Annotated in this window: 78 protein-coding genes, 1 tRNA gene and 1 pseudogene (1 of these 80 only partly in view); 43 read left to right on the plus strand and 37 right to left on the minus strand. The window is 47.1% G+C overall.

Features of this window, described 5'->3' with window-relative positions; translation table 11 throughout:
• The 5 genes from VHA_RS12665 to VHA_RS12685 form a co-directional block, all read right to left on the minus strand.
• Positions 1-201: the 5' portion of an outer membrane beta-barrel protein gene (locus VHA_RS12665; RefSeq protein WP_005504898.1), read on the minus strand. Its footprint begins 348 nt before the window's first position; only the first 201 of its 549 coding nucleotides appear in the window; its start codon is at positions 199-201; its stop codon lies beyond the left edge, outside the window.
• Between the two features lie 300 nt (positions 202-501).
• Entirely contained in the window at positions 502-1,887 is a 1,386-nt protein-coding gene (locus tag VHA_RS12670; RefSeq protein ID WP_005504900.1) for an ABC transporter ATP-binding protein, read from the minus strand.
• A complete protein-coding gene (locus VHA_RS12675; RefSeq protein ID WP_005504906.1) occupies positions 1,862-2,671 on the minus strand; it encodes an ABC transporter permease in 810 nt (269 codons plus the stop codon). The genes VHA_RS12670 and VHA_RS12675 overlap by 26 nt, the downstream gene beginning before the upstream one ends.
• On the minus strand, positions 2,668-3,603 hold the full coding sequence (locus tag VHA_RS12680) for an ABC transporter permease (protein ID WP_005504908.1): 936 nt from the start codon (positions 3,601-3,603) through the stop codon (positions 2,668-2,670). Before VHA_RS12680 ends, VHA_RS12675 begins: the two co-directional genes overlap by 4 nt.
• A gap of 2 nt (positions 3,604-3,605) precedes the next feature.
• The gene (locus VHA_RS12685; RefSeq protein WP_005504910.1) at positions 3,606-5,192 is read right to left on the minus strand and encodes an ABC transporter substrate-binding protein; all 1,587 of its coding nucleotides are present in this window, start codon (positions 5,190-5,192) and stop codon (positions 3,606-3,608) included.
• A gap of 343 nt (positions 5,193-5,535) precedes the next feature.
• Here VHA_RS12685 and VHA_RS12690 point away from each other — a divergent pair, with 343 nt between their 5' ends.
• On the plus strand, positions 5,536-6,975 hold the full coding sequence (locus VHA_RS12690; protein WP_005504912.1) for a glutathione synthase: 1,440 nt from the start codon (positions 5,536-5,538) through the stop codon (positions 6,973-6,975).
• A gap of 12 nt (positions 6,976-6,987) precedes the next feature.
• Here the strand turns inward: VHA_RS12690 and VHA_RS12695 are convergent, their stop codons facing one another.
• The 3 genes from VHA_RS12695 to VHA_RS12705 form a co-directional block, all read right to left on the minus strand.
• Complete coding sequence (locus VHA_RS12695) at positions 6,988-7,395, minus strand: phosphate-starvation-inducible protein PsiE (RefSeq protein WP_005504914.1); 408 nt, start codon at positions 7,393-7,395, stop codon at positions 6,988-6,990.
• A gap of 113 nt (positions 7,396-7,508) precedes the next feature.
• Positions 7,509-8,429, minus strand: a complete 921-nt coding sequence (locus VHA_RS12700; protein WP_005504916.1) for a M14 family metallopeptidase — start codon at positions 8,427-8,429, stop codon at positions 7,509-7,511.
• A gap of 57 nt (positions 8,430-8,486) precedes the next feature.
• On the minus strand, positions 8,487-9,371 hold the full coding sequence (locus VHA_RS12705) for a LysR family transcriptional regulator (protein WP_005504917.1): 885 nt from the start codon (positions 9,369-9,371) through the stop codon (positions 8,487-8,489).
• Between the two features lie 260 nt (positions 9,372-9,631).
• On the opposite strand from VHA_RS12705, the gene VHA_RS12710 reads away from it, so the two are divergent.
• Positions 9,632-10,342: a cation efflux transmembrane domain-containing protein gene (locus VHA_RS12710; RefSeq protein WP_040528883.1), complete on the plus strand. Its 711-nt coding sequence runs from the start codon at positions 9,632-9,634 to the stop codon at positions 10,340-10,342.
• A 147-nt stretch (positions 10,343-10,489) separates the two neighbouring features.
• Positions 10,490-10,951 (plus strand): methyltransferase family protein, encoded by a 462-nt coding sequence (locus VHA_RS12715; protein WP_005504920.1) that lies wholly within the window; start codon positions 10,490-10,492, stop codon positions 10,949-10,951.
• 175 nt (positions 10,952-11,126) lie between these two features.
• On the opposite strand, the gene VHA_RS12720 is transcribed toward VHA_RS12715, so the two are convergent.
• Positions 11,127-13,706 (minus strand): hypothetical protein, encoded by a 2,580-nt coding sequence (locus VHA_RS12720; RefSeq protein WP_005504925.1) that lies wholly within the window; start codon positions 13,704-13,706, stop codon positions 11,127-11,129.
• 143 nt (positions 13,707-13,849) lie between these two features.
• Positions 13,850-16,060 carry a catalase/peroxidase HPI gene (katG, locus tag VHA_RS12725; protein WP_040528885.1) on the minus strand — a complete coding sequence of 737 codons (2,211 nt, stop codon included), beginning with the start codon at positions 16,058-16,060 and terminating at the stop codon, positions 13,850-13,852.
• A gap of 1,079 nt (positions 16,061-17,139) precedes the next feature.
• Here katG and VHA_RS12730 point away from each other — a divergent pair.
• On the plus strand, positions 17,140-26,091 hold the full coding sequence (locus tag VHA_RS12730; RefSeq protein ID WP_005504930.1) for a DUF3491 domain-containing protein: 8,952 nt from the start codon (positions 17,140-17,142) through the stop codon (positions 26,089-26,091).
• A 107-nt stretch (positions 26,092-26,198) separates the two neighbouring features.
• On the opposite strand, the gene VHA_RS12735 is transcribed toward VHA_RS12730, so the two are convergent.
• Complete coding sequence (locus VHA_RS12735; RefSeq protein WP_226926508.1) at positions 26,199-28,016, minus strand: PhoX family protein; 1,818 nt, start codon at positions 28,014-28,016, stop codon at positions 26,199-26,201.
• 330 nt (positions 28,017-28,346) lie between these two features.
• Here VHA_RS12735 and VHA_RS12740 point away from each other — a divergent pair, with 330 nt between their 5' ends.
• Entirely contained in the window at positions 28,347-28,673 is a 327-nt protein-coding gene (locus VHA_RS12740; RefSeq protein ID WP_040528887.1) for a c-type cytochrome, read from the plus strand.
• Between the two features lie 61 nt (positions 28,674-28,734).
• Entirely contained in the window at positions 28,735-29,187 is a 453-nt protein-coding gene (locus VHA_RS12745) for a YaiI/YqxD family protein (protein WP_005504937.1), read from the plus strand.
• Positions 29,188-29,205: 18 nt separating this feature from the next.
• On the opposite strand, the gene VHA_RS12750 is transcribed toward VHA_RS12745, so the two are convergent.
• The 5 genes from VHA_RS12750 to VHA_RS12770 form a co-directional block, all read right to left on the minus strand.
• Positions 29,206-29,709: a hypothetical protein gene (locus VHA_RS12750; RefSeq protein ID WP_005504938.1), complete on the minus strand. Its 504-nt coding sequence runs from the start codon at positions 29,707-29,709 to the stop codon at positions 29,206-29,208.
• A gap of 469 nt (positions 29,710-30,178) precedes the next feature.
• Positions 30,179-31,309 (minus strand): PQQ-dependent sugar dehydrogenase, encoded by a 1,131-nt coding sequence (locus VHA_RS12755; RefSeq protein WP_040528889.1) that lies wholly within the window; start codon positions 31,307-31,309, stop codon positions 30,179-30,181.
• 126 nt (positions 31,310-31,435) lie between these two features.
• Entirely contained in the window at positions 31,436-31,672 is a 237-nt protein-coding gene (locus VHA_RS12760) for an HP1242/YdcH family protein (RefSeq protein ID WP_005504942.1), read from the minus strand.
• Positions 31,673-31,943: 271 nt separating this feature from the next.
• A complete protein-coding gene (locus tag VHA_RS12765) occupies positions 31,944-32,207 on the minus strand; it encodes a DUF2960 family protein (RefSeq protein ID WP_005504944.1) in 264 nt (87 codons plus the stop codon).
• An 80-nt stretch (positions 32,208-32,287) separates the two neighbouring features.
• Positions 32,288-34,174, minus strand: coding sequence for an alkaline phosphatase D family protein (locus tag VHA_RS12770; protein ID WP_050778559.1), 1,887 nt, complete (start codon positions 34,172-34,174; stop codon positions 32,288-32,290).
• 434 nt (positions 34,175-34,608) lie between these two features.
• On the opposite strand from VHA_RS12770, the gene VHA_RS12775 reads away from it, so the two are divergent.
• Positions 34,609-34,684: transfer RNA gene (locus VHA_RS12775), tRNA-Asn, on the plus strand.
• Between the two features lie 155 nt (positions 34,685-34,839).
• Here VHA_RS12775 and VHA_RS12780 read toward each other — a convergent pair.
• The gene (locus VHA_RS12780) at positions 34,840-36,246 is read right to left on the minus strand and encodes a DASS family sodium-coupled anion symporter (protein WP_005504947.1); all 1,407 of its coding nucleotides are present in this window, start codon (positions 36,244-36,246) and stop codon (positions 34,840-34,842) included.
• A 274-nt stretch (positions 36,247-36,520) separates the two neighbouring features.
• Between VHA_RS12780 and VHA_RS12785 the strand changes: the two genes are divergently transcribed.
• The 9 genes from VHA_RS12785 (at position 36,521) to VHA_RS12820 (ending at position 46,876) form a co-directional block, all read left to right on the plus strand.
• Positions 36,521-38,107, plus strand: coding sequence for a GHKL domain-containing protein (locus tag VHA_RS12785; RefSeq protein WP_005504949.1), 1,587 nt, complete (start codon positions 36,521-36,523; stop codon positions 38,105-38,107).
• Positions 38,101-38,775: a response regulator gene (locus VHA_RS12790; protein WP_005504950.1), complete on the plus strand. Its 675-nt coding sequence runs from the start codon at positions 38,101-38,103 to the stop codon at positions 38,773-38,775. Before VHA_RS12785 ends, VHA_RS12790 begins: the two co-directional genes overlap by 7 nt.
• A gap of 104 nt (positions 38,776-38,879) precedes the next feature.
• A complete protein-coding gene (locus VHA_RS18900) occupies positions 38,880-39,155 on the plus strand; it encodes a hypothetical protein (RefSeq protein WP_162021949.1) in 276 nt (91 codons plus the stop codon).
• A 14-nt stretch (positions 39,156-39,169) separates the two neighbouring features.
• Positions 39,170-39,817, plus strand: coding sequence for a zinc uptake protein ZrgA (zrgA, locus tag VHA_RS12795; protein ID WP_005504952.1), 648 nt, complete (start codon positions 39,170-39,172; stop codon positions 39,815-39,817).
• Positions 39,818-39,854: 37 nt separating this feature from the next.
• The gene (locus VHA_RS12800) at positions 39,855-40,547 is read left to right on the plus strand and encodes an ABC transporter ATP-binding protein (RefSeq protein WP_005504953.1); all 693 of its coding nucleotides are present in this window, start codon (positions 39,855-39,857) and stop codon (positions 40,545-40,547) included.
• The gene (locus VHA_RS12805; protein ID WP_005504954.1) at positions 40,548-41,804 is read left to right on the plus strand and encodes an ABC transporter permease; all 1,257 of its coding nucleotides are present in this window, start codon (positions 40,548-40,550) and stop codon (positions 41,802-41,804) included.
• A 3-nt stretch (positions 41,805-41,807) separates the two neighbouring features.
• Positions 41,808-42,296, plus strand: coding sequence for a DUF3299 domain-containing protein (locus tag VHA_RS12810; protein WP_005504956.1), 489 nt, complete (start codon positions 41,808-41,810; stop codon positions 42,294-42,296).
• A gap of 304 nt (positions 42,297-42,600) precedes the next feature.
• Positions 42,601-43,722 carry an efflux RND transporter periplasmic adaptor subunit gene (locus VHA_RS12815; RefSeq protein WP_005504958.1) on the plus strand — a complete coding sequence of 374 codons (1,122 nt, stop codon included), beginning with the start codon at positions 42,601-42,603 and terminating at the stop codon, positions 43,720-43,722.
• Positions 43,723-43,726: 4 nt separating this feature from the next.
• Positions 43,727-46,876 (plus strand): efflux RND transporter permease subunit, encoded by a 3,150-nt coding sequence (locus VHA_RS12820; protein WP_005504960.1) that lies wholly within the window; start codon positions 43,727-43,729, stop codon positions 46,874-46,876.
• 69 nt (positions 46,877-46,945) lie between these two features.
• On the opposite strand, the gene rarD is transcribed toward VHA_RS12820, so the two are convergent.
• On the minus strand, positions 46,946-47,845 hold the full coding sequence (gene rarD, locus VHA_RS12825; protein ID WP_005504962.1) for an EamA family transporter RarD: 900 nt from the start codon (positions 47,843-47,845) through the stop codon (positions 46,946-46,948).
• A 791-nt stretch (positions 47,846-48,636) separates the two neighbouring features.
• Here rarD and VHA_RS12830 point away from each other — a divergent pair.
• Both VHA_RS12830 and VHA_RS12835 read left to right on the plus strand, forming a co-directional pair.
• Entirely contained in the window at positions 48,637-49,263 is a 627-nt protein-coding gene (locus tag VHA_RS12830) for an NAD(P)H-dependent oxidoreductase (RefSeq protein WP_005504965.1), read from the plus strand.
• Positions 49,263-51,212: a monovalent cation:proton antiporter-2 (CPA2) family protein gene (locus VHA_RS12835; RefSeq protein ID WP_005504967.1), complete on the plus strand. Its 1,950-nt coding sequence runs from the start codon at positions 49,263-49,265 to the stop codon at positions 51,210-51,212. The genes VHA_RS12830 and VHA_RS12835 overlap by 1 nt, the downstream gene beginning before the upstream one ends.
• A 106-nt stretch (positions 51,213-51,318) precedes the next feature.
• Here the strand turns inward: VHA_RS12835 and VHA_RS12840 are convergent, their stop codons facing one another.
• Entirely contained in the window at positions 51,319-51,822 is a 504-nt protein-coding gene (locus tag VHA_RS12840) for a L,D-transpeptidase family protein (protein ID WP_040528894.1), read from the minus strand.
• A 235-nt stretch (positions 51,823-52,057) separates the two neighbouring features.
• On the opposite strand from VHA_RS12840, the gene VHA_RS12845 reads away from it, so the two are divergent.
• Genes VHA_RS12845 through pcp form a run of 3 tightly spaced genes read left to right on the plus strand, consistent with a single transcriptional unit; the run spans position 52,058 to position 54,326 of the window.
• Positions 52,058-52,768: a DUF969 domain-containing protein gene (locus VHA_RS12845; protein ID WP_005504972.1), complete on the plus strand. Its 711-nt coding sequence runs from the start codon at positions 52,058-52,060 to the stop codon at positions 52,766-52,768.
• A gap of 5 nt (positions 52,769-52,773) precedes the next feature.
• Entirely contained in the window at positions 52,774-53,679 is a 906-nt protein-coding gene (locus VHA_RS12850) for a DUF979 domain-containing protein (protein ID WP_005504973.1), read from the plus strand.
• An 8-nt stretch (positions 53,680-53,687) separates the two neighbouring features.
• Positions 53,688-54,326: a pyroglutamyl-peptidase I gene (gene pcp / locus VHA_RS12855; RefSeq protein WP_005504974.1), complete on the plus strand. Its 639-nt coding sequence runs from the start codon at positions 53,688-53,690 to the stop codon at positions 54,324-54,326.
• Positions 54,327-54,458: 132 nt separating this feature from the next.
• Here pcp and VHA_RS12860 read toward each other — a convergent pair whose 3' ends face one another.
• Positions 54,459-55,490, minus strand: coding sequence for an extracellular solute-binding protein (locus VHA_RS12860; RefSeq protein ID WP_005504975.1), 1,032 nt, complete (start codon positions 55,488-55,490; stop codon positions 54,459-54,461).
• 491 nt (positions 55,491-55,981) lie between these two features.
• Here VHA_RS12860 and VHA_RS12865 point away from each other — a divergent pair, with 491 nt between their 5' ends.
• From VHA_RS12865 to VHA_RS12875, 3 genes are all read left to right on the plus strand, one after another.
• A complete protein-coding gene (locus VHA_RS12865) occupies positions 55,982-57,310 on the plus strand; it encodes an anaerobic C4-dicarboxylate transporter (RefSeq protein WP_005504976.1) in 1,329 nt (442 codons plus the stop codon).
• A gap of 225 nt (positions 57,311-57,535) precedes the next feature.
• A complete protein-coding gene (locus VHA_RS12870; RefSeq protein ID WP_040528896.1) occupies positions 57,536-57,919 on the plus strand; it encodes a hypothetical protein in 384 nt (127 codons plus the stop codon).
• A 90-nt stretch (positions 57,920-58,009) separates the two neighbouring features.
• Positions 58,010-58,255: a hypothetical protein gene (locus VHA_RS12875; RefSeq protein ID WP_005504978.1), complete on the plus strand. Its 246-nt coding sequence runs from the start codon at positions 58,010-58,012 to the stop codon at positions 58,253-58,255.
• Positions 58,256-58,373: 118 nt separating this feature from the next.
• Here the strand turns inward: VHA_RS12875 and VHA_RS12880 are convergent, their stop codons facing one another.
• From VHA_RS12880 to efpL, 4 genes are all read right to left on the minus strand, one after another.
• Complete coding sequence (locus tag VHA_RS12880; protein WP_005504979.1) at positions 58,374-59,762, minus strand: class II fumarate hydratase; 1,389 nt, start codon at positions 59,760-59,762, stop codon at positions 58,374-58,376.
• A 176-nt stretch (positions 59,763-59,938) separates the two neighbouring features.
• Positions 59,939-60,367: a thioredoxin TrxC gene (trxC, locus tag VHA_RS12885; protein ID WP_005504981.1), complete on the minus strand. Its 429-nt coding sequence runs from the start codon at positions 60,365-60,367 to the stop codon at positions 59,939-59,941.
• 201 nt (positions 60,368-60,568) lie between these two features.
• A complete protein-coding gene (gene yegS, locus VHA_RS12890; protein ID WP_005504985.1) occupies positions 60,569-61,459 on the minus strand; it encodes a lipid kinase YegS in 891 nt (296 codons plus the stop codon).
• Between the two features lie 149 nt (positions 61,460-61,608).
• A complete protein-coding gene (gene efpL, locus VHA_RS12895) occupies positions 61,609-62,184 on the minus strand; it encodes an elongation factor P-like protein EfpL (protein WP_005504987.1) in 576 nt (191 codons plus the stop codon).
• Positions 62,185-62,359: 175 nt separating this feature from the next.
• On the opposite strand from efpL, the gene VHA_RS12900 reads away from it, so the two are divergent.
• The 3 genes from VHA_RS12900 to cqsA all read left to right on the plus strand — a co-directional run bounded on the left by VHA_RS12900 (position 62,360) and on the right by cqsA (position 65,713).
• Positions 62,360-62,893 (plus strand): NUDIX domain-containing protein, encoded by a 534-nt coding sequence (locus VHA_RS12900; protein WP_005504989.1) that lies wholly within the window; start codon positions 62,360-62,362, stop codon positions 62,891-62,893.
• A 575-nt stretch (positions 62,894-63,468) separates the two neighbouring features.
• A complete protein-coding gene (locus tag VHA_RS12905; protein WP_040528898.1) occupies positions 63,469-64,098 on the plus strand; it encodes a class II aldolase/adducin family protein in 630 nt (209 codons plus the stop codon).
• 415 nt (positions 64,099-64,513) lie between these two features.
• Complete coding sequence (gene cqsA, locus VHA_RS12910; protein WP_050778560.1) at positions 64,514-65,713, plus strand: alpha-hydroxyketone-type quorum-sensing autoinducer synthase; 1,200 nt, start codon at positions 64,514-64,516, stop codon at positions 65,711-65,713.
• 85 nt (positions 65,714-65,798) lie between these two features.
• On the opposite strand, the gene VHA_RS12915 is transcribed toward cqsA, so the two are convergent.
• A complete protein-coding gene (locus VHA_RS12915; RefSeq protein WP_040528899.1) occupies positions 65,799-67,856 on the minus strand; it encodes an ATP-binding response regulator in 2,058 nt (685 codons plus the stop codon).
• A 439-nt stretch (positions 67,857-68,295) separates the two neighbouring features.
• Positions 68,296-68,478: a UxaA family hydrolase gene (locus VHA_RS18705; RefSeq protein WP_081456029.1), complete on the minus strand. Its 183-nt coding sequence runs from the start codon at positions 68,476-68,478 to the stop codon at positions 68,296-68,298.
• A gap of 100 nt (positions 68,479-68,578) precedes the next feature.
• Here VHA_RS18705 and ybiA point away from each other — a divergent pair, with 100 nt between their 5' ends.
• The 4 genes from ybiA to VHA_RS12940 all read left to right on the plus strand — a co-directional run bounded on the left by ybiA (position 68,579) and on the right by VHA_RS12940 (position 72,343).
• Positions 68,579-69,022, plus strand: a complete 444-nt coding sequence (gene ybiA / locus VHA_RS12925) for a riboflavin biosynthesis intermediates N-glycosidase (protein WP_256597269.1) — start codon at positions 68,579-68,581, stop codon at positions 69,020-69,022.
• Between the two features lie 581 nt (positions 69,023-69,603).
• Entirely contained in the window at positions 69,604-70,959 is a 1,356-nt protein-coding gene (locus VHA_RS12930; protein WP_005504997.1) for a sigma 54-interacting transcriptional regulator, read from the plus strand.
• Between the two features lie 240 nt (positions 70,960-71,199).
• On the plus strand, positions 71,200-71,514 hold the full coding sequence (locus tag VHA_RS12935; RefSeq protein ID WP_005504998.1) for a hypothetical protein: 315 nt from the start codon (positions 71,200-71,202) through the stop codon (positions 71,512-71,514).
• A 121-nt stretch (positions 71,515-71,635) separates the two neighbouring features.
• Complete coding sequence (locus VHA_RS12940) at positions 71,636-72,343, plus strand: UTRA domain-containing protein (RefSeq protein ID WP_005504999.1); 708 nt, start codon at positions 71,636-71,638, stop codon at positions 72,341-72,343.
• On the opposite strand, the gene VHA_RS12945 is transcribed toward VHA_RS12940, so the two are convergent.
• Positions 72,330-73,541 (minus strand): glycosyltransferase, encoded by a 1,212-nt coding sequence (locus VHA_RS12945; protein WP_005505000.1) that lies wholly within the window; start codon positions 73,539-73,541, stop codon positions 72,330-72,332. The two genes, VHA_RS12940 and VHA_RS12945, sit on opposite strands and share 14 nt — an antisense overlap.
• A gap of 468 nt (positions 73,542-74,009) precedes the next feature.
• Here VHA_RS12945 and VHA_RS12950 point away from each other — a divergent pair, with 468 nt between their 5' ends.
• Complete coding sequence (locus VHA_RS12950; RefSeq protein WP_226926493.1) at positions 74,010-74,285, plus strand: hypothetical protein; 276 nt, start codon at positions 74,010-74,012, stop codon at positions 74,283-74,285.
• 51 nt (positions 74,286-74,336) lie between these two features.
• Here the strand turns inward: VHA_RS12950 and arsJ are convergent, their stop codons facing one another.
• Together arsJ and VHA_RS12960 are read right to left on the minus strand one after the other, a co-directional pair.
• Positions 74,337-75,566: an organoarsenical effux MFS transporter ArsJ gene (gene arsJ, locus VHA_RS12955; RefSeq protein WP_005505009.1), complete on the minus strand. Its 1,230-nt coding sequence runs from the start codon at positions 75,564-75,566 to the stop codon at positions 74,337-74,339.
• A 13-nt stretch (positions 75,567-75,579) separates the two neighbouring features.
• Positions 75,580-76,593: an ArsJ-associated glyceraldehyde-3-phosphate dehydrogenase gene (locus tag VHA_RS12960; protein ID WP_040528903.1), complete on the minus strand. Its 1,014-nt coding sequence runs from the start codon at positions 76,591-76,593 to the stop codon at positions 75,580-75,582.
• 456 nt (positions 76,594-77,049) lie between these two features.
• On the opposite strand from VHA_RS12960, the gene VHA_RS12965 reads away from it, so the two are divergent.
• Together VHA_RS12965 and VHA_RS12970 are read left to right on the plus strand one after the other, a co-directional pair.
• Complete coding sequence (locus VHA_RS12965) at positions 77,050-77,418, plus strand: hypothetical protein (RefSeq protein ID WP_005505011.1); 369 nt, start codon at positions 77,050-77,052, stop codon at positions 77,416-77,418.
• Positions 77,419-77,600: 182 nt separating this feature from the next.
• Positions 77,601-79,097, plus strand: coding sequence for a GGDEF domain-containing protein (locus tag VHA_RS12970; RefSeq protein WP_005505012.1), 1,497 nt, complete (start codon positions 77,601-77,603; stop codon positions 79,095-79,097).
• A 5-nt stretch (positions 79,098-79,102) separates the two neighbouring features.
• On the opposite strand, the gene VHA_RS12975 is transcribed toward VHA_RS12970, so the two are convergent.
• From VHA_RS12975 to VHA_RS12985, 3 genes are all read right to left on the minus strand, one after another.
• Entirely contained in the window at positions 79,103-79,678 is a 576-nt protein-coding gene (locus VHA_RS12975; RefSeq protein ID WP_005505013.1) for a DUF6151 family protein, read from the minus strand.
• Between the two features lie 221 nt (positions 79,679-79,899).
• The gene (yqfB, locus tag VHA_RS12980; protein WP_005505019.1) at positions 79,900-80,220 is read right to left on the minus strand and encodes a N(4)-acetylcytidine aminohydrolase; all 321 of its coding nucleotides are present in this window, start codon (positions 80,218-80,220) and stop codon (positions 79,900-79,902) included.
• A gap of 100 nt (positions 80,221-80,320) precedes the next feature.
• Positions 80,321-80,947: a LysE family translocator gene (locus tag VHA_RS12985; protein ID WP_005505020.1), complete on the minus strand. Its 627-nt coding sequence runs from the start codon at positions 80,945-80,947 to the stop codon at positions 80,321-80,323.
• Positions 80,948-81,541: 594 nt separating this feature from the next.
• On the opposite strand from VHA_RS12985, the gene dcuC reads away from it, so the two are divergent.
• From dcuC to VHA_RS13020, 8 genes and pseudogenes are all read left to right on the plus strand, one after another.
• Positions 81,542-82,903: a C4-dicarboxylate transporter DcuC gene (gene dcuC / locus VHA_RS12990; RefSeq protein ID WP_005505021.1), complete on the plus strand. Its 1,362-nt coding sequence runs from the start codon at positions 81,542-81,544 to the stop codon at positions 82,901-82,903.
• A gap of 75 nt (positions 82,904-82,978) precedes the next feature.
• A complete protein-coding gene (gene pepT / locus VHA_RS12995; protein ID WP_005505022.1) occupies positions 82,979-84,226 on the plus strand; it encodes a peptidase T in 1,248 nt (415 codons plus the stop codon).
• A gap of 222 nt (positions 84,227-84,448) precedes the next feature.
• Complete coding sequence (locus tag VHA_RS13000; protein ID WP_005505023.1) at positions 84,449-84,712, plus strand: DUF5062 family protein; 264 nt, start codon at positions 84,449-84,451, stop codon at positions 84,710-84,712.
• A gap of 61 nt (positions 84,713-84,773) precedes the next feature.
• Entirely contained in the window at positions 84,774-85,238 is a 465-nt protein-coding gene (locus tag VHA_RS13005) for a DUF3429 domain-containing protein (RefSeq protein ID WP_005505024.1), read from the plus strand.
• 19 nt (positions 85,239-85,257) lie between these two features.
• Positions 85,258-85,542: pseudogene (locus tag VHA_RS13010) on the plus strand (tyrosine-type recombinase/integrase); the annotation flags it as partial.
• Positions 85,543-85,607: 65 nt separating this feature from the next.
• Complete coding sequence (locus VHA_RS13015) at positions 85,608-86,069, plus strand: zeta toxin family protein (protein WP_226926492.1); 462 nt, start codon at positions 85,608-85,610, stop codon at positions 86,067-86,069.
• A gap of 76 nt (positions 86,070-86,145) precedes the next feature.
• The gene (locus VHA_RS19045) at positions 86,146-86,304 is read left to right on the plus strand and encodes a hypothetical protein (protein ID WP_005505025.1); all 159 of its coding nucleotides are present in this window, start codon (positions 86,146-86,148) and stop codon (positions 86,302-86,304) included.
• A gap of 422 nt (positions 86,305-86,726) precedes the next feature.
• The gene (locus tag VHA_RS13020; protein WP_040528904.1) at positions 86,727-87,344 is read left to right on the plus strand and encodes a plasmid pRiA4b ORF-3 family protein; all 618 of its coding nucleotides are present in this window, start codon (positions 86,727-86,729) and stop codon (positions 87,342-87,344) included.
• A gap of 464 nt (positions 87,345-87,808) precedes the next feature.
• On the opposite strand, the gene VHA_RS13025 is transcribed toward VHA_RS13020, so the two are convergent.
• The gene (locus VHA_RS13025) at positions 87,809-88,852 is read right to left on the minus strand and encodes an IS110 family RNA-guided transposase (RefSeq protein ID WP_005502324.1); all 1,044 of its coding nucleotides are present in this window, start codon (positions 88,850-88,852) and stop codon (positions 87,809-87,811) included.
• Positions 88,853-89,294: 442 nt separating this feature from the next.
• Positions 89,295-90,317: an IS110 family RNA-guided transposase gene (locus VHA_RS13030; RefSeq protein WP_040528373.1), complete on the minus strand. Its 1,023-nt coding sequence runs from the start codon at positions 90,315-90,317 to the stop codon at positions 89,295-89,297.
• 452 nt (positions 90,318-90,769) lie between these two features.
• Here VHA_RS13030 and VHA_RS13035 point away from each other — a divergent pair, with 452 nt between their 5' ends.
• Positions 90,770-91,279: a hypothetical protein gene (locus tag VHA_RS13035; RefSeq protein WP_040528969.1), complete on the plus strand. Its 510-nt coding sequence runs from the start codon at positions 90,770-90,772 to the stop codon at positions 91,277-91,279.
• Between the two features lie 456 nt (positions 91,280-91,735).
• On the opposite strand, the gene VHA_RS13040 is transcribed toward VHA_RS13035, so the two are convergent.
• The 3 genes from VHA_RS13040 to VHA_RS13055 form a co-directional block, all read right to left on the minus strand.
• Positions 91,736-92,779 carry an IS110 family RNA-guided transposase gene (locus VHA_RS13040; RefSeq protein ID WP_005505029.1) on the minus strand — a complete coding sequence of 348 codons (1,044 nt, stop codon included), beginning with the start codon at positions 92,777-92,779 and terminating at the stop codon, positions 91,736-91,738.
• 185 nt (positions 92,780-92,964) lie between these two features.
• Positions 92,965-94,076 (minus strand): IS3 family transposase gene (locus VHA_RS13045; RefSeq protein ID WP_418251476.1). Its coding sequence is split into 2 segments (ribosomal slippage): positions 92,965-93,824 and positions 93,824-94,076, totalling 1,113 coding nucleotides; the frame shifts between segments, so codons are not numbered across the junction.
• Between the two features lie 1,115 nt (positions 94,077-95,191).
• Positions 95,192-95,514, minus strand: a 323-nt coding sequence (locus VHA_RS13055; RefSeq protein ID WP_040528908.1) for a transposase, incomplete at its 5' end; no start/stop codon positions are given.

Here is a 95,514-nt window from a genome sequence, read left to right on the forward strand (position 1 = left end):
GAATCCCAGCTTTAAGTGGGGAGAGAGTGACAGGCTGTAACCTACAAAGCCACCGACACCTAAATCGCTTTTTTCGTCAACAGACAGGACAGAAACGTCAAGTTCTGTTTCATTGAAAACCGCAAGATTTGCGCCGCCATAAAAATTATTCGCAACGGATTGTGTGCTAAACAGGAGTAGTGCAAGGCAGAGTTTTTTCATTGTAAAACCACACATAATATAAAAAGAAGGAAGGTTCTGCCTTCAACAACCAGCGACAGAATGAAGGCGTTGCAAAACACATTCACCCTTGTTGATGCTGAAGGAAATCAGGCACAGAATTTAACATTATGCGTAAGTGCGCATATTCGAAGTGACTCACAATATTTAATGAATAGAGAGAAATTCGCCAATTAAATCATGGTATTGGAAGATGTCTTGGTTTGACGTCGGATGATACTGAAAAGAAAACGGAACGATGGTGAGCGCTCCGTTTGTTTGGTCATGTACGCACAGTTTGGTTCAGGCCATTTGGATTACTGAATCGCAACGTTTGTCGATCAGGTTTTTGTCATGGCTGACAAGCAAGAGCGCGCAATATTGTTCTCTCGCCAGAGTGATAAGAACATCAGTGACTTCTTTGGCAGTAATGGGATCGAGCCTTGATGTTGGCTCGTCTGCGAACAGAAATACCGGCTCAAGCAGCAGCGCTCGAAGAATGGAGAAACGTTGCAGCTCGCCACCCGAAACAGAAAGGCTGTTTCGTTTGAGTAAGCCGGGAGTGAGGCCCAGCTTTTCCATTAAAGGTGAAATTTTTGCGCGGTTAATGTTGTGCAGCAAGACGAGATCATCAAGTAAAGTGCCCAGTGAGACACTCGGTGTCACTGCTGACGGCGGGTCTTGAAACAGTTTTTGCCACTGATAGGGCGCGACATCTTGTCTTCTTTTTATGATCTCGCCTTTTATTGGTGGCAGCAGGCCAAGCAAGGTATCGCCCAGTGTACTTTTTCCGCAGCCGCTGTCTCCCACCACGCCCATCACTTCACCACGATGAAGCGTAAAGGATAAATTGTCGGCCAATACCTTGTTTGGGCGGCCAATTGACAGAGATGTTACTGCAAGCAGGGGCTCTGACAATGCATGTGTCTGTATGTCTTTTTTCCACTGGCGGGGGTCGGCAGCAATCAATGCCTTCGTGTACTCATGTTGCGGGTTTTCAAGCACCTGAGAAGTGCTTCCTTGCTCCAACAGCTTGCCGTTCTTCATCACTATAATGTCGCCTTGCAACTGGCGAGCGACATCAATGTCGTGAGTGATGGTTAACAACCCTCCACCCCGTGCGCTGCGTTTCAGCAACCGGATAATGTCGTCACGGCGGCTGGCATCCAAGCCTTTTGTTGGCTCGTCTGCCAGAATAAGCGTTGCACCACCCGCTTTCGCTGCAACGATGGCAAGGCGTTGCGCCATGCCCCCTGAAAGCTCGCCGGGCCTTTTCAGGGCGCTGTTTTTTAGGCCGACATCGTCTAAATCCGTCAATGCCTGATTGAAAGCCATTTCGGGGTGGTTGCCATGCACACATTCATACACCTCGGCCACTTGCTTATAGCTTCGCATCAGCGGATCGAGGGAATGCCAGGGTTCTTGCGGCAACAGAGTGATCGCTTTTCCCCAGTGTGCTTTCAGTGCTTCGCCTTCAAGTGTTTGGTCAAACAACGCCACACTACCGTGTTGGGAAAGTGACGCTGGTAAGGTGCCCATAATCGCTTGCGCCAACAGGCTTTTTCCTGAGCCTGTCTCACCGAGAATCGTCAGCGGCCTGTCCTGAAACAGCGTGAAAGAAACTGGATGAATCAACCGGTTATTTCCGGCATTTACTGACAGTTCATTCAGTCGAATCAATGGTTTCACGGCCAGTTCCTGTTAATAAATGAAAGCCTAACACCAGCAGTGCAACGGCCACTAAAGGCTGGGCCAACGCCCAGGGCGAATTGACGGAGTAAGGGAATAATTCAACACTCATCAAGCCAAGCTCTGCGAGCGGTGGTTGAATGCCGACAGAAACAAAACCGAGGGATGCCATCATGAGTACTGCGTTTGCCCCACCAAACGCTGCCATGGTTATGACAGAAGGAAGAATGGCAGGCAAGATATGGCGCTTGAACTGGTACCACTTTCCAAACCCCATCATGGCAGATAGCTCCCTTTCTGGGCTCCCTACCTGGGTGCGGGTGATGGCACGGGTGACGCGGTAGTATTCGACCCATTGCACCAGGGAAATAGCCACATACAGCATGACAAACGAACCGGGGGCGATGGCTGCCAACAGCAATACCAGCACCAGCCCAGGTAGCGCCAGCAGGATGTTTACGATGATATCAAGCACCTGTTCGGTTTTACCGCCAGCCCAGGCGGATAACACACCAAGACTGATACCCAGTATGGAGGCCGTGATGACACACATCAGGCTCAGCGAAAAGGATAAACCTATTGCGCTTGCCAGACGTGTCGCCATATCCCGGCCAAAATGATCCGTACCGAGCCAATGATCACTGTTTGGAGGCAGTAAAGTGGCTGACAGGTTTTGCTGGTCGATGGAGTAGGGCGAAAACAGGCCGGTAAACAACGAAAAGCTGAAAAGCAGCAGCAGGATAAATAAGCCAGCCTTCTGACCGGAGGATACGAGGTTTGTCATTGTGCCTGTTGCCCCCGCGGATCAATCCAGTAACACAGGGCATCAACCAGTCCATTCAGCACCACAAACAACACGCCCATTGTTAAAGCACAACCCTGGATCAGTGGAATATCCCGGGCAAAAATGGCATGGGCTAATCCATGTCCAACCCCTGGCCATGAAAACAGCGATTCAATCATCACAATCCCTTCAATCACACTGACCAGTTGAATACCGATAAACGCAACGACAGGCACTGCCATATTGCGAACGCCATGTCGCACAAAGGTCTGCGATTCGGTCAATCCTTTTATGCGTGAAAACTGATAGAAAGAAGAACGAAAGACGTTAAGTGCACTGACATGAACGACCCGGTTAGAAACCGCCGCCAGACTGATTGCAAGTGTGAAGGCGGGTAACACCAGATGCTGCCAGGTACCAAATCCTGCCACTGGCAGCAGGGTGATATTCAATGCAAAAAGCAGGATCAGCACCAAACCCAACACAAAAACAGGTAATGCCTTGGTGAATGTCGACAGCCAAACCAGCACGGTATTGAGGGCGCCCCCTTTCCTGGCGGACCAAATGCCCATTGGAACGGCAATCAGCATGGACAGGAAAATGCCCGCCACTGCGAGCAACAGGGAATGCCCCAGCTGGTGGGCTATCTCACCACTTACAGGTAAACCACTTACCAGTGAATTACCGAGGTTGAACTGCAGTAAATCAGTCAGCCAGCTGATATAGCTGCTGAACCACCCCTGATCGAGGTTCAGTTCACTGCGTACCAACTCAGCCGCATTTGAGTCGACATTGTCCTGCCCGTAGCGACTGGCTGCAATGCGGTATGCCATGTCACCCGGCAGGCTCCTCATCAGAATGAACGTGAGGGTACCAACCCCCCACGCGACAAGAATAAGCTGGAGCAATCGCTTTTTTATCAGCGACACCATGGTTACTTGAAGTCCATTTGGTTGATGAAGTAATCACGTTCGAAAGGGTCAAAGCGGAAGTTCGCGACACGGCTGTTGACTGACGTGTGCTGGCTGTAGTTCACAATGGGCAGTACGGGATAATCGTCATGGATTGCCTGTGCGACTTTCTGGCTCAGCATCAGACTTTTCTCCGCATCCTGTGTTTTCAGCAGCTCTGCGATAGCGGCATCTACCTCGGCGTTTTTCCAGTTCATGGTTCCCCAATCGCCACCACCGTTGGCAAAGTCAGTGCTGATGATAGGCAAGGGGTCGGCAATAAAACCAAAATTACGAGCGATAAGCGCCACTTCAAGTGAACCGTCAGTGTGACCGGCAGGAATCATACTGGAGTTGGTGATATCGACCTTCAAATCTACCCCTAACTCTGCCCATTGTGCCTGAATAGCGGTTGCAACAGTGGCAAGCTCGGGGCGGTCAGCATAGGTAATTAATGTAAGCCTGAACGGTTCGCCATCGCGTTCCAGTATGCCATTCTCGCCCATCTTCCAACCAAGGCTGGCTAGTAAGGCTTTCGCCTCGTCAAGGTTGAATCCATCGTTGTTGATGTCTGCAAGGTGCCATTGCGACATAGAACTTGGCAGCAACTGGGACGTTTCTGAACCTTCTGCATACAATACATTCTTGGCAATTCCACGACGGTCGATGGCGATACTCAGCGCTTTTCGTGCGTCCTTTTCGTTGAGGAAAGGATGCCCGCTGTTGAGTTTTACAAAGAGCGTACGGGGGATCAGGTCACTGTGAACATTCACCTGATCGGTGTTTTCAAGCTGAGACAGCATGGAAGGATCGAGTGTAAATACAATGTCTGCTTCGCCAGATTTAGCCTGCAGGATACGGCTTTCGGCACGATGGCCGGTTAAGTAAGAAGCAAAAGCGATTTTAGCGTTCTCACCCCAGTATCCATCAAACTTTTGCACCAGGACTTTATGGGGCGGCTGAAAGTCTGCCATTTGATAGGGACCGGTGCCGTATAGGGTTTCTACAGAACCATTATCTTCAAAGGAGGCTGGCGCAACGATGGCGGTGGAGTAGTTGGTGAGCAGGGCAGGAAAGGCAACATAAGGTTCGCGCAAGCGGAAAACGATCTGGTTGGTGCCTTGTGCGTTGATGCTTTCCACCGAGGCTTTACCCAGGGTGCCGTGTTTGGCCAGAGAGTGGTTCAGGCTGTTTAGCACCGCTTTGATATTCATGGGGGTACCATCATGGAAAGTAACCCCGTCTTTGATGTCAAATGTCCAGTCCAGCCCGTTATCGCTGACTTTCCAGCTGGTTGCCAGCCCCGGTGTGACTTCCCCGTTTTGGTCAACATTCAACAAAGTCTCAATCACTTGCATGCGGGTGAGAATATAGCCCTGTTTAGAAGGATCGAGACTGGTGATCTCCCATGGTCCGCTGATGGAAAGCGTATTGGATTTGTTCTGTGCAATTTCTCCTGACTTCTGGCTTGAGAACCAGAGTGTAGCGCTTGCAAGTAAGACAGCAACGAACACGCCCAACCGGACAAGTTTTCCCTTCTTAGCCACTTTGGCGTATGAAATCTTATTCATAAAAGTTCCTAATATACCCAACAACATCCAAAATTGTCTTTTTATAACGCTTTGAAAAATAAGTGCTATATAAAATTCACGCGATATGAATTGTTATAATATAACAATTCATATCGCATACTGAACAGCCAAACCGATCATTTATTGACATAGTTATCAAATAAACAGCGTGAAGGTGGTGGAACTATCCGGCCAAACGTGTTTACACGCTTTTGCTGACTGAACGGAGGGGTCACAACACGGTATTGGAAGTGCTTGAATATCGCCTTCGTCGCACAAATATTCTGTATATGACACATGATGCGTTGCATAATGCTGCGCTTTCCTCTGCTGGGACAACATCATGGCATTCCGAAATACTGAAAAAGCGAAGAACGAAGCCGTTGAGTGGGCGCTGACCCATGGCATGGCACTGAAACAAACTCCTGATTCAGCCAGACATCCGGCGTTTACGCTGACTCCCACCGCCATTGAACGCGAGCGCTTTGAATATCTGGTTTCATCGGTTCACCTGCTGGGCAAGCTGGTACACGCCGTCTCTGAAGATGCGCATTTTATCCACCACGCGATTTCTCCCATGACAGCGGGCAATACCTTCTTCCGGGCATTGTTGAAAATGCACCGGCAAATTCATCACAGTGATGCGCCTGCACGCCGTGTGCCGCTGTTGATGATGCGCAGCGATTTTATGGATGATGCCGAACTTGGCCCAAAACTGGTTGAATTTAACGGCATTGCAGCGGGTATGGGGCCGTTTGGCCAGCGCATTCATGAACTGCATGATTATCTTGCTATCCAGTGGCCGACACCGTTTGTTCAGTGGGCAGGAGAAAAACCGGGCGAGTTGGTAGAAAACCGTGCACTGGAAAGGCTGGCGGAAGGCGTTGCGCAGGCAACCCAATCCATCAAAGATCATTTCGGTGATGGTGGGCGGCCAACGTTTCTGATGGTGGTTCAGGAACGTGAAGACAATGTGTATGACCAACACCTGCTGGAGCACGCGCTTCAGGCGAGGGGAATACGCACTGTCCGCCGCACCTTCCGTGAACTCTATGACGGGCTTTCCACCGGAGAGGGCCACCGCTTGTTACTGGATGGCATTGGCCCGATAGACACTGTCTATCTTCGCGCAGGTTACCAGTTCAGCGATTATGTCGCTCACGACATCGTTGACGTAGCGTGCTGTGAGGCGCTCTCCCAGACCCGCGTGATGATTGAAAAACACCATGTGGCGGTCAATGCGACGGTGAGCCAACAACTGGCGACCAGCAAACGTGTCCAGATGTTACTTTCATCCGCACCGGTTGACTCCCTGATGCAATTTGGGCTGACGAAAAGTGAAGCTGAAACGGTGAAGCATTTCTTGGGTGAAATGGTGGCGGTTGATGAAAACAGTGCGCAGAAGGTCTCTGAAGGGAATGTGGATGACTGGGTATTGAAAAATCAGGGTGAAGGCGGTGGTCACTGTATTTTTGGTGACGATATCATCACCAGGCTGAACAGGCTTGGCCCGCATGAATATGGCGCATGGGCGTTGATGCGCCGCTTGCACCCCATCCCAAGGCCCCAACCTGCGTATATGGTGCGAAAAGGCGAAATCTACGTGGTGGATGATCTTATCAGTGAAATTGGTTTGTTCACCATGCATCTAAATGGCGAACCCTTGATTGATAACAATGGTTATGCAGGGTATCTCATCCGCAGTAAATCATCCAAAGTGACAGAAGGCGGTGTCCACAGTGGCATGGGCGCGCTGGATTCGCTGATGTTTACAGGTAAGTGACAACGCGTTTCCCTATTCATCGTCCGGCCTTGGGTAGGGAAATTTCACATGCCCTATACGAATGACAAACGTTGTCACAGCTAGGATAAGTCCTGCAATCGTGATGGAGAGTATCCGCCAATCATCCATGTTTTTCATATCAAGGATCAGGTAGCGGGCCAGGGCGACAATGCCAATATAGAGAGGCATGCGGACAGGAACTTTCCCCGATTCGAAGAAAACATGCACCATGGCAAGCACTTCAAGGTAAATGAACATCAGTAGCAGGTCGCCGACTGAGACGGAGCGGTTGACGAGCACCGAATAGATTTCTTCGCCAATCGCGTAGACTGTGGCAATCACAATCAAAATCAGTACGCTGTTTTCCAGCAAGTGAATGAGTTTGGAAAACTTTCTGTTCTTTGGCATTTTCACCACCATCCCTGAACCAAATGGCAGTGTAGCGATACTTTTACAGGTATGCCGTCTCAATGGCGAGAACGCATCCCTTTCAGGAGAAAAGAGATGCGTTGAATGGAGGATGAACGCTGGAATCAGCGCACTGAAAGCAGATAGTTCAACGCCCCACGCACGGCGGCAACTTGCGCGTCGTTGCACTCTTCGTCTGTCACTGTCGGGCTGTCAGGGTACACTTCCGTGGTAGTGCCATACTGGCAATGGGTAAAACCACTGCATAGGCCCAGTTTCTTCACCGGATAGTTAATCACACCTTCCTGTTCAATCGGGACACTGATGATGTTGCCGTTTTCATCCGCCGGTGCGATATGGGTCACTTTACGCACTTCATTAATAATGGCGGTCTGGAATTCGGTGTTGGGTTGCTCTGAATCGCCAACCAGATAAAAGCCGTCCGGCACGGTATCTGCTTCGTATACTTTGCCGTCACGGGCGGCAAGCGCGGGGCGGAATTCAGATTCATCGGTATCTGTGGTTTCGTGTAGATCGATATGGGCAAACACCTCAATGCCTAACCTTTTCACCCAGGCCATAACATTTGCAGCTTCTTCTGACGGGCTATTTTCAATAAAGGAGCGGTTTGGATCCACGGCATAAGGGTTCCAGCGGTTGATGGTTTCATATCCCCACGGGCTGACACAGGGGGCAACCAGAAAGTTAAAGTCTCCGGTAAAGTCCAGCGCTTCGGTATCAAGAAACTTTAAAGCGCCATGCACACCGCTGGTTTCGTAACCGTGCACGCCACCGGTGATCAGAATGGTCGGTTTAGACGCATCGAAACTGCGGTTTCGGAGACCAAACAGCGGATAACGTGCAGGGTCAAAGGAAAGCGCGCCGTATTGTTCCACATCGAAGCGATCTTTTAGCGCATTAATCTTGGTCAGGACATCGTCCTGATAGCTGCGTTTGATGCTGGTGGTTGCCAGCCATTGTGCTTTTTCTTCTTCACCCCAGGGTGTTCCCGGGATACCGATTGGGTATGTGTTTGGTGTAGTCATTAATATCTTCCTGGTAGTCATTCGTCAAATAAGGTAACACTGAAAAGCGGCTGAAGTTTACTCTGCATCCGCAATGAGGAAATTTTCTAGCCTGTCAGAGAGCCAGGCTGTCAGGGCGCCGCCGCGCGCATCCATGGCAGTGATTTCACCATAAGGTTGCCACTGCATGGCATTCGCATGCCGCAATACTTGTAAGGTGCCACTACGGAGGTATTTTCGTAACAGCATGGAGGGCACATTCGACCAGCCGGAACCGTCCAGCACGGCATCACGCAGGTGCTCATAAAACGGCAGTGCGATGTAGTGCGGGGAAACGGGGTCTAGCGCTTTCAGACCTTCATCGTCAACATAGGCTAATGTGATTTCTGTATAGCGTTCCAAATCGGCACGCTGAATACGCTTCATGGCAGCGAGGGGGTGATCTTTTCTCACCACTGACATCATACGAACCTGACCGAGCTTTTTGGCGTTGATGCGCCCAAACGCCCGGGTTTGTGGTAGCAGGCCAAAAGCGACGTCCACCATATTTTCATCCACCATCTCATAAAGCTCGGGGGGTGGCGCCACATAAATTGACACACTTGAATCGGGAAATTGCTGTTGAATTTCGCGCATGGTTGTGCGCCAGAAAGACTCTGGCAAGGCATCATCCCGGCCAATCCGAAGGGCCGATTCTATGCCGCTTTCAAATTGCCGGCACTTGGCTTCGATGTCATAGGCAGCTTGCAGGAGGCGCTCACAATCGTCATGTATCATTCGCCCAACATCTGTGAGCTTGACGCTGTTTCCTGAGCGGGCGAGCAATTCCACACCTAAGCTGTCTTCCAGTGCACTGATGGCGGCACTGACCGTGGTGCGGCTTTTCTCCAATTCCCGGGCCGCACCGGCAATCGAACCTTTTTCCACCGCAGTTAAAAACATTTCTATTTGGCTGCTTCGCATTTATGCACACCGTGTCATCAATCCTGTCGTCATTGATTTTACGTCTAAATAAATCAGAGAAAAGACCTGGTGACGAAAAAGTTGTCGCTCAGTGGTTAATCGGTTTTATCCGTTGAGGGTATTGTGTCCAAAGAGCGTTAAGGAATACCCAAGTTACCTTGTGAAATTGGCTTTTTATGCCTGTTACAACTGCGTCAATCGAACAGAGGTGGTTTGGGTATTCTCGCTACTGTCAAAAAATTTGTCACTTGTGAGGATTTATGTCTTGTGAATATACGAAAGAACGCAACTTACTGAAATTTTCAACCTTTGCCTGTTTTTGTTTCGCGGCATTGGGAATTGGCTTAGGGATCTGGGCCGGATCCATGGTGATTGTGTTTGACGGCGCTTACTCTCTGGTCGGCCTGGTACTCTCTTTGATGGCACTGGCAGCCAGCATGTACATCCATAAGCCTGTTGAGAAAGCCAATAAAAAGGTGAAGTCTGTGTCTGAACGTAAAGCAGCGGTTATTGAATCGCTGGTGGTGTTGACCAAGGGGCTGGTTGTGGGTGTCGTGTGCTTGGTGTCATTCGCCTCTGCAATGCAGGCGATGTTTGATGGTGGCCGCGAAGTGAATGCAGGCTTTGCACTGGTATTTGGCATTATCAACGTGGTTGGCTGTCTGGTGACCTATATGACCGTTCGTAAACAGTCAGGTAAACGCCCTTCTGCCATATTGAAAGCAGAATCAAGCCAATGGCTGATGGACACGGTGATCAGTGCAGCGGTTTTGGTGGGCTTTTTGATCGCGGCAGGCTTGATGATGACAGGTTTGGAAGAATATGCAGTTTACGCTGATCCAATGATGGTGATTTTGGCATCGGTATATTTTGCGACGGTTCCGGTGCAAATGATCAGTGAGTCAACCAAGAAATTGATTGCTGTCCATCAGGCGTCAATCCGTGAAAAGGGCGAGGGTATCTTCGCTTAATTCAAGAAAAGGTAATGCTAAAAAGCAGCGTCGGCTGCTTTTTTTGATCTTGTTATCTTGCGTCGTTTTAGAGGCTGGTCGGAGGCGAGTTTGTCGTAAGAAAACGGTAGAATAGCGAAACACTATGTTACCTGAGGAAAAGACACCATGGATAAGCTGAGACTGAAGATTCCCCCTGTGATTGTTGTTGTGCTGGCTCTCGCCTTGATGAAGCTGATTTCCCTTGTTACCCCATCCAGTGAGTTTTTGCTTTCCCTTCCTTCTATTCTGCCGTATCTATTGGTGTCTCTGGGCGTAGTTGTTGCGGTGAGTGGGGTGGTGGAGTTTCGTCGTCATAAAACCACGTTGAACCCCTTGTTGAAAACCGACGCAACCGCCCTGGTGTCTGGCGGTATTTATCAACGTACCCGCAACCCTATGTATCTCGGTATGTTGTTAGCGCTTATTGGCGGTATTTTTTACTGGGCGAACCTATTTACTGTCTTGGGATGCGTGGCGTTTGTGGTTTATATGAACCGCTTCCAGATAGAGCCTGAAGAAGAGTATTTGATTGGGCAGTTTCCTGATGCATTTCCTGAGTACATGATCCGTGTCAGGCGCTGGCTTTAACCGTTTTCTTTTCTCCGGAGAGGGAGCGCTTTTCAGCCTTGTTTATCAATAGCATTTGTGCCTTGTAAGAATGTGGAAATGCATGAAGGCGCCAGATTTTTCTTGAATACCTTTTGCCAGCGTCGGTGAAATGAGCGCAATAAAAACGGGAGTGCCAGTTCTCCCGTTTTTGTTGTTATTTCAGTGTATTCCCTGTGTCTCGCTGTATAGCGTTGTCAGCTGTCGCCGTCTCTATTTTTATTTTGAAGTAGTGTTTGTGATCGCTGGTGTCGGAATAGCTCAATGCTTCACTGCCGGTATTGAAAAGGGGGATTTCCAGATAAAACTTTTTCGTGCCTGCTGCATTTTTCCACAAGCGCACCCGGGCGGGCATCACCAGCAAGGAGGCGGGTAACTTCGGTGCTGGTGTGCCAGTCGTTTTCCTGATTTCATCAAACAGATAATTCACGGACACATTCAGCAAGTTCATGTCTACATTGTCAAACTCTTGGCTGAGTAAAGGAATATCGACAGAGAGAGTAAATACCTTGCCGGGACGGATAACAATACCTTTAAAGTTATGGACATGAGTACCGAAATGGAGGGTGTTGAGCTTATGCTGACCGGCAATACCGATGGCATCAGCGAGCAACGCCACATCCTTTCCTGCACCGGGTAACGTTTTGTCTTTTGCCGAAAACATAACTTTCCAACTGTAGGGCAGGTGGTTATCCAACGAGGATATTTCATAGATCCAGGGTCTGAAAAGTACGGTTCTGCTTCCTGAAAACAATCCTTGCAGCTCTGCTGAACCGCCTTTTTGTGCCTGCAGGTCTCCGGCAGCCCGCTCATGTTCATCATAAGGTGTGAGATGTAGGTGAGCGATAGAAGGTGGGCGTACATTGACCAAGGAGCCGAAGTCGTCGTGCCTTGGATGGGTATAGTGGTTACCACTCAGGCCGCTGTATATATTGCTGTCCGGGTTGCCGGCTCTCGGGGTTTCCCAAAACAGCCGCGTCTTACAATAGGTGACACGGCGGGAATCCGTCGGTGTGCTGGTAACCACCAGATCGTTCTGGCGTGAGTCTGCCGTAAACACCACGAGGCTTGTCCACCGGAGTGGGTTTCTGTCAGCCTTGTCGTCATAGGCGGAGGTTTCGAAGGGGTCATACTGGTTGCTGTCGAAATGGTTTTCTGTGCTTCCTGTTTGCATGGAGTTGGAACAGGCACCCATGTAAATAGCGCCGCCACGATTGCCATAGGCATCAAAGTTACCTAAATCGTTGGATGAGGCGATATATGTCCATTGCCGGTGTACTTCAAGTTTTCCTTCAGGCGTTGGCCAGCGCTTGTCATCAACCGGGTTGCGACTGCCCAGTGTCGGCTCAGACAGGTATAAACCCCAGCCGTCGTTGTTCACTGCTGCACAACCGATAAAACTGTTGTGCATATAATCCTCATACCCCCCGGGAAAATACCAACCGTCCAGCCCATTCTCTCTTGCCATTAAGTTAATGTGTGTGTTGTAGGCACCATCAATACCGACAAATCCGTTCCATGGCATAGCATCGACAACGATGTTCATGAAATCGTTATATGAAGCCCGCGCGGTGGTGGAGAAATTGCCGGGCAGGTAAGGTGTCATTTGGGAGAGCAGGGTGTAATGCGCTTCCATATTGTAAAAAGAAACCTCAACGGTTTTGGTGGTTGCTGGCAATCCGCCGGGCACAACCACTGTGGTCGTCGTGTCGGCACGTTTAATGGGCCTGTGATATACCCGTGTTTCTCCCTGTGCTGAGGGTTTGCTGGTGGTTTGACGGTCTGAGACTTTAATGCCGACCATTTTGCCATCGAGTTTTTTGCCAATATTGGCAATACGGGCGACTTCTTTTCCCGTTGCATCAAAGGCGCGTACCCAACGCACTAAAGGAACATCGACTGTATCATCCAGCAACACTTCCTTTGAATGATTGTACGTGCCCCGTGCAGGCACTGTGATCTCTGTATCTCCTTCTCCATTGTTAAGGGTAAAGCGGGTTAACCCTGACCAGACCTGTGGTATACCGAACCGCTTTTGGGGGAGTTGGTTGGGTTGTCCGGCCCAATACTTAGGATTGTTGGGCGTGCTGTTTTCGGCAACCTTGGGCTGGGGTGGTGTGTGTCCGATAACGATACCGTTACCGCCATCACCGGGATCTTTCAGGCAGCCACTGACGGCGAAATCAAACAAACGGCTGGAGCCGCATTGAGTATAAATACCGTCATTGTTTGAGCCGCCGATGGGACAGAGTGCGGTAGGGTGCGTGGTGACATCCTTTAATGCACCGGACAAGGCTTTCCGCCTGACATAACTTCCCTGCCCCCTGAACGTCCCGGATCCTGTGGGTATCAACAGGTTTCCAACGATGGGGAAATACCCTTTTCCCATGATGACATGAAAATCGTAACGTGCTTTGGTTGGGGAAATCGGGTCGCCGTTGGTGTCTCTCAGGCGAAGGGCTTGCTCTAATTTGATCTGGTTTCGTTCTGCCATCGCGATAACGCTGTTGCGGTCTTTTTGCCATTTTGCCCGCGCCTGCTTGGGAGAGAGGCCGATAGATTCTAGTTCAATTGTCAGTTCGCCGGTTTCAAGAAGGCTGATTAACCATTTGTAGAGAAACTTAGCCAGCCGGTTTGAAGTGTCTGCGGTGAAGCGAAAAGGGGAAGTCATGGCGTGCCGTGTTTTGGAGTAACGTTGGTTTTCGTCGTTCATGCGAAGATACTCTTGCTTGTCCATTGTTACTGCACTGTAAGACAGGGGGGCTTGACTGCGTGTCTGATTATGGCGACATATGATAGATGCGAGCTTTTTGCTTTCTTCCGTTGTGGCGAACAAAAAAGCACCGCCAGAGGCGGTGCAAAAGTGCACATTGCGTCGTGTTATTTTAAATCAAAGCGGTCGTTATTCATGACCTTCGTCCACGCCAGAACAAAATCATCAACAAACTTTTGCTGGGCATTGGCCGATGCATAAACTTCTGCAATTGAACGCAATTCAGCATTGGAACCGAAAACCAGGTCAACCGGTGTTGCAGTCCACTTTTGATCGCCTGATGCGCGGTCATAACCAATATAGAGACGCTCATCCTTGTCAGACGGTTTCCATACATTGGACATATCGAGCAAGTTGACAAAGAAGTCATTGTTCAATGTTCCAGGCTTATCGGTGAACACGCCGTGGCTGGAGCCATCGCTGTTTGCATTCAGTGCACGCATACCTCCTACTAAGGCAGTCATTTCAGGCACTGTCAGTGTTAACAGATCTGCACGCTCTACTAACATTTCAGTTGGAGAACGGTAATTGCGGGACGCATCATAGTAGTTGCGGAAGCCATCTGCGGTTGGTTCAAGCACAGCAAAGGATTTTGTATCGGTCATTTCCTGAGAGGCATCTGTACGGCCAGGGTTAAACGGCACTTTTACGTCAACACCTGCATCTTTTGCTGCTTTTTCGATAGCAGCATTACCACCCAGAACGATCATATCTGCCAGCGATACCTGCGTATCTCCAGCCCCTTTGTTAAAGGCTTGCTGAACGTTGGCGAGCGCTTTCAGCACTTTTTGTAGCTCTTTCGGGTTATTGACCGCCCAGCCAACCTGCGGCTGAAGTGCGATACGGGCACCGTTTACACCACCACGCATATCAGTGCCACGATAGCTGGCTGCCGCAGCCCATGCCGTTCTTACCAGTTCAGGAACGGTTAATCCTGTTGCCAGAATATCCGCTTTGATCTCATCAGCCTGTTTTTCGGTGATCAGTGGATGATCGACGGCAGGAACCGGGTCTTGCCATACCAAAATTTCTTTTGGAACGTCAGGGCCAATATAGCGTGCTCGCGGGCCAAGATCGCGGTGATTCAGCTTGAACCAGGCTTTCGCAAATGCCAGTTCAAAGTCTTCTGGATTTTGGCGGAAACGCTCGGCAATCGCACGGAACTGCGGGTCTTCTTTGATGGCAATGTCAGTAGTGAACATGATTGGTGCATGGCGCTTGGTAGGATCATGGGCATCTGGAACCAAGAGTTTCGCGGCATCGCTGTCTGGCACCCACTGTTTGGCACCGGCTGGGCTTTCGGTCAACACCCAGTTAAAGGTGAACAGATTGTCGAGGTAGTTGGTTGTCCATTGTGTCGGTGTCACAGTCCAGGCCCCCTCCAGACCACTGGTAATAGTGTCTTTGCCGTGTCCGTCACCACATTTGTTTTTCCAGCCCAACCCCTGATCTTCAATCGGCGCAGCCGCAGGTGCCTCCCCCAGACACTCTTCCGGTTTGTGTGCACCGTGCGCTTTACCGAAAGTATGACCTCCGGCGATCAGAGCCACTATTTCTTCATCATTCATCGCCATACGGCCAAAGGAGTGACGAATATCTTTGGCGGCAGCAAGGGGATCGGGGACACCACCCGGACCTTCCGGGTTGACATAAATCAGCCCCATCTGGACAGCGGCGAGGCCTTCTTTCAGATTGCCGTTTTCATCACGCCTTTCATCAGCGAGCATCTCTTCTTCCGGCCCCCAGTAAACCAAATCTGGTTCCCAGTCGTCTTCACGACCACCGGCAAAGCCAAAGGTTTTGAAACCCATCGACTCAAGGGCCACATTACCGGTCAGTGCCATCAAGTCAGCCCAGGAAATGGACGCGCCATATTTCTGTTTTACTGGCCAAAGCAGACGGCGGGCTTTATCGAGGTTGCCATTATCTGGCCAGCTGTTTAATGGGTCAAAACGTTGTTGGCCACCACCGGCACCACCACGCCCATCATGGATACGGTAAGTACCGGCTGCATGCCAGGCCATACGAATGAAGAAAGGTCCATAGTGACCGTAATCAGCTGGCCACCAATCCTGGGATTTGGTCAAAACTTCAGAAATGTCTTTTTTAACTTGATCAATATCGAGGGTTTCAAAGGCCGCAACGTAGTCAAAATCTGCGCCGTAAGGATTAGACTCCTGACTATGGTCACGAAGTGGTGCGAGATTAAGTTGATCCGGCCACCAAAATTGATTTGATTTTAGCTCCATTTGTGCCATCACTGGCGATGAAGCTATTACACCGGATAGGGCGATGGATAATAGCGTTTGCTTTAACATGTGTACCTCCATTTATTGTCTTGCCAACAGCTTCTTCTATTTGGGGTTTCTCTTATTCAGTGCAGTTGCATTAATCGCATTTCTACGCTTCATCAATATTTTTGAATGAAGCTCAAAAAACGAATATCGTTATCCGACAATATCCAACATAGACATTGTTAGGTTGATAAAAATCTACAGGCGTAAATATCCATCAGCCTATAGCTGCTTAATATCTTATGTTCAAAATAGGTAGGCAGCGAATGAAGCTGCATATTCACCTATTTGAGTGCTAGTCGGTTGTATTTTCGAACTAAACAATCAAGGGATTGATAATGGTTAGATATTCTTTATATGAACGCTGTCCATTTATTCATCATGAATGGATTATAGAGAGTGAATCGTCATTATATAAAAGGGAATATTTCGATGGCATCGATTGGTAAAAACGAAAATGAAACATCAAAATTTATATCATAATGTATTAAATTATTAATATCATAGGTTTTATTTTGTTTTTCTTTGGTGTGATTTTGGCGGTAACATCATAAAATCTGACCTGAAATTAAATTTATTCTGGTCAATTGGAGAATATGTAATTGTGATTATATGAAACCCTTTGCTTTGTTCTATCTTTAAGAATAGTGACAAATTTTAAAACATCCAACAGAAAATAATTATCACTGACGTGCAACAAGTAAAACAAACATCATCGACATTACGCTGGCTATGGCTCTATCTTGACATGACAAGAGATCCTCCTGTCGGGCGAGTTGGCATCGCTGTGCTCTTTGTTGTCCTTTTTTATGAATTTTTGAGGATAGACGGGGTGGGCTCGCTGAAAAAAACGGAGAAAAGATGTTGATATGTGTGTGGTGCCCCAAAATAGGGCGTGCAGAATCGAACGTTCATAAGCATCGAGCTGGTTCTTTTTTCAAGAAAAATCTCGTGAGTTATTCTTTTTATGAGGAAATAATCACAATTTCATGTTCTGTCGTATAAATTTGTAAATAGAGGGGTAAATGTAAGACGACATCAAATAAAAACATCACAAAAAAATATTCAAAGTGCTTAATTAATTTATAAATGGCTAGAATAAAATGAAAACAAACAGTGTATCAAATAAAGCTACAGAAATTAATAATTCAGAAAAAACAACGCATGAACCTTTTATTAATAAAATAACAAAGATAAAAAATGCCTCAACAGAAGATGTAGTAGCTATTGGGGGATTAATTCAAGAAGAAATAAGACGAACAATTAACCCAACGAAAACACCTCTTGTAACTACGAGTGGGAATTGGAAATCTACGGTTATGCATCGACTTGGGTTATTGATGTCTGGCACCCCTTCTTCAATGCCTCTCATTGGTAGTAATAATATACACCAAGAAGAAACCACATCAGTTATCCCACAGGCATCTACTATGCCAAGTTCAGCTTCTTTTTATCACGGTTATCAAGAAGTAAGCTCAACAGCGTCAATTACACCAGATAATCACATTAAAAAAATAAGAAAAAAAAGAAGCCTTGAAAATAGTAATGGCGGTGAAAGTGTAAATATAGAAAATATAGAAAATAAATATGACCTTACCAGGGATAACATTGAAGATAAAATTTTCAATGGATCTGCAAAAAAAGAAAAAATTCATCATAAATTACTTGATTCATTAAAGGATAGTATAGATGAATATCAATCTCTCAGTAATAAAAACAGTAGAGAGGGAATAGATAAACTAAAACAACAAGCCAATATTTTGGCGAAAATATATAACGAGTTTAATTCTAAAGATGGAAAAGAGAATTATCTCTCTGAAAAAAACAATATTATTAAACTAATTAGTGAAATACAAACGGAGTATAAGTCACATAAAGTTGAAATTGAAAAGAATATCCATGTCATTTGGATTGCGGGTGCACCACCAGAAAGTATTACCAAATATGCCAAAGCCTATAAAGCAGCATATCCTGAATTTACTTTCAATTTATGGGTTGATCCCAATGCCATGTCGGCGTATGCATTTAATAAACAACTGAGAGAAGCTGCTTTTGAAAATGCAAAGAATGAAGTGATTTATTCTTTAAGCGAGGAAGAAATTGATGAGTTAATGACAAAAGAGAACTTAACCGAAGAGCTTAACAAGAAATTGACAACTCTTTTTGAATCTCATCTTTTCAAATCTGTATTGCAAGTTCAGGATGCAGTAATGAACTATGCATATGTAAAAGGTCTACTGACATTTGATGATGAAAACCGCATGGGTTTTCTGAAAGAGATTTTACACTACGATGATGAAAAAATAGAAAAGTTCAAGGAAATATTGCGAGAAAATATAGAGAAAACAGACAGATTGGAGAAAGATCTTATAGAGATATTTGGTAAAGATAAAATAAATGTAAATGATGTGACATCTTTATCAGATATGAAAAAGGTGCATAGAAAACAGCACTATCAGCAAGAGTTAATTCTAAGAGGAAACTATGCTGCTGCCACCGATCAGTTACGTATGTATATATTAAAAGAGCAAGGAGGCATTTATACAGATTATGATGTCACACCCGGCTATACACAAGAAGTCTATAAGATTATACAAGAAAACAGTAAAGATTTTGATTTTCTGGAAAAAGAAGATCATCGTCGTGCACTCAATGATGAAATACTCTCAATTGTAAGTGAAGAGAAAAGTACAGGATTGAAAGATAAGCTTCCTAAAGAAGACGTAGAAAGATTAAATAAAATCATAACGGAAGTGAAAAATCTTGGAGATAATAAAATATTCTCTCCAATAGAAACCAAAGTAATACGTGATTCTATGGTGATGTCTAAACGCTATCAATGGTGGGGTAAAAAGGCAGGTTGGAATATTCGCGGTAATAACAACTTTCTCGCAACTCATAAGGGAAGTAAAGTAACGGATTTTGTAACTTCGGGGCAGGATAATGCATACCGAGAATTTTTTAAAATACGAGAACAGTTAAGAACCGAAGGCATTAGTGAACATCATTACTATCATAATCCAAATAATAATGAGCAATCCGATCCACTACGTGGCCGTGAAAAGGTAGAAGCAAAACTGTTTGCGTCTGACTTAGAAAGCAATGATAAAAAGGCAAGAAAAAAAGAAGTACTAAAAGATCTGGATAAAGATCTTAAAGAATATGGTAAGTTTCTGACATCCGAAGGAAAAGGAGTGAAAAGCAAAGATATTCGGGGCACAGATGATTTTCTTAAAGGGTACAGTGCTGGAGATGCAGTAAGTAGTGTCTCTGGATTCAGGGAAGAAATGAATATTAAAGAAATAGTTGATCTAATGAAAAAAAATAAGGAAAAACTAACTTATCAACAAGTTGGTGCATTATCGTATGAAGTAGAAAGTCGTGCTTTATCGGTAACGTTCCAGCCTAAAGTCGAAGAGTACCATAAACTTTTTGATAAAGTTGCTTCCAGTGGGGAATTTGACAAATCAGCCAAAGAGAAGTTAATGCCGCAGTTGTTTTTACTGAATTTGGTCGGTGATGGATACGGAGGTCGATGTGATCCTTTATCAATTCTTATGCTGACAGAAAAATATCTGGAGAGTAAAAGTCAACAAGGTCAGCCTGGAAAATTAATTGAAAATTTGTATTCTGCCGCGGCTGTGTTAAATGCACCTTCTCATTATACAGATACTGAAGTAACGAAAGCAAAACAATTACTAAACGCACTGGTTAGACTTCATGCCAAAAATCCAATGCACTCCACTAAAGAACAAGTATGGAAGGAAAAAAAAGAAAAACAACCAATCAATGAGGTTGTTACATTGCTGAAATCAAAGGGCGAGAAAAATGAACCCGTATTATTAAAGTTAGAAGCGCCCGGGCATGCTATGGCTGCATGGGCTGTCGGTGAGGGAACTAATAGAGTATATGGATTTTATGATGCCAACGGTGGAACCGTTGAGTTTTCAGATATAAATAAGCTTAGTCAATATATTAATGAATTGTTTGGTAAAGAGGGTCTAGATAAGGCAACTAAGTACCATTTAAATAAAGATGGTGAAGCGTGTATTTTTGATCGTGTAGTTGTTTTAGATGGCGAAGCACTATCAAAGTATAAAACAGGACTTAACGAAAAACCGTTACAAGATATATTGAAAGTCAATGTATTTGATCCTGTTGTAAAAAGAAAAACAATAAAAATAAAAGAGAAAAAGATAAAATTTGATCCTAAAAAATATAAAGAAGGGACGTTATTTTCTAAGTATAGAATGGATGGCACCATTCCTAGAATGTACAGCACACTTTATATTACTGGTCCTGATGCGATCATGAAGTCCATGAAAACTTATTACCATTCATTGGGAGAGCTCGGCCAATGTCGTTTGGATCAGAGTGACAATCGCTTTAAGGGACTCGCAAAAGATTCATTTGTCGGGAATCTTGAAAAAATCGTTGAGGCCGAAGGTGAGCATTACGACTGGGTGAATCAAAATTCAGCAGGCATTAATGATGTCACGCCAGATGATGCAAGTACATGGATAGGTAAAAAGTCGGATGCAAAAGAAATCTTTTCTAACCTTCTTTTCACAAAACAAACAGGTGGACTGTTTGGAATTACACCGACAAAATTAGATGTTAGACGATTGACGATTGGATGGCCATCCGACTTAAAGGATAAACTAAAAAAAGAATGGCCAACATTAGAAGAAGACTATAATAAGATAGTTGATGAGGAGCATATCGACTTAGATAAACTTTCTGATATCGACAAAAAAATACATCACTATTTATTGTCGTCTGACAATAATCTTGTTAAGTGGGTAGGTATATCATTATCTGATCAGTTGACTGTAAAATTGAATAAAGTCACTGTGCCTATAGAAAACAAAGTGCATTACTTATTAACAGACATAAACAGAAGTCCAGATAGAAATAAAAAATCTATTTTTTCACTATTATCAAGTGACAAAGATACAAAAATTGTCATCTGGAAAGATGATGTCTATAACAAAGTATTAGTGTTAAAAGAATTGTCTATATTAGAAGAGAGACAAAAACAAATACGAGACCTGATAACAACTACTGATGGTCATGAAGTAGGTACCAAGTTAGAAACATATTTATCGTTAAAGGAGAAAGAGCAGCTAGGCACCATTACACATGATGAGCATGAAACACTCTTGGTTGTTTTGGATGAACTCTCGCAAAATGAAAAAATAAAACAAAAATTAATTGAAATAGAGAATAAATCTCATTCTTCATCTGTAAAAAAATCAATAGAACAATATGGAAATAAAATTTATAATTTAAAATTTGAAGATATAAAAAAATTAAAAAGCAAAGAACTCAACGTAGATATAGATACGTTATGGAAAAAATATATTATAAATGAAAATAAAATTATTAGCGAATTGCGTGAAGATGCAAAGAAAAACAATCTAGAAAAAAGGATAGAAGTTAAAAATATTTCTAATGATTTAAAAGATAATCAATTAATAACGGATATGATGCGTGACGGATATGGCTTTGAAGATCTCGATAAAATCATAAAGTATGGCATCCTTAATCAAGAATCTGGTGTGATGATACAAGATGCAGCCATGGTTGCACCTTCAACTGAATTGGTTAAGACAGTGTTAAATTACACAGGAGGAAATGATGCTGATGCAAAAATTATCCTAAAAAGACTTTATCATCACTTTTTTGGTGAAGGAAAGCCTCATTTTGGTCCTAGTAGTTATGAGCAGGCATTAAAAGTCTCTTTTGATTCAGTTTTAGAATCATTGGATACAAATAATCTGGGTAAATATTTCTTATCTGTGATGAACCAGGATGTTTCTGCCCTTGGTGTGAAGTTTTCCAGCACTGATGGGATTTTAACGTCTGAGGTTATGATTTCGGGTATGAAAGATGGTTTGCCAAAAAATCATAACATTGTTTTAGAGAGGATGAATAAATATTTTTCAACTCTTTATGACGTGAGCAATGATCTCAAACAGAGTAAGTCAATAACTTTAGAATCAATAAAAATAAAATTCAACGAAAAATCTTTAAGTTTCATGTTGCAAGATGACGCACATATAAGGAGTTTTTTAGAGAGAGTAAAAGAAGTAAAAGACATATCATTAACTGAAATAAGTCGAGGACTGACAGGTAAAAACAGTTTTGTAGACTGTGCAACACATATAACTGCGGATAAATTCCCGAGTATCATAAATAATATTTCAAAAGAAATAAAGTCGAAATCACCATCTGTATTTTCAATGTCTGAGTCAACGTTTGTTGAGCAAGGAACATTGAAGGGATTAGGCTACGCAGGTAGCGACAGTTATATCACAAACCCTGTTTCTGCACCTAAGTTACATGATATTTCCATACAGGCTAAATATCGGGCACTAAAATGGGGTGATTTTTATGGTAGAAATGCAAAACTATGGCAAGAAGCGGTAAGGAAATTCGAGGGTAATAATGTTAAGTTTCACCCGCAAATGCTGCTGACACCGGAGGAAGGCCGCTGTATGGGGTTGGCAGAGTTATATCTTCTTGCTAACAGTGAAGAGCATTACAAAACATTGCAAGAAAATCTGGATTTAGCCAGTGCGTTATATCAGGAAAGTCAAATCGATCAATCTCAACTTTCTGAAGGTGATAAGCACTTATTGGATTCGACGTTGAACCAAGTCGAGCATGCGCAACAGCATGGTAATAATAAGCTATTATCTTCCCAAGATATTGAAAAAATCAGATTGTCTGATTTTGAAACGAACAGTGTTGCTGACTATTTAACAGACACCAAGGTAAAAAATCTATTAATAACGACTAAGTTTCATAGCATGGTTGTTTCGGATTTTGAAGGAAAATTCCGTGTAACCGATCCTAACTTTGGTTATGCAGATTTTACAAGCTTGGAACAGGCGTTGAATTTTGTTGAAGATTCTATTCAAATTTCGCCTGAAGTACGTGAATTATACACAGGAACATCAACCGGTGATGCTGTTGATATTAGCTTTGTAAAAGATAAGAGTTGGAAAGATATCGTCAGCTCTGATGCGCTTGATCTCACTACTCATCATCACCAGTCAACACTTGAGAAGATTAAGCAATCAAGTATTACTATTGATATTAAAGGGAAAAAATTTGATTTGGTTGCTTTGTATAAATATGGTGTCTTCTTTGATGGGGCCAGAATTGATGATCGTGTCAGTAAAACAAAGTTTGACGATACTGATGTTGACAAATTAAAAGTCGATGTTGAGATGTTAAAAAAATATGTTGATGAGCATTGTCTGAGTGCTAAAGAGCATGAAGAAATAAAAGTGCTGGCTGAAACATTAACGTCTACTGACGAACAAAAGAAAATCAGCATTGATGACATCTTCTCAAATGATGCCAAAGAGAAACATTTGGCACGTAGATTACAAGCCCAAAGTGAACGTGTTGGCCAATTAATTTCTGATATTTATAGAAATATAAAATTTAAAATTGATGAATTAGGTTTTAAAAAATTTAAACTTGGTGCTTTAAATTTTAATGATAATAATGATAAAATACAACTTTTATTAGAGGATCTTGATGCTAAAAAATCTGTAAATGTTGATATTGACATTTCAGATTTTAAAATGACCTTACGTGAAGGATTAGATGCCCTGTCAGAGGGGGTCGATCGAATGAACCTTGATGGCATTATGTCTCTTCTTGGAATTATGCAATATGTTCGATTGACACAGAGTGGTGATCATATTTCTGCCGTGGATCATGCTAATTTGGGCTCAGACGTTAAGACAGTAGCAGAAAAAGTTGTTGGCTCCACACTCATATTTATGGGTAAAAAGAATTTTGGTTCTAACATCAGTGATATCACCTTTGAGGCCATAGCTGCCCAGAAAGTCAGTCAATTAGCAACAAAAATTGGCGGACCAACAGGAAAAGTACTGTCTAGGTTCGCCAACGTCATCCGGTTTCCGCTTTTAGATACCGCATTAAATTTATGGTCTCTGGGGGAATCGGTTCAAAATTACTTGAATGCCGGTGACGGTAGTGCAGAAAAAGTGTTGGCAGAAGTTGATGTCGCCTTTGCGTCAACTTTTACTGCACTAACGCTTGGCAGTTTTGCCTTTCCTCCTCTTGGAATTGCCGCATTCCCATTAATGTTCTTACAGCAAGAGGTAAGGAACTTTCAACTGCATTTACACCAGGAAAATGCGAGAAGAGCGGCCTGGGTAAATGTAGAAAAATATTTAAACCAGGCAGAACATAGCATTGTGAAAATTGATAAAGACAATGGCGTGATAGATCTGTCTCCATGTCAAATTGTGGGTGATTTGAAACTAGATCTGTCAGCCAAACCACCTAAAATTACAGGGGAACCTTCATATAATCTTGGTAAGGATATAGGTAATAACCCTCGCTTGTCTGATGAGGAAGTAAGAAAAATCAGCAAGTATGCGATTGCATGTGTTGATAGAGATGAAATCAATGTACCTAACCTTTTTGGCAGCTCTGGAGGAATACACTGCCGAGATCTATCTAGTGAAAGTAATCTGGTCAGAGGTTTTGGTAATCGGAACTGGCCTTCTAAAATGCCATCAGTACCAGAAGGTGACTATAGTACTGTTATTCTTGGTTACACTTCCCAGATTAGAGCGAATACCGAAGTGATATATATGACATGGAATGGTTATCAGGAAGTGGCGAGACAAGGTTTCCCTGTTGTAGAGCATTTGGATAAGCATACTGAAATCATTACTGGAGATAAGCCTGTTCGCATAGTATTACCTAAATTAGAGTCTAAAATGTTTACTTCAGAAAACAGGCATGATCTAAGAGCATTGACACATTATTGGTTCACCGTAAGAGGTGGAGATAAAGGTGTGACTGTTTACCCGAATGGTGTGGGTAATTTTAATATTAAAGGGAAAAAAGGGGCGAAGAATATTCTCTCATTTAGTGAATTACCTTATCACTTAAATGTTCATGTTGATTTGAATAAAACAGAAAGACAGACGGTCGTAACTTGTGATTGGTCTGGTTATCCAAAGAAAAAAGAAAATATGATGGATCTGGTTCAAGAGAATATCAATACCCTTGTTGGATCTAATCAAGGTAATAACATCTTTATCGGTAATAATAATGGAAATCATTTTATCACTGGTCACGCTTTTAACAAAATCCACCTTGGAAAAGGTAGTAATGTAATCACAGTCCCTGATGTGAATGGAAGTTTTTTTGATACAATTCTTTATTTAGAAGATAGTAAAAACATTCAATATTTACAACTTGGTTGTAGTATTGATAATATTCATAAAGTGAGGTCTTTCAACAATAATACATATATATACTTTAGTGAGCATATTAATGATTTTAAGAACGTGATTAAAATCCATTTTCCAAAAAATAAAGGTTTCGATAACTCTAACATTGTTATTTTGACTGAAGATGGTTTGGAGCTTGGTGTAGATAAAAGTGGTAATCTTTTCGCGATAAAAATCGATATGGTAAAATTTGCTGAATACCATAAAGATGTTGGTCTATTAGATCCAGAATATTTACTTTCAAATAAAAAACTACATATCTTAGGAAAAGAAGTTAATGAGGTTGATTACGGCAGTTATAATGTTTTTATAGAAAATGAATATTTAACCTATAAAATAAAGAAAACAAATAAAACAATTTATATGAACACTAAATATTCATCAACACTTTATGGAAGTAAAGGAAGTACCTATAGGGTTTGGGGTATAGAACAGCCTAAACATCATGTTGTTCTTCACAATGACAATGAATCTCCAGAGAATATTGACATATCTAGTTTTACTTCTATTAACAATAAAGTGGAAGTTACTGCTTACTGTCAGAATGATAAATGTGTGCTCAAGGTTTCTTATGATAAGAAAACTTTTGAATTAACGATAAAACCAAATTCTATTGAACATGGACATTTGAAAGACTCAAAAGCCAAGATCATCCTTGATAAAGATAAAACAATGACATTGGAGGAAATATTTATTTTATCTGCTGGTGTGGAAAATGAAGTGCTAATCCACAAAAACAATAAATGGAGCGAAAATGAATAATATTTTCACTTAAACTATCGCATTGATAATATCGGTTTATCTCCTATAACAAAAAAGGGATGCGGATGTATCCGCCTCCCTTTTTAATCTTTAATCTGCACAGTAAGTTATGTACCGATCACACCACCGTCTTTGCGGGTAATGCGCATAACTGTTGAGCGTGGGATTGAATCACCGCCGTCTGGGAAGTGAGAAGGTGCCAGATCTTCACCTGGATGCTGAATACCTACAAACATGGTCTTGTAATCTGGCGAGAACGTCAGGCCGGTAATTTCACAGGCGATTGGGCCGGTCAGGAAACGACGGATTTCACCGGTTTTCGGGTCGGCGCAGAGCATCTGGTTGTTACCCATCCCTTCGAAATTGCCTTCGTTTGAGTAGTTACCGTCAGTAAGAATCCACAGGCGGCCGGCACCATCAAAACCGAGGCCATCTGGGCTGTTGAACATATTGTCTTTGTTGATGTTTGGTGTACCTGCCATCAATCCTTCCTGAACGTCAGGGTTACCGGCCATCACAAAGAGATCCCACTTGAACGTTGATGCTGTATGGTCACCTCCCTGGGGTTCCCAGCGAATAATATGGCCATACGGGTTTTCTTTTCGGGGATTAGCCGCGTTGATTGGCTGGTTTTCTCTCACTCCCCGGTATTTATTGTTAGTCAGGGTGCAGAAGACGTGTTTTTTATCCGGGTGGATGGCAACCCATTCAGGGCGATCCATTGTGGTGGCGCCAACCTGAGTTGCCGCTTCACGGGCAAAGATCAATACTTCTGCCTGATTGTTGAAGCCGTTATCCGGTGTGAGGCCGTTTTTACCAAAAGTCAACTCAAGCCATTCGCCTTTGCCTTTCAGTTCACCGTCTTTACCTTCAAATTTGGCGACATAAAGCGTTCCTTCTTCTAGAAGATCGCGGTTTGAAGCGTGGACTCCTGGCTTGTATTTATTTTTGGACACAAACTTATACAAGTGCTCGCCACGTTCATCATCGCCCAAGTACACCACTACATGACCGTCTTTGTTGATGGTAAGTGCTGCATTTTCGTGTTTGAAACGACCGAGTGCAGAACGTTTTTTCGGCGTCGAAGTGGGATCCATCGGATCGATTTCGACAACCCAACCAAAGCGGTGCGGCTCGTGAGGGTTTTTCGCGACATCAAAACGTTCATCATGTTTCCACCAGTCATAGCCCCAGTCTTTGTCTTGAATGCCATAACGTTTGTAGGTTGGCCCCAGATCAACGTTTTCAGAGGTGGCGAAGTAACCATTGAAGTTTTCTTCACAGGTTAAGTAAGTGCCCCATGGGGTCTGACCATTTGCACAGTTGTTGAAGGTGCCCAGAATCTTGGTACCGGTTGGGTCTGCGTGGGTTTTCAGCAGATCACTGCCACGTGCAGGGCCTGTCATCTCCATGGGTGTATAAGCTGTAATTTTACGGTTCAGGCGACCTTGGGTATTGACTTGCCACTTACCGTCTTTTTTCATCAATTCAATGATAGAAACACCGTGTGCAGCCTGGCCCTTACGCACATCGTCCGCAGAGATATTTTTACCTTGATGGGGGTAGAGGTATTCAATGTTGGTGTACTCGTTGTTGGCAACCAGTACGGCCCGTTCATCAGACAATGGGAAGAAGGTCATGCCATCTGTGTTGTCGCCGTATTGCTTTTCCTGCGCGTAGGAATCGTTGGATTGACTGAACTTGGGAGAGTCAGGAAATAGCGCATCACCCCAGGAAATGAGTTTTTCTGCTACATATCCTTCCGGAACAACCACGGTGTCACTTGTTGAAGCAGGAATGGCTTTAAATCCTATCAGCGCGCTCTTGTCCATCGTGTCAGCAACGGCTTTGGCCACAGGGCTTGCAGCGAAGAAGGCCACTGAACCTGCGGCGCCGGCAGCACGAAGGAAATGGCGGCGATTCATCGCTGCATCGATAAAACGGTTGAACTCTGGCTCGTTGTCCAGTTGGCGTTGGTCAATATGTTTGCTCACAATGACTCCCTTTCCAAATAATTATTAAAAGTTAGTGCCGTTTAGTGTTGGGACGGATTTTGGTGTTGGTTTGTTACTTATTTATGAAGCATTAATGAAGAGTCAATGTCATGACAGCGAGGCATAGAGTATGTAATTGCTGGTTTTATATGAGCTTTTATGCATTTTAACGGCAGAGCACGATCAGGTTTGATCCGGCGCAATGCCATTTGGCAGGAAAATATGCATGTTGAATGCAACATATTGTTTAGGAATACATTGATGCGGAACTATCTGATCATAGTGAGTTTAAGTTTGATGTCTGCGGCATCCTTGGCGATGGAAGGCGATCCGGTTTTGGGACAGCAGAAAGCATATACGTGCCAATTTTGTCATGGTGAAACAGGTTATACGCCAAAAATGGATTATCCCCATATCAACGGGCAAAATGCGGGTTATCTTTACAACGCAATGAAAGCGTACCAGCTCGGTGAACGTGCCGGGGCGATGGGCAAGATGATGCGGCAACAAATGAGTGTTTTGAGTGATCAGGATATGAAAGACATTGCGGCTTTTTATGCCAGCCAAAAACCGGGCAAGCCAGAGTAAGTATTTGCGGTAGACTGACCTCGCTGATATTGTTCAGGAAAATAAGAATCAGGAAAGAAATATGCCAACGATCTGGGTAGATGCCGATGCTTGCCCAACCGTAATCAAAGAAGTGCTGTATCGTGCCGCTGATCGCACCCAAACCGAATGTGTTTTGGTGGCAAACCAGCCTCTTCGAACGCCGCCATCCCGTTTTATCCGAAGCTTGCAGGTCGAGAAAGGGTTTGACGTTGCGGACAACGAAATCGTTAAACGCGTTGAAAAAGGCGATTTAGTGGTCACAGCAGATATTCCCCTGGCTTCTGAGGTTATTGAGAAAGCGGCAGTTGCCCTCAATCCCCGTGGCGAGCTATACACGCCAGAGAATATTCGACAGCGCCTGAATATGCGGGATTTTATGGATACCCTACGTTCGAGTGGTGTTCAGACCGGTGGGCCAGCAGCGCTCAATCAACAGGACAGACAGAAATTTGCTAACGAACTGGATAAGTTCTTACAACGTGCCAAACGTTGATTAAGCGACGGATTGGGTTTAATCGTAGTGTTGAAGGAAAGGCGTAATGTGGCTGTTGTAGGTCAGTGCTTTGATAGCACTGTGATTGTTAATAAGCCACTCCGCCTTGTTGACATTGCCGATACCGATAATCGCTTGAACCAAGAGTTTAAAGTCCCGGAGCCAGCGTGATTTCTGGTCCTCGCTCCAGTCATTGCGGTAGATTTCATGGTAGTGCTCAACCCACCAATAAGCGCCACGAATAAATGCGGCAATGACGATGGTAGCTGGCTCAATGTGTTCGTCCTTTCCATCAATAGCGTATTCGTCTGACAAGGGCTGCCCCTGTGAGAAGGCCGCATAGTTTTTACAGTATTTGTACAGTGCCAGTTGCAGCGCTGATGCAGAATCACAATGCTCAAGTGGCAAGGTTGTGATGGGAAGGTGCTTTTTGTTGCTTCGAAAAAGCTCGATGCTGCGTTTACCCGGTAAAAGTCTTTCAATAACAAAAAACAAATCGATACTGATGAGTTGATTGCTCAATGTGGTTTCCTTGTATCTGTCTCAGCGGCAGGTGCTGGCAACGATTTGATTTACATCGAAGCATACCCCCTCAATACTTAAAACGGAATCAATTTAGGCCGAAGTCGTGCTCTGAGATGAGTTGGATACCGTGTCAGCGGAAATGGGGAAAGAGCATAAGCTTTTTTTCGCTGTAGGGAGAAAGCAAAAACCCCGCATGGCGGGGTTTTCACTTTTTCAGCAAGCAAAGATGACTTTGTTTTTGTTTGTATGCAGTGAATATAGCGTCGCCGATTCTGACTGTCTATGAGATAAAACAGCTTTGTTTTAGCTTGGGTTACGTATCACCTAACCGTTGTAATGAATTTTATTGCATAAATTTCTTGGTGAGCCATTTCTAAATTTACGCTTAATTCTCAGCAAAAAAACAAATTTGAGCCTAAGTCGGTAGGTTTACATTTTGCATTGGCTTTGCCACATCAACATGCTGCTACTTCTCAACCGTCAGTCTCAGTAACTCACCGTTGGAAGAGTCGGTAAGCAGAAAAATATCGCCATCGGGTGACTCAACAACGTCCCTGATACGGCCATATTGATTGTCCAGCAGGCGTTCTTCCTCGATCACTTTCCCGTTTTCCATATCAAGCCGGACAAGCAGGCCAAATTTCAGTGACCCCAACAATATGTCTCCCTGCCAATGGTGGAACTGTTGTCCGGAAATCATTTCCATACCAGATGGCGCGATAGAAGGCACCCAGTAGTGGACAGGTTGTTCCATGCCAACCAGCTCGGTTCCGATGCCTATCTGGCTGCCGGTGCCATAATTTACACCGTATGTGATGGTCGGCCAGCCGTAGTTGGCACCTGCTGTCACCATATTGAGTTCATCCCCACCTTGGGGGCCATGTTCATGGGTCCAGAGGGTTTGGCCGTCGTTATCCAGTGTCATGCCCTGAATATTGCGGTGTCCGTAAGCGTAGATTTCCGGCAACGCATTTTTGTCGCTGACAAAAGGATTATCATTGGGAACAGAGCCATCAAGGTTCAGCCTCACCAATGTGCCCACATGGGCGTTGTTTTGTTGGGCTTTATCGCGGTTTCCCCGATCACCTAATGCGATATAAAGATGCTTATCTGTTGTCAGCAACCTGCCGCCATAGTGCCGGCCACCGGCCAGCTTAGGGGTTTGAGAGAAAATCGTCGTGATATTGGAAAGTTGGTTCCCGGAAAGGGTGGCGGAGGCCACAGCGGTGCCAGATTTTCTGAATGGCCCTTTTTCGGCAAATGCGAGATAAATGCGCTTGGACTGTACAAAGTCCGGTGAAAGTGCAAGTCCCAGCAAGCCACCTTGTCCCCGGTAGACCAGTCCTTCCGGTAACCCTTGTACTGCCGTTTTGTCCCCATTGGTACCGATGCGCTTCAAACCGCCATTTCGCTCGGAGACCAATATATCGCCATCCGGCAAAAACACGAGTGACCACGGATGATTCAAGCCAGAAGCCACGGTTTCCACCGTGAAGGCATGTTTTTCTGAGGTCATTGCCTCCCTGGCGATGGCCGGGAACCATAATGCAATAAGAAAACTTGCAGTAAGTGCTGCTAACGTTGTTTTCATCTTCATTGTTGCGTCCGGTTCCTAACTACTTACTTGTTGCTGAGAGAGTCACCCAAAACTCGCACTGTTGTTACCAACAGTGTAAATCGTGATTACCCGTAGCGCATACGTTGAGTGTATATACGGCTGGGACTAGGTGCTGATTTGCTGGTAGATTTCATCCTTGAGCTGCACACGACGCAGTTTTAAGTTTCGGAAGTTGTCATCATCAGTGGGGATTCTTGCCATTTCCAGACCGCGGATTTTGTGGTCAAGGTGATGGTATTCGTCGACGAGTTGGCAAAAGGCTTTATCCGCCATTTTCATTTCGTGGATTTTGTCTTTGTATTCAGGGAACTCGAACATGAGTGCGTGGTTTTCACCGTGCATATAACCTCCTGTAGTGGGACCTGCGAGCCACAGGGTCGCCGCCGATTCTCCGTAAAAGCCCTTGCTGGACTTATCGTCAGTGCGCGTGGGGACAGGTGATAAGAATGTCACACCACACGTTGAGAATAGAAATTGAAGAGGAGGGATTCTAGTTTCAGGGCAACAGTTATTTATGAGTCTTAGGAATGGAACAGGGCTGGTAAAGATTCTTTCACATTATGCTGAAAGCGCCCAAGGCGCTTTCGTGCGCCTGAGCGGATGAGTAAAAGGTTTAACGCTTGTTTTTGATGGATGCCGTTTCTTTCTTCAGTAAAGTGATCTTTCCAAACCCTAATTTGTTGAAATAACTGTCGCGATGATTTTTCACGGCTTTGCCATCTGCCACGCTTTCCAGCTGGCGCTCCATGTTCAGAAAGTCAGTCAGGTCAATACCTTCTGCTTCTGCGGCGGCTTCATGAGGTGAGCGATGTTTTTGGTAAGAAAACGTCACCACCTTGGTTTCGCCTTTGTAGATGTATTGAAGTTGGCGTGACATATCAGTTCTCATTCGAAAGGAAAGGGGGCGGAGTATTTATCACCGCCTGTCGTAAGTCAATCACCACAGTGTATTGCCTGTTATCGGGATACATCAACGTTGGCAAATTCCTCGTTGTTTTCGACGTCTTCGCAAGGATGAAAAGCGATACGTTTTCCACTGCCAGTAAGCAGGCCAATGTAATCCGGAGAACCATCACTGTTTAATTTGACTTCTCCGACAGCGCATTGATTCACCAACAGGCTTTTCGTACCATTATCAGGTCTTCTTCTTTCAATACGCATGCGTTTGCGTCGGGTAAAAAAGTTCAGTGGTGATTCGGGCCAGAACAGTTTTCGATCCAGCCATTCAAATACAGAGAGAAAAGGTTCGGGGAACTGGTTGCGAAAACCGCTGCACGTGATTTGCCAGATCCTTGGGCTGCTTTTACGAAAGCGCATACGGATATCATAAGCAAAGGAGTAGTGCACATCGCCTGAGAGGATCACGAAGTTTTTGGGCGTTTTGGGGTGCCTAAAGATATTGAGCAGTGCGTTGGCAGAGCCTGGGTGCGCCATCCAGTTTTCAGAGTCAGTGGCTAATGGATAGCCAAGGATGGTGACAATACGTTGAATGGTCTCGATAAGTTTCACCCCGAACATTGGCGCGGGAGAAACCACGACCACCGCATCACTGTTGAACACATCATGCTGAAAGTCCATCAGCGATTCCCAGTCCATCAGCCCTGAGGGTTTGTTATAGCTGGACTCTGAGCGCCAACGTCGCGTGCGGGTGTCAATTACCACCACTTTTGGGGTAGTTGGAATGGTGTAATGCCAGTGCTCAAAGTGATGGATAACCTGGGTCATTTTGTCCAGCGATGCCGGATCACGGGCATTCAGGAATTGTTCTAAGGGTGTCCAGAAATCATCGGTAAAGGCATCGGGATCGTTCCCCCAGCCTTGACAAAAGAAGTACCCCATCATGGCGTTAGTAATAATGCCCTGTGCAAACGGTTCATTATTCACCGCCCGTTCCCAGCCAACGGTCAGGTTAAAGTCGTCTGTTACATCGTGATCATCAAAGATCATGTAAACAGGGATGTGGGCAAATAACCGGCGGACATTGGGCAGTCCGGCACAAAAACGGGTGAGTGCAGCATGCTCCGTCATCCAACGTTGCTGCTTTTCTACAGGCAGTGAAGGCAGTGTCTCCGGTAAGGACAGGTGTTGCCAGAGTGCCGGAGACCACACAAGAAGGTACATGGCGACAAATTCATTGACGCTGATGAGATGGTTATCCGTGGTGCGTGAGCTGAAAACCGGCTCCGGTCTGGCCTTGCAAAGACGCTTTATCCATCCGTGGTTGATGGTGCTGTGGGGCAACAGGTCAGTGCGGCCGTAAATCGGGGTTGTCTCTGGTTCGAGTTCACTGCACCGCGAAATACTGGCAGCTTCGAAGGTCTGGTCGTCCATTCCCAGTAAGGTGATGGTCTGACGGATGGCATACATCATAGGGCCGCAGACATCATCGGCATAGATCTGGTCGCCACTCATGATCAGCAAGTTGGCACGCCCTTCGACGGGTATCTGACTATAGTGTTTATCGAGCGCAGCTAATGCATCTTCACCGTGGTGATGAGGGTGACGGCATGATCCATGAGCAATATGTCCCGCTGTTGAAGGAATGATGAAGCTGACGCGGGTTTCGCCTGGGTACAGAAAATCTGCCAGCTCATTGAGCAGCGAAGTGCCATTGTCGGCAATGTCGTAGCGTAGCGGCACATCTGTCTCAAACGCGGTATCGCTGCGAAACTGGGCCATGACGACATAGCAATGTTCCCCAAGCCTTACCTGCTTGTGTTGTTGAAACCCGTCAACAAAAATGGGGGGATCCTGATCACTACGGTAGAGTTGAAACTCTGCCTGCAAAGGGGCAGATGTTACTGCCCACAAACAGATTTCATCCTGGGTAGTGCGTCTGAGCATTGGTCCTGCTAGAAAAACGGGTAACGCCACGGGCAACTCAATTTCATCCTCTATTTCCTTAACTGTACGTGGTCTTAGCCTGTTTTTGTAGCAGGGCAAACGTAAAGTCTTGCAAAGGAATCACTTTTGTTTGACACCCCTCCTCCGCAACTTACGGCTCATATTGGAAAGTGCGATTGTCTGCTTCGTCATCGTTTGGGGCCGTAACGCGTATACAGGCTGCTAGGCCAGAGTAAAATGGGACAAAATTGACTGGATGGAAAACATATCGTTAACAGTAAATGGCGTGGAAACGGAGTAAATAGGTGGGGTAGACAGCGAATAGGTTGCCAATTAGCCACTTGACATCAATTTTAGTGTTTCATGCAAAATAGTGCTTGCATGCCTCAGGCGGTTTGCCTAATATCACTCTCGTTCTCAGGAACACTGCCTATTCCCCCTTAGTTCAGTCGGTAGAACGGCGGACTGTTAATCCGTATGTCGCTGGTTCAAGTCCAGCAGGGGGAGCCAAATTCCGAAGCCTCGTCGAATGACGGGGCTTTTTTTCGTCTGTTGTTTGGCGCTTCCTGTGTTATTTCTACTTCCTTTTTGCCTGAATTAGACCCTCCAAAACGAAAAATGCCCGCATTTCGCGGGCAAACGTAGCATTACATCTGTTTACTTTGTTACCAAAGGCCAAGCAGTTTCCACCACGCGCCACCGATAAAGAAGAATACCGGGATAACGACTAGTGAGAACACAAAACCAATTTTCCACCAGCTTTGCAGGGAGTGGAAGCCAGCACCAAACAGGATAGGGGCGGGACCAGATGAGTAATGGGTCGTAGACATATACAGGTTACTGAAAATACCCAGAACGATAGCTGCCAGCATTGGTGGTGCGCCTGCTGCAATGGCGATGGCAAGGAACGCGGAGTACATGGCACTGATGTGCGCCATGGCGCTCGCCATCAGGTAATGGCTGTAGTAGTAAACCAGCAGCAGAATCGCAAGGGTGGTCACCCAACCAAAGCCTGACAGTGAAGAACCGATGGCATCGCCAAACCAGCCGATGAATCCAAGCTTGTTAAGCTGGGCTGCCATCATCACCAGTACTGCGAACCAGGTGATGGTGTGCCAGGCTTCTTTCTCGTTCAATACCGCATCCCACGTGATAGTGCGGGTAAGCAGCAGGAAGACCAGACCGAGCAGCGCTGTAACGGTGGAATGGATACCTAATGTTGGCCCCAATACCCACAGGCTAATCATGCCCACAAAGGTGATACAGACCATCCACTCATCACGTGTCATTGCACCCATATCAGCGAGTTTTTGACGGGCAATCGCACGCATTTCCGGCGTCTTTTTCAGTTCAGGTGGGAAAACCAGATACATGACCAGCGGGATGAGCACCAGACAGATAATACCGGGGACAATCGCTGCTACTGCCCAGCCAGCCCAGGTGATTTCTACGCCCTGTTCTTTTGCAAAGTTCGCCGCCAGAGGGTTTCCGGCCATAGACGTCAGGAACATGGCACAGGTAATAGCATTACACTGGAAGATACACTGCACCAGAAACGCGCCGATTTTGTTCTCGGTTCCTTTTTCAGGATCAGAGTCGTAGGCATTGGCAACAGAACGGAATAGAGGAGAAATGATACCGCCACATCGCGCGGTGGTACTTGGCGTCGCAGGGGCAAACAACAGATCGGTTAAAACCAGACCGTATGCCAGTCCCAAAGAGCTGTTACCCAGCTTGGTGATAAACCAGTAACCGACACGACGGCCAAACCCGGTGCTGATAAACCCCCTTGAAATGAAGAACGCGGCGGCAATCATCCAAATCGTGGGGTGGGCAAAGCCAGTCAATGCAGTGCGGATGGGGATCACGCCGAGCAAGGTAGCAGCGGTGAGCCCCATCAGCGCCATTGCACCTAAAGGCAGTGGTGCAATGATCAGGCTCATCACGGTAACGACAAAGATGGTCATCATTTGCCAGGCCTGAACCGTTAATCCGTCGGGCACAGGGAAGAACCACAATACACTGCCTATGATGGCAAGTATCAGCAATCTCATATTGGTTGAAGACATCATACAAACCTCCTTTTGATTTGCCTTCAAAGTAAGTGGGAACCCGTCCAAAAAACCTGTCCTAAATCAATATGAAAAGAACCATGTTTCATGCTGTTACAAAGTTGAAAGCGCCGACACGCTGGGGGTGAAAGAGGGGTGAAATAAGGCGCGTAGAAACCATTAAATTCATAAATACCAAAATGGGGATCGCGCTCAATATCAGCAGGAGATGCGCTGACAAAAAGACAGTAAATCCCGTATGCTATAACTGGTTTGAAACCAAGGAGTTCCGGCAATGGCCGCGCGCTTTTTTCCCCGTTCCTTTACGAAACACCTGACTATCTTGCTTTGCGGTGTCTTTCTGTTTTCGGCAGCAGGCTGGTGGGCCATCAGCTCACACCGTATCAACCATTTGCTTGACGAACAGATTTCACTCCGGGCGGAAGTGCAGGCCCGTCAACTGGCGCAACTGCCAAGCCTTGTTGGCGCAGTTCGCAGGGAAAGCGCTGACGATGTAATGGCTATAGTCGCAGGTTTGCAAAAGGTGACAGATGCTGACTTTATTACGGTCAGCAACGAAAAAGGCTTGCGACTGGCGCACCCTGTCCCCGAGCGTATTGGGTTGCCGGTGCTTGGCGGAGATATCGAAAAAGCATTGAATCAGGGAGAGGCCTACCTTTCCTATGGTGTTGGGTCGCTGGGGCCGTCTGTGCGTTTTATCTCTCCTATTATCGACAACGGTGAAATTGTCGGGATGATAAAAGTGGGGTACCTCATCAACACCATTGCGGTACTGAACGAAGAAAATATATCCCCTTTGCTTGGTTTTGCCCTGAGCGCGGCGGTGTTGTCTGGGCTCATCGCCTGGCGTTTTTCCGGGTATATTGGTCAGAAAATGCAACATCTGGAACCCTGGCAACTCACCCAGACACTGAGCACGAGCCAAGGCGTGCTAGAAGCCGCACATGAAGGACTTATGGCAGTTAACCATCATGGGCAGCTTTATTTGATCAATGACTCCGCCCGTATGCTTTTAGGCGACCAGATGGGAATGCCTACGCCTTTTGCTGTTTCACAGTTAACAGATGAGCCTGGCATTTTTTCACTGAAAGGTGAGGATTTCATCGACAAACTGGTCAGAATCAATGGCCGTAATCTGGTGATGACACGTGTCACTTTGCCTTCGACAAACGACGTGCCAGGTGGCGCGGTATTCAGTTTACGCGCACAGGATGAAATACAGATCCTGTCGAACAAAATCAGCCAGGTCAGCCATTATCTGGAGTCGTTGCGTGTAACGCGCCATGAATACCAAAACAAGCTCTCTACGCTGGGCGGGTTGCTGCAATTAGGGCATTACCAGCAGGCACTTGATCTGGTGCTTGCCCAATCCCAGACCAATCAGGGGCAGATGGACAGCGTAAGGCAACTCCAGTCACTGCCCATGATTTCAGGGCTGTTGTTAGCGAATATGGGTAAAGCCTCGGAGAAAGGTATCAGTGTTGACCTCACTGAGCTGGATGGATGGCATGCGCTACCTGCCAATATGGATGAAGAACAGCTCAGTACCCTGGTCGGAAACCTGTTTTCCAACAGCATTGAGGCCCTTGAGGGCATAAAAGAAGGGGCTATCCGGGTGGCAATGTATGAAACCCGCAATGAGCATGTCCTCGCGTTTTATAACAATGGTCCCAGAATTCAGGTCAGCTTGGATGTCCTCTGTCAAATGGGGTACACAAGCAAACCTGACTACAAAGATCATGGAATTGGCTTGCATCTTGTCCAATCGATTGTCGAATCGGTCTCTGGACATATCGAAATGGATAGCGATGACAATGAAACCGCTTTCACTCTCTATTTTCCCAAGGAACAGCCGTGTTAAAAGTGCTTATCATCGAAGATGATCAGGATATTGCTGCGTTGCATGAACATTTTGTCCGCAAAGATGGCCGTTTCAGTGCGGTCAGTGTTGTCCATGACCTGGCGAGTGCCAGAGAGCTCCTGTCAGTTGCGAATTTTGATTTGCTTATCGTAGACAACTACTTACCCGATGGGATGGGAGTAGATTTATTACCTGATCTCCCGCCATCTCTTGGGCGGCCTGAATGTGTGCTGATAACTGCCGCCAATGACTCAGATACTGTCCAGAAAGCGCTGCGGTATGGTGCGTTTGACTATTTAATCAAGCCATTGGATTACAAAAGGCTGACAGAGAGTTTGGATAAATTCTGTGCCATTAAACAGCAACTGGTGAATGAAAAAGCCTTTGACCAGCGCACGCTGGATGTCTTGTTCAGCGGTGGCACCATCATTAAAAAGCGGGATAATATTGACCCTTACACGTTAAAACAAATCGTCGATCAGTTTCCCCATGCCCATATTGAATTAACCGCCAGTGCGATTGCCGAGGCATTCAGTATCAGTAAAAGCACCGCCAGACGCTATTTGGACAGGGCTGTTGAAGAAGGTGACCTGATAGCCTTCCTCGAACACGGCAAAGTGGGGCGACCTACCCGGGTATATCGCCGCCCCGGATTTGTGGGAAAATAATCTTTGCAAATCATTCAAACTTTCAACTCTGTAATGTTATATTATAACATTATTGATTAGACATTTGATGGGTCATGCTCCTGCCATACCGCACGTTATTATCGTTGTTATTAGTCGTTTTGCTGGGCTGGCAGGGGGTTGCGTTTGCGCATCACAAGGGCGAGCATCACCATTCGGTTAACATTGACCACCAATGCATGCTGTGTGCGTTGGGTGTCACTGGTGTCGAAACCCGTGCCTTGAGTGTTGTTCCGCAGCCTATCGGGTTTACCCATCCTACCCACGCTATTCTTCCTTTCTTTTCGGTCATTGTTGTCCCCCAAAAAGCACGCTCTCCACCCAATGAACGCATCACCATTGGCGACCTTATAACAAATTAGATTTTGGAGAGTTTATGTTAAATAAAAACATGCTTGCACTGAGTGCAATTGCTTTAGGTATGGCATCGACAGCGTCAGCCGATCATGATGAACACCGCCAGCACGATGCCCACCAACACGGTGTGGTTGAATGGCACATTGCACAGGATGGTGATGAACTGTTGGCTGAAATCACCGCGCCCGGCAGTGATGTGGTGGGGTTTGAGCACGCACCGGAAAATGCAGCACAAAAGGCAGCCATTGAGAAAGCGATGACGACGCTCGCCAAGCCGGGTGCATTGTTTGCTATCAATGCAGAGGCAGGGTGCGAACTGGAATCACATACCGTCAGCAACACGCTGGGCAAAGGGAATGGTGATCACCACGACCATGATCATCATGCGCATGAAGAAGGACATCATGATGAACACGATGATCATGAGCACCATGAAGAACATGCCCATCACGACCACGACCATGATGATCACGATAAGAAAATGCTTCACGGCGAATTTTCAGCGCAATACACCTTCCATTGCCAATCGCCTGACAGCCTCAAAACAGTCTCAACAAACTGGTTTGAAGTATTCGGTAACACCGAAAAAATCAGCGTGCAGGCCATCACCGACAAAGGTGTTGTAGCTGGCAAACTTGTACCGGCTTCCAACACGTTCCGTTTCTGATTCATTGGCCCCGAAAGGGGCCTTTTGGTTGTTGACTATGTTACACATTGAAAACCTCCGCTTCAGGTGGCCGGGCCAGACTGCATGGCAAATCGACATTCCACAGTTTGCGTTAGCGGCTAAAGAGCGCGTCTTTTTAAAAGGGGCCAGTGGGTGTGGAAAATCTACCCTGTTGGGATTGGTGGCAGGAATCAATACGGCAGATGAAGGCACATTACGCATTCTGGATACGGAGTTGACAGTGTTAAAAGGGGCGAAGCGGGATGCCTTCCGTGCTGATAACCTCGGTTACATTTTCCAGCAGTTCAACCTGCTTCCTTACCTGTCTGTTCTCGACAACGTCACTTTGCCATGCCGCTTTTCCAAACGACGGAAAGCCCGCGCAGGCACCGATCTTCAACAAGAAGCGGAACGGTTGCTTGATGCGCTGGCACTGCCTAAAACCTGTCTTTCTAAACCGGTGACTGAGCTCAGTATTGGGCAGCAACAGCGTGTTGCTGCTGCCAGGGCATTGATCGGTAAACCGGCGTTATTGCTTGCCGATGAACCCACGTCTGCACTGGACGCCGATACCCGGAATACGTTTATTTCCCTGTTGATGAATGAGTGTGACAACGCCGGTTCCAGCCTGCTTTTTGTCAGTCACGACAGTGCATTGGAATCCCATTTCGACCGCTCAGTGCTGTTGCCAGCCCTGAACCGTGCCGCATCTCAGATGGAGGGAGAATAGATGGCCATCCTTCGATTGGCGTTGCAAAGCCTGAAAAACCGGAAAACCACGGCGTTGCTCACCGTGTTTACCGTCGCGGTGTCCGTTGCTTTGCTGCTAGGTGTTGAGCGGGTCCGTACACAGGCCAAGGAAAGTTTTGCCAACACCATCTCCGGGACGGACCTGATTGTGGGTGCGCGCTCTGGTCAGGTAAACCTGCTGCTCTACTCTGTATTCCGGATAGGCAATGCGACCAATAATATTGACTGGAAAAGTGTCGAGGACGTGAAAAATCACCCTTCGGTCGCCTGGTCAATTCCCCTGTCCCTTGGTGATTCTCACCGGGGATTTCGCGTAGTGGGAACCACCACAGATTACTTTAAATATTACCGTTATGGTCAAAAGCAGGCGCTGACGTTTTCTCAAGGTGCCCTTTTTGATGGACTGTTTGATGCGGTTATTGGCTCTGAGGTCGCTAAAAAGCTGAATTATAGACTGGGCGATGAGATCGTGATCGCCCACGGGCTTGCCGACAAAAACTTTGCCCGACACGACAACCTGCCCTTTAAGGTGACCGGGATCCTTGCCCCGACCGGGACGCCCGTTGACCGCAGCGTGCATGTGTCGCTGCCAGCGATCGAAGCTATCCACATTGGGTGGGAGAGTGGTGCGAGAATGGGAGCAGGGGTGAGAGCAGAAGATATCGATCCTGATACGCTTCATCCCGGACAAGTTACGGCATTATTAGTCGGACTGAAAAGCCGCATCCAGACATTCGCCCTGCAACGCACCATCAACGAGTACAAACAGGAGCCGCTAACGGCAATTATGCCGGGGATTGCACTGCATGAACTGTGGGGCATGATGTCAGTGGCAGAACAAGCGTTGCTGGTGGTGTCAGGGTTTGTGGTGGTTGCCGGGTTAATGGGCATGCTCTCCAGTTTGTTGACGGGCCTGAATGAGCGTAGGCGGGAAATGGCAATTTTGCGGGGTATGGGGGCAAGGCCTGCCCATATTTTCATTTTGCTGATCAGTGAGGCACTGTTTCTGACCTTGCTGGGTATCATTGCCGGGGTGGCAGTGCTTCTGATCCTGATTCAAGTGGCAGCCCCCTTTGTCCTGAGTCAGTATGGCTTGCAACTTTCCGCTGCGCTTTTAAGTCAACATGAATGGAGACTGTTAGGCATTGTCCTGATAGCCGGATTATTGGTTGGCGTGCTGCCAGCGCTTCGTGCGTATCGCCAATCCCTGTCAGATGGCATGACAATACGGATATAAATAATGATGAAAAAATGGTTACTGATATTGACCGCGTGCCTGCCGTTCTTTGTGTCAGCTGAAGGAGCATTGACGCTGGACTGGCTGGATTTGATCCCGGAATCTGAACGCAATCAGTTCAATGATCGTGGTATGCCGCTGGTGGACCATAGCGGCGATACTGCCGCTCAGCAAAGTTTGGTAGGAAAAGTCCGACCTGAACTCAATAACAGCCTGGTGAAAATCCCTGGTTTTGTGATCCCCCTTGAAGGTGACGCCAATACTGTCACTGAGTTTTTACTGGTGCCATTCTTTGGTGCATGTATCCATGTGCCGCCACCGCCGCCCAACCAAATTGTGTATGTGAAATTTGAAAAAGGCGCGCCGGTACAGGAATTGTGGGATGTGGTTTACGTGGTGGGCAAACTGAAAACCGAAACGATTTCCCACGACATTGCCCAAGCGGGGTATTTGCTTGAAGGTTCAACTATTGAGCCTTACGACGACCAATAAAAATACGGTGATGTTTTATACCCAAGCAACCTGAATCCTGCATTTTCAGGTTGTTTGGGGATATATCCCCATCCTTTACCGTTTTTGGTCGACGTTCTGTCGCCCGGTACAGCTTTCAGTCAGGAATCACTGGCATACTTGATGCGGCATGGCCGAAAAGCGGCAATAAGAAAGAGGTGATTTTCCAGTCTTTTAAACAGCGGGTTTTGATCTTCGCTCTACAATAAATACCGTCAGGCTATGTTACTTTACATTTACTTATCACTTTTGCCCGACACGATGTGGTTGAGGGAAGGAGAAATACATGATCAAACGGAAGTTATTGCTTCCTACGCTGGTAGGTGCTGCGCTTCTGGCCGGATGTGGAGGCCAGGAAACTCAGCAGAAGCAAGCGTTTGCCCCCATTGTTGCAGTTGAAACTGCAGAGTTGATTGATTACCAGCCTCAACAGAGCTTTGTGGGGCGAACAGAAGCGATAGAAGATGTCGGCATTGTTCCGCAGGTATCCGGTTATCTTCAATCACGCTATTTTAAAGAGGGGGAGATGGTCAATACCGGTCAGCTTCTGTATAAAATCGACCCTTCTCTCTATGAAGCGAAAGTGGCCAGTGCCAAAGCATCGGTTGCCCAGGCAAAAGCAGGTGTCACTAATGCAAACCTCGATTATAAACGTGGTGAGGACCTGCTCCCCCGTGGTGGTATCAGTCAATCTGAATTCGACCGCCTGACTGCTGTGAAACTGCAGGCAGAAGCGGCACTCAAATCTGCTGAAGCACAGTTGCAGGCAGCAGAAACCGATCTTTCCCATACTATTATCCGTGCTCCATTTTCTGGCCGGATCAGCGAAAGCCGGGCAAGCATCGGTGACTTGGTGTCACCGTCTACCGGTGTGCTGACGACCATTGTCAGCCTGGATCCAATGCATGCTTCATTTTCCATGAGTGAGAAGCAGCGATTGCAGTCCGGCGCAGACCGGATGTCTGGACAGGGTGAGGGACGTAACGACGATGTAGAAGTGTGGTTGAAGTTAGGTAAAGGGTTTGATTACGAGTACAAGGGTCAGCTCGATTACCTCGGTAACCGTATCGACACCCAAACCGGCACCATTGCCCTGCGTGCACAATTCCCTAACCCGGAACACCGTTTGCTGCCCGGCCAGTACGTGGAAGTGATCGTGAAAGACAAAAACGCCAAACCGACACTGGTGATCCCGCGTTTGTCGGTGCAGACCGATCTGGAAGGGGATTTCGTGATGGTGCTGAAAGACGACAATATCGTTGAGCGCCGTAACATCGAACTGGGTCCACAAATCGAGCAGGGCGTGATTGTGCTGACAGGGTTAAACGAAGGTGAGAAAGTGCTGACCAAAGGCTTGCAACGCGTGCGTAATGGCATGACTGTTCGCCTAGAAGGCCAAGGGGCGTAACCGGATGCTTAGTCGCTTTTTTATACAGCGCCCCAAGTTTGCGCTGGTTATCTCCATCATTCTGACACTGGCGGGTGCGATTGCGCTGCTGACCCTGCCGGTGGCGGAATATCCGCGTATCAGCCCACCATCAGTGAGTGTGACAGCGGTTTATTCCGGTGCCAGTGCAGAGGTGGTGGAACAGGCTGTCGCCGACCCGATAGAAACCTCGGTCAATGGTGTGGAAAACATGATCTACATGTCTTCCAAGAGTGCCAACGATGGTTCCTACAACCTGAACGTGACGTTTGATATCGGCACCGACCCTGACATGGCGCAGGTTAACGTGCAAAACCGCGTGGCACAGATTGAATCCAAACTGCCGCCGGAAGTGCGTCAGGTGGGGGTGACGGTGAAAAAACGCTCGCCTGACCTTTTGATGGTGCTGAACTTTTATTCACCGGAAGGCAAGTACGACGACCAGTTTCTGGTTAACTACATCAACCTGAACATCAAAGACCAGATTGCACGGGTCAAGGGGATCAGTGAAGTTAACGTGATCGGCGGTGGCGAATATGCCATGCGTGTCTGGCTGAACCCTGAGAAGATGGCAAACCTTGGCATCACTACCTCAGATGTGCGCTCTGTGCTTGCAGAGCAGAACGTACAGGTTGCTGCCGGTGATATAGGTGCACCTCCGTTTAACAATGCACAGGAAATGACGTTCAAGCTTGTCACCAAAGGCCGCCTGAGCTCGGTGGAAGAGTTTGAAAATGTGGTTGTCCGTGCCAACCCAGACGGCTCAATGGTGTACCTGAAAGACATTGCTGACGTCTCTTTGGGCAAGAAATTCTATACCGGTAACGGTAAGTTCCGTGACCGTCCAGCCTCTATCGTGATCCTGAACCTGCAATCTGATGCCAATGCGCTGGAAAGTGGCGGTCTGGTGATGGAGCGTCTGGAACAGCTTGCGCAGAACTTCCCTGAAGGCATGAGCTATGAAGCCAGCTATGACACGACCCTGTTCGTCTCCGAATCGATCAAAGGCGTAGTGAAAACACTGGTTGAAGCGGTGCTGCTGGTTATCGCGGTGACGTACCTGTTCCTTGGCAGCTTCCGTGCCACGTTGATCCCGGTAGTGGCGATCCCAGTGTCCCTGATTGGTACGTTCGCCGTGATGTTGGCCTCGGGCTTTACGGTCAACACCGTGACCCTATTCGGTTTGATTCTGGCTATCGGTATCGTGGTCGATGATGCCATTCTGGTTATCGAAAACGTTGATACCAATATGGCGAAAAACCCGTCCCTCACACCACGACAGGCAACCTTGCTGGCGATGAAAGAGGTGACAGGGCCTATTATCACCTCAACATTGGTACTGTTGGCGGTATTCCTGCCGGTTGCCATGTTGCCGGGGATTACAGGGATCATGTACCGCCAGTTTGCACTGACTATCTGTATATCCGTACTGCTTTCGGCGATTAATGCGCTGACGTTGTCACCGGCGATGTGTTCATTGATACTTCGCCAGGGCGGTGATAATCATGCCCGCTGGTTCAAGGTGTTTAACAACGGTCTGGAAAAAATCACCACCAAGTACGGTGCAGTCGCGGGTTTCCTGGTACGTAAAACCGCTGTGCTGGGTGTGTTGTTTATCGTGGCAGTGGGTGCGGCGGGTTACTTTGCCAAAACCACCTCAACCGGTTTCGTGCCGCAGGAAGATAAAGGCGTGATGCTGATTAACATCCAGCTTCCTGATGCCGCTTCCCTGTCCCGTACAGAATATGTGACGCGCAAACTCGGGGAAATGGTCACTGCTGAGCCAGGTGTTGATGGTGCGACGGTGGCGAATGGCTATGCCTTCCTGACCGGTGCCGCAGCATCGAACGGTGCATCTATGTTTGTGAAATTGAAAGATTGGGAAACCCGACAGGCATTGGATGGAGACCATTCTTCGTTTGACATCATCAACCGCATTAACGCAAAAGCAGCCGAAGAATTGCCTGAAGCGGTTGTGTTTGCGATGGGACCGCCAGCTGTGCCGGGGATGGGGCCTTCATCCGGTTTTGAATTTGTACTGGAAGATACCCTTGGCCGCAGCCGTGGTGAGTTGGCGATGGTGATGCAACAGCTGATGCAAAAAGCTAACGAGCAGCCGGAAATTGCACGTACCTTCAGTACATTCCGCGCTAACGTACCGCATTTCTATATCGATATCGATCGTGAAAAAGCCAAGCAGTTGGGTATCCCGCTTTCAGAAATCTTCACCACCTTGCAGGGCAACCTTGCCGGCATGTACGTGAATGACTTCAGCCTGTTTGGTAAGAACTACCGTGTGACTATTCAGGCAGATGGTGATTACCGTAACGATCTCGACTCGATGGGCCGTTTCCACGTGCGTTCGAACACTGGTCAGATGATCCCGCTGAGCACCCTGATTGATATTGAACAGGTGTTTGAACCGGATGTGGCATGGCGTTACAACATGTACCGCGCTGCGGTTATCCAGGGTTCACCTGCACCGGGTTATTCATCTGGTGACGCGATTGCCGCGATGGAGCGGGTTGCGGCTGACGTACTGCCGCAAGGTTACCAGTATGAGTGGACAGGTATGGCATATCAGGAGAAGCAAGCGGGCAACCTTGCGATTTACGCGTTTGCCCTGGCGCTGATCTTTATCTACCTGTTTATGGTGGCGCAGTATGAAAGCTGGAGTATTCCGCTGGCGATCATTCTGGTGGTGCCAGTGGCCACGCTGGGTTCCTTCCTTGCGTTAGCGATGACAGGCACACCGCTCAACCTGTATGCGCAGATTGGTCTGGTTCTGCTGATTGCCCTGGCGGCGAAAAACGCCATCCTGATTGTGGAGTTCGGTAAGAACGAGCGTGAACAGAATGAGCTGCCAATTGATAAGGCCGCAGTGATGGGCGGTAAGCTGCGTTTCCGTGCGGTGAACATGACATCCTGGTCATTCATTCTGGGTATCATGCCGCTGATCTTTGCAACCGGTGCTGGTCATATCAGCCAGAACTCACTGGGTATTTCACTGACGGGTGGTCTGCTCTGTGTGCTGTTGGCCGGTACCTTCCTGATCCCGGGCTTCTTTGCCGTTATCCAGAGATTACGAGAGAAGCATCACGGTGGTTCAACCAAGCTGGTAGATTTGGAAGACTGATAGCCGCACCAATAAGGACAAAAAAGGCACCTCATCGAAGGTGCCTTTTCTTTTTATTCAGACAGTTAATCAATGCTGAGGCAAGTCCGGCTTGGGTTTTACTTTCACCAGACTTTCGATAATGCTGATAGCCAGTCCCAGCCAAATCAAACCAAAACTGACGGTTTTCACCCCATCAAAAGCCTCGCCGAAAACCGCGATAGCGAGCACAAATTGCAGTGAAGGTTCAATGTATTGCATAAACCCAATCATCGACATCTGCGCATACTTGACCGCCTCTGAGAAAAAGAACAGTGGCAGCAAAGTGACAGGTGCAGCACCGAGATATAACAACAGGGTAGACATGTCACCTGACACAGCAACACTGGTGCCTATTCCTATCTTGTAAGCCATGTAAATCGCTGCAACCGGCAGCAGCGCAATGGTTTCGACTAAAAGGCTTGAGATTGCATCATACTTCACATGACGCTTGCACCAGCCATAGAGCGCAAAAAACACCGCCATTAGCAGGGCTGCAACAGGAAGTTCACCGTATTGCCAGATTTGGTAACTGAGGCCTAGGGCACCAAACAATACCGCCGCTTTTTGTCCAAGGGTCAGCGTTTCATTAAATGCCACCACACCCAGAGCAATGACCAGAAGAGGGTTAATAAAATAACCAAGGCTTGCGTCCAACACACGATCATTGGTCATTGCCCAGGTAAATGCACTCCATGAAATACACATCATCACGGATGCAAGTCCGGCAAAGAAAAACGAACGTTTATCGGCAACCAGCGCTGACCAGTTTGGCGACGTGGCTTTGCGAACTTGCAGCACCAGAAGTAAAAACGGCAGTGACGCAAGAATGCGCAGTGCCAACAGTTCATCCATGGCTGCATTGGGTAGAAACTGGTAGTAGAGCGGCATTGCGCCCCATAGCAGGAAAGCCACAGCCGCCATCACGTTACCAAAACGTGTTGGATTCATAGGGAGAACACCTTGGGTAAAAAATAATCAGGGGATGCGTGATTGTATAGCGGAAAAGGGATTTGTAAAGTGATTAAGGTGAAAGAATGAAGCGTTTGAGAGTGTCTTTTGATGAAAGCATTGAAAGGGTGAATGTTATGGGGGCTCAGTTGGATTTATAGCCAGTATTATCAGTGTATTGTGTGTATTTTTTAACATTTTAAATCAAGGCTTTGTTGTGATTTAAAACGCTGCATTGCATTTTTTTATTGGAAAATAAGAGGTTTGGTTATTATTTTCACATAGATTTCTAAAATGATGTTTTTCTGGTCTATTCGAGGGGGCGCATTTGCAAGCCCCCTCTTGGTGTCGCCAGCTTAACCTGGCAGGTTTGCGATCTGCTCAGCCATATCCATCAGAGTATCCAGTATCCGTTCACCGTCAGCGCGCAGGCCAGTCAGATTTGGTTGCCAGTGCATGTGCGGCCTGCTTGAGTGGCAACAGGTTTTGCATCTGGTCGAACAGCCTTGGATTCCATCTGGGTCGTTACAATACCGTTCAGAGTGCTTGGCTCGGTGATACTGGTCTTTGGGGTAAAGCTATTGTTTACCAGTGTTTTCATTTGCGCTTCTGTCAGGCTGTAAACGAAGGGGAAAGACTTCCTGTTGAGAAATGACTAAATTGAGAATAAAACAGAGGGGCTCAGCAGGTAGAATAACGGGTGTAATTAACGAGATGTGACGCGCTGGATGCGTCAGTGAATCGGGTAAAAACAGCCTTATTCACCTCTCGATAAGACACGAAGGAAAGCTATGTCAGATAATAAAAACAACGTATTGGTGCTGTTTGCGCATCCATCCCAGCGGCGTTCAGAAGTGAACGTCCCATTGTTCAAGGTAGCAAAGTCAGTTGAAGGGGTTACGGCGGTTGATCTTTACGGTGAATACCCTGATTACCACATCAATATCGATCTGGAACAGCAGCGTCTGCTGGTGCATGACGTAGTGATTTTCCAGTTTCCGCTTTACTGGTATTCCACGCCTTCCATTTTGAAAGAATGGCAAGATTTGGTGTTGGAATATGGCTTTGCCTATGGGTCGCAAGGTACTGCACTTCGTGGGAAGCAATTTATGTGTGCCATTACGGCGGGCGGTAAGGAAGAAGCCTACAAAGCGGACGGATTTAACCACTTTAAAATTCGGGAGCTGTTGGCGCCGCTGGAACAGATGGCAAACCTGACGGGAATGCGCTACCTCGCGCCGTTTGCTCTCTTTGGCTCCCGCACCGCAGCGGAAGACGGCAAAGTGGAGCGCCACGTTGCTGCCTATAAGCGGCTGCTCAATGCCTTTGTTGACGGTACGGTTGATCTTAACAAAGCAGCGGTCAGTGAAAAAATCACCGCGGGTAACATCGCGCATGTGCTGAAGGACGGTGAGTGATGACAGGTATATTCCTTAAGGCGTTTATTTTCCTTGCTGCTGCGGTTGTGGCCGTTCCTATCGCCAAAAGGCTTGGGCTGGGCTCGGTGTTAGGTTACCTGATTGCCGGTGTAGTGATTGGACCGGTGATCGGTTTGGTGGGGGATGAAACCACGACAATCCAGCATTTTGCTGAATTTGGCGTGGTGATGATGCTGTTTCTTGTCGGCCTTGAGCTGGAGCCGAAAATGCTCTGGGCGATGCGCAATAAATTGCTGGGTCTGGGAGGGTTGCAGGTTGGCCTAACAGCGGCTGCTGTCATGGGGATTGCATTGCACCTTAACCAGCCCGGCAGTGTTGCGCTGGCGATAGGCCTGATTTTCGCGCTCTCTTCGACCGCGATCGTACTCCAGACGTTCAATGAAAAGCGGCTGACCAAAACCGAAGGCGGGCGCAGTGCATTTTCTGTGTTGCTTTTTCAGGATATTGCGGTGATCCCGATGCTGGCCTTTATCCCATTGCTGGCGTTGCCCGAGTTGGTTGAACAGGCACAAAGCGCAGCAGCGGCGGCCGCAGAACACCATGAGGAACTGAGTCTGGTTGCTGGCTTGCCGGGCTGGGCGCTGGGCTTGGTGATCACTGCCGCCATCGCGACGCTGGTCATTGGGGGACATTACCTGAGCCGGCCATTGTTCCGTTTTGTCGCCAGCTCCGGCTTGCGCGAAATTTTCACTGCGACGGCGCTGATGTTAGTGATTGGTATTGCGGTACTGATGAGCCTGATTGGCTTGTCGCCTGCGCTTGGTACGTTTCTCGCGGGGGTTGTGCTTGCCAACAGTGAATTTCGCCATGAACTGGAGTCCAACATTGAGCCGTTCAAAGGGCTGTTGCTGGGGTTGTTCTTTATCACGGTGGGTGCGGGTATCAACGTAGGCATTCTGTTCGACAATTTCTTTGCCGTCATCGGACTTACCGTTGGATTGATGGTGCTGAAAGCGGCAATTCTCTTGGTGCTGTCGTTGATTTTTCACATTAAGGGGACTGCACGCTGGTTGTTTGCATTAAGTCTTGCGCAGGCGGGGGAATTTGGTTTTGTGCTCTTGAGCTTTTCCACCCAAAACCACGTATTGCCGATAGACACTGCCCAATTGCTGTCTCTGGTTGTCGCCCTGTCCATGTTCCTGACGCCGGGCCTGTTTATCCTGTACGACAAAGTGATCCTGCCGCGTTATGCCAAAAGCAAGAATAACCGGGAATATGATGAAATTGATGAGCAGGGTAGCGTGATCATTGCTGGTGTGGGTCGGTTTGGCCAAGTAGTGAACCGGATCCTGACCGCCAACGGTGTGAAAACCGTGGTGCTGGACTATGAAGTGGCACAGGTTGAGAACCTTCGAAAAATTAATGTGAAAAGCTACTTTGGTGATGCGACACGCCCAGAGCACCTCCATACGGCAGGGATTGAAGAGGCGGCCATGCTGGTGGTGTCGATGGATAACCAGGAGACCACGACCGAGCTTGTCGAATATGTGAAGCATACCTACCCGCATGTCAAAGTGCTGGCCCGCGCGTTTGATCGCGGTCATGCTTACATGCTGCGCCATGCCGGCGCGGATTTTGTTGTGAAGGAAACCTTCCATTCAGCGCTGGAAATGGGCGCAGAAGCGCTGAGAACGCTTGGCACTCACCCATTCTTGGTTGAGCAGCAAAAAGCGACCTTTAACCGAATTGAAAAAGAAAGCTCGGAAAAACTGTATGACACATGGATGGGCGGCGATGAATCACAATCGTATGATACTCACTACCAACACCTGTTTATCCAGCTTGAAGAAACCGTTCGTGAGGCGATGAAGAAAGACCGAATGGACAGACACAGTATGACTGACCGTGAATGGACGCCGCCACCGAAGGATTATCTGGAGGATCTGGAAGAAAGTGGGCCTGAAACAGAGGACAAGCCTGTTTCATGATGTTGGTTCCCTTCGTTGCTGACGATGCGGTGTGACCAGTTTCTATCAATAACAAAAAGCCAGACAGCGTTTGCGGGTGTCTGGCTTTTTTGAGCTTACCGGCAAATTACCATTTAATATCAATCGGGGTGCCCAGCTTGACCAGACGGAGGAATTCATCTATCTCCTCGTTGGTGATAGCGATACAGCCGTCCGTCCAGTCTTTGCTACGCCCACTGCCGGGGAGGGAATCGTTGTTGTTTTTCTGACCGTGAATCATGATTTGGCCGCCGGGGTTAACCCCCAGTTTCTGGGCGCGTTTTACGTCGTTTTCATTGGGGTAGTTGATGCGGATAGAGCGATAAAAGCGGGATTTTTCATTGATGAAATCGAGTAAATAATGGCCTTCAGGTGTGCGTTGGTCGCCTTCCCGCAGCTTGTGTCCTTTGGGGTTGGCACCGAGAGATATGTGATACCGTTTTACAATTCGATCACCCTGAATCAGATACATCTTACGGGCAGATTTGTCGACTTTCACCAAATCCACGTGCTGTTCCGTTGCCAATCCGTTGGCAGTAAAGCCAATGCTGAGTAGCAACGTAAGAATGAGCGCGTTAATCCATGATGTCATAGTGTCTCTAAAACAGGGGCATTTATTTCATTATTGGTGAAAACGCAGGAAACGTCGCGTTTAACCGCTGCTGATGGGCGTCTGGTTGTAAATAACCCTGGCTCTGACTTAAACCGATTTATTGGTTTTAAGAACAAAAATCTCTGATTGGAGGAGATTTGGGGGCTCTCGTATACTCGGGCTGACGCTGGGAGTCCCGGCAGAAAAATGACAACATACCGTGTAGAGAGTAAACATGATTGACTTTTGGCCACTAATTGGCATTGCTATTATTACGGTGGGGTTAGCACTGAAGCTAAACACCCTGCTGGTTATTTTGGTTGCCGGTGTAGCAACCGGGCTTGTCGCCGACATTGCCGTGATGGAAATACTTTCCATTCTCGGTCAGTCATTCACCCAAAACCGCTATATGTCTCTTTTCATCCTTATCCTTCCCATGATTGGCATTCTTGAACGCTATGGACTGCGCCAGCGTGCGGAGCGGCTTATCGGATCAATGAAAAAAGCCTCTGTCAGTAAAATCCTGATGACATATTTGCTGCTGCGCAAAGTGACCAATGGTATGGGACTGAGTATTGGCGGACACCCTTCAATGGTCCGTCCACTGATCGCACCGATGGCAGAAGCGGCGGCGGAAAAAGCGTCACCGAAACTGGCAGAAGAAAAACGCCAGGCAATCCGGGCCCTTTCTGCCGCGAGTGAAAACGTTGGCAACTTCTTCAGTCAATTGTTGTTTATTGGCACCGGCGGCATTTTGCTGATCAAAGGTGTGATGGCGGATAACCAATTGGATGTTCAACTTGAAACCATGGCGTTGTGGGCACTACCGACAGCGATAGCCTCCTTCGTGGTGTTTGTAGTGTTCAGCAAAGTTGTTGAAGCCAAGTTGTTGAAAAGTGGTATTAATGCTAAGCCAATGGCTGATGAGCAGGGAAATGAAGGGTAAACGCCATGCTTGAATATATTTACCAAACCACAGGCTTGCTCCTGCTGGCATTTTCACTGCAAAGCTTTTTGGATAAAGACAATCCGAAGCGTATTGGTAGCGGCCTTTTCTGGTTGATTTATGGTACCACCTTTATCTTTGGTGCGATGATCCCACACTGGGTTACCGGTTTGATGGTATTGGCTCTGACTGCGTTGGCGGCAGGCGGATTTATGGGGATCGGGAATTACAAAACCACCAGTGATGAAGAACGCCAGAAAACCGCCGCAGTACTGAAAAATAAACTCTTCATCCCTGCCGTTATTGTTCCTTTGCTCACAGTGGCTATCAGCCAGTTTACTTCGCTGGGAGCGCTGGTGGGGCTGGGTATTGCTTCGGTTGCTTCAATCATTGTGGCGCTGTTGATAACCAAGAGCAAACCCATGCATAGCCTGAATGAAGGACGCCGTTTGATTGATTCGATTGGCTGGGCAGCGATTCTTTCGCAATTCTTAGCGGCACTGGGCTACCTGTTTAATCAGGCAGGCGTCGGCGATACCGTTGCGCAAATTGTAAAAATGATGATCCCTGAGAATATGCTGCTGGTGAACGTGATTGCTTACTGTGTCGGCATGATGGTATTTACCATGGTAATGGGGAATGCATTCGCTGCATTTGCGGTTATCACGACCGGTATCGGTATTCCATTGCTGATCATGGAATATGGCGGTAACGCAGCCATTATTGGCGTGCTGGGTATGCTTTCCGGCTATTGTGGTACGCTGATGACACCCATGGCGGCCAACTTCAATATTGTCCCGGCTGCGCTGCTTGAGCTAAAAAACAAGCACCATGTCATTCTCATGCAGATGATCCCCGGATTGATCATCTTGGCATTTAACATAGTTGTTATGTACGGCTTTGCATTCTGAGGAAAGCGATGAAAAAAGTTCTGATTACGGGGTTCGAACCCTTTGGTGGCGCTTCAATCAACCCTGCATTGGAAGCAGTGAAGAAACTGGACGGCGTTGAGCTTGACGGTGGCGTCATTGTCACTTGCGAAGTGCCGGTGACCCGTTATGCAGCGATAAAAGCAGTCAGTGAGGCGATTGAGAAACACCAACCAAGCTATGTCATCACGGTAGGACAGGCCGCCGGCCGCACCGCGATCACCCCTGAACGTATCGCGATTAATGTTGACGACTTCCGCATTCCAGACAATGGTGGCAACCAACCGGTTGATGAACCGATTGATGAAGAAGGCCCAGCTGCGTATTTTTCCACCTTGCCAATCAAGGCGATCACCCGCAAGTTGCAGGAAAACGGCATTCCTTGCCAGGTATCAAACACGGCAGGGACTTTCGTGTGTAATCACCTGTTTTATGGCATTCAACACTATCTTTGTGACACCGATATAGGGCATGGCTTTATCCACATTCCCTTACTGCCGGAGCAGGCCGCCGGAACTGAGCAACCGTCCATGTCACTTGATACCATTGTTGAAGGCCTACGCCTTGCTGCGCAGGCGACCATCGAAAACCAAATGGACATCAAGGTGGGAGCGGGACAAATCTGCTGATCCCAATGATGTTAATTGCCTAATTGCTAAGAGCCGACGTTTCGGCTCTTTTTATTTGGTGCTGCTGAGAGAAGAAGCAACCGCTGTTGCTGTCGGGCAAAGTAAGGCCATCACAACGGATGGCCCTGGGGATTATTCGCCGGTTTTCAGGCGCAGGAAGTAGTTTTCGTACTTCTCGGTGAGTTCGCCAACCGCGTCTTGCCATTCACCGCGATCGAGGTCTTCCTGAGGCGGGAACAGGGTTGGGTTGTCTTTATACTTGGCATTCGATTTTTCGACCCCTGTCAGGTAACCCGTGTCAGCACTGATCCGTGCCGCGATCTCTGGGCGCAGCAGGAAGTCGATCATCTTATGGGCTGCTTCAACATTCTTCGCATTTTTCGGAATTGCCAGACTGTCTACCCAGAAGATACCGCCTTCTTTTGGCCACACCAACTCAATAGGCAGACCTTCACGCTGTGCTGCCGCCGCTGAGCCATTCCACAACATGCCTAGTCCCACCTCGCCAGACAAATACGGGTTTGCCGGGTTGTCTGAGTTAAATACCAGCACGTTTGGCATCAGCTTTTTCAGCTCTTCATAAGCTTCATCAATCTGTTTTGGGTCGGTAGAGTTACCAGAGTAGCCCAGTTTACGCAGTGCGATGTGGAACACTTCACGGGTGTCGTCCATCAGCATGATTTGGCCTTTAAGCTCTGGGTTCCACAAGTCTGCCCAGCTGTCGAAATCCTCTGGGTTATACATGTCAGTGTTAACCGCCAGACCTGTCATCGCAATCACGTGAGGGATTGAGTAATCGTTGTTAGGATCAAAAGGCTTGTCGAGGTAGTTTTTATCCAGCTCGGTGAAATTGTTGAGCTTAGAATGGTCGATTTTCTGGAGCATACCTTCATCGCGCATTTTCGCCACAAAGTAGGTAGAAGGCACCACAAGATCATACCCATCCGGGTGGGTTTTCATTTTTGCATACAGGGTTTCGTTTGACTCATATGTTGAGTAGATGACCTTGATGCCGGTTTCGCGGGTAAATTGCTCAAGCAACTCAGTTGAGATGTAAGGGCCCCAGTTTGCAAAGATGAGCTGATCATCAGCAGCATGTGCCGGTGTGGTAAAGATAGCTGCTGCACACGCAGCGCTGGCCAGAATAGCAGACCATTTTTTCATTATTGGTTTCCACCTCCAAAGGCCCTTTTTTACAGGGCGCATTGATAATCCAGAACTATAGCGTAGCTCTGCGTTAACATCTGAATTTCTTCAGAGAATCTCGTCGGTAAAGAGAGCGCCTCTATCCCCGAAAAAATTGGCGCGATATTACCGCCGAAACCTAGTGCTGGCAACAGATTCAGCGTGTTAATCATGGTCAGTAGAAAGAACAAGACAAAGAGTGTAATGCTTGGATATCAAAGTAAATAACAACCAGCGGCGTGATCTGGGACGATAAACCGTTTGGCTTAATCAACGGCACGTTTACCTTTGAAGCGCATTTTTTTAACCGAAGAGGAGAGGATGTGTTACTTGAAGAGCGATAAATGTGGCCTATGTTTTATAACCAAACATTTGCATTTTATTCGTAAAGGAGTGTGAAGTTTTCTTCGGTTTTAACAGGGTAATGAACAGAAAATATCTATAACAATCATTAAATTAAGGATATTTTCATGTTGTATTTGGAGTTCCTGTTCCTGCTCGTAATGCTGTATCTCGGATCGAGATACGGAGGTATTGGCCTTGGTGTCATATCGGGTATTGGTCTTGTTGTTGAGGTCTTTATTCTTAAGATGCCGCCAACATCACCGCCAGTCACGGTGATGTTGATCATTCTGGCGGTGGTCACCTGTGCTTCTATTCTTGAAGCTGCCGGTGGTTTGAAATACATGCTGCAAGTCGCGGAAAGGCTGCTGCGTAAAAGCCCGCAACGGGTGACCCTGATTGCGCCATTCGTGACATACACCATGACATTCCTGCTGGGTACAGGCCATGCGGTTTACTCCATCATGCCGATTATCGGTGACGTGGCGCTGAAAAACGGCATTCGTCCTGAGCGTCCAATGGCAGCCTCTTCGGTTGCTTCCCAGATAGCGATTACAGCATCCCCCCTTTCTGCGGCGGTGGTTTATTACCTTGCGCAGCTTTCCAACATCCAGGCAGAAATCACGCTACTGTCGATCTTGATGGTAACGGTGCCAGCGACCCTGTTTGGTACACTGCTGATGTCACTTTACTCGATGAAACGCGGTAAAGAACTGGAAGACGATCCTGAATATCAGGCGCGCATGAAAGATCCAGAGTGGCGAGAGCGAATCCTGAACACGACAGCGACATCGCTGAATGAAACGTTGCCGGCTTCTGCACGCAATGCGGTGTTGATTTTCCTGTTTTCGATTCTGACCATTGTGTTTATCGCCATGGTGCCAGAAGTACGGACAATCGGGGCGGGCACTAAACCTATCAGCATGTCCGTGATTATCCAGATGATGATGCTCTGTTTTGGTGGTGTCATTTTGCTGGCAACCAAAACCGACCCACGTAACGTGCCAAATGGCGTGGTATTTAAATCCGGTATGGTGGCGGCCATTGCGATTTTCGGTATCGCCTGGATGTCTGATACTTACTTCAAATACGCCATGCCGCAATTTAAGTCTGGCATTGTAGAAATGGTCACCAACTACCCCTGGACGTTCGCACTGGCGCTGTTCATTGTGTCGGTGGTGGTTAACTCGCAGGCTGCAACCGCACGTATGATGCTGCCTGTCGGTCTGGGACTTGGCCTCGACCCTGCGCTGCTTATCGGTATTATGCCTGCGGTGTATGGCTACTTCTTTATCCCGAATTACCCATCAGATATCGCTACGGTCAACTTTGATACTTCCGGTACCACCAAAATCGGCAAATGGTATTTCAACCATTCATTTATGTCGGTCGGTTTGATTGGTGTGATAGGGGCGTGTTTGCTCGGTTATGTGCTCGGGCAGATGATTATTGGCTAATTGAAAAAGCCTCAAAGTTAAAACCGCTCTTACTATGAGCGGTTTTTTATTGGGGAATTGCGAGCAATACCTAAACCGCCGGAATTCTGCATCTTCAGGTCGTTTGGGGATAAAGGTAACCTGAAGTAAGAGCAGTTATTTAGACGCAATAGCGGCGCAACCATATTTAGTGGGCGCAGGGGACAATAGCGAGCCGTCATTTATTTTATGTTTAGGGAAGAACAAATGTTTAAAAGTACGCATATCTATTATCGGGTGAAGAAGGGGCAAGTCCACGCCACACATGTGGAGAGTGGCAAAGTGGTATATAAAAGCTGTTCCGCGTTGGCCCATCCCAGAACACTCATGGGGGATTTCTTTGATGTTGAAAAGTGCTTCAAAGATATTTCTGCCGAGCTTTTACCCAGAACCCTTTTTTCACTTTCACCCATTGCGATTGTCCAGTTACTTGAAACATCAGAAGGTGGCTATACCAATGTTGAAATCAGGGCGTTTCGCGAAGCTGCTTTAGGAGCAGGCGCGAGACGTGTATTTTTCCCCGCGTCAGAATCAGCGTTGTCTTCCGCTGAGATAGTGGGTCATCGATTCGAGGAGCTGCCCAACGCTTAATGTGCTTGGGAAGCGAAACCCCACATTGCCAACCCAAACCCCAGATGAAATAATCCCGCGCATTGTTTCAAATACACTGACTGTGACGTGATGAATAACGATATTGATATCATCGACAGCCTTGAAGAGCTGGAAGCCTTTCTTATCTCGGTTGAAAATGGGGGATTAGGCCTGACAGGAGTGGCCGGCGTGGCGCTGGCAACCAATAATGCAACCGGTCAGCCGTTTGTGGCGGTATTGGATGACAAGCACCAGCTGATCCTTGCGCGCAACGTGACCCAGGCGGTGTTCGAAACTGGAAAAGATCTGGTTCGCCATGGCCCAAGAAAGCATTGAGTTTCACCTGAAAATATCTGCTTTTCAAACAGCAAACGCCCTCTATATTGAGGGCGTTTGTGTTCTGATAGCGCAGCAGTTTCAATAGTGCAGCAAATGACGTTTTCGTTTTACGGCGTTATTCGGCCAATCCACCTTGAGTCAGCTTGGTGGGGTCAAGCAAGCGCGTGAGTGTTTCCCTGTCTAAATCTGTTGCTTCTTCGGCAACGTCAATGATTGCTCGGCCTTCTTTGTACGCTTTTTTAGCAATTTCCGCCGCTTTCAGATAACCAATCACCGGGTTCAGGGCGGTGACCAGAATCGGGTTTTTTGCCAGTGCAACATCCAGGTTGTCTTTGCGAACCGTGAACGTGAAGATGGCTTTGTCTGCCAGTGCACGGGCACTGTTGCTAAGCAACTCAATACTTTCCAGCACATTATGGGCAATCACCGGCAGCATCACGTTCAGCTGGAAGTTGCCAGACTGGCCTGCCACGGTCACAGTAGTATCGTTCCCGATCACCTGAGCTGCAGCCATGGCGACGGCTTCTGGAATAACAGGGTTCACCTTGCCCGGCATGATAGATGAACCGGGCTGCAGCCCCTGAAGCTCAATCTCACCGAGACCTGCCAGTGGGCCGGAGTTCATCCAGCGCAGGTCGTTGGCAATCTTCATCATGGCCACCGCGGCGGTTTTGAGCTGGCCAGACAGGGCAACAATCGCGTCCTGGCTGCTGAGGTTGAAGAAGAAGTTCTTGCTGGCGCTGAACTGAATACCGGTCACTTGTGACAGATTGTGGGCGAATGCCGCGGCAAACCGTGGGTCAGCATTAATGCCAGTGCCGACAGCGGTGCCGCCCTGTGCAAGTGCTTTCACCGCTTCCAGACTGCGCTCGATGCTTTGTTTGGCGTGCTCAATCTGAAATTGCCAGCCACCCAGCTCTTGATCAAACGTCACTGGCATCGCGTCCATCAGGTGGGTGCGTCCGGTTTTGATCACTTCCCCAATGTCTTCCCGCTTCATTTGCAGCGTATCAGCAAGGTGTTGTAGAGAAGGCAGCAGGTACTTTTCAATCATCAGGGCAGCGCTGACCTGAATCGCTGTCGGGATCACGTCATTGCTGCTTTGGCCCATGTTGACATGGTCATTGGGGCTGACTGCACCACCAAGGTGAACGCTGGCAAGTGTGGCAATCACTTCGTTCGCGTTCATGTTTGAACTGGTGCCAGACCCGGTCTGAAATACATCGACAGGAAACTGATCAAGGTGCTCGCCATCAATAATTTGTTGTGCCGCCGTCGAAATCGCTTCAGCGATATCGCCTTGAAGCAATCCCAGTTGCGCATTGGTGAGAGCAGCGGTTTGCTTGATGTAGGCCAATGCCTGAATAAAGGTGACCGGCATGGTATGGCGGCTGAGCTGGAAATTGTCTACCGCTCTTTGTGTCTGTGCCTGATAGAGCGCAGTTGCCGGTACACGGACTTCACCCATGCTGTCTTTTTCTGTTCTGAATGCTTGTGTCGTCATACAGAGTCCTTTTGTTACGAATCCAGTAGGCTGGCTCGCATCTGTATTTGGATAATGATAATTATTATCATTAATATTTTTTGATAACAACCCTTGATGTATTGAGGGCGTTCGTCTGGGGAAACAAACACTGGGAAAAAGAAGGACGCCATTGCACCCTTTGGTGACATTGAGGCTTAGAGTGTTTGCGCCAGCCAGTCGTTGAATTCATTTGGCGGCAACGCCCCGTTGATGTGTTGTGCCATCTTGCCGTCTTTGAACACCATGATGGTCGGAATGCTGCGAATGCGGTATTTGGCTGATAGGGCCTGTTGATCTTCGGTGTTTACTTTCACGAAAATCGCCTCCTCAGCCTTTTGCGCGGCAGTGGCTTCAAATACCGGCGCAAATCCCTGACATGGCCCGCACCACGGTGCCCAGAAGTCGATCACGACGGGTTTGCCGGACGTTAACAGGGCATCTATGTTTGTGTCGGTACCCTCGACAGGCTTGCCATTGAGCAACGCTGACTTGCACACACCACAGCTTGGGTTGTCGTCCACGCGTTCTGCCGGAATACGGTTCAGTTTGTAACAATGTGGGCAACGCACGGTTAATGTACTCATTTTAAAACCTTTTCTTTAACTTATTTTGTGCTCAGACTAATGACTTTGACCCCTGAATGCCATTTTGTTTCAACGATTGTTTTGATTGCTTTTTTCTATTATGTGCCACTGCCAAGGTGCATCCTTACAAAGCGTATAGAAGCCATTGTGATGAACTGAGATGCTCGCTGCGTGGGGCCGGGGAATAACCCGCCCCAGATATCAGCCAATCAATGGACAGTTTGGGGGCAAGACCAGGCGAATGGCGTCAGGGATGGCCTCAAAACGGATGTACTTGGCTGAAATGGGCTCGCCGTCAAGGTTGATGGGCATTTCTTCTTCTGACTGCCATTCAATCCAGGGGGTACGGACACGGCGAACATATACACCGTTCAACGTATCGTCTTTCAACTCGGCAATGACTTGTGCCAGGGCTTCGAGAGGAAAGTGCCTCAACACGATTGAATCCAGCATGCCATTGTTGAGCATGGCCTGAGGCCCCAATACTTGTCCGCCACCTGCCTGTCGGCCATTGCAGACCGCACCGATAATGACTTCATCTTCTGTTTCCTGCCCTGGGTGCCGTGTTGTGCCGCTGTAGGGGACAAAACCCAGTGCTTGGACAATACCGGAAAGGGTGTAGGCGCCGCCACCCAGGAAGTTCTTCAGGGGCGCGGGGGTTTCAGCCGTTACTTTGGCACCAAAGCCACCACTGGCGATATTGATAAAATATCGGTTATTTGCTTTCACACAGTCGACAGGTACCGATTTCCCCGCTTGAGCGAGTGTTAAGGCGTGTTCCAAATCGACGGGAATTTGGCAGGCGGTAGCAAAATCGTTGGCGGTTCCGAGGGGCATCACGGCCAATTCCGGGCGCGATGCCGGTGGGTGTTGCATCAAGGCGGACGCGCATTCATTAACTGTTCCGTCTCCCCCTGCCGCCACAATCCGGGAACACCCTTCGTGGACAGCGTCGTTGACCAGTCTTTCAATATCACCGGTTTCCCAGGTCACGCGGACTTCCACGTTACCATTTTCTCTTGCGGCAAAGATGGCATTGCGTACAGGTTCCAGCCCGGCTTTTTTACCGTTGAGCAAAACACGGATTGTCATGGGTCTTCCCTGAAGAATAAAAGGCATGTCGAAAGTATACGGCATGACATGCTCCGAAGTGTTTCAATGTCTTGAAAAACCGTTTACTCGGTTTACGAGAATAAAAAATGCCCCCAGAGGTTGGGGGCATGAATGTGGAGGACGTTTTCTTATTTGGCTTCTACACGGTTCATAAACTTGTGTTCCGCGGTATTCACGCGGATTTTATCACCCGGGGCAACGTACTCCGGCACCTGCACAACCAAACCGGTAGTCAGGGTAGCAGGCTTGGTTCGGGCACTGGCTGATGCGCCTTTGATAGACGGCGACGTTTCAGTGATCACCAGATCTACTGCGGCAGGCAATTCGAGCGCAACAGGTTTGCCACTGACAGTCAGTACCTGAATGCCTTTGGTTTCTTCGGTAATGAACAGCCGTTCTTCTTCAATGTCATCTTTGTTGAAGTGATAGGGTGTGTAATCTTCACAATCCATAAACACATATTCGTTGCCATCGATATAGGAGAAGTCAGCGGCATGGCGGCTGAAGTCTGCCAGGGTGATCATGTCGTCTGCTTTGAAGCTTTCGTCGACTTTGGCACCGGTCGCTACATCATAAAGACGCATACGGTAAAGGCTGTTGCCTGCGCGACCGCTTGGAGTCAGTTTGGAAATGTCTTTTACTGCCAGTACCTTACCATTGTGTTCGATAACGGCATTTTTTTTAATTTCGCTTGCCTTTGGCATCGTTACTATTCCCGTTGGATAACTGGGCAGAAAAATATCATGAATCCCGATTTTGGCAAGCAGGAGAACGTATCATTAGTGCAGAATAACAGACATTACATGCTACCTTTGGGCTCGTGGGCATGAAGGTGGCATGATGAACAGTCCCACCAGTTGAGAAGGAACAGCACAGACCATGATCAAACAGCTTGATAGCAAAGTGGTTTACCAGAACAAATGGATGACCGTGCGTGAAGACAGGATTGCTAGGCCCAGCGGTGTTGAAGGTATTTATGGCGTGGTTGATAAGCCAGATTGCGCCATTATTATTGCCATTGATCATGGGTTAATCCATTTGGTGCAACAGTATCGCTATACCGTCCAGCAGCGCTGTTGGGAGTTGCCGCAAGGCGCTTGGGAATCCAATCCTGATGCTGATCATTTAGCGTTGGCGAAAGGGGAGTTGCAGGAGGAAACCGGCATGGCGGCTGAAAATATGGTCTATGTTGGCGCCCAATACATTGCTTACGGTTTTTTAAACCAAACCTGTCACGTCTATTTTGCCACTGGCCTGAAAGCGGTCGGAAAACAACTAGACGCGGAAGAAGAAGATCTGGTCTCACAGGCTTTTCCGGTTGAAGAGTTTGAACGCATGATCATTGATGGTGAGATTAAAGACAATGTTACGATTGCCGCTTACGGGTTGGCAAAATTGAAAAAACTACTCTGATAGTCATCATCGCATAATAGTGCGGGAAGCGTTATAACACGATGAAAAATTTACTTATCCCGTTAGTGAGATGACAGATAAATGCCGTTTTGTTACTGTCGGAAGTGTCAATGGATTACGTGAAAGGGAAAAACAGCCTGCGCATGGGGTGCGCGATCTCAGCAGACAGAGTGGAAGGATCTTTTTTCTACATGTGTGTGAACAGACTACCGTTTTATACTTAGGCATTCCGTAGCGATATATTGGTGATAAAAGTTGATAGATGTCTCATTACTAAAAAAAACCTCATTAATACTACAATTTTAGTTGCGCGATCTTTAAATTGATAAAAAATATCAGTGTGTGGTTAAAAATAATTAAACCTAATGTCATATTTAACCATCTGACAGAAGAAAGGGATCTTTTCTAGAGGGTAAATAGGATCCTTAATTGATTAAGAAATATAAAGATCCCTGAGTTTTGGGTGTATAGTGTGAGTGTCGATATAAAATCGTTTCATCTATTATATTTGATTTCATAGGTATAAATTGAAAACGCAGGTGTTCATTGAAAAGTAGTTTTGTTGGAGATTTGGCATGTTAGGGCAAGGCAATCTGCGAAATAAACTCGTTGATTATGGTCGGAAACTCGTTATAAATGGGCATGATACCGAAGAATGCGGAAATCTCTCAGCACAAATGGAAGATGGCAGAGTGCTTATTACTACTAATGGTCTAAGAATGGGAAAGCTGGGGCCAGAACATTTCTCTGTTGTATCATTGCAAGGGGAGTTACTGTCCGGTGAATTACCCGATTGGGAGTTTGAGCATCATCTGGACATATATAATGCCAATTCTAAACACAAAGCGATTTTTACCCTTACTCCCAAAAACATCTCTAAACTGGTGACAAGCGATCACCAGAATGTAGAAAATGTGCTTCCGGCACTGGCTCCTATTGTATCCATGCGAACTCCAACATTGCCGAAGATCCCTATTTTTCGATCTTCTGGGTCGCGTTTTTTGGCAGAAAAGGCGAAAAATCATCATGCTGTTCTTATTGCCAATATTGGTTTGGTTGTGATGGGAAAGGATCTGGAAGATGCTCTGCGTAATGTCGAAGAGCTGGAAGAAACTGCAGCGCTGAGATTAAATGCTGCGAATGATAACATCCAATACTTGAGCAATGAAGAAATCGCCGAAATTAAAGCGGTTTTTGCACATTAGGTGAAAACACATTTTTTGTGTTAGCTTACAGATGCCAGACAACGCTAATAGTGAATTGCCGGGGATGTGTTTTCGCTCCCGCGAGACAGTCTTCTGTTTTATTTTTCCCTCGTAACCGCTAAACCCAGTCTTTTCCTTCGTTTACCTCTGCTATTTCTGTCATCTTCACGCCAGGGGTTACCAATGTTGTTATTTCAAGAAAAGCGTGATTTTGAAGCCTCATCATTGGGGTGATGAGGCGTTTTCATGACACTGTATTTTCTTATTGTATATTTTCTCATACAAATCATTTGCAAAATTATTGGTATGAATTCGCAAACTTAAAAAGTAGTCAGGGGCAGGCCTCAATCATAATTAGCCATATAAAAACAGCGCCGCGGGTGGCGTTTTTCTTTAACAAGAAGAGGCTAGGCTTATGGAAACCCCATCTACTCCATCTACATCTATATATAAAAAAAAACTCCCTTCTTTTGTCGAGGCTCGTCTGAATTCGTTTCTGCGCGATATGACAGAGCCTTATGAAAACCGACGGCCACTGCCTGTTAGCAGCCGACCCGGAGAGGGAGCCGTAATCATGCAGAGTAATGATTACCTCGCGCTTAGCTTTGATGACGATATTCAAACTGCACATTTGAATGCAATTAAAACGACGAATGAAAACGTCGTGATGTCAGCGGTATTCTTACAAGATGCTGAGCATAAGCCGGAGTTTGAAAAGCGCCTGGCTGAATTTATCGGCATGGATGGGTGTGTATTATCTCAATCTGGCTGGACGGCGAATGTCGGCTTGCTACAAACCATTTGTGAGCCCGGTACTCACGTCTATATTGATTTCTTTGCCCATATGTCATTGTGGGAAGGCGCTCGGATAGCAGGAGCTCAAGTTATCCCTTTCATGCACAACAGCGTTTCTAATCTCAAGCGACAAATAAAAAAACATGGTCCCGGCATCATTTTGGTGGATTCGGTTTACAGCACCATCGGTACTGTTGCACCGCTCCCGGCGATCTGTGAATTGGCCAAAGAACTGGATTGTGCGCTGGTGGTTGATGAATCACATTCTTTGGGCACTCATGGTCCTGGCGGTTCGGGTCTGATTAACGAAATGGAGGTACGGGACCAGGTAGATTTTGTTACTACCAGCCTTGCTAAGGCATTTGCTTACCGGGCTGGGGCGGTATTGGGTCCGGACAATTTGATCATTGCATTACCGTTTGTGTCTTTTCCGGCAATTTTCAGTTCTACTGTTTTGCCTCAGGAAGTTGCCCGGCTTGAGGCAACCCTTGATGTGATCCAAAACAGTGATGACAAGCGAAGGCGGCTTTTTGAAATATCTGATGTCTTGCGTGCGGGGTTGAAGGAGATTGGTTTTAATATTCGCAGTGAATCCCAAATCATCTCCCTAGAGTGCGGTGATGAGCAGAATACGGAACATGTCCGGGACTTTCTGGAAAGCAAGGGGGTGTTTGGGGCGGTATTTTGTTCACCGGCAACACCGAAGAACAAGGCCATTATCCGTTTCTCATTGAATGCAGATATGAGCTACCGGGAAGTGGATCATGTGCTGACTGTTTGTCAGGCAGCATACAACCACCCAGATCTTCGTTTCTATTAAGGTATATCCCCAAACAGCCTGAAGATGTTTGGGGATAAACGATTGATCGAGTATCTGGATGAAGCTCTGTCTCGGCAGGGCTTTTTTACGACAGCCAGGCGATGATTTTGTCGCGCAGTTGCTGTTGATCGGAAGGTTTAACCAGAAAGTCAGTCATACCTGATGAGAGAATCTTCTCAAGGGTTGTTTTTGAGTTGTCGCCGGTATGGGCAATAATAGGTATATCGGCATAAGCCTGAATGGAATGACGGATGCGACGGGAGGTTTCAAGGCCATCCATCACCGGCATCTCAATGTCCATCAGGATCAAATCAATGCTATGCCCCCCGTTGGTTAAGGTTTCAATGGCGCAGTTTCCATCTGGGCACTGGACCACGTTAAATCCCTGTTTTTCCAAAATAATAGACGTGAATTGGCGCAGTGTTTCGCTGTCATCAACGACCATGATGGTTTGTTTGACTATCGTATTGTTCTGTTTTGAAACGGTAGGTGCTGCGGGATCAACAGTATCAAAAAACAGCTTTTCCATTACAGTAGGGGTATTAAGCCTCCACACCATCTCTTCTATCCAGATGGGGTTATAAACAGCGTGGGACGCGTGCTGGGTTGGTGGACCATGATGCAGGTAAACCACCTTCGCTTCAGTGAAAGAGAGCAGAGGTTCAATGTGGCCCAGAACATCACCGTTTGCCTTAAGGCTCTCTAAATCAACCACCACTGCATCGCACTCCAAATCAAGCTCATGCCTTTGCAACGCCTGAAGCACACTGATGGTCTGTAGTTTAAACCCCATGGCTTTGCTGTTTTTTATGGCGGATTGGATAAGGTCATTGTCATCGCTGATCATCAGTAACGACTTAAGTTGGATAAGGTTTTGCTTGATATTTTGCACGACAGAGGTGTTCAACGCCGGGAAAGTGAGAGTAAAGGCTGTCCATTCCCCCAGCTTTGACTGACAGCTTATTTCACCGCCGAATGAGTGCATGACTTTGCGGCAAAAGGGCAACCCTAACCCAAAGTTTCCGTTTTTACCCGTGGTGTAAAAATCTTCAAAAATCTGATCGAGCATATCATTGGGAATCCCCTGACCATTGTCACGAACAACAATGCAGTTTTCCTTTTCTCCCGGTTCGACGAGGAGATCAATGCTGAAGTTGTCATTTTTGCGGTGGTAAAACGCGTTTTTGAACAGGTTATAGATGACATATTTCAGCAGGGTATCACTACCCAGAAAGTCAAAGGTTTTGGAGCTTTGTATTGTGATGGCAGATTTGTCGTCTTTGCTTTTGTACCCGAAGCTTTCGACAGCGTGTTTGAGGATATGCAGGGCTGAATGCTTTTTGAAGGTGGAGCGCGAAACACGGTTTTCATCAATTGAAGTCAACAGTAAGTCAATGGTTTCATTGCCTGCACGAATGATATTCATCGCGTCGTCACTGATTTTCCTCAGTAATATCACATCCTCTTCACGCAGTTGGTACATCCGTGCATTGTTGTCGTCAGGATCAGGAATCGTTGACCGGATAATGTCGATAGAAGAATACACTCCACTGAGTGGGTTGCGCATTTCGTGGGCGATTCCCGCGCCAAATACCTTGGCAATGGACACCTTGGTTTCGTGTTCCTGTTGGTTTCGGAAAAAAAATAAATTGCCGAACAGATACATGAAAAGGAAAACTGGCATATAGGTCCAGTCGAGTAAAAATTCCAGCTGGTATCCCTTCGCTATCCAAGCGCAGAATGTAGCTGCAGCTATACCTATGACGGTTTGGGCAAACATCACCCAGGTAATGTGTACCAGAAGAATATGCAGGAATATTGCTGCCATGAAAGAGAGCAACCAAACGGTAGACCAACTGTTCATCAGCAGCATATAGAAAAAGAAGAAGGGCAGGACGACGGTGATGGCAATTTGGTAAAACCAGTGCATATGTTCCTGGAAGCGGAGGCTGAGTTTATCTCTTACCAAAACAGTGATGAAAAACAGGCAACAAAATAGCCGCAATGGCAAATTTTCATAAGCCTGCGGGTAGAGGTCACGCCAGATGAAATAGTACGTCGGAAAGCCTATCAACCCCATCCAGCCCATGAGAGTCAGGTTTGGCTTTGCGTACTGGTAAACTTTGCGAAATGCCGCTTCCATGCTTTTGATAAATGCTGCCTTAGTCCAAACGTAAAAAGCCAGCCTGATTAAATGTAAGTATTCCTATGGCATTGTTACTGGCGTCGATTACTTTTTGATTCAATTGGAATATGCGGATTTCATTCAAAGAGTTGAAAATGAAATGCGCTTATTTTCATAGTAAAGTAGCGGGAGATGACACTGTTTTCTTCCCGAAACATGAAGGAAAACTTTATACAAACCTGAGCTGCAACGGTGTCTTATTCTTTGTACAAGGGGGACCTTTATTCTCCGTCAGAGAAAATGTGAGGGATAACAGGGAGGTAGAATTGAAAACCCTGACTGAAAATCAGCGTATTGATACACCTTAATACTCTCTTTATAAGATGAACATAAAGCTGATCAGATCAGTCTTGGTTTACTGCGTTGTGACGGTATGAATTCCAGTCATGGGCTTATCTTATAACGTTACCCCATTCTTCCAGATGGTTAACTCTCTTATATCATTATGTTCATTCTTACAGTATTCACCGTTAACAATATCTACGACTTTATTGATGAATTCAGACAGTAACTCATCCATGGAAATGTCTGTGGAAACGAGTTTCCCTGCGTCAAAATCTATCCAACGTGGCTTTTGTATGGTTCAGCCTCAGTTAACTTGTTTAAAAGTTTGTACTGAAAAAACGGTTGACTAAACTCTATAGAAAACAGGAAGTGGTGGCAGTCTGGTACCTTCAATAATTTATTTCTATGAACCTGATGAAGCCTATGGGTTTTTGTCCAACTTTTATCCGGCCATGATTGATATTGATGGGGAGCGTTGGCTGTCTACCGAGCACTATTACCACGCCCAAAAATTCACCGATAAGTCGTTACAACAAAAAATTCGTGCAGCGCTCACTCCCCGGGAAGCCTTTTCTCTTAGTCGTGAATATCAATCCTTTGTGCGAGCAGATTGGGAAGCGATTCGCTGTGACATTATGTATTTTGCCGTGATGGAAAAGTTTTTGCAGCACGATGATCTCTGCCAACAGTTAATGGCCACCCATCCCGCCTTGCTTATCGAAAATTCTCCATGTGATATGTTTTGGGGAAGTGGAAAAAACCGGCATGGTCAAAATAAGCTCGGCATGATACTTATGTCAGTGAGAACGAAAGTTGCCGCTAAATATCGACACGTTTGAACATATTCCCCCATATCTTCCCATTGTTGAATTCAGAGAATGTGACTACAAAATAAGAATTAACCGTATTTCCTACCTTTATCAGACATACCCAATAGTCATCCTGCTAGAGTATCCCACGAACCAGTGAATGTTAGGTGTTAGGTTGCTTGCCTGATGTCGGCTCCTGTGCACCAGCACTGACCGGAAGGGTGATAACGATAAAAACGAAAGCCTGAGATCCCTGACTGTCTTTTGGTTTGGTAACGTGTTGTCACCGGGTGGTTTTCCGTGTTTTAGATATGCAGCCGATGACGGGTAGCCAATGGCTATTGTTGTTTCAGGGCGAGTGAAAGCTGCGCAAACCCGTTAGAAAACACCGTGACTTTAAAAGATTCATCAAGGTACTGAACAACTGTCAGGTGATGAGTTCGCATCCAATAGCCGACAGTTAAGTTTGGATTGTCCGTTGGATCCGTCATGCCAATACAGGCAATAAACACAGTTCCCGTGTTGCTTCCTGTACCCGGTAGTAAACCGGGTAAGGATAAGTGGTCTGAGGCAATATTAATACACGGTGTGAATACCCAAAGGGGAGATACATGGTTGATACCGAGCTAACCCTGACCGGCAAACGTCAGGACGCATTGCTTATTATTGATGATAATCCAGCGTCACAAAAACAATTAAGCCACGCCTTAGAAAGTGAAACGTCAATTATTACGGCTCCACCAGATAGCGTGTCTTCAGCGCTAAACCAAGTATTAACGTCAGTGGTGGTTGTGGGTCAGACCAATACCACTTCACTGTCTCTGGTCAAAGAAATCCTGATGCTTTCACCACGTACCAAGGTAGTGATGGTGATTGATAAAGAAAAAGATAGTGATCCGACACTCGCGTTAGAGGCAGGGGCTTTCGATATCATTGAGCGTCCTTTCAATGATGATCTGCTGCGGATGATAGTAAAAAGGTCCAGATACATTGCAAAGCTGGAAATTGACATTGGGCGCCTTAAAGCCTTTGAGCGGCAGCAACGTCTAATATTGGGTGGCAGTGCCCCTATGGTACAGACCCTAAAAATGGTAGATCGTGTAGCAAGTACCGATGTGAGTACCTTAATTTATGGAGAAAGCGGAACGGGTAAAGCATTGCTAGCCCGGGCGATACATGATCGCAGCGGCCGAAGCGGCAAGCCATTTGTAACAGTCAATTGCGCTTCCATTCCTGAAGACTTGCTTGATAGTGAGCTGTTTGGTATCGAAAAAGGGAATTTTGACTCGCGCCAGGTGAAGGTTGGCAAGATTGAAACAGCGCAGGAGGGGACACTGTTTCTGGATGAGGTGGGGGATATGCCCCCTGCTATTCAGGCAAAAGTACTGCGGTTTCTGCAAGAGCGCGTGGTTGATCGCATTGCAGGCCAGCGCGCGATTCCTGTTGATGTGAAAGTAGTGGCAGCGACTCATCAAGAGCTGAATCACCGTGCCGGTGATCGTCGATTTCGGGAAGATCTTTTGCATTTGCTCGGCGAAGTGACGATCAATATTCCACCGCTTCGTGAACGTGAGGATGACACTCTGCTGCTGGCGAAAACCTTTTTACTCCAGTTTAACGAAAGCTTAAACCGTAATCTGGCTGGGTTCACAGAAGATGCTATTGAAGCCTTACTGTCTTATTCTTGGCCTGGAAATGTGCGTGAGTTGCAGAACAAAGTGCAGTCCGCTGTGATCATGGCCGATGGTACCCAAATCAGTGCAGTGGATTTGGCGCTGACGAAAGAACACCGTAAAGACAGTGGGTTGTCCATCAACCTTAGGCAGGTACGGGAAGAGGCAGAACGTCATGCCGTTACACGTGCTTTGGCGCGCGCGGAAGGCAACATGTCCCAGACTGCCAATCTGCTGGGAGTGTCACGCCCAACACTGTATACCCTGATAGAAAAATATGCTCTCCAGCGCTAGGGTCTGTTGACCTTTTGTGGTCAGGAATAGCCTCAAAAGGTCAACAGATTCTCGTTCTTTCCGTTTGAAGTAGTTCTTGGGTTCCGGATGGGTTGGAGTCTCTCCGTCTTGATATTGAGACATCAAGGTAATTGCCCCTAAATATAGTGTGGAAAAAGAAATCAGCATATACAGTTAAACAGTTGCTTGTTTTGATTGTGCAAGTGTCGTCTTCAGTTTTCGGGCAGCGGAGTAGTAACGATGAGAGTGACAGAACTGATAGATAATAATCTGGTGCTGAAGGCTGATGTGGATGTGTGTCTTGCCGAAAACTTTTCGCTTGAGGCTTGCAGTTATGAATCTGGCGATCAGATGGTGCTTTTTAGCCCCAACACCGGTGATGTGATGGTGTGTGACAGTGCCACCAGCGTCTTCCTGTCTCTTCTTGAGAAGAACCTTTCCTTGGGAGCGGCATTGTCAGCGTTGTCAGTCTGTGAACCGGAATATGCCCGTAACCTGCTAAAAGAGTTGGAGCGCATGGAAATCCTCTCCCTTACTGGTGTGCGTTGGCGTTAGGCAGCTACCCAACATTTCCTGATATCCAGCACGTTTACGTTGTTTGGGTATCAACGGCTGTAATCTCCCGATGACTGAGGTATGCTTGGCTCTTTATTTTGGGAAATAAGAGCGGCATTGCTTGCAGTACATCAAAATCACCGATGCTATTCGCGAACAAATTTCCAGTGGCCAGTTGGCCGCAGGTACCAAACTGCCTTCAGAACGAAAGCTTGCTGAGTCATTTAAAACAACACGGGTGACACTCCGTGAAGCCCTGTCATTGTTGGAGACCGATGGACTGATTTTCCGTGAAGATCGGCGGGGCTGGTTTGTTTCCCACCGACCTCTCAAGATAAACCTTTCTGCTCCCCGCGATTTTTCCGCATTTGCCCTTGCCCAAGGGCGGCGTCCATCTATTAACGTGATCGCGTCAGAAAGCATGATGGCGAATAAAGAAAGCTGTCAGTTGCTGTCGCTGCCACCGTTTTCCGATGTGTATCGTGTTGTTCGTCTACACAGTATTGACGGTCGGCCAGTCATGCTTGCAGAACACGTGATCCGGGCTGATCGTGTCCCCAATCTTCTGCAACATGATTTGGATGGGGAGTTACTGCCGCTTTACCAGTCAGCGTGGCAATTGCAGTTTGCCAAATCGCGCTACATTGTAAATTCCACTACGTTTGATCACAGTGTTGCCTTGGCGATACGTTCTACCGCTGGCGCCCCCGCCCTGAAAATTACCCGAGTGAATATCGATGACACAGATACTGCGCAAGAAGTGGTCTTTGAATATTGGAGAAGCAGTGCGATAGAGCTGGAGATCGAATCAACCTTTATTCGTGAGTGACCCACTGCTTGTGCAGCACGGTAGCAGTACCAGACGGTTCCATAACTTCGTTCTTTTTGGCCCGCGTATAGAGCGCCCGGTATCGGAGACGGTATTCATGATGGCTATGTTTTTCTATGACGTATCGCCGTGAAGCCTGGCCGAGCCGCATTCGTTGATGGTCATTATCATACAGAGTCAAGAGTTGGTATTGCATCAAGTTAGCGTCGTAGTCGGTTGGCCACAACAGTGGATCACCGTCGATACATTCACTGTCATCATCACGTTGACGGATAACGGGTAACCCCATCGACATGGCTTCAAGCAATGAAACCGGTGTGTGCCCTTTTTCGTCCAAACTGACTATGGCGTCAATATGGTGGTAAAAACGATCGTAGTCTGAGTGATTGCAGATGCGTACACTGTCATCGTTGATACCGGCGCGCTCAAGCGCATTTCTGTATTCGTGAAGGTGCGGGCTATTCCCCAGCAGCAGAAGCAGACAATCACGTGCGAAGCGTGCAGACTGCGCCCTGGCAGCGATATATTCATCCAGAAATGCCAACACTGTCGATTTATTGGAGCCTGCTACCGGCACACCCACAACGAAGTGATGTGCCGGGATTGGCACCGTCCCGACAAAGTGATTGGAGATTCCAGAATCGATTTCTCGTAGCCTGGGACAATGGTAGCGGTTGTCGATACCACTACGGATAAGCTGTGTTTTCCCTGATTCCAGCAGGGCTTTTTCGGTTAACCAGATCAGGTCGCTATCTTCGGTAGAGATCACAACATCAACTGAATGGGAGAGAAGGCGATATTTCACGCTGCGGATCGGATCCAGTGCCCACCCCGATTGGGCGCGTGTTGAATGATGGATGTGAAGTTTTAACGGAATGTTGAGTCGGTGCGCAAACCATTGCACAGGAAAAGCATGTTCGCCATAAGTTTGGCAAATATCCGGTCTCAATACCGTTAGCGCTCTATGGCATTCCCGCATGCGATGAAGCCAAGAGCCTTTCAGTGCCAGTTCAAGGCAACTGACATCGTGGGGGAGCACCACAGACAGGGGATGGGACTTTTTCAGGACAATCAGTGTGTGCTCAAAATGCGGCTGCGGAAATTGGCGAATGTTGGCAATAACCAGTGCATTCTGCTCAGTATCTTCCAGTGAGCTGATGATATGGCAAATTTGTCGCGGTGGGGTGACAGCCACCATACTGGACTCCGTGCACATGCATTTTTAGGATCCCTAATAGTTGCATGTTTATAACCCCCCGTGTTTCTGAATTCAGAGACAATCGGTGAAAAAGCCGGATGTCGCTATGGCGCCGGTGAGCAAATAACCTCGCCCATGCTGATGGTGATAATGCCGCGGTGGGTATTACCCTGATGAAGAATGCACAGGGCACGCACGGCTTGACACATCTCCCTGCAAGTGACCATAAATATCGTTGTTTAAATAAAAGGGACATAACGCTTTAAAAACAGCGATTTATTTCGTGTTGTGTTGTGGCGGCAATGAAATCAGCTTCTATACTGAGACTGTATATGCAATCTCGCGTCTATGCGATGTCAGCATATCCGGTTTTCACATGGAATAAGAGATATCACATTGAAAACGACAAAACGAATCCGCAAATTTTTCCCTTTAGACTTCTATGGTGAAGATAGAAGCTGGCGGTTTGTGATAAGAGCATACAATGCCGCAGAAGTTTTCGATGCGTTGATGTGGCGTTCTTACCTCTCAGTCCGTCGACAGGACTTTAACTTGCTGCATCTTGCAATCGAAACCTTCCAATATGTCAGTGACTACTCTGATGGTCGCGCGGCTGAGATTTCTGGTTCCCGAGGCACGCTGATGCGTGTAAAAATGTTAGGGCCGGTTGTTGAAGTCAGCGCCTTGAATAAAGCGTATCGTGAGAAACAGATCCTGGTGCAGAATTACTGTTCCGTTGCCTGACAAAAGGTGGAATGAAAAGCCGGGTTGGATTTTCCCGGCTTAATGAATGGGTCAGTGAACTACCGGCGTGTCCCGTATGTTTGTCGGCAACCAGTAACTGATGACACTCGCCAAAGCCAACATAGCTGCAGATGCCCAAAGACAGGCAACCAGTCCGTAATCCTGATAAATCCAGCCCGAAAGCAAGGTGCCGGCCAAGCGACCCATTGCATTGGCCATGTAGTAGAAACCGACATCCATTGATACACCATCTTCCCGGGCGTAGCTGACTATTAGGTAACTGTGAAGCGAGGAATTGACTGCAAATACCGCACCAAACACCAAAAGCCCCACCACCAGAGAGAGCTCTGGCAATATGTCCTGCATCAGTGCAATGGCAATAAGCGCTGGCAACAGTGCCAAGCCTCCGGCCCATGCCATGGCTGTGCGGCCATCAGGCACATGACCTGATGCTTTTCCAGTGATTTTTGGAGCAAACCCCTGCACGATACCGTAGCCGATTATCCAACTGGCCAGAAAACCGCCAACATACCAATGATCCCAGCCAAACTGGCTGGCAAGATAAACCGGCAGTGCCACCACAAACCAGACATCCCGTGCGCCGAACAAAAATAATCGGGCCGCGGAAAGCACATTGACCGGTGCGCTTTTGGAAAACAGGTGGGTAAACTTAGGCTTGTTTTTAGCCTGACCCAATTCTGTGTTAAGCGATATCAGGCTCATTAGCCAAACCAGACCCAGTACAGCCGCCATTGCCGTGACGGCACCTTGAAACCCCAGCATAGACAGCAGCGCTCCGCCGAGAAAGAACCCTGCGCCTTTCAGGGCATTTTTGGAGCCTGTCAATATCGCCACCCATTTATAAAGTGTGCCATCTGCATTCGCGGGTACCAGGGTTTTCACTGCACTCTTGGCGCTCATCTTGTTAAGGTCTTTCGCGATTCCCGACAGTGCCTGAGCGGCCATCACCCACGTAACTGTTAGCATGCCAGCGGGAACCATCAGCATGGCAAGGGCGATGATTTGGAGTCCCAGGCCAATGTTCATTGTCCGGTTCAGGCCAATCCGAGCGCCTAACCAGCCGCCAACCAGATTGGTCACAACACCGAAAAACTCATAGAACAGAAACAGCAGTGCGATTTGCAGCGGGCTGTACCCAAGCCCATTAAAATGCAGCACCACGAGCATCCGCAATGCGCCATCAGTTAGGGTAAACGCCCAGTAGTTACCTGTGACGATCAGGTACTGTTTCATTTCCCGGGAAATGGCAGAAAACGGCATGATAAAACAGCTCCTATTGTGTGTTATCCATGCGGCCTACCATCAGTGCGAGCTCAGCAGTACGGTTCGCATAGCCCCACTCATTGTCATACCAGACATAAAGTTTAAGCTGGGTGCCGTTGATGACCATTGTTGATAGCGCATCAATAATGCCTGAGCGTGGGTCGGTGCGGTAATCGATAGAGACCAGCGGCCGTTCTTCATAGCCAAGAATACCTTTCAGCTCGCCATCGGCTGCCTCTTTCAGCAATGCATTTACCTCTGCTTCCGTGGTTTCACGGCTGAGCTCGAAAACGCAGTCCGTCAATGAGGCATTGGTCAGCGGAACACGGACAGCATGACCGTTCAGCCGGCCTTGCAGTTCCGGAAAGATGTGGGTAATTGCGGTGGCAGAACCTGTTGTCGTCGGAATCAACGAACTGCCGCAAGCACGGGCTCGACGGAGATCTTGATGGGGAGTGTCAATAATGGTTTGTGTATTTGTAATGTCATGGATGGTCGTCATGGAACCATGGACAATGCCGAGTTTTTCATGGATCACTTTTACTACCGGGGCCAGGCAGTTAGTGGTGCAGGAAGCGGCGGTCACGATACGGTGGGCGTCTGGGTTGTACTGGTCATGGTTGACACCCATGACAATGTTTAACACACCGTCTTCTTTAACTGGTGCCGTCACCACGACACGCTTCACGCCTTGTTCGAGGTAGGCGTTCAGCAGGCTCTGGGTTTTCATTTGGCCGGAGGCTTCTATCACTACATCACAACCAGACCAATCGGTGTCGCCAATCGCTTTGTTCTGGGTACATTGAATCACTGTATCCCCGATCACTATGTTATCACCATCAGCAACCGCTTCGTGGTGCCAGCGACCATGAACGGAATCAAAGTTGATAAGGTGCGCCAGGGTTTCTGCATTGCCAGCTGGATCATTGATTTGAATAAATTCAACATCGGCCTGATCGAATGCTGCACGAAATGACAGACGTCCCATGCGGCCGAAACCGTTAATACCTATTTTGATAGTCATAGATTTTCCTTTAAAGCGCGAATTGTCAATTAAGGCTAAGGCGAGAGCACCCATATTCGATAAATCATATATTCGTTTTTTCATATGTAAAGTTAAGTATCGATGACAGCGATGTTTTTGCAGTGAGCATAGACATCGTAGTGGAGAAAGAGGCAGGGGGGCGTGTAAAGGATGCTGACAGTTCACATTAGGCAAGTGTAAGTCGCATATTTTTACACCTTATTTGTAACGAGATATTTCTAAAAGTAATAAAGTAACGAGTATGTGATGTGCCTGATCGGGCTTAACATATTAATATACAGAAAAAATTTCTCTTACATTGACCTAGTGTTGCATGGTGGTGTTACGGGTTTGTAATGTCCTGTTTTTGGTGCATATCGATAAAATATGTAAAAATAACGTCTGTTGAACAAAATACGTTTAAATTTTTCATTAATCTTGCTTATTGGAGTAAAAATGGCCTTTTTAGTGGTTATTTTTCTTTCTGTTGTCGGTGGCATCCTTGCAGGCGATCACTTCCATTCTTACATGGTGGGTTTTTCGTTGGCGACATTGGCTGTCGGCTGTTGTTACTGGCTGAGCTTCCGTCATACGAAATACCCTCAACTGGCACTCCTTCTGCTCATTTCAGGATTTGCCGCGAAGTTGGGTATTACTGTGTTTGGCGTAATGTGGAGCTTGGAACGTGAACTGATTACCTCACCACTCATCTTTGCGCTGTCGTACCTGTTCTTTTCACTGGTTGCTACTTACGGTTACTTTAAATACCGCGAGTTTTGGAACAAACGAATGGATGCAGTTAAGGAAAAACTGCAGACGACCTAACGCGACATTGTTGGAAAAAGTGGTTTTGATCACTTTTTTATTTTTTACCTTAAACCTTATCCATTCACATATTTTCAACGTTATTCTGCATCATAGTTATGTTTGTCTAAACTTTGAGACATTAAATTCTCAAAGAGGATGGCGGCATGGTTATGTCTCCCAGAAAGGTTAATATATTACTCGTGATACTTACGCTGATTGTGGCGGGGGTGCTGGTACTGCATAACTTCCAGCAGGCTAGACACGCAGAATATATTAACGAGTCTTGGAATGACAAGTCGCTGGAGGCGATGCAAACTGCCATGGATCTTGCTGCTGTTGAGCGTTCTTTCGGTTATCTTGGCTTTATTCACCACTTTAAAAACTATGTATTGCGCAGGGATGAAGTCTATTTCCGGGAGGCAACAAAAGCGTACTGGGTGACCAATGATGCATTGGTTCGACTGATCTTGTCTGACTTGCCGGAACGGGATGTGAGGGACCTGATTCAGGTTCAACGTACCCTGAATGAGTATTTCCGAAAGCTAAACGATGCCTATACTCACTATGCTGAACTGTCTGCAAAAAAACTCGATGCCATTGTGAGGGTTGATGACTTGGCCGCCCGTGATGCGTTGTCCCGACTAAGAATAGATATCATCCCAAATTTAAATGAACATTATCAGGTGGCTTCCCAAAGTAACGCCCGGTACGAGCAGTGGACGCTGCTCAGCATTACTATTCCTTTTATGATCATCTTCGGTTTTGCTATCGTCATTTCCGTGGTTAGCAGAAAGGTACTGATGCGGGCAAGGGAAATTGACGTTATCTTTCAGGCATCACCGGATGCGTTTATCTATTCAGATTCGAAAGGCAATATACTTCGCTCAAACCAAATGGCATCAGACATTTTCGGTTACAGTGCGCTTGAACTGAAAAAGCTTAAAATTGAAGATTTGGTTGAACCGACCAAGCAAGAGTACCATGAAAATCTCAGGGAAACGTTCGTCAAACAAGGTGGAAGACGGATGATGGGGGGGCGTAATACAGAAATAAAGGGGGTAACCAAGTCAGGGAAACGTGTGCCGCTGAGTATTGCTATTTCTTCGTTTTCTTTTGAGGAACATCAGGGCAGTATCGCCATTATTCGCGACATCACGGATTTTAAACGCCTGGAATCAGACTCCATGCATGATGCCCTGACGGGTGTATATAACCGCCGTCATATCGAAGAGCGGTTTGAGGATGAAGTAAAAAGGGCGAAGCGTTACGCAAGGGCGTTGTCATTGCTGGTGGTAGACCTTGATAACTTTAAAAACCTGAATGATACCGAAGGACACCGAGCTGGTGACAAGGGGTTGGTTGTGGCAGCGGAGCATTTGCGTTCCCAGCTAAGAAAACATGACCATATTGGCCGCTGGGGCGGCGATGAGTTTGTCGTGATATGCCCTGAACTTGACCGGGCTGATGCTATCGAGATTGCAGAACGCATTCGCCGTCGATTTGAAGCACAGCAATTCCCGTGGTGTCACAAAATGACCATGAGCATTGGCGTTGCCTCGCTTTCCCCCGATACCAGTGTAATGACGCCGCGGGACTTATTCGAAGAAGCCGATCAGGCGCTCTATCTTGCTAAGGAGCGTGGAAGAAATCGCGTGGAGCATTTCTTCGATCTCCAGCGCCCCAAGCGGGTGAAATAGCTACCTTACCCACGTATGACTTTTTGGTCCGGTGCCGCCACGGCTTTTCCGTCATCATTGAAAAACGGGGTGGGGACGTTCGTGCCCTTAATTTTGTTTTTCAGCATAAAGCGAATAATCAGCCACAGAGACTGCAGGGAAAATTTAGGATGGGGGTGAGTCGGGGGATTGCCTTTGGCGTATTTGCCCATGACATAACATTTCACTGGCCCCAAGGCTTGCTCCTTGTTTACACCGTGGATGGCGGCAGTCAGGATCCCAGCGAAAGGATGCTTACGGCTAATGGTATTGGCGATCGGCGTGCGGCAGCAGGCCGTATAAAAGCGATAGATGCCACCGGGTGTCATTCTTACACAGCGTAACTGATCCGCGCCTTTGTGAATATCGATAGCTGCCGGTGCAAGCTGAAAGATATCGGTACCGCCCCATTTATCGAGCCATTTTTGCTCATTACCAAGGTGTTTGGCGAACCCCTGGCAATCATTGCAATAGCACACAATGTGGTTACCGGATGCCGGTGACACATGCTTCAAGGTGCCTTCTAATTCGCCACATTCGCAGCGCAGAATAAGATCAGTCATACGGCTTCTCACTTGTTTAGGTCTTTCTATTTAAACACGTCATCGGCGTTTATGTGTCTGAGATTTGATACTGGAAGAATAGACGGGTTTTTGCCTGTTTACCTCGATGGCACTACCACAGTTGTCCGAATCGGTCACCGATACCAGAAGCCCTGCCGTCGCTCCGTGTGTTGACGGCAGACAGGAGAAAAATGGCCGAGATTTCCTGCGGCCATGTTGATTTATGCCACCAGCGTATAGGTGATCACGTAAAACTCGTCATCGTTTGGATAGATGTTGCGGATAAGGGGTTTCAACTCTTCCAGTGGGAGAAACTCCTGCGCGGCGTGCTCTTCATTGATGTCATCGAATCCAATTTTTTCCACTGAAACGATATCAATCTGGCACACGTACTCATCTTTCTCCAGCGTGTGGACATCCACACGGGTGCCGGGCACATAGTAACTTTCAGACTTATCACGGATGGTGATGGTTTTCTTTCCTGATGCGACAAGTGGGGTCAGCCATTCAAAGAAGGTGATTTTAGTGGGGGCGTGATTCACAGTGGGTCCTGCAATTTTTTAAAAGTGCAGAACATCATACCAAAACAATCTGAAGATGCAGGATGTTTGGGCGAATTTCAATCAAAAATCGGCTGCGCCATCACGCTTTCCCCAGTGCGATTTTTCCCGCCAAACCTATCAGTAATATACCGGATGACCCTTCGAGTACCCTTGAAAACCGGGTTGAGGTTGCAGAAGAAAACAGCCAGCTGCCGGCAATTGCGTAAGTGAGGTTGCAAAAGGTGGCTGTCAGGCAAAAAACAATGCCAAGAAGCAGAAGCTGGGATTCTGGCGATGCAGCCGTGGTGTCAATAAACTGTGGCAGGAAGGAGAGAAAAAACAGGGCCACTTTGGGGTTCAAAACCGCTACCAATACACCCTGTTTGAACACATTTTTCGTGGGTGCCTGCTGGGCACTGACAGTGATTTTTGAGTTGCCTGCCCAAAAGCGTCTCAGGGCACTGAGGCCAAGGTAAAGCAAGTAGGCTGCGCCTAAGTATTTCACCACCATAAAGGCAACGGCGGAATTGACGATAATCGCCGAAAGGCCAAACACCGCTGCCAGTGTGTGAACAACGTAACCCACCCCCAACCCCATGGCGGCGCGAAGCCCCATCTTCATTTTCCCCGTCATGGTATTGGAGACGATGTATACCACATCAGGACCCGGGATCAGGTTGATGGAGAGGGAAGCCACGATAAATAGCAGCAGGGGTTGGATGTCCATAATCTGTTGTTTTCCTTTTTATCCCGAAAGAAGGGGGGTGTGTAAGGGGCGTTTACTTGGTTTTTACCGACCTTAGCAAAATACACGAAAAATGACACTGAGCGATAACGCTCATTTGCCGGGGATGCCTCAAAACGGTTTCAATCGCAGTGACTTTTTTGGGAAGAAGGTGTATTTGATTCTATTGAATAATGTGTGAGCAAATAAGTGTGACAAGATTAAGTATTAGTCAAAACCAGGATGAATTATGAGCAATTATTCATTTGCTAATATTATTTTCATTTTCAAAAATAGATTTCAATCAATTAAATGATGGGAAAGTTATTAATTTGTCCACCTATTTATCAAATCAATTAGTCTAATCACAGAACATATCACCGGAACCCTAATTCTCTTGAACTCCCTTTATAGCAATGAAAATATGCATATTAAAGTGTCTGCATTTAATGTAGATCTTCCTATAACTATTGTTAAATTAATGTTTTTTATCATTGGGTTAGAGGCTCTGGTTTTTCGCTTGATGACCGCTGTCTCAATGCCTTTATGAATTTTTTTTGAAATGATTTCATTTTGCAGTATCAGATGAGGGTCTAGATGGTTACTTTTCTTGCCTTGCCAATAATATTTGGCGTTGGTTATTTCATTGTAAAGAAATATAACACCCAGGCGGTTTTATTTCTTGCTGGCTTGTTAATGATTGCATTGGGTGTGATGGACGGTGCCACCGACTTTATTCCCAATGGAGGCAAGCCTACCGGTTCACTGATTGTTGATTTCTTTGAAGTCATCAAAGTCCTTTCTTCTTCCACACTGGCGAAGCTGGGCCTGATCATCATGGCGGTTGGCGGCTTTTCCAAATACATGGGTCATATTGGTGCTGCCAATGCCATGGTCCAAATCGCCACCAAGCCTCTTTCCCATATTAAAAACCCTTACTTGGTATTGGCGATGGCCTACATCATTGGCCAGTTGATCAACATCTTTATCCCGAGTGCAACGGGGCTGGCACTGTTGCTGTTGGTGGCAATGTATCCTGTGCTGGTAGGCGTAGGTTGTAACCCGGCAGCCGCCGCTGCAGTTGTGGCAACCACGGGCTGTCTGGACTTGGGCCCAGCCTCTTCTGCGGCAAACAAAGCAGCAGAGGTTTCAGGCGTTGATGTGGCAACCTACTTTGCAAGCTACCAGTTACCGGTCGCTATTGTGTCCATGATTGTGATTGCGGTGTTGCACTTCTTCAGCCAGCGTTATTTTGACAAGAAAGACGCGGAAAAAGGTGTTAGCCACGAATTTAACATTGACGCCAAAGAGCAGCGTGATGCGCCAACATGGTTTGCCATCCTGCCAGTTCTGCCGCTGATGTTGTTACTGGTCTTCAGTAAGTTTGCGATTACCAGTGTGCGCATGGATGTGGTGACGGCCATGTTCATCGCCCTGTTTGTTGCTATGGTGGCGGATTTCATTTACACCCGAGACGGTAAGCAGGTTGCAGCGTCACTGAAAGTGTATCTGGAAGGCATGGGCAATGTTTTCTCCAGCGTAGTAAGCCTGATTATCTCTGCGCAAGTGTTTGTTGTCGGCCTGACCACCATCGGCTTTATCGACCTGCTTTTGGGCAGCGCAGCGAATCTGGGCTTGGGTTACATGGCGATGGTGCTGATCCTGGTGGGTATTATCGTGGTTGTTACCATGCTCTCAGGCTCGGGTAATGCGTCATTCTTCAGCTTCTCTAACCTGGCACCGGATGTGGCAGCGCAAGTGGGCACCACTGCTGCACACGTTGCGATGCCTATGCAGCTGGCAGCGGGCATCATGCGCTCTGCATCACCGGTAGCGGGCGTGGTGATTGCCTGTGCAGCAACCGCAAACGTCTCGCCTATCGAGCTGGCAAAACGCACCATGATCCCAATGTTAGGTGGCCTTGCAACCGCATTGGTGTGCTCCCAGTTCCTGGTGTAATACTGAGCGTTAAGTGATTCTCTGAGGCTGCGGGAGTCATACCCGCAGCCTCAGTAATATGAAGTGGATAGAAACATGAATATTGTTGATCGTTTTTTGCAATATACCCGCATCAATACCACCACCAGTCGTGAAAAAGGCGCCGCAGGGATCATGCCATCGTCAGAGGGGCAGATGACACTGGCGCGCCTGCTGAAAGGTGAACTGGAAGCACTGGGCCTGGTAGACATTGAGCTGCGCGATAACGCCATTCTGACCGCGACCTTGCCGTCAAACCTGCCCAAAGGGCAGAAAGAGCAGGTGAAAACCGTCTCTTTCTTTGCCCACCTGGATACCAGCGCCGAGCAAACCAATGACACCAAAGCACAGATCGTCAGTTACCAAGGGGGTGACATCTGCCTGAACAAAGAGCTGGGCATTACCCTGAAACTGGCGGAGTTCCCAGAGCTTGCCAATTATGTGGGCGACGACATTCTGGTGACAGATGGTACCAGTCTGCTGGGCGCGGATGACAAAGCCGCCATTGCCGCGATCATGGATGCGTTGAGCTTTCTGGTTGCCAACCCACAAATCCCACATGGCGACGTGAAAGTGGCTTTCCTGCCGGATGAGGAACAAGGCCTTCGTGGTGCGAAAGCCTTTGATGTAGACGCATTCGGTGCCGACTTTGGTTATACGCTTGATTGCTGCGGCATTGGCGAATTCGTGCATGAAAACTGGAACGCGGGTGATGTGGTGATTACGTTCACCGGTCAGTCTGCACACCCTATGTCAGCCAAAGGCAAACTGAAAAACTCGCTGCTGATGGCGCACAAGTTCATCAGCATGCTGCCGGAAGGTGAGGCACCGCAATACACCGAAGGAACAGAAGGCTATTACTGGGTGAAAGAGATGTCGGGCAACAGTGCGAAAACTGTGCTGAAAATGGATGTCCGCGACTTTACTAAAGCCGATTATAAAGCCCGGATGGATTTTCTGAAAAACCTTGCTGAAAGCTGCGACACCCTGTGGGGCAAAGGTACGGTGTCTATCTCACTGGCAGACCGCTACCAGAACGTGGCAAACAGTCTGGAAGGTGACGCAGGCTTCCCGATTGAGATTGCGAAACTGGCTTACGCGCGCAATAACATCGAGATGAAAGCGATTCCAATGCGTGGCGGCTACGACGGTGCAGTGCTTTCCCAGAAAGGCTTGCCGTGCCCGAATATCTTTACTGGCGCACACAACTTCCATTCTATCTATGAATACCTGCCGGTGAAATCACTCAAAGCGGCAAGTGCTGTGGTGGTTGACGTGATCAAAATAACGGCCGAGCGTGGGTAACGCTATTTTGGGTAGGGGAAAGGCGGGCAGGGTTACCCGCCTTTTTTCGTTTTGTCACTATTTATAACCCGTGTTATTTGCTGGGGCACACGTTTACAAAACGCTCATTTTGACGCCAGAGGGCTGATTAGTCATGGGTTCTTTGATCATCTCTCGGTTATGGTCACACCGGTTTTCCAATCTCTCTGCTATGCTGGCGAAAACAATTGCTGGAGTAACACCATGAAAAAAATCAAACATGAGGCCCAGTTGCTCAAAAAAGCGCTACAGATTGGTGAGCAGTACGCCCGAAAGCGTGGCTTCGCGACATTTGATGAGGGCACATCCAATAAGGTAAAAATTGAATGTATTTACCGGTTGTTGGTGGAAGATAAAGTGCTGGTGCCACTGGCTGTGGATAAAGAGGATGGACCAAACATGAAGCACAAACTGGTGCTGTGGATTCACAAGCAGCTGCCGGAAGGACATCCTTTACTGCAGGACTGAACATACGCTGAAGTCCTCCCGTATTAAGGGAAATGTTGGCTTGGAAAAGAGGGAACCGACAATGAAGAAAACGGCGCTTATCTATGGTGCGTTAGGGCTTATCCCCTTTGTCGCGTTGGGTATGTTGTTACCATTGTGGCCAGACGTCTGGCAGCATGGTTTGGTTTATGCCTTTAACAGCTACAGCGCAATGATTCTGGCGTTTCTTTCCGGCGCGGTATGGGGAATGGCGATCAGCGGTGCCGGGGCGGATAAACCAAGCAATGGGTTAACAGTGGGGATTGTCTTCTCGCTGGTGGCGGTTGGGGCATTGCTGATGCCACTGCCTTATTCGCTGTATATGTTGATTGCTTCCTTTGCGCTCCTATTCTTGCTGGAAGTGGTGTTGATGTTTAAGGGCGTTTATCCTTTTTGGTATACCATGATGCGCGCATTGTTGACTGCTGTGGTGGTAACCTGTCACCTGTTCCTGATTTACTGGCTGAATGATATCAGTGTGATGCCAATGTCAGTTTCACCAGCCTAAAAACCACTGGTGCAACATTAGTCAGGACTTTATCTTTCCCAGTCCCAGAAAAACTGGGGCGCCAGTGAACTATTCCTACTACGTCCACATCATAAAAAAGTGGGCAACGACACTTGGACTTGACGCTGAGCAGTATAGAACCCACTCCATGCGAAGGACTAAGGCAACGCTGATCTATGCGAGAACAAAAAATATCAGGGCGGTACAGCTACTTTTAGGGCATGTGAAACTTGATAACACCATTCGCTATCTCGGTGTCGAGATCGAAGATGCGCTCAAAATTTCCGAAGATACAGATATATAGAGATGTGGTTGATATAGTCCGTTTTGAATAACTTGATTAGCTAAAAGCTGTATAAACGATACAACGTGAAAATTGCCTGTACCTCTTTGGGTTGCAGGCGATTTCTTTCCACTGGAGAAGATGAATTGGAACTTTCACCCAGCGAGTTGGCTATTCAGAAAAAGGCCTTGGATTTTGCTAAGAACAATCGTACTAGGATTTGCCACAGACTGACCGACACGAGTATCTACATTCCAGAGCAGCAGCCAGTTTCTGTGTTTATGAGTGGACCTCCAGGCGCAGGCAAAACTGAGTATTCTAAGGAGTTGGTCGCAGCTTTAACTGAGGATGGTGGGCATGTTTTACGCTTAGATCCCGATGATTTAAGGGAGGAGTTTGAAGATTACAATGGTAACAATTCATACTTATTCCAAGCGGCGGTGATTACTCTTGTTGAACGTGCCATGAATATGATTTTTAAGAATAACCAGAGTTTTCTTCTGGATGGAACGACCCACAGCCTTCACAGCGACGTGAGCAGTTTGTAACCGTATTTGGATCCAGCGTATACTTTGGAAGTTGTAAGAGAAATCGTAGGTGCTAGCATGCACCAGGAGAAGCGTGATGATTGATTCTAAAGCCAACAGTGCTACCTCACCACTTGCGAGATTTGTTCGCAACGCATCTGTGGGTGATAAAAGCAGGGTTTATAAACGCGTCATTGTCGCAGCGACAGAGTCTCAAAACAAAACCATCCAAAAAGCCCATTCTGTTCAGGGATAATTTTATTCTGCTTGCCAGTCATGAACTATGATTGGCATACCTAGAGCTTCCAAGCCCAGCAACTCCCGTAAATAGCTTTTCTGTATCTACATCATTATTGCCTTCTATCATCAGGCTGGTTTGTTCTCGTACGTTCATGCCCCATTTCTTGCTAGCGAAAGATAACGGCACCCATCTTATCCCGAGAGTTTTCCATAGGTTTTCCAATGCCAAACGTGAAGTGTGTGGAAATACCCCATTTTGTCGTATTTTCTCGGTCGTGATTTTGTGGCGTATGATGATACTCTATTAAAAACATGTGCTTATGCTAAGTATAAGTGTCCGGCAGATGCGCAAAAAATCCCAAAGTGGGGTGTTTAATTACCCCACTTTGGGATCTAATAAATTGTTATATTTTTATTTGAATTCACAGGATTATCATTATGCACCAAAAGATTCTTCGATTCAGAGTTTCTCTATCGGGAAGCAAGCCGGAAATTTGGCGAGAAATCGATGTGCCAGATCATTACAATTTCTGGGAATTGCATGTTGCCATTCAAGATGCAATGGGCTGGCTTGATTACCATTTGCATGAATTTTCTCCAAGAAAATCTGGTCCGACAAAAGGTAAGAGGATCGGCCTTCCTGAGTCAGAGCATGATGAAAGTACAATTGCAGGTTGGGAACTTTCAGCAAAAAAATATTTCACATCACTTGGTAATACAATTGATTATATTTATGACTTTGGTGATGGTTGGCATCACGAAATTACTTTAGTTGGTATGTTTTTAGCGCCGTTAGATTCTACGTATCCTCAATGCTTAGACGGAAAAATGGCTTGTCCACCAGAAGATAGTGGTGGCTTACATGGTTATCAGAGTGTCTTAGAAATATTGTCAGATCAAAGCCATGATGAATATGCCGATACAGTAGAATGGTTGAAAAACCATGCTAAAAACTATTGGCCATATGATCAGCATGCGTTTAGTCCTAAAAAAGTAAAATTTTCAGATCCTTATCTACGTTGGTGTAATGCATTTAATCAGCCCTATCAACCTTAAAAATATAACACATATGAGCCCTTCTCCGGTCAATAGGCAATAGCATTCTTTTGGCTGCGCCAGCAGCCAATACTCTCGAACAACAAATCTGTCTACTTCGTTCTGTCGCTTTCGCCGTTAAGTCGTCGCTTACGGCAAACACATATAGAAGGTCTCTTACTGCGGTCTCAGCGCTGCCTGCCAGTCGTGTGACAGGGCCATTAGACATTATTCGGTTAACCCAAGCTGGCACTATTCAAAAAGAAGGCTAAACAATGGTTTTCCAGTTATCTTCAGGCTCAGGTTGGGTGTAAGCAACTTTGTTGTTCGTTTGGGGGCGCAACAATGGGGCGGCTAATCAAAGCAAAGGGGCTTGGACAACCGTTGGCACAGCAGGCCATGAGGGCTTAATGCCCAGTGAACTCAGTCAGCAACGTGCTCCTTCTCAGCACCAGTTAGACGTTCAGCTCACCCCATTGTGCGACTTATTCAGGTAAGAACTTCTGTTCATCAAACACGGTTTTATTCCTCAACATAAAGTAAACACAGCGCCCCAGCTTGTGGGCGAGTGCAGACAAGGCTTTGGCTTTGCTCATGCGTTTTTGTAAACGTGTGAGGTATTTCTTCGCTTTTTCATTGCCACGAAGGTAAAGGACAGCAGCTTCGGAGAAGGCCCATTTAAGGTGTGCGTTGCCGATCTTATTGCCGCAGGTTCCATATTGCTTTCCCGCGGATTCAGCTTTGCATTTAATTAAACGGGAATAAGACGCGAACTGCTGAACGGTCGGAAAGCGTTGGATATTGCCGATTTCGTAAAGAATGGTCAGCGCCAGAATACGGCCAATGCCAGGGACGGTTTGCAGCAGTTGGTAATCCTGCGGGTTATGTTGTTTGGCGTTCTGTTCGATGAAGTGTTCAACGCTCGCAAGTTCTTTGGTGTAAAAGGCAATCACGTTCAAATCGAGATCAATGTTGCGGTTAATGGCAGGTTTATCGAATCGGTTGCGGACTTCCTCTCGGGCATACGGATAGCGCAGCTGAAGGTTAGGCGATGGATGATTGTATTGACTGAAAGTGTTAGAAACATGCGCTTTTAAGTCTGCGCCGTGACGCATGATCTTGGTTCGACGGCGAAGTAAGTCACGGGTGGCACGCATGGCTTTGGGGTAGACGTAAGCAAGTGGGAAGTTACCGCCCCTGAGAAGAGAAGCAATCTTATAGGAATCAATGCGGTCGTTTTTAGTTTTCCCGCCGTGAATCGCCTTCATGTAAAGCGCGTGACCAAGTACAAAATCAAAGGCGTAGTCGAGGCATAGGTCACTGACCCAATACCAGCAATGCATGCACTCGACGCCGACAACAATCTGGTCTTGGTAAGGCGCGATAACATCTAAAAGCGCGTCAGGATTGGCATCGATTTTCTTGTGAAGCAGCTTGTTGCCCGCAGAATCGAGGATGCAGACATAAAGAATGCGCGCATGCAGATCGATGCCGCAGTAATAATCATGCTGTTGGTTATAGAATCTCATTGAGTCTTCTCCGTTTGGTTTCGTCGCCTTCCAGCTTAGCCGGACGGTTAAGTTGGAGGAGAAGGCTCAATGAGTATCAAACTGTTTAAGAGTGATTCGCAACGCGTGGCATTTTTATAATGCGTTGCGTTTGGTGTTTAAGGTGGTATGCGGCGGCTTCTGTATTGCGTTGCTCACACCTTAACAGGGCTACATGGATTCCCCCGTTCGTCAAACATCCGCTACACTTTTCGAGTTAGGTTTGGACTGCCGCTCTACATTCGGCCTTTCAGTGGCTCACGCCATGGCCCTGATGACATTGCGCGGTTGCAGTGCCTTATTCGTTAGAAGGTATCAATGGTACCCGCCGCATTAACAGGCTCTCTGCAAATGGTCTTCACCTTTCCTCATCAGCTCGCGTCTGCAATGACCCGGTTGGTGTGTTTCTCTGCGCCGCCTTCGCTTAGACGGCGTAGTCTTGATAGTCGGTTTGGTTATGTAACAGCGCCCAGATGATACGGGCGTTCTTGGCTGCCAGAGCAACAATGGCGCGGTTCATTCCCCTTCGTTCAAGAATGTTCCGCCCCCAGACACTGAGCCTGTCCTGTTTCTCCCCAAGGTTAGTGATGACCGCTCTTGCGCCATGCACTAAGAGAGTTCGCAGATATTTGTCACCGCGTTTACTTATCCGCCCAAGCCTGGGTTTACCGCCTGTTGAATACTGTTTGGGAACCAGCCCGAGCCAGGCGGCAAAGTCTCTGCCGGAGTCGAACTGTTCGCCTTTACCAATGGTGGCAATAATGGCGGTTGCCGTCTGAGGACCAATGCCTCGTACCTTAAGAATACGCTGTGCATTGGGGCTGGCCTTGGTGACTATGTCAAAGCACAGTTCGGTGTCGTCGATACGTTGGTTGAGTACTTGTAGATGCTCAAAACTATCGCCGAGCACAGCGCGAGCAATATCAGGCAGTCCGTAATCCGCCGCTTCGAGAATAAGCGGAACATCACGCTGAATTGCGTGGCGTCCGGTAGGGATAACAATCCCAAACTCAGCGAGCAGGGCACGAATGCGATTAATGAGCGCGGTGCGCTCCTGCACCCAATGCTCGCGCATACGGTGAATGGAAAGAATGGCTTGCCGCTCAGGTGATTTGACGGGTACAAAACGGGTGTTGGGTCGTTGAACGGCTTCACAAATGGCGATGGCATCGTTAAGGTCATTTTTGCCTTTGGTGCGGTAAGGGCCGACATATTTGGCGGCCATGACACGGGCATCATGCCCTAACTTGATGAACTCTCTCGCCCAATAATGTGCCCCACTGCACGCTTCAATGCCTATACGCATAGGTGGCATATTTGCTAATGTAGTCAGTAATTTAGCGCGTGAAACGGACTTATGGAGAATGACCTTTCCGCGGTCATCGACAGCGTGCAGAGAAAAGTGGTGTTTGGCGAGGTCAACGCCACAAAAGAAATGAGAAGACATGGTTACCTCCGGTATGTAGTGCGACACCTAAGTGTGGCAAATCCTCGTGAGGGGGAATCCATGTCATTCGTTATATCGCTTAATCTTTTTGTGTTTACTCAGTCCGAGGTTTGGCAAGCTAAACCCGTTTTCCATAGCAGGTGGTTTAAATTTGTTTTGCTTTGAATTGGCATCTGGCGGTTTGGTTAAAGTGTTTGTTTCTCAGGTTTCTACGTTGATTTCAAACGAAAAGGCTTTTTCTTGGTGGTTTGCTGAAGCAGTTTCGTTTGAATTTAAGTCAAAATGCTTTGTTCAAAAGGGTGTTGGCGGCAAGCCGCGAACATCTTTTTGTAGCGTATAACAAGGCTATAAACAGGGACGCTTTGTCAATGCGGCAGCTTTTCAAAGTGTTGTGAATACAAAGGATTAAAGCAGTTTTGGGCGGTTTGGTAAGCGCCCGTTATTGCGACGTTATGTTCTTGGAGGACATGGTGGAATATCAAAGGGACAGGGTAACTTTTGGCGTTTTTCAGAAACTTGTTGTAAATCTGTATAAAGCCCTCGTATTCAAGCTTTCAAACAAAAAAGAGAAGCTAGAATGGCAGCTAATCTTGATAGCCGATTGTTTACGAATCATTGGGCTTTGTAGGTTAGCTTATCGGATAGCTTCCAAAGTGCATACTTCAACGTTTAGCGTTAAGAACAAGTTCTGGTCAACCCATGTTTCAGGTATGGCTCTGCAATATTCAGGTGACATGATTGGCGCTGAAAAAGCATTCTTAAAAAGCCAGGACTTTGCTTGTGAGCTTTCTTTGAGTTTTAGCTTGCAGCATTTGGGTAAATTGAACGTTGAGGTTGGCAACTATAAACTGGCAGAGCAACAGTTCATAGAAGCATTGGTAATTCGAGAAAAATTGAAACGGGCTGACTTGGTAGAGTCGACTAAGAGGGCAGTTCGAGGACTACAAAAGCTACGAACATAACACATATGAGCCCTTCTCCGGTCAATAGGCAATAGTATTCTTTTGGCTGCGCCAGCAGCCAATGCTCTCGAACAACAAAGCTGTCTACTTCGTTCTGTCACTTTCGCCGTTAAGTCGTTGCTTACGGCAAACACATATAGAAGGTCTCTTACTGCGGTCTCAGCGCTGCCTGCCAGTCGTGTGACAGGGCCATTAGACATTATTCGGTTAACCCAAGCTGGCACTATTCAAAAAGAAGGCTAAACAATGGTTTTCCAGTTATCTTCAGGCTCAGGTTGGGTGTAAGCAACTTTGTTGTTCGTTTGGGGGCGCAACAATGGGGCGGCTAATCAAAGCAAAGGGGCTTGGACAACCGTTGGCACAGCAGGCCATGAGGGCTTAATGCCCAGTGAACTCAGTCAGCAGTGTGCTCATTCTCAGCACCAGTTAGACGTTCAGCTCACCCCATTGTGCGACTTATTCGGGTAAGAACTTGTGTTCATCAAACACGGTTTTGTTCCTCAACATAAAGTAAACACAGCGCCCCAGCTTGTGAGCGAGTGCAGACAAGGCTTTGGCTTTGCTCATCCGCTTTTGTAATCGGTTTAGGTATTTCTTGGCCTTTTTATTGCCACGAAGGTAAAGGACAGCAGCTTCGGAGAAGGCCCATTTAAGGTGTGCGTTGCCGATCTTATTGCCGCAGGTTCCATATTGCTTTCCCGCGGATTCAGCTTTGCATTTAATTAAACGGGAATAAGACGCGAACTGCTGAACGGTCGGAAAGCGTTGGATATTGCCGATTTCGTAAAGAATGGTCAGCGCCAGAATACGGCCAATGCCAGGAACGGTTTGCAGCAGTTGGTAATCTTGCGGATTGTGTTGTTTGGCGTTCTGCTCGATAAAGTGTTCAACGCTCGCAAGTTCTTTGGTGTAGAAAGCAATCACGTTCAAATCGATATCGAGATTGCGGTTTATTGCTGGTTCGTTGAAGCGGTTACGAACCTCCTCTCTGGCGTAGGGGTAGCGCAGTTGAAGGTTAGGTGCAGAATGATTGTACTGACTGAAGGTGTTGGAGACATGAGCTTTCAAATCCGCACCATGACGCATGATTTTGGTTCGACGGCGAAGTAAATCGCGAGTCGCCCGCATAGCTTTTGGATAGACATAAGCCAGCGGAAAGTTACCGCCCCTGAGAAGAGAAGCAATCTTATAGGAATCAATGCGGTCGTTTTTGGTTTTGCCGCCGTGAATGGCTTTCATGTACAAGGCATGGCCGAGCACAAAGTCAAAGGCGTAATCGAGGCAAAGGTCACTGACCCAATACCAGCAATGCATACACTCGACGCCGACAACAATTTGGTCTTGAAAGGGCGCAAGAACGTCTAAGAGTGCGTCAGGGTTGGCGTCAATTTTTTTATGAAGCACGGTGTTGCCCGCAGAATCAACGATACAGACGTAAAGAATGCGCGCATGCAGATCGATCCCGCAGTAATAATCGTGCTGTTGGTTATAAAATCTCATTGAGTCTTCTCCTTTTTGGTTTTGTCGCCTTCCAGCTTAGCCTGAGGGTTAAGCTGGAGGAGAAGGCTCAATGAGTATCAAACAATTTAAGAGTGATTCAGCACGCTTGGCATTTTTGGTTTGGGTCTAATTTAGTGTTTATGGCGATCAAATTGAGTGTTGTGGTAGCTGTAACCCTCCCCATTTTAGTGACAGTCTAAATTAGAGCTTTTCCTGCTTTCATACTTAGCCAGATATTCCCAAGGGGTTAGGTCATTGAGAGAGTCATGCGGTCTCTCGTTGTTGTATTCCTTCATCCAGTTTTCGGTGATTTCTCGGACTTCGGACAGCGTTTTAAAGACATACATGTCGAGAACTTCAGTTCGATAGGTTCGGTTAAAACGTTCAATGTACGAGTTTTCTGTTGGCTTGCCTGGTCGGATAAATTCAAGCTCAACGCGGTTCTCTTCCGCCCACTCGGCCAATGCCGTTGAGACAAACTCAGGGCCGTTGTCCATGCGTAGTTTCTGGGGAGCACCGCGCCAAGCAATAATACGCTCTAGGACTCGGATAACTCTCGGTGCGGGGAGATTCAAGTCCACTTCAATGGCCAACACTTCTCGATTGAAGTCATCAACAACGTTGAAGGTGCGAAAACGCCGGCCACAGACAAGGGCATCGCTCATAAAGTCGATAGACCAACAACTGTTCGCCCAATCAGGACAACAAAGCGGCGCTGGCTCACGCTTGGGAAGGCGCTTCTTACCCTTTCGCCTCAAATTGAGTTTTAGAGAGCAATACACGCGATATACCCGCTTGTGGTTCCATGCGTGCCCCCAACGTTTAAGGACTTTGAAGAGCTTTCCAAAACCATACGCAGGGTAACGTTCTACCGCTTCCTGCAGCTTGGCAATGACTTCATCATCACGATGCGGGTCAGGACGATACCGATACACTGAATCACTGATGCCAACCACGCGGCAGGCCATCCTTAAGCTGGCCTGAAAGTGTTGCCGAACGTATTCCACAAGTTCACGTTTAACCGCTGGCGTTACAGCTTTTTTTCTAAGATATCTTTGACAATACGATGCTCGAGGCTGAGATCTGCAAACATCTGTTTGAGCCTTCGGTTTTCGTCTTCTAGCTCTTTCAGTCGTTTAACATCAGAAGCTTCCATGCCGCCGTACTTGGATTTCCAGTTGTAGTAAGTTGCATCGGAAATGCCGTATTCACGGCAGACTTCGTTCACTTTTCGACCCGCTTCCACTTCTTTGAGGATCTTGACGATTTGCGATTCCGTGTAGCGTGATTTTTTCATCAGACGTTCTCCGTTCGTTTCAGTGTAAACGGAAAAACTCTAATTGCTAATGACCCGCTTTTCGGGGAGGGTTACATAAAGAATGCGCGCATGCAGATCGATCCCGCAGTAATAATCGTGCAGTTGGTTATAAAATCTCATTGAGTCTTCTCCTTTTTGGTTTTGTCGCCTTCCAGCTTAGCCTGAGGGTTAAGCTGGAGGAGAAGGCTCAATGAGTATCAAACAATTTAAGAGTGATTCAGCACGCTTGGCATTTTTGGTTTGGGTCTAATTTAGTGTTTATGGCGATCAAATTGAGTGTTGTGGTAGCGTGCTTCACACCTTAATTGGGCGTTATGTTTTTCTTCAATATATCAACTGATTAAGTAAAATAGATGTTTGGTATAGAGATAGGCTGCAGTATGCGTAAAAATAGATCATTGAGTAGTATTGCTGATTGCCCAGCATGTGGCTCAGCGCTGAAAGGTAGCTTGGAGGCTTTGAAGTTACACTATTCGGAAATTCATAAGCGTAAACCTTCAGAAGCCGAAATTTTCCGTTTCAGGGCGTTTAAAAAAAAGAACAAAAAGAACCCGTGCGTGGTGGGTTACGACAGTCACCCTAATGAGGTCCCAGGTGGTTTACCATCGTTAGGCAAGCGACGTTAACAACAAACATAACACATATGAGCCCTTCTTCGGTCAATAGGCAATAGTATTCTTTTGGCTGCGCCAGCAGCCAATGCTCTCGAACAACAAATCTGTCTACTTCGTTCTGTCGCTTTCGCCGTTAAGTCGTCGCTTACGGCAAACACATATAGAAGGTCTCTTACTGCGGTCTCAGCGCTGCCTGCCAGTCGTGTGACAGGGCCATTAGACATTATTCGGTTAACCCAAGCTGGCACTATTCAAAAAGAAGGCTAAACAATGGTTTTCCAGTTATCTTCAGGCTCAGGTTGGGTGTAAGCAACTTTGTTGTTCGTTTGGGGGCGCAACAATGGGGCGGCTAATCAAAGCAAAGGGGCTTGGACAACCGTTGGCACAGCAGGCCATGAGGGCTTAATGCCCAGTGAACTCAGTCAGCAACGTGCTCCTTCTCAGCACCAGTTAGACGTTCAGCTCACCCCATTGTGCGACTTATTCAGGTAAGAACTTCTGTTCATCAAACACGGTTTTATTCCTCAACATAAAGTAAACACAGCGCCCCAGCTTGTGGGCGAGTGCAGACAAGGCTTTGGCTTTGCTCATGCGTTTTTGTAAACGTGTGAGGTATTTCTTCGCTTTTTCATTGCCTCGAAGGTAAAGGACAGCAGCTTCGGAGAAGGCCCATTTAAGGTGTGCGTTGCCGATCTTATTGCCGCAGGTTCCATATTGCTTTCCCGCGGATTCAGCTTTGCATTTAATTAAACGGGAATAAGACGCGAACTGCTGAACGGTCGGAAAGCGTTGGATATTGCCGA

Origin of the sequence: Grimontia hollisae CIP 101886 (assembly GCF_000176515.1) — a bacterium.
Classification (GTDB): domain Bacteria; phylum Pseudomonadota; class Gammaproteobacteria; order Enterobacterales; family Vibrionaceae; genus Enterovibrio; species Enterovibrio hollisae.

Coding starts and splice junctions, on each gene's coding strand:
- VHA_RS12770 (WP_050778559.1), bottom strand. CDS start 34,174: ATGCTCAGACGCACTACCCAGGATGAAATCTGTTTGTGGGCAGTAACA.
- VHA_RS12805 (WP_005504954.1), top strand. CDS start 40,548: ATGGCCATCCTTCGATTGGCGTTGCAAAGCCTGAAAAACCGGAAAACC.
- VHA_RS12705 (WP_005504917.1), bottom strand. CDS start 9,371: ATGCGAAGCAGCCAAATAGAAATGTTTTTAACTGCGGTGGAAAAAGGT.
- VHA_RS12710 (WP_040528883.1), top strand. CDS start 9,632: ATGTCTTGTGAATATACGAAAGAACGCAACTTACTGAAATTTTCAACC.
- VHA_RS12685 (WP_005504910.1), bottom strand. CDS start 5,192: ATGAATAAGATTTCATACGCCAAAGTGGCTAAGAAGGGAAAACTTGTC.
- VHA_RS12745 (WP_005504937.1), top strand. CDS start 28,735: ATGCCAACGATCTGGGTAGATGCCGATGCTTGCCCAACCGTAATCAAA.
- VHA_RS13025 (WP_005502324.1), bottom strand. CDS start 88,852: ATGAGATTCTATAACCAACAGCATGATTATTACTGCGGCATCGATCTG.
- VHA_RS12680 (WP_005504908.1), bottom strand. CDS start 3,603: ATGGTGTCGCTGATAAAAAAGCGATTGCTCCAGCTTATTCTTGTCGCG.
- VHA_RS12755 (WP_040528889.1), bottom strand. CDS start 31,309: ATGAAGATGAAAACAACGTTAGCAGCACTTACTGCAAGTTTTCTTATT.
- VHA_RS19045 (WP_005505025.1), top strand. CDS start 86,146: ATGATTGATTCTAAAGCCAACAGTGCTACCTCACCACTTGCGAGATTT.
- VHA_RS12715 (WP_005504920.1), top strand. CDS start 10,490: ATGGATAAGCTGAGACTGAAGATTCCCCCTGTGATTGTTGTTGTGCTG.
- yegS (WP_005504985.1), bottom strand. CDS start 61,459: ATGACAATCCGTGTTTTGCTCAACGGTAAAAAAGCCGGGCTGGAACCT.
- VHA_RS12820 (WP_005504960.1), top strand. CDS start 43,727: ATGCTTAGTCGCTTTTTTATACAGCGCCCCAAGTTTGCGCTGGTTATC.
- VHA_RS12860 (WP_005504975.1), bottom strand. CDS start 55,490: ATGAAAAAATGGTCTGCTATTCTGGCCAGCGCTGCGTGTGCAGCAGCT.
- VHA_RS12830 (WP_005504965.1), top strand. CDS start 48,637: ATGTCAGATAATAAAAACAACGTATTGGTGCTGTTTGCGCATCCATCC.
- VHA_RS12800 (WP_005504953.1), top strand. CDS start 39,855: ATGTTACACATTGAAAACCTCCGCTTCAGGTGGCCGGGCCAGACTGCA.
- VHA_RS12935 (WP_005504998.1), top strand. CDS start 71,200: ATGAGAGTGACAGAACTGATAGATAATAATCTGGTGCTGAAGGCTGAT.
- VHA_RS13000 (WP_005505023.1), top strand. CDS start 84,449: ATGAAAAAAATCAAACATGAGGCCCAGTTGCTCAAAAAAGCGCTACAG.
- rarD (WP_005504962.1), bottom strand. CDS start 47,845: ATGAATCCAACACGTTTTGGTAACGTGATGGCGGCTGTGGCTTTCCTG.
- VHA_RS12815 (WP_005504958.1), top strand. CDS start 42,601: ATGATCAAACGGAAGTTATTGCTTCCTACGCTGGTAGGTGCTGCGCTT.
- VHA_RS12690 (WP_005504912.1), top strand. CDS start 5,536: ATGGCATTCCGAAATACTGAAAAAGCGAAGAACGAAGCCGTTGAGTGG.
- VHA_RS13005 (WP_005505024.1), top strand. CDS start 84,774: ATGAAGAAAACGGCGCTTATCTATGGTGCGTTAGGGCTTATCCCCTTT.
- VHA_RS12735 (WP_226926508.1), bottom strand. CDS start 28,016: ATGAATCGCCGCCATTTCCTTCGTGCTGCCGGCGCCGCAGGTTCAGTG.
- cqsA (WP_050778560.1), top strand. CDS start 64,514: ATGGAAACCCCATCTACTCCATCTACATCTATATATAAAAAAAAACTC.
- VHA_RS12975 (WP_005505013.1), bottom strand. CDS start 79,678: ATGACTGATCTTATTCTGCGCTGCGAATGTGGCGAATTAGAAGGCACC.
- VHA_RS12730 (WP_005504930.1), top strand. CDS start 17,140: ATGAAAACAAACAGTGTATCAAATAAAGCTACAGAAATTAATAATTCA.
- VHA_RS13035 (WP_040528969.1), top strand. CDS start 90,770: ATGTTCTTGGAGGACATGGTGGAATATCAAAGGGACAGGGTAACTTTT.
- VHA_RS12810 (WP_005504956.1), top strand. CDS start 41,808: ATGATGAAAAAATGGTTACTGATATTGACCGCGTGCCTGCCGTTCTTT.
- VHA_RS12960 (WP_040528903.1), bottom strand. CDS start 76,593: ATGACTATCAAAATAGGTATTAACGGTTTCGGCCGCATGGGACGTCTG.
- VHA_RS12780 (WP_005504947.1), bottom strand. CDS start 36,246: ATGATGTCTTCAACCAATATGAGATTGCTGATACTTGCCATCATAGGC.
- VHA_RS12765 (WP_005504944.1), bottom strand. CDS start 32,207: ATGTCACGCCAACTTCAATACATCTACAAAGGCGAAACCAAGGTGGTG.
- VHA_RS12945 (WP_005505000.1), bottom strand. CDS start 73,541: ATGGTGGCTGTCACCCCACCGCGACAAATTTGCCATATCATCAGCTCA.
- zrgA (WP_005504952.1), top strand. CDS start 39,170: ATGTTAAATAAAAACATGCTTGCACTGAGTGCAATTGCTTTAGGTATG.
- VHA_RS13030 (WP_040528373.1), bottom strand. CDS start 90,317: ATGTCTTCTCATTTCTTTTGTGGCGTTGACCTCGCCAAACACCACTTT.
- VHA_RS12985 (WP_005505020.1), bottom strand. CDS start 80,947: ATGGACATCCAACCCCTGCTGCTATTTATCGTGGCTTCCCTCTCCATC.
- VHA_RS12840 (WP_040528894.1), bottom strand. CDS start 51,822: ATGACATCATGGATTAACGCGCTCATTCTTACGTTGCTACTCAGCATT.
- VHA_RS12870 (WP_040528896.1), top strand. CDS start 57,536: ATGTTTAAAAGTACGCATATCTATTATCGGGTGAAGAAGGGGCAAGTC.
- trxC (WP_005504981.1), bottom strand. CDS start 60,367: ATGAGTACATTAACCGTGCGTTGCCCACATTGTTACAAACTGAACCGT.
- VHA_RS12845 (WP_005504972.1), top strand. CDS start 52,058: ATGATTGACTTTTGGCCACTAATTGGCATTGCTATTATTACGGTGGGG.
- VHA_RS12695 (WP_005504914.1), bottom strand. CDS start 7,395: ATGGTGGTGAAAATGCCAAAGAACAGAAAGTTTTCCAAACTCATTCAC.
- arsJ (WP_005505009.1), bottom strand. CDS start 75,566: ATGCCGTTTTCTGCCATTTCCCGGGAAATGAAACAGTACCTGATCGTC.
- VHA_RS12905 (WP_040528898.1), top strand. CDS start 63,469: ATGTTAGGGCAAGGCAATCTGCGAAATAAACTCGTTGATTATGGTCGG.
- VHA_RS12740 (WP_040528887.1), top strand. CDS start 28,347: ATGCGGAACTATCTGATCATAGTGAGTTTAAGTTTGATGTCTGCGGCA.
- katG (WP_040528885.1), bottom strand. CDS start 16,060: ATGTTAAAGCAAACGCTATTATCCATCGCCCTATCCGGTGTAATAGCT.
- VHA_RS12915 (WP_040528899.1), bottom strand. CDS start 67,856: ATGGAAGCGGCATTTCGCAAAGTTTACCAGTACGCAAAGCCAAACCTG.
- VHA_RS12850 (WP_005504973.1), top strand. CDS start 52,774: ATGCTTGAATATATTTACCAAACCACAGGCTTGCTCCTGCTGGCATTT.
- VHA_RS12700 (WP_005504916.1), bottom strand. CDS start 8,429: ATGACTACACCAAACACATACCCAATCGGTATCCCGGGAACACCCTGG.
- VHA_RS12875 (WP_005504978.1), top strand. CDS start 58,010: ATGAATAACGATATTGATATCATCGACAGCCTTGAAGAGCTGGAAGCC.
- VHA_RS13020 (WP_040528904.1), top strand. CDS start 86,727: ATGCACCAAAAGATTCTTCGATTCAGAGTTTCTCTATCGGGAAGCAAG.
- pepT (WP_005505022.1), top strand. CDS start 82,979: ATGAATATTGTTGATCGTTTTTTGCAATATACCCGCATCAATACCACC.
- pcp (WP_005504974.1), top strand. CDS start 53,688: ATGAAAAAAGTTCTGATTACGGGGTTCGAACCCTTTGGTGGCGCTTCA.
- VHA_RS12965 (WP_005505011.1), top strand. CDS start 77,050: ATGGCCTTTTTAGTGGTTATTTTTCTTTCTGTTGTCGGTGGCATCCTT.
- VHA_RS12720 (WP_005504925.1), bottom strand. CDS start 13,706: ATGGACAAGCAAGAGTATCTTCGCATGAACGACGAAAACCAACGTTAC.
- VHA_RS13040 (WP_005505029.1), bottom strand. CDS start 92,779: ATGAGATTTTATAACCAACAGCACGATTATTACTGCGGGATCGATCTG.
- VHA_RS12865 (WP_005504976.1), top strand. CDS start 55,982: ATGTTGTATTTGGAGTTCCTGTTCCTGCTCGTAATGCTGTATCTCGGA.
- VHA_RS12930 (WP_005504997.1), top strand. CDS start 69,604: ATGGTTGATACCGAGCTAACCCTGACCGGCAAACGTCAGGACGCATTG.
- VHA_RS12675 (WP_005504906.1), bottom strand. CDS start 2,671: ATGACAAACCTCGTATCCTCCGGTCAGAAGGCTGGCTTATTTATCCTG.
- dcuC (WP_005505021.1), top strand. CDS start 81,542: ATGGTTACTTTTCTTGCCTTGCCAATAATATTTGGCGTTGGTTATTTC.
- VHA_RS12835 (WP_005504967.1), top strand. CDS start 49,263: ATGACAGGTATATTCCTTAAGGCGTTTATTTTCCTTGCTGCTGCGGTT.
- VHA_RS12760 (WP_005504942.1), bottom strand. CDS start 31,672: ATGCACGGTGAAAACCACGCACTCATGTTCGAGTTCCCTGAATACAAA.
- VHA_RS12880 (WP_005504979.1), bottom strand. CDS start 59,762: ATGACGACACAAGCATTCAGAACAGAAAAAGACAGCATGGGTGAAGTC.
- efpL (WP_005504987.1), bottom strand. CDS start 62,184: ATGCCAAAGGCAAGCGAAATTAAAAAAAATGCCGTTATCGAACACAAT.
- VHA_RS12785 (WP_005504949.1), top strand. CDS start 36,521: ATGGCCGCGCGCTTTTTTCCCCGTTCCTTTACGAAACACCTGACTATC.
- VHA_RS12900 (WP_005504989.1), top strand. CDS start 62,360: ATGATCAAACAGCTTGATAGCAAAGTGGTTTACCAGAACAAATGGATG.